General features: G+C 69.0%; 106 protein-coding genes and 5 pseudogenes (2 of these 111 only partly in view). 46 read left to right on the top strand and 65 right to left on the bottom strand.

The features are described 5' to 3' along the window. Positions 1 to 731, top strand: partial view of a CPBP family glutamic-type intramembrane protease gene (locus ACRSBM_RS20925; RefSeq protein ID WP_434445314.1) — the 3' portion only. The gene continues 40 nt to the left of window position 1, outside the view; 731 of the gene's 771 nt are visible here — the last part of the coding sequence; its start codon lies off the left edge, out of view; the stop codon is at positions 729 to 731. A 138-nt stretch (positions 732 to 869) separates the two neighbouring features. On the opposite strand, the gene ACRSBM_RS20930 is transcribed toward ACRSBM_RS20925, so the two are convergent. After that, on the bottom strand, positions 870 to 1,925 hold the full coding sequence (locus ACRSBM_RS20930) for a UDP-N-acetylglucosamine 2-epimerase (protein WP_434445315.1): 1,056 nt from the start codon (positions 1,923 to 1,925) through the stop codon (positions 870 to 872). A 243-nt stretch (positions 1,926 to 2,168) separates the two neighbouring features. Here ACRSBM_RS20930 and ACRSBM_RS20935 point away from each other — a divergent pair, with 243 nt between their 5' ends. The 3 genes from ACRSBM_RS20935 (at position 2,169) to ACRSBM_RS20945 (ending at position 4,407) form a co-directional block, all read left to right on the top strand. Continuing rightward, positions 2,169 to 3,386 (top strand): sensor histidine kinase, encoded by a 1,218-nt coding sequence (locus ACRSBM_RS20935; protein ID WP_434445316.1) that lies wholly within the window; start codon positions 2,169 to 2,171, stop codon positions 3,384 to 3,386. Continuing rightward, a complete protein-coding gene (locus tag ACRSBM_RS20940) occupies positions 3,383 to 4,051 on the top strand; it encodes a response regulator transcription factor (protein WP_434445317.1) in 669 nt (222 codons plus the stop codon). Before ACRSBM_RS20935 ends, ACRSBM_RS20940 begins: the two co-directional genes overlap by 4 nt. 218 nt (positions 4,052 to 4,269) lie before the next feature. After that, on the top strand, positions 4,270 to 4,407 hold the full coding sequence (locus ACRSBM_RS20945) for a hypothetical protein (protein ID WP_434445318.1): 138 nt from the start codon (positions 4,270 to 4,272) through the stop codon (positions 4,405 to 4,407). Between the two features lie 211 nt (positions 4,408 to 4,618). Here ACRSBM_RS20945 and ACRSBM_RS20950 read toward each other — a convergent pair whose 3' ends face one another. From ACRSBM_RS20950 to ACRSBM_RS20960, 3 genes and pseudogenes are all read right to left on the bottom strand, one after another. Further along, the gene (locus ACRSBM_RS20950) at positions 4,619 to 4,855 is read right to left on the bottom strand and encodes a hypothetical protein (RefSeq protein ID WP_434445319.1); all 237 of its coding nucleotides are present in this window, start codon (positions 4,853 to 4,855) and stop codon (positions 4,619 to 4,621) included. 188 nt (positions 4,856 to 5,043) lie between these two features. Continuing rightward, positions 5,044 to 5,475 (bottom strand): annotated as a pseudogene (locus ACRSBM_RS20955) (PHP domain-containing protein); the annotation flags it as partial. Positions 5,476 to 6,005: 530 nt separating this feature from the next. Further along, positions 6,006 to 6,347: a hypothetical protein gene (locus ACRSBM_RS20960; RefSeq protein WP_434445320.1), complete on the bottom strand. Its 342-nt coding sequence runs from the start codon at positions 6,345 to 6,347 to the stop codon at positions 6,006 to 6,008. Between the two features lie 409 nt (positions 6,348 to 6,756). Between ACRSBM_RS20960 and ACRSBM_RS20965 the strand changes: the two genes are divergently transcribed. Both ACRSBM_RS20965 and ACRSBM_RS20970 read left to right on the top strand, forming a co-directional pair. Further along, on the top strand, positions 6,757 to 7,701 hold the full coding sequence (locus ACRSBM_RS20965; RefSeq protein WP_434445321.1) for a hypothetical protein: 945 nt from the start codon (positions 6,757 to 6,759) through the stop codon (positions 7,699 to 7,701). Between the two features lie 1,042 nt (positions 7,702 to 8,743). Further along, complete coding sequence (locus ACRSBM_RS20970; RefSeq protein ID WP_434445322.1) at positions 8,744 to 9,421, top strand: hypothetical protein; 678 nt, start codon at positions 8,744 to 8,746, stop codon at positions 9,419 to 9,421. Here ACRSBM_RS20970 and ACRSBM_RS20975 read toward each other — a convergent pair. Both ACRSBM_RS20975 and ACRSBM_RS20980 read right to left on the bottom strand, forming a co-directional pair. Beyond that, positions 9,392 to 9,790, bottom strand: coding sequence for a hypothetical protein (locus ACRSBM_RS20975; RefSeq protein ID WP_434445323.1), 399 nt, complete (start codon positions 9,788 to 9,790; stop codon positions 9,392 to 9,394). The genes ACRSBM_RS20970 and ACRSBM_RS20975 overlap by 30 nt on opposite strands. 306 nt (positions 9,791 to 10,096) lie before the next feature. Continuing rightward, the gene (locus ACRSBM_RS20980; protein WP_434445324.1) at positions 10,097 to 10,243 is read right to left on the bottom strand and encodes a hypothetical protein; all 147 of its coding nucleotides are present in this window, start codon (positions 10,241 to 10,243) and stop codon (positions 10,097 to 10,099) included. Between the two features lie 280 nt (positions 10,244 to 10,523). On the opposite strand from ACRSBM_RS20980, the pseudogene ACRSBM_RS20985 reads away from it, so the two are divergent. Both ACRSBM_RS20985 and ACRSBM_RS20990 read left to right on the top strand, forming a co-directional pair. Further along, positions 10,524 to 10,841, top strand: a pseudogene (locus ACRSBM_RS20985) (lysine 2,3-aminomutase); the annotation flags it as partial. A gap of 123 nt (positions 10,842 to 10,964) precedes the next feature. Further along, positions 10,965 to 11,146, top strand: a pseudogene (locus ACRSBM_RS20990) (muconolactone Delta-isomerase family protein); the annotation flags it as partial. 420 nt (positions 11,147 to 11,566) lie between these two features. Here ACRSBM_RS20990 and ACRSBM_RS20995 read toward each other — a convergent pair. From ACRSBM_RS20995 to ACRSBM_RS21015, 5 genes are all read right to left on the bottom strand, one after another. Then, the gene (locus tag ACRSBM_RS20995; protein ID WP_434445325.1) at positions 11,567 to 12,703 is read right to left on the bottom strand and encodes a hypothetical protein; all 1,137 of its coding nucleotides are present in this window, start codon (positions 12,701 to 12,703) and stop codon (positions 11,567 to 11,569) included. Between the two features lie 270 nt (positions 12,704 to 12,973). Further along, positions 12,974 to 13,318 (bottom strand): hypothetical protein, encoded by a 345-nt coding sequence (locus ACRSBM_RS21000; protein ID WP_434445326.1) that lies wholly within the window; start codon positions 13,316 to 13,318, stop codon positions 12,974 to 12,976. A gap of 456 nt (positions 13,319 to 13,774) precedes the next feature. Continuing rightward, on the bottom strand, positions 13,775 to 13,948 hold the full coding sequence (locus ACRSBM_RS21005) for an alpha-N-acetylglucosaminidase TIM-barrel domain-containing protein (protein ID WP_434453156.1): 174 nt from the start codon (positions 13,946 to 13,948) through the stop codon (positions 13,775 to 13,777). Then, entirely contained in the window at positions 13,949 to 14,254 is a 306-nt protein-coding gene (locus tag ACRSBM_RS21010) for a hypothetical protein (RefSeq protein ID WP_434445327.1), read from the bottom strand. Positions 14,255 to 14,315: 61 nt separating this feature from the next. Next, on the bottom strand, positions 14,316 to 14,921 hold the full coding sequence (locus tag ACRSBM_RS21015; RefSeq protein WP_434445328.1) for a hypothetical protein: 606 nt from the start codon (positions 14,919 to 14,921) through the stop codon (positions 14,316 to 14,318). Here ACRSBM_RS21015 and ACRSBM_RS21020 point away from each other — a divergent pair. Beyond that, positions 14,920 to 15,345, top strand: coding sequence for a winged helix-turn-helix transcriptional regulator (locus tag ACRSBM_RS21020; protein WP_434445329.1), 426 nt, complete (start codon positions 14,920 to 14,922; stop codon positions 15,343 to 15,345). The genes ACRSBM_RS21015 and ACRSBM_RS21020 overlap by 2 nt on opposite strands. Here the strand turns inward: ACRSBM_RS21020 and ACRSBM_RS21025 are convergent. The 3 genes from ACRSBM_RS21025 to ACRSBM_RS21035 all read right to left on the bottom strand — a co-directional run bounded on the left by ACRSBM_RS21025 (position 15,280) and on the right by ACRSBM_RS21035 (position 16,698). Further along, positions 15,280 to 15,474, bottom strand: coding sequence for an MFS transporter (locus ACRSBM_RS21025; protein WP_434445330.1), 195 nt, complete (start codon positions 15,472 to 15,474; stop codon positions 15,280 to 15,282). The two genes, ACRSBM_RS21020 and ACRSBM_RS21025, sit on opposite strands and share 66 nt — an antisense overlap. A gap of 143 nt (positions 15,475 to 15,617) precedes the next feature. Next, the gene (locus tag ACRSBM_RS21030; RefSeq protein WP_434445331.1) at positions 15,618 to 16,166 is read right to left on the bottom strand and encodes a DUF6239 family natural product biosynthesis protein; all 549 of its coding nucleotides are present in this window, start codon (positions 16,164 to 16,166) and stop codon (positions 15,618 to 15,620) included. After that, positions 16,144 to 16,698, bottom strand: a complete 555-nt coding sequence (locus ACRSBM_RS21035) for a hypothetical protein (RefSeq protein ID WP_434445332.1) — start codon at positions 16,696 to 16,698, stop codon at positions 16,144 to 16,146. Before ACRSBM_RS21035 ends, ACRSBM_RS21030 begins: the two co-directional genes overlap by 23 nt. Before the next feature lie 181 nt (positions 16,699 to 16,879). Here ACRSBM_RS21035 and ACRSBM_RS21040 point away from each other — a divergent pair, with 181 nt between their 5' ends. Genes ACRSBM_RS21040 through ACRSBM_RS21050 form a run of 3 tightly spaced genes read left to right on the top strand, consistent with a single transcriptional unit; the run spans position 16,880 to position 20,633 of the window. Next, positions 16,880 to 18,052: an acyl-CoA dehydrogenase family protein gene (locus ACRSBM_RS21040; protein WP_434445333.1), complete on the top strand. Its 1,173-nt coding sequence runs from the start codon at positions 16,880 to 16,882 to the stop codon at positions 18,050 to 18,052. 20 nt (positions 18,053 to 18,072) lie between these two features. Then, positions 18,073 to 18,474, top strand: coding sequence for an SgcJ/EcaC family oxidoreductase (locus ACRSBM_RS21045; RefSeq protein WP_434445334.1), 402 nt, complete (start codon positions 18,073 to 18,075; stop codon positions 18,472 to 18,474). Further along, a complete protein-coding gene (locus ACRSBM_RS21050; RefSeq protein ID WP_434445335.1) occupies positions 18,432 to 20,633 on the top strand; it encodes a LuxR C-terminal-related transcriptional regulator in 2,202 nt (733 codons plus the stop codon). Before ACRSBM_RS21045 ends, ACRSBM_RS21050 begins: the two co-directional genes overlap by 43 nt. Here ACRSBM_RS21050 and ACRSBM_RS21055 read toward each other — a convergent pair. After that, entirely contained in the window at positions 20,623 to 22,014 is a 1,392-nt protein-coding gene (locus tag ACRSBM_RS21055) for an NDP-hexose 2,3-dehydratase family protein (protein ID WP_434445336.1), read from the bottom strand. The genes ACRSBM_RS21050 and ACRSBM_RS21055 overlap by 11 nt on opposite strands. Beyond that, the gene (locus tag ACRSBM_RS21060; protein WP_434445337.1) at positions 22,011 to 23,114 is read right to left on the bottom strand and encodes a DegT/DnrJ/EryC1/StrS family aminotransferase; all 1,104 of its coding nucleotides are present in this window, start codon (positions 23,112 to 23,114) and stop codon (positions 22,011 to 22,013) included. The genes ACRSBM_RS21055 and ACRSBM_RS21060 overlap by 4 nt, the downstream gene beginning before the upstream one ends. 152 nt (positions 23,115 to 23,266) lie before the next feature. Here ACRSBM_RS21060 and rfbA point away from each other — a divergent pair, with 152 nt between their 5' ends. Further along, positions 23,267 to 24,142, top strand: a complete 876-nt coding sequence (gene rfbA, locus ACRSBM_RS21065) for a glucose-1-phosphate thymidylyltransferase RfbA (protein ID WP_434445338.1) — start codon at positions 23,267 to 23,269, stop codon at positions 24,140 to 24,142. On the opposite strand, the gene ACRSBM_RS21070 is transcribed toward rfbA, so the two are convergent. The 3 genes from ACRSBM_RS21070 to ACRSBM_RS21080 are packed head-to-tail and all read right to left on the bottom strand — an operon-like array spanning position 24,092 to position 26,887. Next, positions 24,092 to 25,090, bottom strand: coding sequence for an NAD-dependent epimerase/dehydratase family protein (locus ACRSBM_RS21070; RefSeq protein WP_434445339.1), 999 nt, complete (start codon positions 25,088 to 25,090; stop codon positions 24,092 to 24,094). The genes rfbA and ACRSBM_RS21070 overlap by 51 nt on opposite strands. Further along, the gene (locus ACRSBM_RS21075) at positions 25,080 to 26,237 is read right to left on the bottom strand and encodes an epoxide hydrolase family protein (RefSeq protein WP_434445340.1); all 1,158 of its coding nucleotides are present in this window, start codon (positions 26,235 to 26,237) and stop codon (positions 25,080 to 25,082) included. Before ACRSBM_RS21075 ends, ACRSBM_RS21070 begins: the two co-directional genes overlap by 11 nt. 2 nt (positions 26,238 to 26,239) lie before the next feature. Continuing rightward, complete coding sequence (locus tag ACRSBM_RS21080; RefSeq protein WP_434445341.1) at positions 26,240 to 26,887, bottom strand: DUF2306 domain-containing protein; 648 nt, start codon at positions 26,885 to 26,887, stop codon at positions 26,240 to 26,242. Positions 26,888 to 27,264: 377 nt separating this feature from the next. On the opposite strand from ACRSBM_RS21080, the gene ACRSBM_RS21085 reads away from it, so the two are divergent. From ACRSBM_RS21085 to ACRSBM_RS21095, 3 genes are read left to right on the top strand one after another with little or no spacing between them, the layout of a single operon-like run. Further along, the gene (locus tag ACRSBM_RS21085) at positions 27,265 to 28,548 is read left to right on the top strand and encodes a nucleotide disphospho-sugar-binding domain-containing protein (RefSeq protein WP_434445342.1); all 1,284 of its coding nucleotides are present in this window, start codon (positions 27,265 to 27,267) and stop codon (positions 28,546 to 28,548) included. Further along, positions 28,548 to 29,780, top strand: a complete 1,233-nt coding sequence (locus tag ACRSBM_RS21090; RefSeq protein ID WP_434445343.1) for a methyltransferase domain-containing protein — start codon at positions 28,548 to 28,550, stop codon at positions 29,778 to 29,780. The genes ACRSBM_RS21085 and ACRSBM_RS21090 overlap by 1 nt, the downstream gene beginning before the upstream one ends. A gap of 23 nt (positions 29,781 to 29,803) precedes the next feature. After that, a complete protein-coding gene (locus ACRSBM_RS21095) occupies positions 29,804 to 30,604 on the top strand; it encodes a TIGR03084 family metal-binding protein (RefSeq protein ID WP_434445344.1) in 801 nt (266 codons plus the stop codon). Between the two features lie 185 nt (positions 30,605 to 30,789). On the opposite strand, the gene ACRSBM_RS21100 is transcribed toward ACRSBM_RS21095, so the two are convergent. Beyond that, positions 30,790 to 32,376 carry an MFS transporter gene (locus ACRSBM_RS21100; RefSeq protein WP_434445345.1) on the bottom strand — a complete coding sequence of 529 codons (1,587 nt, stop codon included), beginning with the start codon at positions 32,374 to 32,376 and terminating at the stop codon, positions 30,790 to 30,792. Positions 32,377 to 32,483: 107 nt separating this feature from the next. Here ACRSBM_RS21100 and ACRSBM_RS21105 point away from each other — a divergent pair, with 107 nt between their 5' ends. After that, the gene (locus tag ACRSBM_RS21105; RefSeq protein ID WP_434445346.1) at positions 32,484 to 35,576 is read left to right on the top strand and encodes a BTAD domain-containing putative transcriptional regulator; all 3,093 of its coding nucleotides are present in this window, start codon (positions 32,484 to 32,486) and stop codon (positions 35,574 to 35,576) included. Between the two features lie 92 nt (positions 35,577 to 35,668). Here ACRSBM_RS21105 and ACRSBM_RS21110 read toward each other — a convergent pair whose 3' ends face one another. Next, entirely contained in the window at positions 35,669 to 36,115 is a 447-nt protein-coding gene (locus ACRSBM_RS21110) for a winged helix-turn-helix transcriptional regulator (protein WP_434445347.1), read from the bottom strand. 88 nt (positions 36,116 to 36,203) lie between these two features. On the opposite strand from ACRSBM_RS21110, the gene ACRSBM_RS21115 reads away from it, so the two are divergent. From ACRSBM_RS21115 to ACRSBM_RS21125, 3 genes are all read left to right on the top strand, one after another. Beyond that, positions 36,204 to 37,154 (top strand): carboxymuconolactone decarboxylase family protein, encoded by a 951-nt coding sequence (locus ACRSBM_RS21115; RefSeq protein ID WP_434445348.1) that lies wholly within the window; start codon positions 36,204 to 36,206, stop codon positions 37,152 to 37,154. Between the two features lie 139 nt (positions 37,155 to 37,293). Continuing rightward, positions 37,294 to 38,280 (top strand): DUF1702 family protein, encoded by a 987-nt coding sequence (locus ACRSBM_RS21120; protein WP_434445349.1) that lies wholly within the window; start codon positions 37,294 to 37,296, stop codon positions 38,278 to 38,280. 7 nt (positions 38,281 to 38,287) lie between these two features. Then, complete coding sequence (locus tag ACRSBM_RS21125; protein ID WP_434445350.1) at positions 38,288 to 39,286, top strand: carboxymuconolactone decarboxylase family protein; 999 nt, start codon at positions 38,288 to 38,290, stop codon at positions 39,284 to 39,286. A 51-nt stretch (positions 39,287 to 39,337) separates the two neighbouring features. On the opposite strand, the gene ACRSBM_RS21130 is transcribed toward ACRSBM_RS21125, so the two are convergent. The 3 genes from ACRSBM_RS21130 to ACRSBM_RS21140 are packed head-to-tail and all read right to left on the bottom strand — an operon-like array spanning position 39,338 to position 42,851. Next, the gene (locus tag ACRSBM_RS21130; protein ID WP_434445351.1) at positions 39,338 to 40,666 is read right to left on the bottom strand and encodes a cytochrome P450; all 1,329 of its coding nucleotides are present in this window, start codon (positions 40,664 to 40,666) and stop codon (positions 39,338 to 39,340) included. Then, positions 40,663 to 42,324 carry an FAD-dependent oxidoreductase gene (locus ACRSBM_RS21135; RefSeq protein ID WP_434445352.1) on the bottom strand — a complete coding sequence of 554 codons (1,662 nt, stop codon included), beginning with the start codon at positions 42,322 to 42,324 and terminating at the stop codon, positions 40,663 to 40,665. The genes ACRSBM_RS21130 and ACRSBM_RS21135 overlap by 4 nt, the downstream gene beginning before the upstream one ends. After that, positions 42,321 to 42,851 carry a DUF5987 family protein gene (locus ACRSBM_RS21140; protein WP_434453158.1) on the bottom strand — a complete coding sequence of 177 codons (531 nt, stop codon included), beginning with the start codon at positions 42,849 to 42,851 and terminating at the stop codon, positions 42,321 to 42,323. Before ACRSBM_RS21140 ends, ACRSBM_RS21135 begins: the two co-directional genes overlap by 4 nt. A 596-nt stretch (positions 42,852 to 43,447) precedes the next feature. On the opposite strand from ACRSBM_RS21140, the gene ACRSBM_RS21145 reads away from it, so the two are divergent. After that, a complete protein-coding gene (locus tag ACRSBM_RS21145; protein WP_434445353.1) occupies positions 43,448 to 44,206 on the top strand; it encodes a helix-turn-helix domain-containing protein in 759 nt (252 codons plus the stop codon). Between the two features lie 65 nt (positions 44,207 to 44,271). Here the strand turns inward: ACRSBM_RS21145 and ACRSBM_RS21150 are convergent, their stop codons facing one another. The 9 genes from ACRSBM_RS21150 to ACRSBM_RS21190 form a co-directional block, all read right to left on the bottom strand. Further along, on the bottom strand, positions 44,272 to 44,781 hold the full coding sequence (locus ACRSBM_RS21150; protein WP_434445354.1) for a flavin reductase family protein: 510 nt from the start codon (positions 44,779 to 44,781) through the stop codon (positions 44,272 to 44,274). A gap of 20 nt (positions 44,782 to 44,801) precedes the next feature. Next, positions 44,802 to 45,239, bottom strand: coding sequence for an acyl-CoA thioesterase (locus ACRSBM_RS21155; protein ID WP_434445355.1), 438 nt, complete (start codon positions 45,237 to 45,239; stop codon positions 44,802 to 44,804). Between the two features lies 1 nt (position 45,240). After that, positions 45,241 to 50,973, bottom strand: coding sequence for a type I polyketide synthase (locus tag ACRSBM_RS21160; protein WP_434445356.1), 5,733 nt, complete (start codon positions 50,971 to 50,973; stop codon positions 45,241 to 45,243). Continuing rightward, positions 50,970 to 51,983, bottom strand: coding sequence for an enediyne biosynthesis protein (locus ACRSBM_RS21165; protein WP_434445357.1), 1,014 nt, complete (start codon positions 51,981 to 51,983; stop codon positions 50,970 to 50,972). Before ACRSBM_RS21165 ends, ACRSBM_RS21160 begins: the two co-directional genes overlap by 4 nt. Then, positions 51,980 to 53,839 (bottom strand): CRTAC1 family protein, encoded by a 1,860-nt coding sequence (locus ACRSBM_RS21170; protein WP_434453160.1) that lies wholly within the window; start codon positions 53,837 to 53,839, stop codon positions 51,980 to 51,982. The genes ACRSBM_RS21165 and ACRSBM_RS21170 overlap by 4 nt, the downstream gene beginning before the upstream one ends. Positions 53,840 to 53,886: 47 nt before the next feature. Then, positions 53,887 to 54,870, bottom strand: a complete 984-nt coding sequence (locus tag ACRSBM_RS21175) for a DUF1702 family protein (RefSeq protein ID WP_434445358.1) — start codon at positions 54,868 to 54,870, stop codon at positions 53,887 to 53,889. Between the two features lie 97 nt (positions 54,871 to 54,967). Then, positions 54,968 to 55,936 carry a DUF1702 family protein gene (locus ACRSBM_RS21180; RefSeq protein ID WP_434445359.1) on the bottom strand — a complete coding sequence of 323 codons (969 nt, stop codon included), beginning with the start codon at positions 55,934 to 55,936 and terminating at the stop codon, positions 54,968 to 54,970. Then, positions 55,936 to 56,631: a MerR family transcriptional regulator gene (locus ACRSBM_RS21185; RefSeq protein ID WP_434445360.1), complete on the bottom strand. Its 696-nt coding sequence runs from the start codon at positions 56,629 to 56,631 to the stop codon at positions 55,936 to 55,938. The genes ACRSBM_RS21180 and ACRSBM_RS21185 overlap by 1 nt, the downstream gene beginning before the upstream one ends. Further along, positions 56,604 to 57,572, bottom strand: coding sequence for a hypothetical protein (locus tag ACRSBM_RS21190; protein WP_434445361.1), 969 nt, complete (start codon positions 57,570 to 57,572; stop codon positions 56,604 to 56,606). The genes ACRSBM_RS21185 and ACRSBM_RS21190 overlap by 28 nt, the downstream gene beginning before the upstream one ends. A 210-nt stretch (positions 57,573 to 57,782) precedes the next feature. On the opposite strand from ACRSBM_RS21190, the gene ACRSBM_RS21195 reads away from it, so the two are divergent. The 3 genes from ACRSBM_RS21195 to ACRSBM_RS21205 all read left to right on the top strand — a co-directional run bounded on the left by ACRSBM_RS21195 (position 57,783) and on the right by ACRSBM_RS21205 (position 60,975). After that, positions 57,783 to 58,709 carry an NAD-dependent epimerase/dehydratase family protein gene (locus ACRSBM_RS21195; protein WP_434445362.1) on the top strand — a complete coding sequence of 309 codons (927 nt, stop codon included), beginning with the start codon at positions 57,783 to 57,785 and terminating at the stop codon, positions 58,707 to 58,709. A gap of 86 nt (positions 58,710 to 58,795) precedes the next feature. After that, positions 58,796 to 60,337, top strand: coding sequence for an acyl-CoA carboxylase subunit beta (locus ACRSBM_RS21200; RefSeq protein ID WP_434453161.1), 1,542 nt, complete (start codon positions 58,796 to 58,798; stop codon positions 60,335 to 60,337). After that, positions 60,334 to 60,975, top strand: coding sequence for a maleylpyruvate isomerase family mycothiol-dependent enzyme (locus ACRSBM_RS21205; protein WP_434445363.1), 642 nt, complete (start codon positions 60,334 to 60,336; stop codon positions 60,973 to 60,975). The genes ACRSBM_RS21200 and ACRSBM_RS21205 overlap by 4 nt, the downstream gene beginning before the upstream one ends. Here ACRSBM_RS21205 and ACRSBM_RS21210 read toward each other — a convergent pair. Further along, complete coding sequence (locus ACRSBM_RS21210; RefSeq protein ID WP_434445364.1) at positions 60,956 to 61,621, bottom strand: TetR/AcrR family transcriptional regulator; 666 nt, start codon at positions 61,619 to 61,621, stop codon at positions 60,956 to 60,958. The genes ACRSBM_RS21205 and ACRSBM_RS21210 overlap by 20 nt on opposite strands. A gap of 69 nt (positions 61,622 to 61,690) precedes the next feature. On the opposite strand from ACRSBM_RS21210, the gene ACRSBM_RS21215 reads away from it, so the two are divergent. Beyond that, positions 61,691 to 62,695 (top strand): carotenoid oxygenase family protein, encoded by a 1,005-nt coding sequence (locus tag ACRSBM_RS21215; protein ID WP_434445365.1) that lies wholly within the window; start codon positions 61,691 to 61,693, stop codon positions 62,693 to 62,695. Positions 62,696 to 62,953: 258 nt separating this feature from the next. On the opposite strand, the gene ACRSBM_RS21220 is transcribed toward ACRSBM_RS21215, so the two are convergent. The 3 genes from ACRSBM_RS21220 to ACRSBM_RS21230 all read right to left on the bottom strand — a co-directional run bounded on the left by ACRSBM_RS21220 (position 62,954) and on the right by ACRSBM_RS21230 (position 64,831). After that, a complete protein-coding gene (locus ACRSBM_RS21220) occupies positions 62,954 to 63,727 on the bottom strand; it encodes a class I SAM-dependent methyltransferase (RefSeq protein ID WP_434445366.1) in 774 nt (257 codons plus the stop codon). A gap of 397 nt (positions 63,728 to 64,124) precedes the next feature. Further along, entirely contained in the window at positions 64,125 to 64,595 is a 471-nt protein-coding gene (locus tag ACRSBM_RS21225; RefSeq protein ID WP_434445367.1) for a GNAT family N-acetyltransferase, read from the bottom strand. After that, positions 64,592 to 64,831 (bottom strand): hypothetical protein, encoded by a 240-nt coding sequence (locus ACRSBM_RS21230; protein ID WP_434445368.1) that lies wholly within the window; start codon positions 64,829 to 64,831, stop codon positions 64,592 to 64,594. The genes ACRSBM_RS21225 and ACRSBM_RS21230 overlap by 4 nt, the downstream gene beginning before the upstream one ends. Before the next feature lie 399 nt (positions 64,832 to 65,230). On the opposite strand from ACRSBM_RS21230, the gene ACRSBM_RS21235 reads away from it, so the two are divergent. From ACRSBM_RS21235 to ACRSBM_RS21245, 3 genes are all read left to right on the top strand, one after another. After that, positions 65,231 to 66,142 carry a zinc ribbon domain-containing protein gene (locus ACRSBM_RS21235; protein WP_434445369.1) on the top strand — a complete coding sequence of 304 codons (912 nt, stop codon included), beginning with the start codon at positions 65,231 to 65,233 and terminating at the stop codon, positions 66,140 to 66,142. Then, complete coding sequence (locus tag ACRSBM_RS21240) at positions 66,133 to 67,263, top strand: acyltransferase family protein (RefSeq protein ID WP_434445370.1); 1,131 nt, start codon at positions 66,133 to 66,135, stop codon at positions 67,261 to 67,263. Before ACRSBM_RS21235 ends, ACRSBM_RS21240 begins: the two co-directional genes overlap by 10 nt. A gap of 146 nt (positions 67,264 to 67,409) precedes the next feature. Continuing rightward, entirely contained in the window at positions 67,410 to 67,580 is a 171-nt protein-coding gene (locus ACRSBM_RS21245; protein ID WP_434445371.1) for a hypothetical protein, read from the top strand. Between the two features lie 152 nt (positions 67,581 to 67,732). Here ACRSBM_RS21245 and ACRSBM_RS21250 read toward each other — a convergent pair whose 3' ends face one another. Both ACRSBM_RS21250 and ACRSBM_RS21255 read right to left on the bottom strand, forming a co-directional pair. Continuing rightward, positions 67,733 to 67,900, bottom strand: coding sequence for a hypothetical protein (locus tag ACRSBM_RS21250; protein WP_434445372.1), 168 nt, complete (start codon positions 67,898 to 67,900; stop codon positions 67,733 to 67,735). Continuing rightward, on the bottom strand, positions 67,897 to 68,172 hold the full coding sequence (locus ACRSBM_RS21255) for a hypothetical protein (protein WP_434445373.1): 276 nt from the start codon (positions 68,170 to 68,172) through the stop codon (positions 67,897 to 67,899). Before ACRSBM_RS21255 ends, ACRSBM_RS21250 begins: the two co-directional genes overlap by 4 nt. A gap of 702 nt (positions 68,173 to 68,874) precedes the next feature. On the opposite strand from ACRSBM_RS21255, the gene ACRSBM_RS21260 reads away from it, so the two are divergent. After that, entirely contained in the window at positions 68,875 to 70,272 is a 1,398-nt protein-coding gene (locus ACRSBM_RS21260) for a glucuronyl esterase domain-containing protein (RefSeq protein WP_434445374.1), read from the top strand. Positions 70,273 to 70,576: 304 nt separating this feature from the next. Here the strand turns inward: ACRSBM_RS21260 and ACRSBM_RS21265 are convergent, their stop codons facing one another. After that, positions 70,577 to 71,836 carry an IS701 family transposase gene (locus ACRSBM_RS21265; RefSeq protein WP_434445375.1) on the bottom strand — a complete coding sequence of 420 codons (1,260 nt, stop codon included), beginning with the start codon at positions 71,834 to 71,836 and terminating at the stop codon, positions 70,577 to 70,579. Positions 71,837 to 71,910: 74 nt separating this feature from the next. On the opposite strand from ACRSBM_RS21265, the gene ACRSBM_RS21270 reads away from it, so the two are divergent. After that, positions 71,911 to 73,266: a serine/threonine-protein kinase gene (locus ACRSBM_RS21270; protein ID WP_434445376.1), complete on the top strand. Its 1,356-nt coding sequence runs from the start codon at positions 71,911 to 71,913 to the stop codon at positions 73,264 to 73,266. A 64-nt stretch (positions 73,267 to 73,330) separates the two neighbouring features. On the opposite strand, the gene ACRSBM_RS21275 is transcribed toward ACRSBM_RS21270, so the two are convergent. The 11 genes from ACRSBM_RS21275 to ACRSBM_RS21325 all read right to left on the bottom strand — a co-directional run bounded on the left by ACRSBM_RS21275 (position 73,331) and on the right by ACRSBM_RS21325 (position 84,243). Further along, positions 73,331 to 74,056 carry an inositol monophosphatase family protein gene (locus tag ACRSBM_RS21275; RefSeq protein WP_434445377.1) on the bottom strand — a complete coding sequence of 242 codons (726 nt, stop codon included), beginning with the start codon at positions 74,054 to 74,056 and terminating at the stop codon, positions 73,331 to 73,333. A 6-nt stretch (positions 74,057 to 74,062) separates the two neighbouring features. After that, on the bottom strand, positions 74,063 to 75,424 hold the full coding sequence (locus ACRSBM_RS21280; RefSeq protein WP_434445378.1) for an MFS transporter: 1,362 nt from the start codon (positions 75,422 to 75,424) through the stop codon (positions 74,063 to 74,065). Further along, positions 75,421 to 76,287 carry a sulfotransferase domain-containing protein gene (locus ACRSBM_RS21285; RefSeq protein ID WP_434445379.1) on the bottom strand — a complete coding sequence of 289 codons (867 nt, stop codon included), beginning with the start codon at positions 76,285 to 76,287 and terminating at the stop codon, positions 75,421 to 75,423. The genes ACRSBM_RS21280 and ACRSBM_RS21285 overlap by 4 nt, the downstream gene beginning before the upstream one ends. After that, entirely contained in the window at positions 76,284 to 77,045 is a 762-nt protein-coding gene (locus ACRSBM_RS21290; protein ID WP_434445380.1) for a class I SAM-dependent methyltransferase, read from the bottom strand. Before ACRSBM_RS21290 ends, ACRSBM_RS21285 begins: the two co-directional genes overlap by 4 nt. A gap of 3 nt (positions 77,046 to 77,048) precedes the next feature. Continuing rightward, positions 77,049 to 77,930, bottom strand: a complete 882-nt coding sequence (locus ACRSBM_RS21295) for an alpha/beta fold hydrolase (protein WP_434445381.1) — start codon at positions 77,928 to 77,930, stop codon at positions 77,049 to 77,051. Next, a complete protein-coding gene (locus tag ACRSBM_RS21300; RefSeq protein WP_434445382.1) occupies positions 77,911 to 79,110 on the bottom strand; it encodes an SGNH/GDSL hydrolase family protein in 1,200 nt (399 codons plus the stop codon). Before ACRSBM_RS21300 ends, ACRSBM_RS21295 begins: the two co-directional genes overlap by 20 nt. Further along, positions 79,107 to 79,622, bottom strand: a complete 516-nt coding sequence (locus ACRSBM_RS21305; RefSeq protein WP_434445383.1) for an adenylyl-sulfate kinase — start codon at positions 79,620 to 79,622, stop codon at positions 79,107 to 79,109. Before ACRSBM_RS21305 ends, ACRSBM_RS21300 begins: the two co-directional genes overlap by 4 nt. Beyond that, positions 79,607 to 80,350 carry an NTP transferase domain-containing protein gene (locus ACRSBM_RS21310; RefSeq protein WP_434445384.1) on the bottom strand — a complete coding sequence of 248 codons (744 nt, stop codon included), beginning with the start codon at positions 80,348 to 80,350 and terminating at the stop codon, positions 79,607 to 79,609. Before ACRSBM_RS21310 ends, ACRSBM_RS21305 begins: the two co-directional genes overlap by 16 nt. After that, entirely contained in the window at positions 80,347 to 80,955 is a 609-nt protein-coding gene (locus ACRSBM_RS21315) for a gamma-glutamyl-gamma-aminobutyrate hydrolase family protein (RefSeq protein WP_434445385.1), read from the bottom strand. The genes ACRSBM_RS21310 and ACRSBM_RS21315 overlap by 4 nt, the downstream gene beginning before the upstream one ends. Beyond that, positions 80,952 to 83,297: a PEP-utilizing enzyme gene (locus ACRSBM_RS21320; protein ID WP_434445386.1), complete on the bottom strand. Its 2,346-nt coding sequence runs from the start codon at positions 83,295 to 83,297 to the stop codon at positions 80,952 to 80,954. Before ACRSBM_RS21320 ends, ACRSBM_RS21315 begins: the two co-directional genes overlap by 4 nt. A gap of 781 nt (positions 83,298 to 84,078) precedes the next feature. Continuing rightward, the gene (locus ACRSBM_RS21325; protein WP_434445387.1) at positions 84,079 to 84,243 is read right to left on the bottom strand and encodes a hypothetical protein; all 165 of its coding nucleotides are present in this window, start codon (positions 84,241 to 84,243) and stop codon (positions 84,079 to 84,081) included. Between the two features lie 99 nt (positions 84,244 to 84,342). Here ACRSBM_RS21325 and ACRSBM_RS21330 point away from each other — a divergent pair, with 99 nt between their 5' ends. From ACRSBM_RS21330 to ACRSBM_RS21345, 4 genes and pseudogenes are all read left to right on the top strand, one after another. Further along, entirely contained in the window at positions 84,343 to 85,470 is a 1,128-nt protein-coding gene (locus tag ACRSBM_RS21330) for an amidohydrolase family protein (RefSeq protein ID WP_434445388.1), read from the top strand. Positions 85,471 to 85,725: 255 nt separating this feature from the next. Continuing rightward, complete coding sequence (locus ACRSBM_RS21335; RefSeq protein ID WP_434445389.1) at positions 85,726 to 85,998, top strand: hypothetical protein; 273 nt, start codon at positions 85,726 to 85,728, stop codon at positions 85,996 to 85,998. Between the two features lie 213 nt (positions 85,999 to 86,211). Further along, complete coding sequence (locus tag ACRSBM_RS21340) at positions 86,212 to 86,415, top strand: cold-shock protein (RefSeq protein WP_030475722.1); 204 nt, start codon at positions 86,212 to 86,214, stop codon at positions 86,413 to 86,415. 35 nt (positions 86,416 to 86,450) lie between these two features. After that, positions 86,451 to 86,636: pseudogene (locus ACRSBM_RS21345) on the top strand (DUF7662 domain-containing protein); the annotation flags it as partial. Between the two features lie 163 nt (positions 86,637 to 86,799). Here ACRSBM_RS21345 and ACRSBM_RS21350 read toward each other — a convergent pair. Then, entirely contained in the window at positions 86,800 to 87,414 is a 615-nt protein-coding gene (locus tag ACRSBM_RS21350) for an NAD-binding protein (RefSeq protein ID WP_434445390.1), read from the bottom strand. Between the two features lie 843 nt (positions 87,415 to 88,257). Here ACRSBM_RS21350 and ACRSBM_RS21355 point away from each other — a divergent pair. The 5 genes from ACRSBM_RS21355 (at position 88,258) to ACRSBM_RS21375 (ending at position 92,682) form a co-directional block, all read left to right on the top strand. Then, the gene (locus tag ACRSBM_RS21355; protein ID WP_434445391.1) at positions 88,258 to 88,941 is read left to right on the top strand and encodes a response regulator; all 684 of its coding nucleotides are present in this window, start codon (positions 88,258 to 88,260) and stop codon (positions 88,939 to 88,941) included. Then, positions 88,941 to 90,305: a sensor histidine kinase gene (locus ACRSBM_RS21360; RefSeq protein WP_434445392.1), complete on the top strand. Its 1,365-nt coding sequence runs from the start codon at positions 88,941 to 88,943 to the stop codon at positions 90,303 to 90,305. The genes ACRSBM_RS21355 and ACRSBM_RS21360 overlap by 1 nt, the downstream gene beginning before the upstream one ends. A 138-nt stretch (positions 90,306 to 90,443) precedes the next feature. Next, positions 90,444 to 90,569 (top strand): hypothetical protein, encoded by a 126-nt coding sequence (locus tag ACRSBM_RS21365; RefSeq protein WP_434445393.1) that lies wholly within the window; start codon positions 90,444 to 90,446, stop codon positions 90,567 to 90,569. A 109-nt stretch (positions 90,570 to 90,678) separates the two neighbouring features. After that, the gene (locus tag ACRSBM_RS21370) at positions 90,679 to 91,713 is read left to right on the top strand and encodes a TerC/Alx family metal homeostasis membrane protein (RefSeq protein ID WP_434445394.1); all 1,035 of its coding nucleotides are present in this window, start codon (positions 90,679 to 90,681) and stop codon (positions 91,711 to 91,713) included. A gap of 69 nt (positions 91,714 to 91,782) precedes the next feature. Beyond that, positions 91,783 to 92,682, top strand: a complete 900-nt coding sequence (locus ACRSBM_RS21375) for a universal stress protein (RefSeq protein WP_434445395.1) — start codon at positions 91,783 to 91,785, stop codon at positions 92,680 to 92,682. Between the two features lie 282 nt (positions 92,683 to 92,964). On the opposite strand, the gene ACRSBM_RS21380 is transcribed toward ACRSBM_RS21375, so the two are convergent. Beyond that, positions 92,965 to 93,732 carry an alpha/beta fold hydrolase gene (locus ACRSBM_RS21380; RefSeq protein ID WP_434445396.1) on the bottom strand — a complete coding sequence of 256 codons (768 nt, stop codon included), beginning with the start codon at positions 93,730 to 93,732 and terminating at the stop codon, positions 92,965 to 92,967. Positions 93,733 to 93,877: 145 nt separating this feature from the next. On the opposite strand from ACRSBM_RS21380, the gene ACRSBM_RS21385 reads away from it, so the two are divergent. After that, complete coding sequence (locus tag ACRSBM_RS21385; protein ID WP_434445397.1) at positions 93,878 to 94,090, top strand: hypothetical protein; 213 nt, start codon at positions 93,878 to 93,880, stop codon at positions 94,088 to 94,090. Positions 94,091 to 94,282: 192 nt separating this feature from the next. On the opposite strand, the pseudogene ACRSBM_RS21390 reads toward ACRSBM_RS21385, so the two are convergent. Beyond that, positions 94,283 to 95,188 (bottom strand): annotated as a pseudogene (locus ACRSBM_RS21390) (bile acid:sodium symporter family protein); the annotation flags it as partial. Positions 95,189 to 95,236: 48 nt separating this feature from the next. Further along, positions 95,237 to 96,979, bottom strand: coding sequence for an FAD-dependent oxidoreductase (locus tag ACRSBM_RS21395; protein ID WP_434445398.1), 1,743 nt, complete (start codon positions 96,977 to 96,979; stop codon positions 95,237 to 95,239). Positions 96,980 to 97,031: 52 nt separating this feature from the next. Between ACRSBM_RS21395 and ACRSBM_RS21400 the strand changes: the two genes are divergently transcribed. Together ACRSBM_RS21400 and ACRSBM_RS21405 are read left to right on the top strand one after the other, a co-directional pair. Further along, complete coding sequence (locus tag ACRSBM_RS21400) at positions 97,032 to 97,865, top strand: IclR family transcriptional regulator (RefSeq protein WP_434445399.1); 834 nt, start codon at positions 97,032 to 97,034, stop codon at positions 97,863 to 97,865. A 79-nt stretch (positions 97,866 to 97,944) separates the two neighbouring features. Then, positions 97,945 to 98,532, top strand: a complete 588-nt coding sequence (locus ACRSBM_RS21405) for a QsdR family transcriptional regulator (RefSeq protein ID WP_434445400.1) — start codon at positions 97,945 to 97,947, stop codon at positions 98,530 to 98,532. Between the two features lie 12 nt (positions 98,533 to 98,544). Here the strand turns inward: ACRSBM_RS21405 and ACRSBM_RS21410 are convergent, their stop codons facing one another. Then, complete coding sequence (locus tag ACRSBM_RS21410; protein ID WP_434445401.1) at positions 98,545 to 100,074, bottom strand: long-chain-fatty-acid--CoA ligase; 1,530 nt, start codon at positions 100,072 to 100,074, stop codon at positions 98,545 to 98,547. A 232-nt stretch (positions 100,075 to 100,306) separates the two neighbouring features. On the opposite strand from ACRSBM_RS21410, the gene ACRSBM_RS21415 reads away from it, so the two are divergent. Next, complete coding sequence (locus ACRSBM_RS21415) at positions 100,307 to 101,065, top strand: nitroreductase (protein WP_434445402.1); 759 nt, start codon at positions 100,307 to 100,309, stop codon at positions 101,063 to 101,065. A gap of 30 nt (positions 101,066 to 101,095) precedes the next feature. On the opposite strand, the gene ACRSBM_RS21420 is transcribed toward ACRSBM_RS21415, so the two are convergent. Genes ACRSBM_RS21420 through ACRSBM_RS21430 form a run of 3 tightly spaced genes read right to left on the bottom strand, consistent with a single transcriptional unit; the run spans position 101,096 to position 103,203 of the window. Further along, the gene (locus tag ACRSBM_RS21420; RefSeq protein WP_434445403.1) at positions 101,096 to 102,025 is read right to left on the bottom strand and encodes a VOC family protein; all 930 of its coding nucleotides are present in this window, start codon (positions 102,023 to 102,025) and stop codon (positions 101,096 to 101,098) included. A gap of 4 nt (positions 102,026 to 102,029) precedes the next feature. Further along, a complete protein-coding gene (locus ACRSBM_RS21425; protein ID WP_434445404.1) occupies positions 102,030 to 102,890 on the bottom strand; it encodes a fumarylacetoacetate hydrolase family protein in 861 nt (286 codons plus the stop codon). Positions 102,891 to 102,903: 13 nt separating this feature from the next. Next, complete coding sequence (locus tag ACRSBM_RS21430) at positions 102,904 to 103,203, bottom strand: hypothetical protein (RefSeq protein WP_434445405.1); 300 nt, start codon at positions 103,201 to 103,203, stop codon at positions 102,904 to 102,906. Between the two features lie 107 nt (positions 103,204 to 103,310). On the opposite strand from ACRSBM_RS21430, the gene ACRSBM_RS21435 reads away from it, so the two are divergent. Genes ACRSBM_RS21435 through ACRSBM_RS21445 form a run of 3 tightly spaced genes read left to right on the top strand, consistent with a single transcriptional unit; the run spans position 103,311 to position 105,280 of the window. After that, on the top strand, positions 103,311 to 103,988 hold the full coding sequence (locus tag ACRSBM_RS21435) for a GntR family transcriptional regulator (protein WP_434445406.1): 678 nt from the start codon (positions 103,311 to 103,313) through the stop codon (positions 103,986 to 103,988). Beyond that, positions 103,985 to 104,179, top strand: a complete 195-nt coding sequence (locus ACRSBM_RS21440) for a hypothetical protein (protein ID WP_434445407.1) — start codon at positions 103,985 to 103,987, stop codon at positions 104,177 to 104,179. Before ACRSBM_RS21435 ends, ACRSBM_RS21440 begins: the two co-directional genes overlap by 4 nt. A gap of 42 nt (positions 104,180 to 104,221) precedes the next feature. Next, positions 104,222 to 105,280, top strand: coding sequence for an amidohydrolase family protein (locus tag ACRSBM_RS21445; RefSeq protein ID WP_434445408.1), 1,059 nt, complete (start codon positions 104,222 to 104,224; stop codon positions 105,278 to 105,280). A 20-nt stretch (positions 105,281 to 105,300) separates the two neighbouring features. On the opposite strand, the gene ACRSBM_RS21450 is transcribed toward ACRSBM_RS21445, so the two are convergent. The 6 genes from ACRSBM_RS21450 to ACRSBM_RS21475 form a co-directional block, all read right to left on the bottom strand. Then, positions 105,301 to 107,418 carry an SDR family NAD(P)-dependent oxidoreductase gene (locus ACRSBM_RS21450; protein WP_434445409.1) on the bottom strand — a complete coding sequence of 706 codons (2,118 nt, stop codon included), beginning with the start codon at positions 107,416 to 107,418 and terminating at the stop codon, positions 105,301 to 105,303. 18 nt (positions 107,419 to 107,436) lie between these two features. Next, entirely contained in the window at positions 107,437 to 108,471 is a 1,035-nt protein-coding gene (locus tag ACRSBM_RS21455) for a zinc-binding dehydrogenase (RefSeq protein WP_434445410.1), read from the bottom strand. Between the two features lie 43 nt (positions 108,472 to 108,514). Next, positions 108,515 to 109,336 carry a hypothetical protein gene (locus ACRSBM_RS21460; RefSeq protein ID WP_434445411.1) on the bottom strand — a complete coding sequence of 274 codons (822 nt, stop codon included), beginning with the start codon at positions 109,334 to 109,336 and terminating at the stop codon, positions 108,515 to 108,517. Then, on the bottom strand, positions 109,333 to 110,835 hold the full coding sequence (locus ACRSBM_RS21465; RefSeq protein WP_434445412.1) for an HAL/PAL/TAL family ammonia-lyase: 1,503 nt from the start codon (positions 110,833 to 110,835) through the stop codon (positions 109,333 to 109,335). Before ACRSBM_RS21465 ends, ACRSBM_RS21460 begins: the two co-directional genes overlap by 4 nt. Before the next feature lie 218 nt (positions 110,836 to 111,053). Next, a complete protein-coding gene (locus ACRSBM_RS21470; RefSeq protein ID WP_434445413.1) occupies positions 111,054 to 112,355 on the bottom strand; it encodes a wax ester/triacylglycerol synthase domain-containing protein in 1,302 nt (433 codons plus the stop codon). Positions 112,356 to 112,359: 4 nt separating this feature from the next. Continuing rightward, on the bottom strand, positions 112,360 to 112,582 hold the 3' portion of the coding sequence (locus ACRSBM_RS21475; RefSeq protein ID WP_434445414.1) for an SDR family NAD(P)-dependent oxidoreductase. The gene runs 590 nt beyond the window's last position; only the last 223 of its 813 coding nucleotides appear in the window; the start codon falls outside the window, past its right edge — the gene reads right to left on this strand; its stop codon occupies positions 112,360 to 112,362.

The raw sequence follows: 112,582 nt of genomic DNA on the forward strand, positions 1-112,582 counted from the left end.
TCGGCTGGCCGATCTATCTGGCTGTCTCGCGGCTGGTGGAACCCACCGCGGGAGGCTCGGCGGACGCGTCCGACTTGTGGCGCGGCATCTTCTTCAACGGCTTGGCGATCGTCGTCGCCCTGGTCGTCCTTGCAACGTTTCGCAGGGCCGGTGCGCCGCTCACTGCGAGTCGGCTCACGTCCTCCGGTTTGCGCCCGGCCTTCTACGCCGCCGGTATCTGGGTAGTGTCCCAGATGCTGTCGATGCCGATCAGCGCGATTGTCGACGCTGTTTCCGAAAGCCACGACTTTCCGGCGCTCTCGATCCAAGCGGATCTCGGGCTCCAGCTGGCCCATGTGATCACCTGGTCGATCGCGGCCGGCGTCAGCGAAGAGATCATCGCCAACGCGGCCGTCATCCGGACGTGTGAACTCTGGAACGTACCGACATGGCTGATGTACGTCCTCGCCGTCATCGCGCGGCTGTCCTTCCACGCCTACTACGGAATCGCTGTGATCGAGAAGGTGCCCTGGGCACTGCTGAGCGCCTGGGCCTACCGGCAGGGACGGCTCCTGTGGCCCTTGATCGGCATTCACGTCCTGCACGATGCGTTGAACGCCATGCAGGGGCCAGCGGACGCCCCGCAGCTGTCCGTGGTGTTGACCGTGATCAACATCGCCCTGGTCGTGTACGTGATCGTCTCCCTCGTGGCACGACGACGCCGCACCGAGCGGGCCGGCGGCACCGGCTGAGGCATGTCCGCAAGAGCGCGGCCGTTCTCGGCCTGGCCCCGGCCGGGAACGGTCTCTCCTGCCACAGGGGAAGCCAATCAGCCTAGGTGGCCACGTACCGGGCCACCTTCCGCCCTTGGCAGCGGTGAGGGTCCGCCCTCATCCGACGAGGCGAACCGCAGGCCGGATCAGGGCGCGGGCCGCGTCCGCGATGCGTGCGCCAGCTCGCCCATCACCGAACGGCGAGGGCAGGTCGGCAAGACGAGCGCGGCGGCCGTCGTCGGCAAGCTCGTCCAGGGCGATCGCGGTGATGGCGTCGCGTCGGCCGGCCACTCGGCCGAAACCCTCCAGGAGTTCCGGGCGCTCCGTCGACCTCCGCACGACCAACACCGGCCGCTTCAAAACCGTGGCCTCCTCCTGCACCGCACCCGAGTCGGTGACTAGCACTCCGGCGTGCGCGGCCAACGCTAGGAACTCCGAGTGCCAGAGCCGATCCACCACTCGCACGCCCGTCCCGCACGACAGCGAGCCGCTGCGCTCGATCGCCGCCCTGGTCCTCGGATGCGCGGGAAGCACAACCGGGTGACCGGCGTCGACCAGGCCGGCCAGCTGGCTCATGATCCCGGACAGCGCCTCCTCGTCGTCGACGATCTCCGGGTGGCCGATGGTGACCAACACGTACCGGTCTGCCTCAAGGCCCCACCGACGCACGACGGCGAGCCTGTTCGCCTCCGCCATGAGCCGGTGGCGCACGGCCTCGACCGCGGTGCTGCCGGTCAACCGGACGTCCCTGCTGCCGAGCCCCTCGGCTCCCAGGTTGACGACGTTGGCTGCGGTGGGCGCGCACAGCACCTGGGCGGAGCGGTCGAGCAGTAGCCGGTTCTGCTCCTCGATGGAGTCGAACTCGTAGCTGCGCATCCCCGCACCCATGCGCACCAGCGGAATGCCGTTGGCATCGGCGGCCAACGCCCCGGCGAGCGCGGCGTCGGACGCGCCGTGCACGATGACCGCTTCCGGGCGGTCGGCGGCGAAGGTGCGGTCCAGCCGCTCCATCGTCGTCGCGATCGAGCAGCTGCGGCCGTGCGGCGCGGACGACGGCCGCCGGTCGGCGCGTACCACCCAGGCCGCCTCGCCCAATTCGGCGAGCACGGGGGCCAGCTGGAAGATCTCCGCCCGGTCGCCCATGACGACGGCGATGCCGCCGGGACGGGGCATGCGGGTAGGAGTCCTCTGGCGCGGGGGTGTGTTCCGGACGGCAGGACGCTCGGCGCGTTGCAGGACTGTGGTCATCGTTTCCTCCGAAGAATCGCTCTCCTGTACACAACCTCCTCGGAGGCACCGGCCGCGTCGTCTGGCGGTGACGGTCTGCGCCGCGTTGTGGACTCAGGTTGACGCGCCACCCGATCGTGGTCGGGCGAGTCGCCGGGCGACGGTCGTCCTGCTTGCATGGTGTGAGTGATGCGACGTTGGCAACACCTGTTCCGCTCACGTCGGCCGCGTGACGTGATGGCGGCGCTGGTGATCGGCGGTCCGGCTGCGATCGGACTGCTGACCGGTCTGCACCGCGTGACACCCACGCCGACGCCAGTTGCCTTCGCCTGCGTCTCGGGGCTGTGCGCGGTCGTGGTGGCGCTGTGGCGGCGGGAGTTCGACTGGGCCGCCACGGTGGTCGCGTGCGCCACGTTCGCCCTGACCGACCTGCCGTATCCGATTTACGTCATGACCTACTCGCTGGCCAGGCGACGCCGGTGGCCGCCCGCCTTCGCAGGCATGGCGCTACTGCTGATCTGGCCTGCCCACCAGGCGCTGTTCGAACCGGTCACCGGCGCCGTGAGCGTGTTCGAGTTCGAGCGCAGCTTGCCCGCGCACGGCCTCAACGGCCTGGTCTACTGGGCGCTCGCCGCGGCAGCTCCATTCATCATGGGACTGGCCAAGAACAGCCTGGAGGACGCCCTGGCTGAACGCGAGCACCACGCGGTGCAGTCCGCGCAGCGGCAACAGCGGCTGCGGGAGAGCACTCTGCGGGAACGCAGCCTGATCGAGCGGGCTCGGCTGGCATCCATGATGCACGACGGCGTCGGCCACCACGTCAGCGTGATGGTGACCACGGCGGGCGCGATCAGCGTCGACGCCGCCGCCACCGAGTCGATCAGGCAGCGCTGCGAGTTGATCGCCGACGTCGGCCGGCAGGCCATCGGACAGCTCGGCGAGGTGCTCGACGTGCTGTCCACACCGGACGCGGACGGCGGGGCGGCGCGGTTCGGCACCGCCGACATCGAGGACCTGATGCGCGACTACCGGTCGCTCGGTATGGACGTGTCCTGCCAGCTCGACGCGTCTGCCGATGGGTGCGACCCGATCACCGGGGACCTGTGCTATCGCATCATCCGGGAGTCACTGGCCAATGTGCTGCGCCATGCCGGTGAGCCACGCGCCGACGTCCAGCTCATCTGCGCGGACGAGGGCGCGCGGCTCACCGTGACCAGCCCACTCGCACCGCGGGACCGGCCCTCCCTGCCGGGCACGGGCCGCGGCCTGCGCCTGCTCGCCGAGGAGGTGGCACTGGCGGGCGGCAGCCTCACCGCCGAGCCGGTGGAAGATGAGGCCCGATTCGTGCTGCGGGCCGCCCTGCCGCCGAGCGGTGGCGACCACCCCGTGCGACGATCGATGTCATGATCAAGGTGCTCGTCGTCGACGACCAGGCCCTGATCCGCGCCGGGACGACGGCGATCCTGCGGTCCGCACCGGACATCGAGGTGGTCGGCGAAGCCGGCGACGGCGCCGAGGCGGTCGCGGTCTGCCGCGAGCGTCGGCCAGACGTGGTGCTGATGGACCTCCGGATGCCCAGGGTGGACGGCGTGGCCGCCACCGCCCAGCTGAAGAAGCACCAAAACCCGCCGCTCGTACTGGCGCTGACCACGTTCAACGACGACCAGCTGATGATCGACGCTCTCACCGCCGGCGCCGACGGGTTCTTGCTCAAGCAGCTCACACCAGCGGACCTGATCAACGCGATCCGCGCGGTGCACGGCGGCGCATCGGTGCTCAACGCCGAGATCGGCCGCCGGATCCTGCGACGCCTCTCGGATCACGCACCCGTGGCGTCGACCGCGTTTCCCGATGCAGCCGAACGGCTCGACCTGCTCAGCGAGCGGGAGCGCGAGGTGCTGGGCCACGTCGGCCTCGGCCTCAACAACGCCGAGATCGCCGAACGCCTGTACATGAGCGTGTCGACGGTCAAGACCTACGTCTCCCGCACCCTGACCAAGCTCCGGCTGGACAACCGGGTGCAGGCCGCACTGCTCGCCAGTCACGTGCGCCTGACGCCCGGCGAGTCGTAGGCGTACGCCGTAGTAGCACCGGCGATCGTCTTCGACTGCATCTTGCCGCAGTCCACGCCTCCCGTGATTGTGGAGCTGTTGTCGATCACGACAGCGCAGAAAGCCGATCCAGCCCTGCCCAGGCCATGAGGTTCCCGAAGTGGCCGCGCCGACCCAAAGGATTCAATGACCAGGTCAACGAGGCTGGCAGCCAATGAAACTTCCGGCTATCCGTGCGGATGACCTTCGCCGAGAGCGAGGCCGAGGCGACCGACAAGGACACCATCGACGCTCTGCGCGGACTGCCCACCGAGCTGGGCCTCCGTGCGGCTGGCGGACGACCGTCCAAGGAAATACCACGGCAGGCCGGACAGTGACGATCGCTCGGGTCCCGCCGGCACGTCTCTGTTGGCGGGACCCGAGCCGTTCAGCCAGGGAATTATGGTTCAAACCCAGATTGACCCAGGCGTCGCACTGCACGGCGACGTTCCCGGAACCTTCCCCCTACCCGGTAACACCCGTTTGGGTCACACGTTCGAGTGAATGGCCCAATGCACACTGCTGCGCCGATCTCGTAGCGGTGGGTGCTCATGACCACTCGCCACCTCCTGGCACCGTCGCCGACATGCAGGCCCGCTCCGAGGTATAGCTGACCGCCGAGCAACAGGCCCGCACGGCAGTGCTGGTCGACGACGCCTCGGCGATCATCCGCGCCAGCGTGCCGGATCTGTCGGACCCGCCGCCCGCGACCGCGCCCGGCGTGATCGCCGCGGCGGCGCTGCGCGCGTTGGCGGCCCGCCGGTCGGCAACACGACATCCCCTCACGGTACGAACAAACCAGACGATGCGACGTGCGGATGAGTCCGACCGCCTGCCAGCGGATTGACACGTCGCTGCGTGCTACCAAGCAAGTCCTCCGCGCGGGCCGCGGTCGAGAACTCGTACCGATCTGGAAGCCACTGACGTACACAGGTCGTCGATGGTCAGTGGTCAGTGGCAAACCGTCCTCATAAGGTGATCACCCGGCACAGCGCCCGGTAGCCGTCCAGACCGCGGGCCAGCGCGAGCAGGTGCGCGCCCTCCGGGTCCGGCTTCCCGGTCTGCGGTGCAGTGAGACCGAGGCTGAGCTCGGCGCCGTAGATCGTTCGCATCCCGATCTCGCGGGCGGCTTCGGCCATGCGCACCACGCCGTACATGCCGTCGTGGTCGGTCAGCGCGATCGCGTCCAGTTCCAGCCGTGCCGCCTGCTCGACCAGCTCTTCTGGCGACGACGCACCGTCGAGCCAGGAGTAGTGGGAATGGACGTGCAGCTCGGCGTAGGGCGCCGGCCGAGACGGAAGCGATCGAGCGACCGGGCGGTCTCGCAGGTCCTGGGGTGGCACGTAGGTTCCGCGCGTGCGGGACCAGGCGGCGGTGCCTTCGGGCAGTTCGGTGTGCCGGCGCATCGCGTCGTCGGATGAATCCGGAGTGGACCTCATACGCGCAGACCTCCTCACACCAGCACGAAGTGCTGAGGGGAAGTCAGCCGCGAACTCGACCATGCGGTCGAACGCGTGTGCGATTGTGCGTGACGTGGAATGCCGCGTCAAACGCGGCCCTGGCTCGAGTGACGAGGCGCCCTATCTGTCACATGAGCAAGCTAGTTGTCACCTCATGGTGCACCAGCAGTAGCTGCTGGTACTGTCTTGATACTCGAAACCTGTTGTGCATCAACGGTTTTGGCTCAGAGATGCAGGTCAAAGCAGGTGGATCGGCCTTTCGATCCTGGTGAGCTTGTTGCTGCTTCGGCTTGCTGGATGAGTCGGGCGTTTCCCGGCCGAGCCGCTGGATGTGGACAGAGAGGCGGCGGTTGGCACGGCGCAGGCGACAACGCGACCCCGAGGTGCGTCGGCTCGTGGCCCGTGCAGGATTCGCCCGCCGACACCGCATCCGGTGGCCAGTGTCGCTGCGGCCAGTCGAGTTAGTTTGATCCCGTCTATTGCGCCTCGGCCACCTCGGCCACCTCGGCTTCCTGGGCAGCCTCGGCGTCATCGGTAATGCCGCTAAGAATTCCGAGATTTTCCGGGTGGACGTCCTCCTGCGCCTCCCCGACAGCATCCCCGTGAGCTTCCATCACCTCTCCAATGACGACCTGCTGTTGTTCCATGAAGTCGTCATGGGCGTCCTGTACCTCGGCGAGCTCGCCAATGGTGTCGGTGGGGTCGCCACCATCGAGGAAGATTTCTCGGGCGGAGGCAGTGCCGGTGGTGGCCAGTGACAGCGTGGTTGCTGCGGCCAGCGTGGCCAGGAACGCGGTGATGCGAGTACGTGTGTTCATCGTGTGACTCCTCTGCTTGCCTCTCGTTGGTTGTCGGACGAAACGGTGCCCGTCGTCCATTGAGGGGTCGACGCTGGCTCTGGAGAGCCAACCTCGGACACCTGAGACCCGCCTATCGGGTGATGAAGAACGCGACTGTCGTTCGTGGACGGAGACGGTGTGTGCCCACTGCGCCACTGCCACGGCCGAGCCATGCCTGACAGACCGCGACCACACGGTCACAGTCCATGAAGGACCTACAGGTGGGTTTACCTGCACGAATATTGAGCTGATCACCTGTTCGGCCTAGCGTGCGTGGTGTGTCGGATCCGGCCCCGACAGCCCGTCCCGCTCCCCACCGAGGACGGAGGCCACGCATGCCCGCACAACCTCATCAGAGCCGCACCCTCGCGTAGCGGACGGCGCACCGATGGCCGTACTGCACGCCCCGGTAGAGCTGGTCGCGGCCCGCGCGCAGAAGACGCTGCCACGGGCGGATGCACGGCGCCCGGTGCGCTTCGAACCCAAGTACGACGGCTGGCGCGGCCTGCTGTTCACCAGCGACGGCGTACTTCAGTCCCGGCGCGGCACCAACCTCGCCACCCGGTTTCCCGAGCTGATCGCCGCAGCACGCACGTTCGGCGACGTCGTGCTCGACGGCGAGATCGTCGCCTTGCGTGACGGCCGGCTTGACTTCGGTGCTCTGACCAGCGCGCCCCGCGGCCGCGCCGCCGCGGGGATCACCATCTACTTCATCGCCTTCGACCTGCTCGCGGAAGGCCACCACGACCTCCGCGAGACGACCTGCCGGGACCGCCGGGCACGGCTCGAAGCGGTGATGGCCGGCGCTCGGCCGCCGCTGCAGCTCGCGCCGTGCACCACCGACCTGGACCAGGCCCTCACCTGGATGCAGCCCGAGGTCTCCGCCGTGGGCATTGAAGGCTGCGTGATCAAACAACTCGACCAGCCCTACCGGCCCGGACGCAATGGAGACTGGATCAAGGTCCGGCACACCGTCGTCGTCGACGCCGTCGTCATCGGCGCCACCGGCAATCTCAGCTCACCCGCCGAACTCCTGCTCGCCCGTCCCGACTCGACCGGCGAACTGCGCCGCATCGGGCTGTCCCAGCCGCTGTCGCCGGCCCTGCGAGCCGAGGCTGGACCGCACCTCGACATCACCGGTGAACCACCGGCCCGCGTGTCCACCGGCCAGTTCGGCAGCCGCGGCGAGACCGAATACAAGCCCGTCCACCCGACGCTAGTCGTGGAGGTCGAAGCCGAAGGGTCCGTGCACGCCTTCACCAACCGGCTCCGCCCAACCGTTTATCGGCTCCGTCCGGATGTCGATGTGGCGGACCTGCAACCCGATCACTGACCGTCGCTGGCGCGGCAGGGGCGTTGTGCGGCGGAATCGGGGCCATACGCCCGCGTGATCCACAAGTCGACCCCGCGTGTCAGAGTCAGCAGCCCGGCATCCGGTGGGGATGTCCGCTCGAAGCTAGGCACCCGTCACACACCGGATTTCGCCCTCGTACAGGCGATACAAGTCTTCAGCGCCAAGGTGGGTGATCATGTGGTTGGTGAGCAGCCCTTGACCATGCCTTGGCGTCCGCTGCGGCGCCCCCTTGACAGTCCAGGGCACTTGATCGCCAGGCCGCGTTGCGGCATCGCACGCCCGCCATTTCGATCCGGCGAACGGATCGTTCTCTTGCGAGAATGGGCGTGTGGAAAGCATCTGGGATGTGCTCGCGAAGACGATCGACGTCGAGAGCGTGCCCCGTCATCACCAACGGCTCATCGGTCACGCGATTGACGCTGGTGTAGGGTCGACTGGGGACATGCACCACCCCGGCGACTCATACTGCTACACCTATCACTCGTCGGATGGGCACACAGTCACGGTTCATATGCACGTCCCCCTGGACCCATCGACCTCGCCGCCGTCGACCCACACATCGGGACGAGGCGGCAATAGCGGAGTCACCGTCTGGGTGAGCAGCCCCGAATTTCCTGAAATGGGGCCGATCGCGGTCGGTCGGACGCAGAGCGGGCCGACGCCGACAGGGACGGAAGCCGAGACACCGCCGTCACCTGCCCGGACGCAGAGCGGACCAAGGACAGTCGGGACGGAAGCCGAGACACCTGCCCGGACGCAGAGCGCACCAACGACAGGCGAAGCACCCCCGGCAGCGGTGCCTGGGGCAGTGGCGTCAAGCGACAGCGCAATGCTAGCGGCGGCGCCCGCTCCGGCCGCAGGCGTGAGTCCGCCGCATCCACCGGTGCCGGGCAGCCCAGAAGCCGCCGAAGCGGCCGGCCGGCACGTGGGCAAAGCCTACGGGGACTTCTTGGCCTCGGCGGAGTCTTTCCTGCGTCTGCTGCGAGCTCCAATACTCGGTGGAGTAGCTCTGTGGAATCGCATGTCCCAAGCGGAGAAGATCGACGCTATCCGCCGGATCCAGGACGAGTACAACGCATTGCCGAGACTGCTGAGAGCGGTCAGTCCGCAGCACGAGTCGGCGCAACGGCGTGGATTCGAGGAAGGCGCCGCGCATGGATACGAGAGCACACGGTTCATTGCTAGGGCGCTATGGGCAATCGCCGAGTTAGCGAAGATGGCGGCGTTGGGTGCCGTCGCTGAGCCGACCATTGTCGGCTTTGGCAGCTCTGGGCAGATCCTCGCTCGGGACTGCGCCCCACGAACAGCGGCCCGGGTGATCCAAGAAATGACCGGCGTCGAGGTCCCCGCCGACTACCTGCTCCGGGCCTTTGGCATTCCCCCTGCGACGATCGACGGGTACAAGGCGGCGGTGGCCTACACCCGCAACTGGTTCGCGTCGGTCGGGATCCGGCTGTCGCCACGGCCCGGCGGCTTTCATCCTGTCGCCGAAGGTGGAGTACCCGGCCGTTACGTCATCTTCATGATGGAGCGGAGCGGCGGCGATGGACACGTGGTGTTCGGCGAAGTCACGGCAGCTGGCGTACGAATCGTGGATGACCAGCTCGGCCGGACTTGGACTAGCCTGACGTCCGCGCAGAATGCACTGGGCATGGAAGCGACGACCGTGTCACGCGTCGAAGAAGTCGTAATCCCCTGAGCGTGCCGCAGGCAGAACCAGAGTTACCCAGTCGCTCTCTGCCCGGCGTTCGTCGGTCTCGTCGTCAAACAACACGGCGCGCATCGCGAGCCGCGGGTCGTCTGTGCGCGGCGTGACGATGGTGACGCAGAACGTCTCCTCGCCAGCACCGAGCGGGCGGATGGCAGCCGCAACACCGGCAGTAAACGGGTTACCTAGAGGTTCCGTGTCGGCCTCGAACTGCACCTCGACCCGGGCCCGAACGCCAAACGGCCCGGTTGCGACAAACTCCATCGAGGTGTACTTCGACTCGAGCTGGATCCAAGGGACGGTCGCACGGATCCCCCACAGTTGGTCCGGCGGCACATCCCACCAGTCGCGAGCGCCCATGACGCTGACGATAGTGGAGGTCGCCTAAACACGCGTCGTTAGACAGTCGTCCGCAAACGCAAGACGGTTTAGACACCGCCAGTGCGCGTGCGTCAACGGCGTCACCACAGGCACCATCTTCCAGCGGACCACACCTGAAACCGCTGCTGCGCCTGCGCTGCCGGAGTTGTCCTGCTGTTCGACGTCGTCGATGGTCAGGCGCAGGATCTTGCTCAGTGGATTGCGCGTAGAGCGCGGTCAGCGGCTTGCCGCGACGAGTTCGCATCAGACGCAACACCCCTAGAACCGGTCAACAGCAAACACTGTCTACAAGATCCCCTCGAGGTGGTGCGCCGCCGCCACCTGCAGCAGCACCTCGGGCTCCTGGTCGTGCCAGCCAGGCGGGACCTGGATCGGGTGCTCGCCAGGCAATGCCAGGTCGATGAGCATCTCGCGGCGCTGCCGGTATGGCACGTCGAGCCATTTACCTCGGCCACGCGTCGGAGGCATTCACCCTGAAGAAATACGCCCACTTGATGCCCTCCAGCTTCTCGCGAGCCCGCGCTGCTGCGGATACACTGTTTGCACGACGCTCCAGCTGAGCGCCCTGGGACCGGCCACCAGGTCCGCGGTCGCGTATTTCGCGATCTCACGTATGCGACCGATGGCCCCAGAATGGCCCAGAGATCATCTTTTTCGGACGTGAGTACGAGTCTGCGCTGGCCAGGCCGTCACACCGGCGTGTCGGACAGACATGTGCGACATGATCCCCAACGCCGAGCACTGGCGGGTGTCGGTGTGGGAGGCGCAGGAGCTGCAGCACGCGATCATGGGGTACCTGCCCGGGTATGCGACGCCTCGGATCGTGTGCGACGTGCCGTACGTCGGGAAGCGGTGGGTGCACCAGCTTGCTGAGTACGATCGCGAGCTCGGGATTTCCTACTGGACCAAGAACTATCGGACCGGGATCGAACTCGAAGACCCGGAGGCACTCGACCGCCGGTACCCCTACTACGACCCGATCTCCACGCTCGGCGAGGCCGGCCAGAAGTGGTGGGCCGACCAGACCTGACAGGCCGCGATGGGGCCGTTTTCGGGGCATCTCCCGAAAACGGCCCCATCGCCACGTTTTGCCTGTTCAGACCCGTTGTGACTCGTTAAGCCTCGACGACAAGGGGCCCAGAAAGTCCTAGAGCTGCAACGAGAAGGCCATGGCCACACATCTGGCGCGTCGTAGGCGAGTACGCCAACTACTCGATCTTCGACGTCGAGCCGAACGACCAGCTGCACGAACTGCTCTCCGGCCTCCCGCTGTTCCCCTACATGGACATCACGGTCACGCCGCTGGAGAAACACCAGTCAGACATCCCTTACTGACAGCCGATTCGGACCGGTTCCAGTCGCCATTCGGCTACGCCCACACCACGCCCAGGTGGGCGCTCGCATCGTGCTGCGGATGCCCACCTGGGCCACATCGACACTGTGGCAGGTCACTCGATCCTGTGATTCGACGCGCCTCCACACAGCGAATCGCGGCGGGATTGTCGGTGACGAGAGCTGACCTCCGGACCAGCACGGCCGCGATCATGCCGGATGAAGACCGGCAACACGTCGACGCCTGCGGAACTGCACGGACGTACTTCTCGGCACGTACAACCTGCTTGGTGTCACCCGCCGAGCAGTGCGAAGCACGGAAAGTACCGGGATCGGCGAGTTCACTCGCCGATCCCGGTCAGCCCACGCATCCTCAGCAGGAACGACCTGGCGAGGTGCCCGAGGGTGGGCTCATTCGATCGCTCAGCTCGTGCGCACGCGGACGTTCAACGCCTCGTCGTAGAGGTCGGCGACGCTGAAAGCGTTGCGGGTGGTGCCGTTGACGCCGCATCCGCCCTTGTGCGAACCGTAGGCCGTGAAGTTGAACGACCAGCCACCGCCGCTGTCGCCGCCGATCGTCGTTCGCTTGGCGTTCATCGCCACCAGGCGGTCGTTGAACACGCCGCTGTTGGTGCAGGAGATCGACGTCCGGAGCACGGTGTCGCTGCAGTCACGCGAGTTGGACGAGCGCCCGTAGACGCAGACCGACTCGCCGACGGTGATCGAGGCACGCGGTTCCACCGCCGCGACGTCCCGCACCTCCGACGCGGTGGCGAAGAAGTCGTCGGGCTCGATGTGCGTGGAGGTCTTCCACTCGACGTCGCCCCACTGGCCGCGGTGCTCCGCCTGGTGCGTCAGCGTGTGGGTGCCCACGCCGGGCTCGACGATCTGGTTGATGCCGTCACAGTGCCCGGCCGTGGTCACGCCGGTCGTGCCGGAGCTGATGTTCTGCACGGCCCAGCCGCTGGTGCACTCGAAGGTGCCGTCGTCCCGCACCGACATTCCGCCGTAGGCGTGCTCGTCGGACGCGACGTCCTCATCGGTCAGTGCCAGCCGGACACCCCGCGCCTCTTCCGTGGACAGCCGGGAGAGGACCTGCTCGGCCTTCGCAGGCAGGTTTGGCCTTCTGGTCGCCACGGCCTCGACCGTCGAGGTCGTCTCGTCGAAGGACGTGACCACGTCCTGGAAACCGATGTCAACCAGGCGGTGGTTGAGCCGGATCGACCGCTCCTCCAGCTCAAGCCACGAATGCGGCCGGTTGTCGGCGATCTCGACCGCGATGCCCGCGCCGCGGACCCGCGCCAGCAGATCGTCGTCGGCTTTGCCCTTCACATAGAGCGTCGGCGCGCCTCCCGGCTTTTCGGACAGCTTCGCGCCGGCGTAGGCATCCGGGCGCTTGGCCGAGATCTCCTGCTGCACCTTGCCGAACGCCTCCGCCACCGCGTGCTGCGCGGCGGCCTCGTCGATCGTCCAGCCTCTGCCCTTGGCGACCAGCGCCAGGTCGGTGGCCAACGCCTCCGGCCCCGTCGAACCTTCGACGACCGTCGGGTCGTTGTTCATGATCGGTGAATCGGCGGTGGCCGGTGCGGCCAAAACACTGCCGACGAGCGCACACGAGGCGATCGTTAGTGGAATCCTCAAATACTTCACGGCGTCTCCCCTGACGTTGACTGAGGAAAGGGCATCCTCGACCAGGAACACTGACACACCGCATTTCCGCCAGGTACCGCCTTATGGTGCCGACAAAAGTCGTCGGGAATCACTCGAATGCGATGTATTCGAGCGTCTCCGCAGCATCGACAGAAAAGGATTCACTTGATGAGACGAGTATCAGCGCGGCTCGACCAGCCTCGCGTCGTGGACGATGAAGACATCGCGGGCGCAGCTCGCGTCCGGTTCCGCGACCCAGCGGACGTTGCGCTCGACCGGCTCGTCACCGGCGAGGTCCTCGCCGCTGACGGTCACCGAGTCACCCGCTTTGATCGTCAGTCGATTGCCGTTGGTCGTGGTGAACGCGATCGTGCCCGACGCCCACTCGACCTGGGCCGACCGCCAGGCGAGCAGTCTTCGTCCACCGGTCTCGGCCGGCTCCAGCTCCACACACCGATCGGTGACGTGCAACCGACCAGCACCGCCCAGGCTCGTCGACTCGCCCTGCCCCAGATCTTCGAGCACGGCGAGCGGACCGTGCGGGCCGGCCTGCCGCGCCGTGTCAGTTTTGCTCGCACACGAGCTGAGCACCAAGGCAGCGACAGCGGCGACACAGGAAAACAGGATCGAATTTCTTCGGGCACTCATGCCGATCCCTTCTTTCGCGAACCACCGTACGGTTCCACGACTCAAGGACGGAAATCAACCCAGATCCGGTTGCCTTCACCCTTGCGGAGTCCACTTAGATTGATCACAGCAGGAGCGTTCAGCGCACTCTGACTGGATCTCGCCTGCTCCAGCACCAATGACGGCGGAGGACCCAGCAGCAGCGGCCGGGCGACTCACCATCGACTTTTGTCATCGATGCCCCAGCGATTGGTTTCGCTCATACGTCAGCGCCTGACACCTCGCTCCAGAGCCAACTGGGTGAACGGCCACATCTTCTCCAGGGTGAGCGTTCCGACGGCACTCGTCGATCAGTTAGCGTCCACGCGGGCCGAGCCACCGCAGGAGTTCCTGCTCGCCGTATCCGCACCGTAGGAAGGTGTTGAGGTACACCAGTTCCTGGCCAAGCGTCAGATGTGCCGCGTTCACACCGCCGGCCGCCAGGTGATCGTCGTGTTCCCACTGCGCCCAGTCGTAAAACGGGGTCAGCTACCAGCGCGTGTACCGGGCTGGACTGGGCCTGACGGGGTGACCGGAATGACCACCCGGGACTTCGAAGGACGCGTCGCCACCGGCGACAGCACGGCACCGCCGGCGGCGGCGAATCGCGACGCTGAGACGCATCCCAGACGAACTGGTGCGGGCGGCCAACGCCCGTGGCAACCGGTGGTAGCAGTGGGTGATCTGGAGGTTCCGCATGATGGGGTCGGTCAGTGCCGCGATCCGTTCGACCTCGGTGACCGACGGCGGGATGTCACTGCTCGGCTCGTGCACGTCCGTACCGGTCAGACTCATGACGCGACTCCTCGTCTCCCAGGGACCACACCTCTTTGTCGCCCTGAGAGCGGTGAACGTGTCAGGAAACCCGGCGATCCACCGCGATCCAGTTCGTTTCCCACGTCGTTCCGCCATCGCCCGAGAACGCCTGCTCGAACCGCGCCCTGTCCGAGCCCTGGCGGTAGACGAGGAAGCGCACCTTGATCGGACGGCCGCCGAGCTGGTCGTCGCCGTAGAACTCGCCCACACCGTCGCGGAACCCGCCGTACACCGCCGGGGTGAGCAGACCGTCGCGCATGTTGACGAAGGTCAGGCTCCACCGCTGCGCCTGGGGCTCGTACAACCGCAGGTTGAGGCCGTCGATGCGGCCAGCCGGACCAGAGACCTCGAGCTCGACGACGTTCGCCCGCCGGTCCATAAGGGGACGCACGAGGCTCGTGCCCGTGAACTGAAGCCACTCGTCCGCGGATTCCGAGAGCGGATCGGCGAGCACACGCACCGAGGTGCGCCAGTTGCCGATCTCCCAGTCGAAGTCGTGTCGGCCGTCAGCGACCGCAGACTCCGGAGGCGCCGAAGCGCCACCAGAAGCGGCCGTCGCGATCAGCATGAGTGCGGAAAGACCCGCAACCAGGATTCGTTTGTATGGCACCGTCATGGCTTGACTATCCGAGCGGAGCCCGGCCATGAACAAGAAGGCACCTGCAGGTAACCCCTCACGCCCCAACCCACTGCCCGGCTGCCCGATGGCCGCGGCGTTCACCGCGATCGGCGGAAAGTGGAAGCTGACCCTGCTCTACTGGCTCGCCCACGGAGAGTCCCATTTCGCCGGCCTCCGCCGCAGGGGCGCACCGATCACCTCCAAGGTGCTGGCCGAGCAGCTACGCGAACTCGAGGCCGACGGGCTCGTCGAACGTGTGGTGACCGGACCGGTCCCGGCACTCGTCATCTACCGGCTCACTCCCTACGGAACCACCGTTCTGCCCGTCGTCGAGGGAGTCCGGGTGTGGGGTGAGGTGCACCTTCAACGTGCTCACGGTGGCGCTTCACCGAACGCGGCGATCCGCTGCGCGGACGTGACCACACAGGAATCGGTCCACAAAGGACTCTGATCGTGCGGCCCACACCATCACCCACCGTCGGTCCAGCCGGTCCACCACGACACCGGCGTGCAGCGAAAGCAGCACCCAGGGAATCTCGGCCGCCATGACGACGGCGCTCAACGCCAGCGGACTGGGCACTCCTTTTCCAGGTTTCCGGAACAGAAGACGCCAGCGCGGATTTCCGCGCCGAACCGAAACGCGCCAACACGTCGGCGACGATTCTGCCGATGCTCAGCACCGGCTCCACGCATCGTCGCTGTGCACCTACTGCCGGTCGCCCTCTACAGCCAGCGACCTGACGCCGCCACCGTTCCGATGAAAGCCACCACCGACAGGGCGAGAGTTCCGGCCGTCAGTCGCAACACGACCCGGCCCGCACGCGACCTCGGCACGCAGAACGTCAACCAGGACACGGCGGCCAGCGCCGCGAGGTAGCCACCCGACTGGTCGACCGTCGCCCGCAGCAACGCCGTCGTGGTCGCGGCAGCCACCAGCCACGGCGCCACCGCGACCACCCGCACGATCAGGTGCGGGGCGCGCCACCAGATCACGAACGGGACGATGCCCGCGGCGAGCAGGAGCACGATCGCCTGCGGCGGCAGCACCAGCGAAGGGACGAGCAACATCGCCACCAGGTACGCCGTGGTCGACGCGCCCGTCACGAGCAGCGCGTCGGCCCGGCCCGGCGGTGGCGTGAAGATCCGCAGGAACGCGAATCCCGCCACCACCGGAACCGCGAAATAGCCGATCAGGTAGAGCAGCACCGGCCCGAACAGCACCGGCACCGTCGAGCCGTGGTCGTGCACGTCAGGCTGCCGCGCCGATCGCACAGGAGCAGCGCATATCGGCGCGGTCCTCCGGCGACGGTCGCATGTGGAAGTACATCGCGACGACCATCGGAACGAACACGATGAAGTTGTAGAACAGGTGCAGTTCGACGCGCGGAAGCACCAACTGCAGAATACTGACCGGAACGGGACTGCCGAGGAGATTTCGCCCGGTCAACGCCTGGACCAGCAACAGGAAATGCTCGATATGGTGCCAGAACTGAATCCACAGCGCGATCTTCCACCATTTCTTCGACCGCCCCGTGAATCCCGGCAGCAGCACGAAGAACCCGACCAGCATGATGATCGCGTAACCGTAGTGCATCCATTCTGACGTCACGAGCCACGGAATCCACAGGCCAAGGACACCACCCGCCTCTGGCCGCGGCCAGCCCAGCACGAACACCTGGATCGCCTGCACGATGTGTTCGGCCCAGTGCGCGATCACCACGAACGCGAAGATGTTTAGCGCGGTTCGGTGCCACCGGTCGTTGAGTGAGCCGGGCGCCGACCACGCCCCGGCATGAATTGTCATGAGTCAGCTCCATCCGGCACGGCGACGAGCCAGCCGGACGTTACTTGACCTCAATCGGTCTTCCATCTCCCAGATTGCTCTGCTTCCACGATCAGCTCTGCAATTCAGAAGAAGCGCTTGGCGGTGTGCCACCGCCAGAATCATCGAGCGGGACATCCACCCACACTTTCCGGAGGCAAGGTTGAACTCCCAGTCGCGCACGGAATTCGTGCAGAACGCCTCGAAACTCGTTCCGCTGTTGCAGTCGCACGCGCTGTGGCACGAGGAGAACCGCCGCCTGCACGACGACGTCGTCGCCGCACTGACCGAGGCCGGCGCCTACCGGATGCGCGTGCCTGCCCGGTACGGCGGCCTGGAAACCGACGCCACCACGACGTTCGAGACGATCAGCCAGCTCGCTCAGGGCGACGGATCGGCCGCCTGGAACGTGGCGGTCAACGCGATCAGCAGCTGGTTCGTCGGTCTCTTCCCGGACGCCGTGCAGGACGAGGTCTTCGCCGACCCCGACTCGCGGGTGTGCTCGGTGCTCAGTCCGACGGCGATGGCGACCCCGGCCGACGGCGGCGTCACCATCAAGGGCGGCTGGCAGTTCGTCAGCAACGCCCTGCACAGCAAGTGGCAGGTCGTGCTGGCGATGGGGCCGACTCCGGACGGCAGCAGCCTCTGGCCGTTGATGGCCGTCGTGCCGATGAGCGATCTCGGGATCGTGGACGACTGGCACCCGTACGGCCTGCGCGGCACGGGCAGCGTCACGACCGTGGCGGACGACGTGTTCGTTCCCGCCGAACGCGTGCTGCCGCTGATCCTGGTACTGCAGGGCCAGTACGCCTCGCAGGCCAACGCCGGCGCGCCGATGTTCCGCGCTCCGCTGATGGTCACGGGCTCGGCGACGTTCACCGGCGCGGCGATCGGCCTCGCCAACGCGGCCAAGGAGAACTTCTTCGACCGCCTGCCCAACCGCAAGATCACCTACACGAAGTACGAGAGCCAGCGCGAGGCACCGATCACGCACCTCCAGGTCGCCGAGGCCGCTATGAAGATCGACGAGGCGACGTTCCAGGCCACCCGCCTCGCCGAGCACATCGACGCACGACAGGCCGACGAGCCGTGGTCCCTGCACGAGCGTGCCCGCGCGAGGGTCGCCCTCGGCCGCGTGTTCGACCTCTCGAAGCAGGCGGTGGAGGTGCTGGCCACCGCGAGTGGCGGTTCATCGCTCTACAACACCGTGCCCATCCAACGGATCCTGCGCGACGTCCAAGCCCTCAACATGCACGCGCTCATGCACCCCAACACCAACTACGAGTTGTACGGGCGGGTGCTCTGCGGCCTCGAACCGAACACGGACTACCTCTGATCCAGCTGAAAGGGACACACATGTCGGTCACCGAACTCGGTGCGTCGCAGATGCACGAACTGCCCACCAAGATGATCGAGACCTGGGCCACCAACGACGGCGCGGCGTTCAGCGACCTGTTCACCGAGGACGCCACGCTGATCCTGCCTAACGACATCTTCCTCCAGGGCCGTGACGGCATCCGCGGGTTCATGACGCAGGCGTTCGCCGGTCCATACCAGGGCACGCGCGTCTTCGGCGAGCCGCTCGACGCGCGCTACCTCGGCGAGGACGCGGGCGTGATCGTCACGCAGGGCGGGGTGCTCGCGCCCGGCGACACGGCGGTCGCACCGGAACGCGCGATCAGGGCGACCTGGGTGCTGGCCAGGCAGGACGGCCGATGGCTGATCGCCGCTTACCAGAACACGCCGATCAACGCCTGACCCGGTCCGTGCCCCGCCGGTCGAACAACGGTTCCCGGCGGAGCACGGATCCCCATTCCCTGCTCGAACGCGAGGCCGCGTTGCGGGCGGTGCTGTCCGGTCCACCGCAGGTCGTCGTCAGCGGCGGCCTGGGGTGCGGGCGCACCGCCCTGCTGCGCGCGGCCCTCGCCCAGTCCGGCACACGAGTGGCGTCCGCGACCGCGGTCCCGTCCGAGCGCACGGTTCCGTTCGGCGTCGCGAACCAGCTGGCGCCCCGCCTCTCGCCCAGCCGGCCGACCCTCGTCGCGGTGGACGACGTCCAGCACGCGGATCCCGAGTCGGTCGCGTTCCTGGTGTGGCTGCGCCGATTTCCGAACGTGCGCGTCGTCGTGACCCACTCGGCGACGGACTCTCCTCATCGCACCGAGCTGTCGACGTGGGAGCAGGTCTGGTTGCGCCCGCTGTCCCCGGACGCGGATCCGGAGCTGCACGCGCTCAGCGGCGGCAACCCGGCCTTGCTGGCCGCTCTGCACGACGATGGCGGCGAGGTCGGCCCGGCGACGCGACGCACGTTCCTGGATCTGTTGCGTGGTACGGACTCCGCGTTGTTCGAAGCCGCATGTGGACTCGCGGTGCTCGGACCGCACACAGCCCTGCTCGGCGCGTTGACCGAACGCCACCAGGCAGCGGCCACGGCGCTGACCTCCACGCTCGCCGACAGCGGCCTGCTGGACGGTGGGCAGTTGCGGCTGCCGGGAGCGGCGGAGATCCTGCTCGGCGCGCTGCCACGAGCCCACGCCGTCGCGTTGCACGAGCGTGCGGCGATGTTGTTGCACAACGCGGGTGCGCCGGACACCGCCGTCGCCGCCCAGTGCGTTGCCGCGCAGACGGTCGACGAGCAGGTGGGCGGAACCGCCATGCTACGCCGAGCGGCTCGCTCCGCCACTTCCGAACTGGCCGCCGAGAGCCTGCGCCTCGCCCTGCGGACGTGCGACCCGGCTGACGCACGGGCCGTGCGCCTGGAACTCGGCCAGGTGCAGTGGCGCACGGATCCGGCGGCGGCGGCCCGCACCCTGCTCCCCTGCTCCGGGCTCGAGCCGGTCGTGCTGCGAGCGCGGTGGTGGCAGGGCGACTTCTCGCTCGGTCTCCCGGTTCGCCGGCCGGCCGAGCTGTCGTTGTGCCACGAGTTCATCACCGGGCGGGCACTCTCGTCGGCCGACCCGGAAGGCGTCCTGCAACGGCAGCACGCCGACTCCGCTCCCGAAGCGTTGGTCCAGGCCCTGCGCCAGGCCGGGCCGGCCAGGTTCGAGCACTGGCTGAAGGCACTGACGAGACGGGCCGGCGAGCCGACCCTGCGGGCGTTGCTCGACTGCGTCCGGGCCGAGGACGCGTGGCGCCGCGGGGACGTCGTCGCCACGGCCGCGTCCGCCAAAGCCGCGTTGGCCGGGCTCAGCGCGGACGCCTGGGGCGTGGTGATCGGGTTCCCGCTGCGGTTCGCACTGCTCGCCGATGCCGCGCTCGGCCGGGAAACGGAGCCGTACCCCGTGCCGGATGCGGTGTTCCGCACGGTTTTCGGCCCTCCCTACCGGCACGCCCGCGGCCACCACCACCTGGCGCTGAACCGGCCACATGCGGCACTCGATGACTTCACCGCGTGCGGCGACCGGCTGGGCGCGGCAGAGGCGAGGCTCGCGCTCGGGCAGCCCGGAATGGCGAAAGCCCTGCTGGAGCAGGAGATCACGTCCACCGCGGACCCGCGCACGACCGGCATCGCGCTGAGGCTGCTCGCCAGGATCGCCGCCAGGGCGGATCGACCCCGGTTGCTGCGCGAGGCCGTGCGGAAACTGGAGCACGCGGGCGACCGCCTCGAACTGTCCCGCGCGCTCGCCGACCTCGGCCGCGACCAGCGCGACAGGGGCGTGCTGGCGGAGGCCCGCCTGCTTCGCCGCCGCGCCGGCCGGGAGTCGGGACTGTCCGGCGAACCCGGTGCGGCCGAGGGTGTTCTCAGCACCGCGGAACGCAAGGTCGCCGCACTCGCGGCGGCAGGACACAGCAACCGGGAGATCGGCCTCAGGCTGTGCGTGACCGTCAGCACCGTCGAACAGCATCTGACCCGCGTCTACCGCAAGCTGGAGGTCGCGGGACGGGACGACCTGCCGCGCGAGCTGCTCACGAGGTGAGGCTGTGCAGGCACGCCACCAACGTCCGCGCCTGCACGTTGACGTAGTGGCTGTGCCGCAACAGACCTACCAGCTGGTGCGGCACCACCCAGCGGAAGTCGGGGTGCTCCAGCTCCTCGTCCACCTCGATGATCACGTACCGGGTACGCGGGTGGAAGAACCGCCCGCCCTCCTCGGAGAGCACCGCGTCGAACCGGATCGACGACGCGGGGGCGGTGACCGCCAGGTCCAGGAACGGCGGACGCGCGGCCTCCGGCAGGACGTCGAAGTTCTCCGGGGTGCACTGCACCGTCGGCGCGAGCTCTGCCACGTCGAGGAAACCGGGCTCGGCGGTCGCGCGCACGAACGCGTGCAGCACGCCGTCGATCCGGCGGACCAGCAAGGCGGCGAGACCCGTCCCGTACGGTTCGATCATCGGCTGGGTCCACGTGCGCACCTCGCGTCCGCTCGCCTGCACCTCGACCGCCATCACGTCGAAGAACCTGCCGGTCTCGTGCGTGATCGCGTACTCGGTGCGATGCCACTGCCGCACCTCGTGCAGCGGGATCAGGCGGGTGCGCACCTCGGTGCGGGTGCGCACGTCGGTGATCCACCGGAGGATCTCGTCCTCGCTGTGCACACCGGCGACCGCGGGACCGCAGGACCGGGCGACCACGTCCCGGAACTCCTCCCCCGCACCGGAGAGCTCGCCGGCGCCGGTGAACGGCAGGCACGACAGCACGGTCCGCGCGTCCATGTTGATCAGGTCGTCGACGAGCAGCAACCGGTGCACCTGACCGAGCGTGAGCCAGCAGAAGCCGTCCAGCAGCTCGACGTCCTCGCTCACCGACACGATCATGTTGCGGTTGCGCTTCTGGTAGAACCACGCTCCCTGCTCGGACTGCCGCACGTCGGCGACCACGGTGTGCCTCGACGTGTCGCGGAAGTAGTCGAGGTACGGCACGTCCTGGCCGCCGTGGACCCGTGTGTAGTTGCTGCGGGTGGCCTGCACGGTCGGCGAGAGCTGAAGGCCGTTGGGGTTGCCCGGTTCCGGCTTCGCCTGCATCAGCAGGTGCAGGCGGCCGCCGATCTCCTTGACCAGGATGCCGAGGATGCCCACCTCGGGCTGGTTGATGATCGGCTGGGTCCAGTGCGGCACCGCGTTGCCCGGCAGTTCGACGTCGATGCCGTTGACGGTGAAGAACTTCCCGCTGGCGTGCACGATGTCGCCGCTGCCCGGCACGGTGTGCCAGCCGTCGAGCGCGTCCAGCGGGATCCGCCGGGCACGCGTGTAGCAGCGTTCGGCGAGTCCGGCGAACCAACGGTGGAAGTCGGGCAGGTCCAGGTGCCTGCCTTCGACGTCGTGTGCGGACAACGCGATCTGGGTGACGATGTTAGTCATCGGAGCACCTCGCGCAGCGCGTCGATGACCTTGTCCTGGACGGACGGGTCGAGCGAGGGGTACATCGGCAGCGAGAAGATGTGCTTGGCCAGCGCCTCCGTGACCGGCAGCGACCCCGTCGCGTAGCCGAGGTGGTCGAAGCCGGTCATCGTGTGCACGGGCCACGGGTAGCTGATGTTGAGGAAGATGTCGCGGGCCTTGAGCTCCTCGATGATCCGGTCGCGGTCGGGGTGGCGAACGACGTAGAGGTAGTACACGTGCTCGTTGCCGTCCGTGACGTACGGGAGCACGAGTTCGGTGTCCCCCAGGCCTTCCGCATACCGCTGGGCGACGGCGCGGCGGCCGGCGAGGTACGAGTCGAGACGGCGCAGTTTGCGGCGCAGGATCTCCGCGTGCACCTCGTCGAGCCGGCTGTTGTGGCCAGGGGTCTCCACGACGTAGTAGCGCTCGGCCATGCCGTAGTAGCGCAGCCGCCGCAGCCGTTCCTCGACCTTGTCGTCCGAGGTGATGACCGCGCCGCCGTCCCCGTACGCGCCGAGGACCTTGGTGGGGTAGAAGGAGAACGCCGCCGCACCACCCATGCTGCCGGCGATCCGGCCGTGGTGTGTGGCGCCGTGTGCCTGGGCGACGTCCTCCAGGATCGGGATGCCGTGCGCTTCCGCCAACGCCTCCAACGGCGCCATGTCCACGCACTGGCCGTAGAGATGCACTGGCACCAGGCATTTCGTTCGCGGGGTGATCGCGGCGGCCACCTGGCTCACGTCCATCAGGTAGTCCGACGGGCGCACGTCGACGAACACCGGGGTGGCGCCCACCGAGTCGATCGCGACCACGGTCGGCGCCGCCGTGTTCGACACGGTGATCACCTCGTCGCCCGGCCCGACCTGCAACGCTCTGAGTGCGAGCACGAGCGCGTTCGTGCCGTTGTCGACGCCGACGCAGTGCCGCACGCCGTGGTGGCCGGCGAAGTCGGACTCGAACCCGGCGACGCTGCCGCCGAGGATCAGCCTGCCGGAGCGGAACACGCTGTCCACCGCGTCGAGGATGTCGTCGCGTTCCTCTTCGTACTCAGCCAGGTAATCCCACACCGACGTTCCCACGGCGCTACCTCCGAGTGTGTTTTCGGCGAATCACCTCAATTAGATTCACGGACGCCCCTGCGTCCAACCCCTAACAACCCCTACAGCATCGCGCAGCGCATTATCGAACAAATACTGCCGGTTTCCGCGACGACTGCCGTTAACTGGGTTTCGTGAAGGGAATCATTCTCGCCGGCGGCACCGGTTCCCGGCTGGGCCCGATGACCGCCGCGATCTCGAAGCAACTGCTCCCGGTCGGCGACAAGCCGATGATCTTCTACCCGTTGTCCGTGCTCATGCTGAGCGGGGTCCGCGAGGTGCTGATCATCTCGCTGCCCCGGGACGTGCCGCTGTTCCGGCAGTTGCTGGGTGACGGCAGCCAGTACGGCATCCACCTCGACTACGCCGAACAACCTCATCCGAACGGGCTCGCCGAGGCATTTCTCATCGGCGAGGAGCACATCGGCAGCGATTCGGTCGCACTGGTGCTCGGCGACAACGTCTTTCACGGACCCGGATTCCAGCGCATCCTGGAGAAGCACAGCACCGCGGTCAAGGGATGCGTGTTGTTCGGCTACCGGGTGAGCGATCCGGAGCGGTACGGCGTCGGCGAGCTGGACGACACGGGCCGCCTGCTGTCGCTCGAGGAGAAGCCGGCGCGGCCGAGGTCGGACCTCGCCGTCACCGGCCTCTACTTCTACGACAACGACGTCGTCGACATCGCGCGACGGGTGCGGCCCTCGGCTCGCGGCGAACTGGAGATCACCGACGTCAACCGCGCCTACCTGGAACGCGGCCTCGCGAAGATGGTCGACCTCGGCCGCGGCTTCGCCTGGCTCGACACCGGAACGCCCGAGGCGTTGCTGGAGGCGAGCCAGTACGTCCGCACCTTGGAGCAACGCCAGGACGTCGGCATCGCGTGCCTGGAAGAAGTGGCGCTGCGCATGGGCTTCATCGACACCGAAGCGTGCCTCGCGGCGGGCCGGCGTTACGGCAACTCACGATACGGCCGGTACGTCATGGAGATCGCCCGCGAGCTGCGCGACTGACCTCCGGTACCACGCCACGGTGCGGCGCAGGCCTTCCAGCAGTGGCACCGGCGACCGGCCGTCGATCTCCCGCATGCGGGTCAGGTCCAGATCTCGGCTCGACCGGCCCGCCGGCCTGTCCGGATCTGTCCTGATCCGCACCGGCATGCCCAGCGCCTCACCGACGAGATGCGCGAGCGCCAGTATCGAAACCTGTTCTCCCGTACCGATGTTCGCGACGCGGTGCACCGGGTGCTCGATCATCGCCAGCACCGCGCGGACGACGTCGGTGACGTAGACGAAGGTGCGGGTCTGCTCGCCGCTCCCCCAGATCTCGACCTCCTTCCCGGCGTGCACCTGGGAGATCAGCCGTGGAACCAGCCGCAGCGACCGCGGGCCGAAGTCGTCTCCCGGACCGTAGATGCTCGCGGGTCTCGGCAGGTGCACGCGCATCCCGTGCTCCTGGGCGTACTGCTCGGCCAGCACCTCGGCGTACACCTTGGAGAGGTAGAACCCGTCCCGCGCGTACCGCATCTCCGTGTGGTGGTCCTCCGTCTCCTTGACCGGCCACGGCACGGAGCCCGCGTAGATGTCGCTGGAGCTCACCAGTACCGTGTCCGCGACCCCGCCCCGCCGCGCGCTGTCGAGGACGTTCGACACCATCCGCATGTTCTCGTCGATCATCGTGCCCGCGCGCAGCCGTTTGTCCTCCGGCGTGCCGTCCACGGCCGCGCTGTGGACGATCAGGCCGACCTCGTGGGCCGCCACGAGCCGCGCCAGGCCGGTCCGGTCGAGCAGGTCGAGCCGGACGGGCCGCAGACGGTCGTGCGGAGGCAGGGCGAGCACCCCCGACCGGCACGGGCAGAGCACTGTCGCACCGCGGGCGACGAGCTCCCCGGCGAGGTGCGCGCCGAGGAAACCCGTCGCCCCGGTGACCAGGACCGTGCGGCCGCGCAGATCAGACCGCACCGAAGAACTTCCTTACCTCGCCGACGAACGCCTCGGGCTCCTCCATGGCGGCGAAGTGCCCGCCACGCGGCACCTCCGACCACGAGGTGATCCCGGGGTAGTCGGCCTCGGCGAGCGATCGGACCGGTGCGACCACGTCCCCGCCGAACACGCTCACCCCCAGCGGCACGGGCACGGGTTCCGGCCGCACGCCCGGCGTGAAGATCGCTCCGAGCTGCGGGCCCGCCTCGAAGTACAGCTGCGCGGACGACGCGGCGGTCTCGGTCAGCCAGTACAGCGTCACGTTGGCGAGCAGCATGTCCCGGTTCACCGCGTCCTCCGGCAACTCCGCCGCCGGGTCCGTCCAGTCCTTGAACTTCTCCACGATCCACGCCAGCAGGCCGGCCGGGGAGTCGTTCAGTCCGAAGGAGACGGTCGACGGCCTGGTCGACATCAGCTTCAGGTAGCCGGACAGCTCCTGGTCGAACCGTTGCAGCCCGCCGAGGCGCCCGAAGTCCTGTTCGGACAGTGCGGCCAGTTCGGCCGGATCACCGGACGGGACCGTGACGAGCATGTTCACGTGCACGGCTCGCACGTGCTCCGGATCGCGCCTGGCCAGTTCCAGCGAGATGAACGAGCCCCAGTCGCCACCCTGCGCGAAGTACGCGTCGTACTCCAGCCTGGCCATCAGTTCCGCCCACGCCTTCGCGATCCTCGGGACGTCCCAGCCCGGCTGGTCGACAGGGCCGGAGAAACCGTGGCCGGGCAGGGAGGGCATGACGAGGTGGAACGCCTGCGACGGGTCGCCGCCGTGGGCGCGCGGGTCGGTCAGCGGGCCGATCACGTCCAGGAACTCGATTACCGAGCCCGGCCAGCCGTGCGTGAGCAGCAACGGGCGCGCGTCCGGTTCCGGAGAGCGGACGTGCAGGAAGTGCACCGTCGCGCCGTCGATCTCGGTGAGGAACTGGTCGTAGGAGTTCAGCCGCTGCTCCACCGCGCGCCAGTCGAAGTCGGTGGACCAGTGCTTGGCGAGCTCACGCAGGTACTCCGGCGGCACCCCGCGTTCCCAGCCGGTGCCGGGAATCGCGGCGGGCCAGCGGGTCGCGGCGATCCGGCGGCGCAGCTCGTCGATCCGGCTGTCGGGCACGTCGATCCGGAAGGGGCGCATGGTCAGCCTTTCACGTTGGCGGGCAGGACTTTCCGGTGCTTGGTCCGCTCGATCCACCACTGGGCCACGAGCAGGTTGAACACCCACACGCACCACCCGACCATCTCGAACAGCAGGTCCTGCTCGATCCGCGCGGTCCACGGCAGTTGCACGCCGAACACCGGCACGACACCGAGCAGGAACAGCACGAGCCGCGTGCCGACACCGTCCATGATCAGTGCGAAGCTGTAGATCATGTACCGGCGGTGGTCGGCGTAGCGGTGCCGGCGAGCCATCCGGTACGCGACGATCGTGCTCAGCAGCAACAGTAGGCCGAGCACGAACCTGCCGACCCTGCCCGGTCCCGCGGCGATCTCGCCGGAGAACATGAGCAGGACGGGCGTCGTCACCGCGACGGGGAGCGCGCCGCCGAAGATGTAGATGATCCCGCTTGTCCGGTGCAGGCGCGGATGTCTGCTCCGCACCCACGACGACATCTGCACGCATGCGGCGAGCAGAGCCAGCGTGCCCGCGACGATGTGCAGGATCAGCAAGGGGTAGTGGAGGGACGAGCTTTCGACGATCGGCGAGAGCGACTTCGCCGGGTCGAGGTCGAAGTAGGGCGGTAAGGCGTAGACCAAGAATGCCACCACGAGCGCCACTAACGCCATCCACCAAGGATTTCGCCACACGGGCCTCGGCGTCCTCCGAGGCTTCGTGGCAGGCGCGCGATCGGTGACCGGAGCGAGCTGATCAGTCATGAACTTCCTCCTCAGCCAGCGAATTCCACCCGATGCGCGCCCGCTGACCGTAGCTTTGGACAGCGGCACTTCCTTCTCACAGATTGCTCTGCCGACGCCTTGTATTACGGGCTCGGAAACCCAGGGGTGCCAGCGGTTTCACGCTCCGCAACCTCGGAGATGCGCACCCTGCTCCGCGCGACTCAGGATTGCCGTCGCCGTGCCTGCGTCATTCGCTTTCCCACGCTGAGGAGCAGCCGATGCGAGTCGTGTTCACCCCCTGGCCAACACCATCGCATCTGAATCCGATGGTTCCGCTCGCCTGGGCCCTGCAGAGCGCCGGGCACGAGGTCTGCGTCGCCGCGCATCCGGCACTCGCCGACGCCGTCGCCGCGGTCGGACTCACCGCCGTGCCGCTCGGATCCGCCGACAGCGCACCGGCTTTGATGGGGCCGGGACGTCCGACACCACCGTCCACACGGGCACAGCTCGACGAGACGGGGCTCGCGCTCGGCCCGGTCACCGCGGCGGAGCAGAACCTGTGGGACGTGTTCTGCCAGTTCATGCTGCCGCCCATCTGGGACTTCCACCCGGTGGGCGCCGCCTCGTCCGACGCGCATCCCGTGGTAGACGAGTTCGTCGACTTCTGCCAGGCCTGGAAGCCGGACCTCGTGGTGTGGGACGCGTGTTTCCCCGCCGGGGCCATCGGCGCGCGGGTGAGCGGCGCGGCGCACGCCCGGTTGCACTGGGGCCTCGACTACTTCGCGTGGACGCTCGACCGGATCGGCACGAACTGGAACCCGCTGGCGGAGACCGTGCGTCCGGCCGCCGAACGGCATGGCGCCGAGGTCGACCGTGACCTGCTGCTCGGCCAGTGGACCATCGACCCGCTGCCCGCGGGCATGCGGCTGCCCGTGGCCACCAGAACCGTGCCGATGCGCTGGATCCCCTACTCCGGCCAGACCGCCGTACCGGACTGGCTGTACGCGCCCCAGGACCGGCCACGCGTCGGGCTGTCGCTCGGCCAGTCGCGGAGGCTGGTCATGAAGGGCGGCTGGGACCACGTCCCCGGACTGCTGGAAATGGTGTCCGAAGTGGATGTGGATGTCGTGGCGACGTTGAACGAGACGCAGCTCGCCGGGGTGCGCACGGTGCCGGACAACGTGCGGATCGTCGACTACGTACCGCTCAACCAGCTTCTGCCGACGTGCGCGGCGTTGATCCACCACGGCGGCGTCGGCACGTTCTCGGCGGCGGCCGGTCTACGGGTGCCGCAGCTGATCCTGGACTCCGGTGGTGACGAGGGACTGCTCACCGAGAGCGAGACCGGTACCGAATGGGCGTTGGCGGCCAAGGACATCGAGTCGTCGGACACCGCGGCGTGGGTCGTCGAGCAGGGCGCCGGGCTCACGCTCGACTTCGCCAGGCACTCGATCGACGCCATGCGCAAGCGGGTCATGCGGGTGGTCACGGAGCCGTCGTTCACTGAAGGGGCGCACCGGCTGCGGCTCGACGCGGCGGCCGCACCGAGTCCGGGTGAGCTCGTGCCGGTGCTGACGCGGCTCGTCGAGCAGCAACGGGCGGGGGCGTGATGGACACCGGTCGAAAGAACTCCGTCTGCCACGTGTGCGCCGGTGTCGTGCGGGAGTTCGCCGACTTCGGCTCGCAGCCGCTGTCCGACGCCTTCGTGCCGCCGGGCGACCCGGCCGGAGACTTCCGCTTCCGGCTCGCGGTCGGGGTGTGCGGGTCGTGCACGATGGTGCAGCTGATGTCCGAGGTGCCCCGGGACAGGATGTTCCACCACGACTACCCGTACCTGTCGTCGGGCTCGCAGTTCATGCGCGAGCATTTCGCGACGCTGGCCGCCCGGTTGCGGCGAGGTCTCACCGGGCCGGCGCCGTTCGTCGTGGAGATCGGCTGCAACGACGGCGTGATGCTCGAATCCCTCGCCGCGGAGGGCATCCACCACCTCGGCGTCGAACCGTCCGGCGGGGTGGCCCAGCTCGCCGCCGCCAAGGGCGTGCAGGTGCGCAACACCTTCTTCGACGAGCCGACCGCAGCCGAGATCCTCGCGGAGCACGGTGCGGCCGACGTCGTGTTCGCCGCGAACACGTTGTGCCACATCCCCTACATCGGCTCGATCCTGCGCGGCGTCGCCACCCTGCTCTCCCCCGGCGGCATCTTCGTCTTCGAGGACCCCTACTTCGCGGACATCGTCGAGCGCAACTCGTTCGACCAGATCTACGACGAGCACTTCTTCTTCTTCACCGTGCGGTCGGTGCAGTACATGGCGTTGCTGCACGGCTTGGAGCTGGTCGACGCCGAACGGCTGACCGTGCACGGCGGCGAGCTGCGCTACACGCTGGCGCGCAAGGGCACCCGCCCCGTGTCACCCACCGTCGCCGCACTCGCCGCCGAGGAGGAGCTGTCCGGTCTCACCTCGGCGGAGACGCTCTCCCGGTTCGCCTCGAACGTCGCGCGGATCCGGACCGATCTGGTGGAGCTGCTGCGATCGTTGCGCACGGAGGGCAAGACGGTCGCCGGTTACGGCGCGACCGCGAAAAGTGCGACGGTGCTGAACTTCTGCGGCATCGGGCCGGACCTCGTGCCGTTCATCAGTGACACCAGCGTCACCAAGCAGGGCCGCCTCACCCCCGGCTCGCACATCCCTGTGCGCCCGCCTGGCGCCTTCGCTGACCCGTACCCGGACTACGCGGTGCTGTTCGCGTGGAACCACGCCGACGAGATCCTGGCCAAGGAGATCGGGTTCCGCGAGTCGGGCGGCCGGTGGATCCGTTACGTGCCCGACGTCCACATCGTGTAGCCATGCCCCAGGAGGACAGAAGCGTGACCGAAGACAACGTTTTCCTCGCACTGAAAGCCGAGGGCGAGGAGGTGGACCGCATGGTCGCCTCGCTCTCCGAGACCGGGTGGGCGCTGCCGACCCCCGCCCCCGGCTGGACGATCGCGCACCAGATCGCTCACCTCACCTCGACCACCCGCATGGCGGGCCTCGCCGCCTCCGACCCGGCCGCCTTCGGCACCCTCGTGGCGGGCATCGGCGCCGACTTCGACGCGGCCGTCGCGGGCGCTCTGGCGCCGTTCCTCTCACTCGGCCCCCGCAAGCTGCTCGAAACCTGGCGGGCCGAACGTCAGGCCGCGGGCGGCGCGCTGTCGTCCGTGCCCGACGGGCAACTCGTGCCGTGGCTCGTGAACCCGCTGCCCGCGCCGGTGCTCGCGGCCGGCGGCATGATGGAACTCTTCGCGCACGGCCAGGACATCGCCGACGCGCTGGGCATCCGCCGCGAGCCGACGGACCGGCTGAAGCACCTGTGCGGGTTCGGGTTCCACACCATGACGTTCGGCTACCTCGCGCGTGGCCTCACCCCGCCGGAGAAGCCGTTCCGGTTCGAGCTGACCGGGCCGGCCGGGCAGCTGTGGACGTTCGGACCGGAAGACGCCACACAACGGATCTCCGGGCCTGCGCTCGACTTCTGCCTGCTCGTGGCTCGGCGGCGGCACCACACGGATCTCGCGGTGGTGGCCGGCGGCGACGAGGCGCGCGGGTGGCTGGAGATCGCGCAGGCCTACCGCGGGCCGGCGGGGGCCGGGCGGGAGACGGGGCAGTTCGCGGGGCTGCCCGCCTGACTCGGCGATGACGGGAAGGGCCGGGGACTCCCCGGCCCTTCCCCTGTGCGGGTGGCGTGTTACCCCGCAAGCGCGAGTGAGCCCGGCATCGAGGGGAGTTGGGATGCCGGGCTCACTCGTGGGGGTGGTCGCGCCGGAACCGGACGATCGGGGAATCGGTCACCACCGGTTCCGGCGCGACCGGTTCACCGGACTTCCCGTTCCGCCGCCACGGGAACACCCGCGTCGGCCGGGGCCGGTGGCTTTTCGCCGGTCTTGCCGACGTGTCGCAGCAGCGCCACGGTGAGCCCGGACAGCACCACCAGGATCACCGCGGCGACACCGGCAGCGGTGTTGACGCCGCTCGTGAACGCGGTGCGCGCGGAATCCAGCAGGGCCGCGCCCGTGTCGGCGGCCAGTCCCTCAGCCGCCGCGACGGCGCCGCTGATCGTCTCCCGGGCAGCCGCGGCGGCCTCGGCCGGAACGCTCGGCGGCACCGCCACGACGTTCTGGTAGACCGCCGCGGCGATCGTGCCGTAGGTCGCGACGCCGATGGCCACGCCGAGTTCGGTGCTCGTCTCCGAGACCGAGGCCGCGGAACCGGCGCGCTCCTCGGGTGCCGAACCGACGACCATCTCCGTACCGAGCGACCCCATCGGGCCCACGCCCGCCTGGACCAGGACGAATCCGAGCAGCACCACCGCGAGACTCGTGGCGGGGCCGACCTGGGACACGATCGCGAGGCCCACTGCCGCGAGCAGCAGGCCTGCGGCCGCCACATAGGCCGGGCGCATGTGCTGCGCGAACTTCGGCGCCACCAGCGACGTGACGATCAGGGCGGTGGCGGCCGGGATCAGCCACAGGCCGGACTCGACGGCCGAGTACCCGCGCACGCTCTGCAGGTAGAGGCTGAACAGCATGATGCTGGACGAGATGGTCGCCGAGGTAAGCAGCATGATGAGCAGTGCGCCGCTCAACGTCCTGCTGCGGAACAGCTTCAGGTCGAGCAACGGGCTGTCGAGCGTCCGCTGACGCAGCACGAACAGCACACCGAACACGATGCCGACGAGGACCGAGCCACCCGCGAACGCGCTGAAGCCGTGCTGGGCGATCTCCTTCAGGCCGTACACGACCGGCAGGATCGCGAACAACGACAGCACCACGCTGAGCAGGTCGATGCGGCCGGCGTCCGGGTCGCGCATCTCCGGCAGCAGCAGGGGCGCGGTGATCAGCAGCAGCACCATCACCGGCACGGCCATCAGGAACACCGAACCCCACCAGAACCAGCCGAGCAGCACGCCGCCGATCACCGGGCCGATGGCCATGCCGCCCATGAACGAGCTCAGCCACACGCCGATCGCGAAGCCGCGTTGCTTGGCGTCGGTGAACATCGTCATGATCAGCGCGAGGGTCGACGGCATCAGGGTCGCGCCCGCGATGCCGAGCAGTGCGCGCGCGGCGATCAACATCTCCGGAGTCGTCGAGTAGGCGGCGAGCACGGACGCCACGGCGAACGCGGCGGAGCCGAACAGCATCAGCTTGCGGCGACCGATGCGGTCGCCGAGGGTGCCCATCGTGACGAGGAAGCCCGCGATCATGAACGCGTAAATGTCCATGATCCAGAGCTGCTCGGTGGCCGACGGGTTCAGGTCGGCGCTCAGCTGGGGTTGTGCGAGGAACAGCACGCTCAGGTCGAGCGACAGCAGCAGCGTCGGCAGGGCTAGAACCGCGAGGCCGATCCACTCCCGCCGTCCCGCCCGTGTGGTGTTCTCGGCCGGATCGGTCGATTCCATGGAACTTGTCCTTCCGTGTGGTGCCTCGATCGGCACCGGAACTCATCGATCCGGCTCACCCTGCGCGCCCACACTGTCGGAATCCTTTCGGCCGGTATCGTGTGCGCATGTTGTTCGCGGTGCTCGGGCCGCTCGCCGTCCGAACCGCCGACGGCCGCCCGGTCGAGATCCCCGAGTCGAAGGTGCGGGCGCTTCTCGCGAACCTGCTGGCCCACCGCAACCGCCCGGTGTCCGCGACCACGCTGATCGAGGACCTGTGGGGCGACGACCTGCCGGTGAACCCGACGGGCGCGTTGCAGACGAAGATCTCCAAGCTGCGCCAGGCGCTGGAGACCGGTGAACCGGGCGCGCGGGACCTCGTCGCCTCACAACGCCCTGGATACGTGCTCCGGACCGGCGCGGACGCCGTGGACGCCGACAGGTTCGCCGCCCTCACCGCCGCCGCGCGCACCAGCGCAGACCCGGATGCGCGGGCGCGGCTGCTGACCGACGCGCTGGAGCTGTGGCGCGGGGCGGCGTTCGCGGACTTCGCCGGGGAGACGTTCGCCCGCGCCGAGATCGCCCGGCTCGAGGAGGACCGGCTGGTGGCCGCCGAGGAACTCGGGCAGGCCCAGCTGGACCTGGGCGATCACGCCGCGGTGCTCGGCCGGATCGGCGATCTCGTCGCGGCCCATCCCCTGCGCGAACGGCTGCGGGCGCTGCACATGCTGGCCCTGTACCGGGCCGGGCGGCAGAGTGAGGCGCTGGCGTCGTTCCGCGAGGTGCGGGCACTGCTGCGCGACGAGCAGGGGCTCGACCCCGGCGAGCAGCTGGCCGAACTGCACAGGTCGATCCTGCGCCACGACCCGTCACTCGAACCTCCCGGCCGGCTCCGCACCTCCCTGCCCGTGCCGCTCACCGAGCTGATCGGCCGGGAGGAGGCGTCGGCGGGCGTCTGCGCGCTGCTCGAGTCGTCGCGACTCGTCACGCTCACCGGATCGGGTGGTGTCGGCAAGACCCGGCTCGCGGTGGAGGTGGCCACCCGCACGGCCGAGCGGTATCCGGACGGCGCCTGGCTCGTCGAACTCGCGACGATCTCCGAGGGCGGTCTGCTCGCGAGCGCGGTGATGGCGGCACTCGGCATCAGGGACGTGCCGAACGCCGACGTGCTCTCCGAAGCCCTGCGGGCACGGCGAATGTTGCTGGTGCTCGACAACTGCGAGCACGTCCTCACCGAGGTCGCGGCTCTCACCGAACGGCTGCTGGCCGCCGCGCCGGGCCTGCGGGTGCTCGCGACCAGTCAGAAACCCCTGCGCATCGCGGGCGAGTCGGTGTGGACGGTCGCGCCGCTCGACCTGCCGGACGCGGTGCGGCTGTTCGTCGCCCGCTCGGCGCCCTCGTTCACTCTGGACGCGGGCAACGGCGAGGCCGTCGCCGAACTGTGCGCCCGGCTCGACGGGGTGCCGCTCGCGCTGGAGCTCGCGGCGACCAGGGCGCGGTCGCTGGGTCTGCGCGAACTGCTGACCAGGCTGGACGACAGGTTCCGCCTGCTCGCCGACGGGTACCGCGACGCGCCGCCGCGCCAGCAGACGTTGCGGGCGATGATCGACTGGAGCTGGGAGCCGCTGACCGAGGTCGAACGGGCGGTGCTGCGCCGGCTCGCCGTGCACTCGGACGGATGCACGCTGACCGCGGCAGAGGCGGTGTGCACGGGCGGGATCGTGGTGGCGGCCGACGTGCTGGACACGGTCGCGGGACTGGTGGACCGGTCGCTGGTCACCGTCGTCGACACGCCCGACGGCACCCGGTATCGGCTGCTCGAGTCGGTCGCCGCCTACTGCCGCGAACGGCTGGCCGAGGCGGGCGAGACCGAAGCTGCGCAAGACGCTCACCGGCGCTACTACACGACGCTGGCCGAGACCGCCGAACCACACCTGCGCGGGCCCGCACAACGACTGTGGCTCGAACGCCTCGACGCCGAGTCCGCGAACCTGCGGACCGCACTCGACACCGCTTCCGGCCCCGACGCGGTGCGGCTGGTCAACGCGCTGGCCTGGTACTGGTACCTGCGGGGGCGGCTGTCCGAGGCACGCAGGGCCCTGTCCGCCGCCCTGGCCCTGGACACCACGCGCACGGCCGCGCGAGCCCGGGCCACGGCGTGGCACGCGGGCATCACGTTCCTCGGCAGTGACGTGGCGGACCGGGCGGCCGCACGAGCCGCCGCCCTCGCCGCGTACGACTCGCTGGACGACCCGCACGGCAAGGCGTTCGCCCAGTTCTTCCTAGGTCTGGTCGAGTCGGACTTCGGTGCCCAGTCCACCAGCGAGGACCTGGTGAACCGCGCGCAGGAGACGTTCGGCGCGCTCGGCGACCGCTGGGGCGTCGCCGCGACGCTGAGCCTGCAGGCGATCCGCGCGCACACGAGAGGCGATCTGGAGTCCCTGCGGCGCAACGGTTCTCAGAGCCTCGCGCTGTTCCGGGAGCTCGGCGACCAGTGGGGCCAGCTGCGCGCGACGGAGGCGCTGGGTGGCCTGGCCGAGATCGAGGGCGACTACGAGGAGTCGACCCGCCTGCACCGCGACGGCCTGCGCATGGCGGAGGAGCTGCGTCTGTGGCCGCAGGCCGCGGACCGCCTGAGCTGGCTCGGCCGCGCCTCCATGCTGCGCGGCGACCACACCCACGCCCGCGAACTGAACGAACGCGCCCTGCGGCTTTCCCGCGAGCAGAGCTACAAGCCGGGCCAGATTTTCGCCGAGATCAACCTGGGCATCATCGCCCGGCGCGCGGGAGACCTCGACGCCGCCGAGAACCACCTGCGCACAGTGCTGGAGTGGGACTGGGAGCCGGGCATCGGGTTGTGGCTCATCCTCACCGAACTCGGTTTCGTCGCCGAACAGCGCGGCGACGCCGAGACGGCCAGGGCCAGGCACCTGGAAGGACTCACCGTCGCCCGCGCGCTCGGCGACCAGCGCGCGGTGGCCGTGGCGATGGAGGGCCTGGCCGGGGCGTGCCTGGCCGACTCGCTCCCGGCCGAGGCGGCTCGGCTGCTCGGCGCGGCGGCGGCGGCCCGGCGATCGGTCGGGGCCACGCTGCCGCCGGCGGAGCGGGCAGACCGGGACAGGGTGGAGGCCGGGGTGCGCCAGCGGCTGGGCGATGAGTTCGCTGCCGAGTACTCGCGCGGATTCGAGTCGAGGGATGGCTCGGCGGTAGTCCCTCGGTAGCGGCCGGTCAGGAGCGGTTCAGCCTCATCGCCACCCCACCGGCACCGGCCGACTCGCCGGCAGTACCTCGGTAGCGGCTCCGTAGCGGCCGGTCAGGAGCGGTTCAGCCTCATCGCCACCTCATGGGCACGGGTCGGCTCGCCGCAGTCCGGGCACACCAGGCACGCGACCAGCTCACTCCCGCAGGTGGCGTGCAGCGCGGTGCGCGGCGGCCCCTCCGGCGACGGCACGTTCCGGTCGCCCCACTGCATCAACGCGACCACGATGACCGCGAGCTCGCGGCCGGCTGCGGTCGGGTGGTATTCGTATCGGGGCGGATGTTGTTGGTAGGCAACGCGTTCCAGCACACCGTGCTCGACCAGCCCGGTGAGGCGGTCGCTGAGCACGTTGCGCGCGATGCCCAGACTCGTCAGCAGGCCTTCGAAGCGCACGGTGCCCAGCAGCACGTCCCGCACGATCAGCAGCGTCCACCGCTCGCCCACCACTTCCAGGGCGCGGGCGGCCGAGCAGACCTGGTCGTCGTATGTTCGTCCGAGCATTCCCCATGGTAAACCGTCAGTTGCGTGATCGAACCGACGTACCGTAGCGTTCCAGTGAGTAGCATCATGCAACCTTTTGGGGGCTCGAATGGCCCGCTCGCTGCTCCGCACGGCCCTGCGTGGCCTCTCCCTCGCTCAGGTCCGGCACGTCACGCCGGTCTCGTTCCGCCAGGCCGGGCCGGAGGTCCTGGAGGTCTACCGCGAGGTGGAGCGGGAGTTCGGCGTGCTGGCTCCCCCTGTCGTGCTGCACGCGGCGGCGCCCGAGGTGCTGCGGGCGTCCTGGGTGATGTTGCGGGAGATCGTGCTCGCACCGAGCCTGCTCGACCGCGGCACCAAGGAGGCTGTCGCGGCAGCGGTGTCCGAGGCCAACAGGTGCCCCTACTGCGTCACCGTCCACACTGGAACGATGGCCGAGTTCGGCGGCACGACCGTGGATCTCGCGGACACCGGACGCTTCGGCGCGGACGAACTGCCGGAGGCGCTCGGCGTCGCGACGACGCTCCAGTACTTCAACCGGATGGTGAGCATCTTCCTCACTGAACGGCCGATGCCGCCGTACGCGCCGAAGTGGCTGCTCGGGCCGGTGACGGGAATGCTCACCGGCCTCATCGCGGCCGCCGGCGCCGCACCACCCGGCCGCAACCCGCTGCCGGAAGCACCGCTGCCCGCCGAACTGGCGTGGGCGGCGAGCAGCCCGGACGTCGCGAACGCCCTCGCTCGCGCGAAAGCCGTGTTCGACGCGGCGGCGATCTCCTCCGCCGTCAGGGACCTGCTTGCCACGCAGCTGTCCACATGGGATGGAAAGCCGAAGGGCCCGAGCCGGGGCTGGGCGTGGGACGCGGCCGACCGCGTCGGACCGGGCGACCGGGCGGCGGCCAGACTGGCGCTGCTGACCGCGTTCGCGCCGTACCAGGTGGACGATGAAGTGATCGGGAACGTCCGCGCGGACGACGCCGCGCTGATCGGGCTCACCGCCTGGGCGAGCATGGCCGCAGCCGTCCGCGCGACGGCTCTCGCGAAGTCGCCAGCCGGTTCGTAGAATTCCCCCGGATACCGCGCATCGCCGTTGTCCAATGATTTCCGATAATCGCGAGCAACGTGGGAGAAGCGCCCCGGCGGACGGTGTGCCAGCATTGAACGGTGGATAATCGCCTTTCCAAGAGGAGGTCCCACCGGAAATGACGACTTCGGGACTGATTCGCAAACGTTTCATCACGCCGGACGCTTCGGACGTTCTCTTCGACCAGCGCGGGTTCGCCGTCGATACCCCCGCACGTGCTCAGCTCGAATTGAGCGCTCTCCAGCTCGTTTTCGGATTTGAGTTCGGCATCGAGCACAAAGACCACGACTCGATAATCGTGCGCCTCGACGCGTTGTCCCGGGAGTACCGCGGGTTCGCCTACGAGGGTGCCACGATGGCGCTGGCGATCCGCGACGCCCTCACCCCGCTGCCCGGCCGCAGCAACGTCGAGCAGTTCCTCGCCGGGCCCGACTTCAGCTCGGCGCCGGCATCGAAGCACATCTTCATGGCCTACATCGGTGTCGGGTTCGCCCTGGCCAGGCTGCCGCGAATGCTCTGGTCACGGGCCATTCCCGACGCGCGCAAGCTCGCCGACCACCCGTCGCTCCGCTGGTTGATCATGGATGGCTACGGCTTCCACCTCGCCTACTTCGACCACGTGTCATGGGTCGAGAACCACCGGGTCGCCGGGCGCCTCCCGTGGCCGGGGCCTGCCGCGTACACGAACCGGGCGATCGACCACGGCATCGGACGCGCGATGTGGTTCGTCCACGGCGGCGACGTTGACCGGCTGCTGCACAGCATCGGACGATTTCCTCCGGACAGACGCGCGGACCTGCTCAGCGGCGCCGGACTGGCCGCATCCTATGCGGGCGGAGTCACCGAGCAGGAACTCGGGAAACTGGTCGAGGGAGCCGGCACCTACCTGCCTGAGGTCGCTCAGGGCGCGGTTTTCGCGATGCGCGCCCGGGTGGTCGCGGATCTGGTCACGCCGCACAGCGAAATGGCTGCCCAGGTGTTCTGCGGGCGTAGCGCGGAGGATTGTTCGGAAATCGCCGCGAAGGAGATCGAGAACCTTCCCGAGGACGGCGCCGTGCCCGCGTACGAAGTTTTCCGCCAGCGCGTCCAGAACTACTTCCGATGAGGCCGCCATGTCCGGAATCGTCAAACACGTCGACGTCGTCCCGGCGAAGCGGGCCACCGGCCTGGTTCGCGAGGTCTACACGCAGTCCACGAAGGAGGTCGGCCGGCTCGTCGAGGCGGTGACGATGTTCTCCGCCGCGCCGGAACTGCTCGCCGCGTCCTGGGCGGCGTTCCGCGAACCTCTGCTGGCAGGGACGGCGTCCCGCGTCGGCAAGGAGGCGGTAGCCGCGACCGTGTCCCGGCTCAACCAGTGCGTCTACTGCGTCGACGCCCACGCGATCATGCTCTACGGCGGCGGCGCGGGATCCTTCGCGACGCAACTGTTGTCCGGCGGCAGCGACGGCGAGCTCGACTCGAACCTGCGGCCGTTCGCCACCTGGGCCGAGACACCGGCACGACCACCGTTTCCGGCCGCTCACACACCCGAGTACGTGGGTGTCCTGGTGTACTTCCACTTCCTCAACCGGGTCATCAACGTCCTGCTCGACGGCACGTTCCTACCCGGTCCCCCGAGAGCCAAGGCCATCGCCCGGCGCGTCGCGGGCAGGATGATGGCGGGCAAGGTCAACGCGCGGAACGAGGCCGGTCGCGCCACCGGTCTGCGCTCCGGCTCCGCGCCGCCGGAGGGCTTCGGCTGGGCGGCCGGCTCACCCGCGATCGCCTCCGCTTTCGCCGCCCTGGCAACCGAAACGGCCGCGGCGGCCGCTCACGTCCCCGACGAGACGCACCACACGCTCGACAATGTGGTCACGAGCCGGCTCGGCGAGCCCCAGGGCGTCAGCGCGGCCTGGGTGGACGAACACCTGCGGCCTCTCGGCCGGAAGTCCGTTCCCTCCGCCCGGCTCGCCCTGCTCACCGCGCTGGCGCCGCACCAGGTCAGCGATCGCGACGTCGCCGGGTTCCGGGAACAGCAACCAGAAGACCGGGACCTGCTCGGCCTGCTGTCACTGGCGGCACTGACCGCAGCCCGCCACCTCGGCGAGCGAAAGACCGAAGCAGTCCACTGAGGACATACCAGAAGTGCCGATGGCCGGGAGCCATCGGCACTTCTGGTGTGTTCACCAGCTGGACACGGTCATCGGCAGGCCGTCCCGCATGCGCAACGTCAGCATCGGCTCCGGCACCGCCGCACGTCCCGGCACCCCCGTGAGCTTCACCGCCCTGATGACGGTCGCGAGCACGAACGTCGCCTCCATCATCCCGAGGTGGTTGCCGACGCAGTACCGCGGCCCGGCGCCGAACGGGATGTAGGCGTAGGTGGGCCGGCCCGCCGCGTCCCCCATGAAGCGACCGGGGTCGAATCTCTCGGGGTCCGCCCAGAACGCCGGGTGCCGGTGCAGCGTGTACGGGCAGATCAGCACGTCCGCGCCGGCCTCCACGCGGTAGCCGCCGATCACGTCGGGCTCCCGGGCCTGGCGCGGCAGGATCCACACCGGCGGGTACAGCCGCATGACCTCCTGCAGCACGGCCGAGGTGTAGGGCAGGACGTGCAGGTCCTCGAACACGGGCATGCGGTCGCCCAGCGCACCGACGACCTCGTCGTGCACGGCGGCGGCGACGTGCGGATGCCGGTCGAGCAGGTGGAACGCCCAGCTCAGCGTGCTCGCCGTGGTCTCATGTCCTGCCAGCAGCAACGTCACGAGCTCGTCACGCATCCGGCGCCGCCCGACGGCCGGGTCGGTCTCCGCGCGTGTCGACTCGACGAGCCGCGACACCACGTCGTCGCTGCCCGCCCGCGCCCCGTCGGCGACAAGCCTGTCCACCACGCGCTGCAGATCAGCCCGCGCCCGCCGGAATCTGAGCTGACGTCCCAGCGGCACCCAGGTCGGCACGGCGCTGAGCGACATCATCTCGAACATCGCCTGGTCCTGGACCGCCTCGAACGACGCCCCGAGCGTGTGGAACTCACTCAGGTCCGCGTCCAGCAGCACCCGGCCGAGCACCCGCAACGTCAGATCGGTCATCTCCGCGCGGACGTCGACGGTCTGCCCGCGCGCAGAACCCAGTCGTGCGGCCATGTCCTCCGCCTCCCGGGCGATCACCCCGGCGTACCGCGCCATCCGCTTGGCCTGGAAGACCGGCTGGATCACCTTGCGCTGCTCGCGCCACAGGTCACCGTCGCTGGTGAGCAGGCCGTCGCCGAGCGCGCGCCTGGCGTGCGTCAGGCCGATGCCCTTGACGTAGTTCGCGGCATGGTCGGCGAGCACGTGCTTCGCGTGGTCGGGATGGTTGAAGTAGTTCAACGTCTTGGGTCCCAGCGGCAACCGCACGATGTCGCCGTAGTACGCGGACATGGACGACATGACGCTCAGCCGGTTCCTGGCCATCTTCGCGAGCACCGCGAGGGTCGCCCGCCGCGGCGGGCCAGGGGCGAGTGCCGCCGTCATTCCGTCACCAGGTGCGAGACCAGTGGCAGGACACCGTTGCGCGCTGATGTCTCACCGTCCGGCGACGGCGCCCCGTAGGACACGTCGACGCCGCGCTGCCGGGCCGCCCGCACGATCGCCGGCACGGCGCGTTCGGCCAGTGCCGCGATCGTCATGGCCGGGTTCACCGTCAGCGCGCCGGGCACCGCGGACCCGTCCGTCACGAAGATGCCGGGATGTCCACGCAGCTCGTGGTTCTCGTCCAGCGCCGAGGTCGCCGGGTCGTCGCCGATGCGGCACGACGACAGCGGGTGCACGGTGTACGCGCCCACGACGTCGTTCGTCCACGGCATCACGCGGGACATGCCGTCGCGTTCCAGGATGTCGCGGACGGCCTCGTCGGACTCGGCCCAGCCGCGCAGGGTGTTCTCGGTCGGCCGGTAGCTGATCGTGCCGCGGCCGAGCATCTGCTGGGAGATGCGATGCGCGTTGCCGGTCGGCGGCGGCGGGCCGAAGACTCCCTCGTTGTCGTCCTCGGACATCGTGAAGACGGTGAGCCACGACTTCCAGCGGCGCAGGATCTCCTTCTTCTCCACGCCGAACCAGCTCGGGCCGGTGGCGTCGGGCGCCTGGGCGAGGATGGTGCCGAGGCCGGGCGGGAAGTACAGCTGTTCCAGGGAGAACCGCGAGTACTCCGGCAGCGAGCCGTCGAGCCGGTCCCAGCTCGCGACGCACGGGCCGCGGCCGATCTGGTTGGCCTGGTAGGTGACCGCCTCGTCGACGCTGATGCCCAGCACCTCGCGCACCCTGTCCTCGTTGAGGATCGCGGTGTTGAGGCGCTCGCCGTTGCCGGAGAAGTACCGTCCGGCGGCGTGGGGCATCGCGCCGAGCGTGGGCTCGGACCGTTGCAGGATCACGGGCGTGGCACCGGCGCCGGCCGCCAGGATCACGATCTTCGCGTCGATCGTGCCGCTGCCGGTGGACACGCGGTAGTCCTCGCCGTCGATCACGTTGTAGTGCACGCGATAGCCGCCGCCGTCTGTGACGGACAGTTGCTGGACCTCGTGCAACGGCCGGATCTCCGCGCCGTGGGCGAGGGCCGCGGGCAGGTAGTTCAGCAGCAGGGAGCGCTTCGCGTCGAACTTGCAGCCGGACATCATCCAGTTGCAGTTGGTGCACAGGGCGGTGTCGATGGCGGCAGGAACCGGATTCGCGGTGTGGCCGGCGTGGGCACAGGCCGCGCCGAAGAGTCCACCGCCGTAGGTCATCGTGTCCCAGTCGGTGGTGCTGATCGGCAACGCCTCGGCGACCCGGTCGTACCACGGTTCGAGGCTGTCCCTGGTGATCGCGGCGGGCCACATCCGCCTGCCGATCGAGCCCTGGCGGTCGAACACGAAGCGCGGCGCCCGCGGCATGGCGGCGAAGTAGACGACGCTGCCGCCGCCCACGCAGTTGCCGCTGAGGACACTCATGCCGTCACCGACGACGAACTCGAACACCCGGGTCGAGGACGAGCCGAGCCGGAAGTCGTGGTCGAACTCGTCCGCCTGCAGCCAGGGCCCGCGTTCGAGCACGACGACCCGCGCGCCTCCGGCCGCGAGGTGGTAGGCGGTGATCGCCCCGCCGAACCCGCTGCCGATCACCACGACGTCCGTCTGCTCCACTGTGGACGCACTCATGCCGGGCTCCCTGAAGAAGTCGTGTCCGGGTGGCGGCGCGCGAGCGGCTTGCCATAGGTGTAATCGGGAAAGCGCCATACGCCGTCGGGGTCCGGCGGAGCGAACCCGATCGTCAGCAGCCCGGGATGACCTGCCGCGATCGCGTCGGTGGTGTGCATGTGGGCGCCGGTGTCGAAGGCCATGTTGCTGAACAGCGCGATACCGACCCAGACCTCCTTCTCCGGGTGGCCGGGTGTCGTCAGCAGCTGCACCAGGGCGGTGCGGTCCGCGAACGGCAGCGCGACGAAAGCCGGCAGCACCGGGTCGAGTTCGGCGCCGTGCTCGGCCGCGTACGTGGCCGCGTGCGTGTTCAGCAGGCCCGCGAGCGGGTCCAGCAACGCGGCCATTCCGCCTTCGGGCATGCGCAGCAGCTCGATGGCGCCGGCCGCGACGGCACCGGGACCGGCGCTCGCCCCCGCGACCGCGACGTCGTCCGGCCACCTCTTCTCGCCGGGCACGATCGTGTCCGCGAATGCCTCGAACGTCATAGTCGTGACATCGATCTGCGGAGTCTTCGTTTCGGTGGCGGTCACGTGCGCGTCCTCCTGTCCTCTTCGGTCGGGCGAACGCCCGGCGATGGTGCGAGCAATGACTTTCACCGGCCGAACAACCCGTTCGGCGGAAGACACGGAAGGCGGTCAATGCTCGACCAAGGCTTTCTGCGGACTCCATTCTCGCGAGCGTCATCCGAACGGCGCATCTCCCGGATTGCGGTCTCATGAATTGGAGATCAACTCACAAGGTGGGATGATCCCCTTTGCGCACGGAGAGCAACAAAGAACACGACACCCCTGGGAGCGGACCCACAACTCCAAGCGGTCCATATCATTGGACCGTACGGAGCAATCCGCGTTGCTCTTTCGCGCCGCACACTCGTGCTTTTTATTCATAGACAAAACGTAGAGGTGACATAAGGGCTTTCAATCGCTTACCGAGAGTGAGGAAAAGAGCAGGGTGCCATGCCGGAATCGCACCTTGCCTGGCGTTTTGCCCACTGCTAGCTTCGGTCGGAGTGATTCCAACGCACTTTTCCTACAACTGGAGAATTCACCACAGTCACCGCAATGGCGGAATCGGGGGTCCAATGGACAAGCTCGGCGAACAAGCAGTGGCCAGAGTAGTGGATGCCATGCAGACGAACCTCGGCGAGCGGATAACCATCGACGACATGGCCAAAGTCGCGATGTTCAGCAAGTTTCACTTCACCCGAGTGTTTCAGCGGGTCACCGGAGTTTCGCCGGCGCGTTTTCTCTCGGCATTGCGGTTGCAAGAGGCCAAACGGTTTCTCGTGGCGACCGATCTGAGAGTCACGGAGATCAGCCATCGGGTCGGTTACAACAGTCCCGGCACGTTCAGTTCGCGGTTCAAAATCAGCGTCGGACTCTCCCCCACCGAGTACCGGCAGCTGCGTGGCCGCACGACGCGCATCCCCGTCGACAACCGCAAGAACATCGTGCTGCGCCGTACGAGTTCGGTCGGCGGGCGGATCCACTGCCCGGCCGGGTGCGAGCCCGGCCCCACGTTCGTCGGCTTGTTTCGCGACCCGATTCCGCAAGGCGCACCGGTCAGCTGCGCGGCGCTGCCGGGGCCGGGCCACTTCCTGCTGGAGAACGTGCCGGAGGGCGCCTGGTACCTGCTCATCCACACCGTCCCACCGGGAGGTGAGCACACGGCAGACCGCATGCCGTCCGTGGGCTCACACGGGCCGTTGGTCGTGTCGAGCAGCACGATGGCGCACGTCGTGGACGTCGTTCTACGCCCCATGTCGGCCATCGACCCGCCAGTGCTCATGGCGTTGCTCGACGTCCGCACCACCGCGCTGGAGGCTCCACGGGCGAGCTGAGCAAGACGGGAAGGAGGCGGGCCGCCAGTGGCGACCCGCCTCCTTCCCGTTGGCGTCCAGGTACTTCAGGCCGACAGACCGGAACGCTCCAGTGCGTGGAAGGCACCGTTGAGGAACAGCAACGCGTTGCGGCCGGCCGGCCCGTCGGTCGCGAGGAGGCGACCGAGGAAGATCGTGTGGTCGCCGCCGTCGTAAGTCCGCCACAGCGCGCACTCGAACCGGGCGAGCGCGCCGCCGATCAGCGGCGCGTCGATCCGGCTGCCCGGCACCCAGTCCACCGCGTCGAACTGAGCACGGCCCGCCGGCCGCCACCGGCTGGCGAAATGCCGCGCGACGTCCTCCTGGTCCGCGGCGAGCACGGACACCCCGAACGCCCCTGCGGCGGTGAGGTGCCCGTGCATCGACGCGTCCCGGCCGACGCACACGAGCACCAGCGGCGGGTCGAGTGACACGGACGTGAAGGAGTTCGCGGTCATGCCGTGCGGTGACGTGCCTCCCACGGTGACCACGGTGACGCCGGTCGCGAACGTGCCGAACACACGCCGCAGCGTCTTCGGGTCTCCGAACTCGTCCATGCAGGTCTCCCCCGTCATGATCAGGCCGCCACCGGCGCGTACCGCTCGAGCGCGAGACGCAGCGAGTCCGGCACCCGCGCCGGCCTGGTCGCGTTGTTCGGGCCGCGCATGCACGCCACCCGCTGGGCTCCCCGTGCCACGAGCTTCTCCACTCCGCCCTCGCCCACCAGGACGTAGTCGAAGCCGAACTCGACCTGCGTCTGTGCCAGCTCGACCAGCGTCATCCTGACCGCGAGCTCGTCGAACGCGGTGAGCTCGGCGTAGAACTCGCAGTCCACCTTCAGCGTGAAGAGCTTCAGGTCGTCCTGGAGCTCGGTCAGCACGTCGGGGGCGTGCCGCACCAGGAACATCTCCCGGCACCGTCCCTGCCAGCGCAGGTAGTTCACGTAGTACACGTTGCCGACGAGGTTGGTCTCCTCGAAGCCGACCGTGTGCCTGATCTCGAAGTACGACTCCATGTCAGCTCCCCTCCACCAGCAGCACGGACGCCACCACGGGATTCGCGACCCCACGCAGGGACGTCACCAGCGTCGCGATCCTAAGCCCCGGCGCCGTGAACACCCGCCAGCCCCGCGGCCCGCCCGGCTCCGGCGTGAGCGGGGTGTCGAGCGAGAGACCGGCCTTCTGCAGGCATTCCACGGCCGTCCACACGCGCGTGGCGGCCACCGCGAACGGCTCACCGGCCTCGGCGAGCAACGCCGCCGTGCGGTGGCGGCGGCCGAGCAGCCCTTGCCACACCTGATCTTCCTGCTCCAGCACGCCCTGCAGGTCACAGGCGGTGACGCGATCCGCCGCGACGCACAGCGTGACCCCGGCCGCGTGGGAGGCCGACACCGTCAGCACGCCGTCCACCTCCGGCCGTCCGTCGGCCCGGTAGCGAACCTCGGTCTCCCGTCCCACCAGCCGGCTCACCGCGAGCGCGGTGCTCCTGCGCCTGGTGGCCCGGTCGGTGCCGGGTTCGCGGTCCGGTTCCACGACCACCGCGACCCGGTGGCCCAGCAGGTCCTCGACCTCCCGCTCCAGGTGGGAGCCCAGCAGCGGGGCCACCCACGGGCCGGCGGATCCCTTGCGCCGCACGGCACGCAGGTGCAGGCCCTCCCATCGTTCCACGACCTCGTCGCCGTCGAACACGGCGATGTCGTAGACGTAGGTGTCGCCGTCGCGGTGCCGCTCGGTGGCACGCATCCGCACCTCACCAGCGCCGATGCCCGCACCCGCCGGGTACAGGCGGTCGATCCGTTCCGGCAGCAGCGTGCCGTCCGGGACGCAGACCTGGTTGCCGTGCATCAACGCGTCCCGCATGCCCGGATCCGCGAGCAGCAGGTCGGCGGGCAGGTACCCGGCGAACCCGTCCGGGTGCGCGCTCACCGCCACGTCGGCGTCGACGTCGCGGGCGCGGGCCTCGTGGAAGCGCCGCAGCCGCTGGAACCTCGAGCCCTGGAACATGGTGTCGCCGTACAGCTGGGTCGCCGGGTCGAGTGCGACCGGCGGCAGCCCCGCGTCCGGAACGGTTTCCCCTGAGGGCACAGTCATCCCATACGACAGCCTGGCCACGAAGTGGTCCGCCTCGAACGCCGTCTCCGCACTGCGGATCGCGACGTCCACTACGTCATCGGCGGTGACCACGGCGGCGATCCGGATCGTCGTCGTCCCGCGCGGCGGCACCACGATCGGGCGCAGGAACCGGATCCCGGACAGCACGGGCGTCGACTCGTGTCCGGTGACCGCCGCAGCGACCTGGGTCATCGCCTCCATCCCGTAGACGGCGGGGAACAACAGGTTTCCGTCGAGCAGGTGGTCGGCGAGGTAGAGGTCGGTGCCCGCGTTCAGCTCGACCTCGGTGACGAGCTCGACACCGTGGTAGCGGACCAGCGGCTTGCCCACGAACCGCAGCAACGGCAACGGCGGCAGGTCGTGACGCACGGTGTCGACGCCTTCGGTGCGGCCGCTGACCACGACGACGTTCGGCGTCCGGGGATCGACCAGCAGCCGCCGCAGGATCCGAACGCCCTCGTCCGGTGGGATGGGCGCGACGCCGTCCCGGGAGAGCGACTCGACCACGGCCAGCCGCTCCCCCATGCCGACACCGGACCACACCGACCATTCCAGGCACAGGGCCCGGCAGGACGGGTGGCCGTCGGCGAACTCGCGGGTGAGCGCCGCCAGCCAGTCGTTGGCGGTGCCGTAGTGCGCCTCGCCGCGCAGGCCCGAGCGGCCGATGATGCTGCCGAACGTCACCAGCAGCCGCAACGCCCCCGCGTCGACGGCGCCGAGCACCGCGCGCAGCCCGTCGATCTTCGGCGCCATCGTCGACCGCAGCCGATCCGCGTCCACTGTGGACAAAGCAGCTGGTTCGTTGCGGCCGGCGCCGTGCAGTACGGCGGTGACCGGGCCGAGCGCTGCCTCCAGCTCACCGACCGCGGCACGCGTCCGTTCCGTGTCGGTCACGTCGGCCACCGCGTAGGCGACCTCGATGCCCCTGGCCCTCATGCGATCGAGGTTCGCGGCCAGCTCGGCATCGGCGGAGGGCTCGGACCTGCCGAGCACGGCCAGCCGCACCCCCCACTCCTGCGCGAGCGAGATCGCGCACTCGGCGGTGATTCCCTTGCCGCCGCCGGTGATCAGCAGCACGTCGGTGTCGGTCAGCGGCGCGATCTCGGCGGACGGCGACACCGGCAGTGCCCGCATCGTCGGCACCGTGCGCGTCATCTGGCTGTCGTAGCGGACTTCGCTGAACGCCGTGGTCGCCAGCACCTCCGGCAGCACGACGTCCGAGCTCGCGCCCGCGGGCAGGTGCACGACGGTCACCCGCACGCCCGGCGCTTCCAGCCGCAGCGTCTTCGCAATGGCCGACGCACCCGCGTCGTGCTGCACCAGCACGAACCTGCCGTCACCGCGTGCGGCCGCGGACTTCGCGCCCCGCAACGCCAGCTCCAGGTGCCGTTCCTCGCACACCTCGGGCAGGCAGACGAGCACACCGTCGCCCGCCCCGCCGCGTTCGAGATCTCGCCGCAACCGTTCAGCGAACGGGTGGGCATCCTCGGCGTAGAGCTGCCATTGGCCGTCGTCCTCGTGAGCGGCGACGGGCCGCAACGGCACCGGGTCGTCGTCCACGACGAACGCCCGCGCCCACGGTCCGGCGCCCGTGACGACGGCCGCCGCGGTGTCGCTCGCCCTGGCGGTCGCACTCAGGTCGTCCAACGTGTCGGCCAGTTCCCGCACGGTCGCGGTGGCGAAGTTCGTCGGCGCGCTGGCCGGCGGCACCCCGAGCCGCTGGGCCGCCTCGTTGACGAGCTGGCCCACGGTGATCGAGCTGAGGTGCAGGTCGTCGAGCAGCCTGCTGTCCGGGGCGACCGCCTCGCTCGGCAGTTCGGCCCGTGCGGCGGCCATCTCCCGCAGCACGTCCACCGTGGACGTCGCGGTGCCGACGACGGTCATGCCCGCGACGGCCGTGACGACGAGGTTGCCGGAGCCGACCGACAGTTCCGGCGCCTGTTCGCACGGACTCGCGAAGAACGAGAACTCCTGGCCGACTCGTAGCGGCCGCACCAGCCGGTCCGCGAACAGGGCGGCCGGGTTCAGCGCGGCTCCGGTGACGTACGCGGCACCGACAACGCCGAGCAGCGACACCAATGACTCGTCGTCGGTGTCCAGCGCGACGACCGGCACCTGCCCGACGTCCGCGGCCAGCGTCGTCAGCACCCGGCCAGGACCGACCTCCACGAGCAGGTCCGCGTCCTTGGCCGCGACACCAATCGCCTGCGAGAACAGCACGGGATCGGTGATCTGGGCACGCAGCAGCCCGCGGATGTCGGTGTCGGCCGCCAACGCCTCGCCGGTCACGGTGGACACGACGTGCCCGCTGATCTCCGTGAACGTCTCGGCACCGAGCTTCGTGTGCAACGCGTCGGCCGCCGGCGCCACGAGCGGCGAATGGAACGCGTGCGAGACCCGCAACGCGGTCCCGTGCACGCCTTCCCGCGCCGCCGCCTCCACCACGGCAGCCACCGCCGCATCCGTTCCCGCGACGACCGTCTGCCTGGGACCGTTGAACGCGGCGATCACCACCGGCAGCTCGCGAACGAGTTCGCTCACCACCTCCGCGGACGCGCCGAGGCTCGCCATCGTGCCGGAGGCGCTGTGCTCGGCCATGGTCGCGCCACGCACGGAAGCCACGCGCAGCAGCGTCCGTTCGTCGATCGCCCCGGCCCAGTGCAGCGCGGTGATCTCGCCGAGACTGTGCCCCACCGCGACGTCCGCGGTGACACCAAGACCGGCCAGGACGCGCAGTCCCGCGACCGACCCGGTGACGATCCGCGGCTGAGCGACGGACGTGGCGACCATGTCACCGGACACCGGCAGCGCGGCCCGTTCGTAGACCTCCCGCGCGGCGGCGAACCGCCGCCGCATCGCGCCGCCGCTGGTGCCCTGACCGGACCCCTGGCCGGGAAAGAGGAACCCGACCGTCGCCGGTTCGGTGACGTGGCCGAGGAAACCGCGGCCGTCCGGCCCGAACCACGTGACGGCGCCGGAGTTGGCCGCCTCCAGCACGCGGCCGAGTCCGTGCACGGCGTCCTCCGGCGAGCGCGCCACCACGGCGGCGCGGTACGGCCGGTCCGCCAGCTCGGTGTGCAGCGTCGCCGCGAGGTCGCCGAGCTGCGCGTACGACACCCGTGCCGCGAACTCGGCCAGCTCGGCCAGCCTGGCCCGCAACGCTTCCGCGGACTCGGCGTCGACCAGCAGGACCTCGGCGTCCTGCGCGGCGGCGGAGATCTCCAGCGCACGGGCGTCGGGAGCCCGCAACGGCGCGGACGACTCCAGCACGACGTGGGTGTTGATCCCGCCGAAGCCCATCGCCGTCACGCCGGCTCGCAGCGGAGCGTCGGCGGGCCACGGCTCTGCGTTGCGCAGGACCCGCAGGGTCGCGTCCTCCTCCGCCAGCACGGGATGCGGATCGACGCAGCCGATCGTCGGCGGCAGCGTCTGGTGGTGCAACGCCAGCGCGGCCTTGATCAGCCCGGCCACCCCCGCCGCCGCCTTGGTGTGCCCGATCATGCCCTTGATGGTGCTGATCGCGGCCGGGGACGCCGCCGGGTTCGCGTCGGCCCGAGCCTGCGACAACGCCCGCAGTTCAGTCGCGTCACCGACCTCGGTGCCGGTGCCGTGGCCCTCGAACAGCGGCACGGTGTCGACGCCGAACCCGGCCCGCTCGTAGGCGCGTGCCAACGCGAGCCGGTAGCCGCTGACCTCCGGCCGGGTCATGCCGCCCCAGCCGTCCGACGAGACGCCCCAGCCGGCCACGGTCGCGTAGACCCGTTGGTGCGGCTGGACGTCCTGCTCGCGCATCAGCACGACCATGCCGCAGCCCTCACCCGGCCAGAAGCCGTTGGAGCCGCGGTCGTACACCCGCATCTCCGACCGCGCGAGCGCCCCGGTCTTGGCGAACCCGACGATCTCGAACGGGTCGATCGACAGGTCGACCCCGCCCGCGACGGCGACGTCGAGGTCGCCGTCCACGAGCCGGCCCGCCGCCGTCGCCACGGACAGCAGCGACGACGAGCAGGCGCCGTCGACGGTGTAACCACCGCCGTTGAGACCGAAGTAGTTGCAGACCCTGCCCGCGATCGTGTTCGCGAGACCGCCGGCGAGACTGTCCTCGTCGATGGCGGGGAACGGGTCCTTGTACGTGGCCTCCAGGTCGGCGAGGAAGCCTTCCAGCTCGCCGTCTCCCCAGCCCCGGGCCTTCAGCGAAGCGGCGACCGTGCGGCGTACGTACGGCCACCGCAGTCGCATCAGGTTGGCCCTGGCGAACTCCCCGGTGAGCGTGTTGCCGACCACGACACCGGTCCGTTCGCGAGGAAGACCCTCACCGTCGGCGAACCCCGCGTCGGTGAGCGCCCTGCCCGCCGTGTCGAGAGCGAGCCAGTGGGTCAGGTCGGTGGAGCGGTAGGTGCTACCCGCGATCCGGTGCGCCACCCGGTCGAACTCGTAGCCCTCGATGACGGCGGCGGTGCGGGCGTAGAAGCGGTCGGGCGCCGAGGGGTCCGGGTCCCAGTAGTCCTCCAGCCGCATCCGCTCGTCCGGGAGCCGCCGGAAAGCCCTGCGGCCCGCCAGCGCGTTCTCCCAGAGCTCCTCCGGTGACACCGCGTCCGGGTAGCGGCAGGCCACACCGACGATCGCGATCCTTGTCATGCCGGTACGACCTCCTTGCCCAGTGTCGAGGGAGGCGAGACGACCTTGCCGTTCTCCGTGGTGCCCTCGGCTTCCTTCGCCGCCAGCGCCTGTGCCGCCTCGTGCTGCTCACGTGCCTTGTTCACGAAGTGGATGCCCCACAGGAACATGCCGCGGATCAGGCACACCAGTGCCGTCGCGAAGAACAGGCCGTACGCGATGTGCACCCCGGTGAAGAAGCCGTACGCGAGGGCCACGCCACCGCCGAACGCGATCTGCGAGATCGGCTTCGACGGGCTCGTGCCGGGGTCGGTGATCATGTAGTTGGTGAACAGCACGAACGCGACACCGGTCATGGTGAGCAGGGCGCCGGGGATCGACGTGCCGAACAGGATTCCCCTGACCACCGACTGGACCACGAAGAAGAACAGCCACGACAGGATCAGCCACATCCGGCCGGTGAGCTTCGCGTTCAGCATCGTGCCGGCGGTGACGATGAGCGCCGGGATCAGCCAGTCGAACAGGCCGCTGACGTTCTCGGTGAAGTGGTAGGGCGGCACGATGCTCGCCCACGGGAAGATCAGCAGGATGATCGCGATGCCGAAGTTGGACGGGTTCATGTAGTGCCGGAGCCGGCCGCGGACCGGTGCCCGCAGCACCCACTTGGCGCCGACGGCCACGGTGACGCCGAAGATCATCACCCAGACCTGGTCGTTGACGTAGATGAGCATGTTCATCGCGAGACTGGTGATGTGCGCCGGGTAGAGGAACTCCACCATGCCGCGCACACCGTTGCCGAGGAACCTCGGTGGCCGTCCGTCCATCCTGGACCCGACGAACTCGAGTCCGATCTCGACGGTGTAACCGGTCAGCAGCGCGATGAACGGCCACAGCCACGGTTGCTCGAACCCGAGCACGGAGTAGCCGATGATGTTGAACACCGTCATCGACATCGCGAAGTTGCGCAGTGCCTTGACGACCTTCGGGTCGTGCCGGGGCACGGTCGCCGCCACGTCCGTCACGTCCGTCACCTCTCCTTAGCCTGGGAACCGAGTTCGATCAGATGCCTGCCGGGCGCGAGCGTCAGCGTGTGCTCGCGGGTCTGCCCCGAGCGGTCGCGCCAGTTGAGCCGCACCTCGACGGGTCCGTCCGTCTTGCCGAGTCCGATGTGGACCTCGTGACCGCGCTTGCCGGAGTGCCCGCCACCGCCGTCGACGTGGCCGATGAATGTGCGGCCCTCCCTGGTGGTCGCGGTGACCTGGGTGCCGACCGCGGGCGATCCGCCCTCGTGGCACAGCCGCAACGTGAGAGCGCTGCCCTGCGACGGGCCGGAGTTGCGGTAGAACACAGGTTCCGCCCACTGCCGTGCCACGGCGAAGTCGAGCTTGCCGTCGCCGTCCGCGTCCCCGGTCGCGATGCCGCGGGTGGGCACCGGGATGGCGAGGCCGAGCTGTTCGGCGATGTCGACGTACCGGTCGCCGTCCTTGACGTAGAACGCGAGCCGGTGGTTGCCGCCGACGTCGTCGCCGACCGTGACGCGCGGCCAGGAGACGGGGTGGCGCAGCGCGAGGTCGTTGGCGGTGGCCAGCTCCTGCAGCTGGGGCCACCTGTTGACCTGGCCGCGGACGAAGCCGGTCGCCTGGGCGATCGCGGGTTCGCCGGAGTTGGCGAAGTCGGCGATCTTGACGTCCCAGCCCCAGCCCGACCACGCCGTGCCGGCGGGCGCGCTGACGTCCTCCCACGGCGCCTCGTTGTTCGCGAGCTTGGCGCGCAGCACGTTCTTGTCCCCGGACTGGGACATGAACTGGAAGTTGCTCTCCTGGATGCCGTACGACGTGGTGATGTTGCTGACGAACATGTCGTAGACGCCGTCGTGGTTGAGGTCGCCGAAGTCGACGCCCATGCCCTTGAACGAGTCGTGGCCGACGACCTTCGACTTCGGGGTGAGCGCGGTGCGCACGCCCTCGACCAGCGCGAGTTCGATGCGTCCCGGCGTGGACCTGTTGTGGTACATGCGGTCCGGGCCGAAGTCGTTGGCCAGGTACAGCTCCGGCAGCAGGTCGCCGTCGAGGTCGGCCGCCGCGGCGCCGAGCTCCCAGCCCTTGGAGGCGTCGATGTCCTGCACACCGTCCTGGACCTCGTAGCGGGGCACGCCCGCCGACGTGGAGCTCCAGCGCAGGAAGTAGTTCTCGCCGCCGTTGTAGGCGGCCGACATCGAGTCGTTCATCTCGACCCCGCCGCTGACGGACGAGTCGAGCACCGGGCCGTGCGGGAAGTAGTTGCCGATGAAGATGTCGTCGTGGCCGTCACCGTCGAAGTCGGCGACCGCGGCGGCGTTGCTGTTCCACTGCGGACCGGTGTAGCGACCGGACGTGGCGTTCGCGCCGGGCACCAGTTCGGTGGCGGTGTAGGAGCCGGCGGTGAGCTTGTCCTGGCCGTCCTTCGCGATGTGCGCGATCGGGGTGCGGCCCCACATGTACACCAGCAGGTCCATGTGGCCGTCCTCGTTGAAGTCGCCGGGCACGCAGCCCATCGGCGCCATCACGTCGTTCATCGGCAGGGTGCCGGGCGAGAGCGCGAACGCCTCGTAGCGCCCTTCCTTCGCGCCCGGTGCCGGCGTCACGACGACCTGGTCGATCCTCGGGTCGACGACGCACAGGTCGTTGTCGAGGCCGTCGCCGTCGAGGTCGTTCATCGCGATCGCCGCGCCGACCGAGGAGATCCAGCCGTCGATGTGCTGGTAGTCCTTGTTGACCTTGCGGATCGTCTGCTGGTCGAACCCGCCGGGCAGCGAGATCGACATCGGGGTGAAGCCGTAACCGCTCGCCATGTCGCGCTTCTCCGCCTGCGACGCGGCGGGCAGCCGGGCCATCAGGAAGGTCACCATCACGAGAACGAGCGCCAGGATTCCCGGCAGCTGTTTGCGGGTCCAGCTCACTGCTCCACACCTCCTGAATGGACGTACTGGTCGGCGAAGCCGCGCCGCCACAGCTCGTAGGCGGGCACGTCGTCCCGTCCAGGCCCGGCCGGCTTGAGTGCGCGGACCCGGTGCACGGCCTCGTCCGCGCCGGTGCCGCACAAGATGTCGGTGGCGACGTGCGTGTGGTCGACGGTCAGGCCGGCGAGGGCGCGTGCTTCCGCGGCGAACGCGCTGCCCTGGGCGACCACCGCGCGGTGACGTCCCGAATGCCCGGCGAACCAGCGCAGTTCCCCAGGTCCCGCACCGCCCGCGTAAGTCGCGGCGAGGCCCGCACCCGCGTACAGGTCGGCCCGGCGTGTGTCGGGGAAGCCGTCGATCAGCTCGGCGACCCGGGCGGCGTCCGCTCCTCCGACGAACCACAGCGCACGCCCGATGCCCTGGTCGATCGCGCGGTTCGCGTACCAGGCCGGCCCGCTGAACGGCCACGGGAAGTCAGGTTCGCGGTAGTGCCGGTGCACGTACTTCTCCGTGTGGAAGTACGCCTGGTGGAAGCCGTAGCCGTCCATCAGAAGCCACTGCAACAGCTCGTCGCTCACCGCGAGCTTCGGCCAGCGGAACCTCGGCACGCGGGCCATCGCCCAGCCGACCCCGACGTAGACCATGTAGACGTGCTTCCCGCCGGCTCCCGCGAGGAACTCCGCCACCCGGCCGCCACCGCCGAACGGCAGCGCGTCGAGCGTGGCGAACCCCATGCCCGCGCCCTCGTAGGCGAAGCCGCGGAACTGCGGGGGCACGGTCTCGAGGAGCCGCTCCGCCTCCGCGGGTGCGCGCGCCTCGACAGCGGTCGCGAACCCGAAGAGAAAGTTCCGGCCGATGCTTTCCAGCAGTTCCTTCGAGGCTTCGTTCTTGTGGTGAAATCCACGTACTGCGAGCGTGGCCTCCGAACTCTTCGGCGTCAGCAACCGACGCCGCAAAGCGCGCAATCCCGCTTTGGTCACGATGCACTCTCCCCAACCGGACATATTCCCGACATCATTCTTTGCGTCACCGCGACGGGATGGCATCTTCCAGCATGCTCGAATACCCCTGCTTCTCTCACGCAGTGAAATGCGCACGAATGCGACTGCGCCAAAGTTCGTATTCCGGCTCTCTGCCCACCTCGCCGGTGGGCACGGACGCGGTCTCGACGAGGGCGACCGCGGCGGCAGGGCTCAGGTCGCTCAACGCGTGGACTGCCTGTCCGGTGCGGTCGTCGACGCAGTCGGCCGCCGCCTTGGCCATGATCGCGAGGGCCGCGCCGAGCGCCAGCTCCGGCCGCTGGTCGCCGGCCTCGGCGCGCAGCCACGCCAGGTCGTCCGGTTCGGCGCCCCCCGCGAACGTGGCGGCGAGCCCGACGCCGCTCCACAGGTCGGGCTGACGGTGGCCCGCGAACGCCCGCACCGCACCCGCGACGGCCTTCACGTCGGCGCCGTGGATGAACCACAGGGCACGGCCCAGCCCCTGGTCGAAGGCCCGCGGGAAGTACAGGGGCGTGTCCTGCCACGGGTAGGGCTTCGGCGGTTCCTGCTCGGCGACCCAGCGCTTCGGGTGGAAGTAGGCGCGGTCGAAGCCGTAGCCGTCGACGGCGAGCCAGGTGATCGCCGGGTGGTAGCGGACACCCTCCAGGTCGGGCACCACCTTGCGCCACAGCGGCCGGGGCAGCCGGGCCATGGCGAACCCGATGCCGATGTAGGCGAGGAAGAGGTGCGGCAGGCCGGGACCGCGCAGCAGGTCACGGGTGCGCTTGCGGCCGTCCATCGCGTCGAGGACGGTGCACGCCATGGTCGCGCCCTCGTAGGCGAACCCGCGCAGGTCGGGCGCGACGAGCGACAGCCTGCGCTCCAGCTCCCACAGGCTCCGGCAGTCGATTCCCCATTCGAATCCCGCGATCACGGTCTGCGGAATCTGCTCCAGCGCTCTGGTCGTCTCCGATTCCGGAACGGAGAACCCGCGTGCGGAGAACGTGACGTCCGCGAGTTTCGGAGCGAAAACGAGTCTTCTGATGGAACCGAGCACCGTCGACATCAGCGCTCCTTTTGTCGGCTCCCTTCATCATCGACCGAACCTCTGGCAATGTGCATCTTTCCAATTGCGGTGAGATCGTGGCCGAGTCTGCGGGCGGCCGTAAGCGCCACCGTCCCCAGCACGATCGACACGAGCAGCCGTTCCGCGCACTCGTCCGTGCCGCCCGCGCCGCCCGCCTGGTCCGCCTCGGCGGCCGCGACCGTCGCACCGGCCCGCAGGTAGGCCTCCAGCAGCGCGTCGTCGGGTGCGTGCCCCGCCAGCTCCAGGCCCGCGAGCACGCCGGCCAGCTCCGCCGCGGCGGCGTTGTCGCCCGCGACGCTCCGGCCGTCGCGGGCCAGCACCTCGTCGATGCGGTCACGCCACTTCGCCCGTGTCTCCTCCGTGGCGTCGGGCGGAGTGTCACGGGAGATGGTCGTCAGCACGGCCGGCACGCTTCGGTCGCCGTTGCGGCCCACGAGCTCCGCGACCGCGGCGACGGACAGGCCGCCGCGGTCGATCAGCGCGCGGACGACGCGGAGCCTGCGCACGTGGCTCTCGTCGTAGCGCATCTGGTTCGGCCCGGTCCGCTGCCCCGCGTGCAGCAGACCGGACCGCAGGTAGAACTTGATGGTCGGGATGCTGACCTGCGCGAGCCTGCTCAGCCCCGCGATCCGCAGGCCTTCGCCGCTCATGCCCACGGCGCCGTCGGGTACCACGGGATCAGCTCGCGCCGGGCGAGCAGCCGCACGTCCCAGTACAGGAAGGTGAAGACGCCCATCGTGATCAGGGCGACGCCGGTGATCACAGCCAGCCGCACCGGCTTCTCCGTCAGCCAGCGTCTCGGCCGGTCTCCGAGGAACGCCGCCGTCGCCACGAGTGCCAGGGCGAGCACCATGATGTTGCCCAGGGACTGCAGGCAGAACGCGGCGGCGCCGTAGAGCGGGTTGCCGCTCTCGGCCGCGTCGCGGAACAGCTGGCGGAACAGGCCGAACGGGCGGCCGATCAGGAACCCGCCGATGAGCACGCCCATGAACACCATGGGTGCGTTGGGAAAGCGCTTCGCGATGCCGGCGAACGGGTCGCGCACCACGCCCAGCGCGGCCAGGCCGAGGTAGGTCAGCACCAGGCCGATCACACCGAACACGACCAGCGACTGCACGCTGCGGCCGTTCAACGTGCCCATGGCGGTCTGCGCGGTCGAGAACTGAGGCATCGAGGTGCCCACGAGTCCGACGATCACACCGTAGACCGCGGACACCGAGAGCATGCCGACGGACAGCCACAGCAACGGCTTCAGTGCGCCGCGGATCCGTTCGGCCCGGCTGCTGGAACCTCCCAGCATCGGCGCCATCGCACCGAACGCGGCGATGTTGCACGCGGTGAACGTGCCCGCGAGGCCCGTGACGAACGCGAACGCGACGCCGGCGGCGATGCCGGCGATCGGCGTGGCTTTGGCGTCATGGCCCAGCAACGTGTTCGCAACGTTGTCCCCGATCGTCGAGTCCACGAAGTGTGCGGACCACACGACCGTCAGCCCGAAGCCGGCGAGCGCGCTCAGCAGCACGATCAGCCCGCGCCTGCGCGGGAAGTGGCCGTTGACGAACGCGGATGTGGCGATCGGCCGCGCCTTCGTCAGCGCGGGTTGGTCCGTCGACATGGGTGTGCTCCTCCGCCGCATGAAATAGTCCACAAAGGACAGACGCTGCTGCGCCTATCACAGAATGGGGTCGGGGTAGCGCCGATCGCTTATCCCAGAGTGCGGGGTTGCGCCGGGGCGGACATCGCACTCTGGGATAAGCACCGAGGCCGCGGCGAAGGCAGGCTGGCGATCGTCGTCGCGGCGAACGGGGTGCTGATGCTGGTGAGCGTGACCGGAGGGACGGGTTTCGTCGGATCACACTCGGTCGCGGCGTTCGTCGCGGCAGGGCACCGGGTCCGGCTGCTCGCGAGAAACCCGGGGGACGTGGCGGAGGTGCTGCGCTCGCTGGGGGTCGATCACGCCGCCGTCGAGGTGGTCGCCGGTGACGCGACGGACGCCGGCAGGGTCGCTGAGCTGGTACGCGGTGCGGACGCGGTGCTGCACGCCGCGGCCGTCTACTCGTTCGACCGGCGCAGGCGCCAGGAGATGCGGCGCATCAACGTGATCGCCACCGAGACCGTGCTGGGGGCGGCGCGGCGAGCGGGGGTCGGACGGATCGTCCACGTGTCGAGCTTCGTGGCACTCGGCGGCTCGATGCTCGACGAGAACTCTCCCGTGGCAACCTCTTCCGAGGCGTACGCGGCGTCCAAGGCCGCGGCGGAGGCCGTCGCGCGGAACTACGACGCCGTGATCAGCTACCCGCCCGCGTTGCTCGGGCCGCACGACCCGCGGCTGGGTGACCAGACCGCACGGCTGCGGGCGACGTTGCGCGGTCTCATGCCGATCTGGCCGACCGGCGGCTTCCCGCTGGGCGATGTCCGTGACACGGCGGCGACGCACGCTCGCCTGCTTACCGGCGGCGCGCTTCGGTGTTTCGGGCCGGGGCGGTTCGTCTCGACGCGCGAGTACCTGCGGACGTTGCGCGAGGTGACCGGGCGCCGGTTGCCCGCCGTGTTCCTGCCCGCCGCGGCCCTGGCGCCGGTGGGACTGGTCGCCGACGCACTGCAGCGGGTGTGGCCGTGGCCCATACCGGTGCAGGGCGGCGCGATCCGCACGTGCCGGAACGCTCAGCGCTTCGTCTCGTCCGACCAGGCCCGGCCGCTGGCGGAGACCATGGCCGACACAGTCCGCTGGCTGGCGGGGAGGACGGCATGACCGACCTGTCAGAGCGTGCGCTCCGGCCGATCGGCTTCGTGCCGGTCGCAGTGCCCCGCCCCGCACCGGCACCGGAACCGCGCTCGATGAAGTCCGTCCTGGACGAGTCCGACCGGCTGCGGGCACGCGTCGTCGCCGGTGACGAGAACGCCGTCGCCCGTCAGCACGCGCTCGGCAAGCACACCGCCCGCGAACGGCTCGACCTGCTGCTCGACCCCGGCTCGTTCACGGAGATCGACCTGTACCGGCGGCACCAGGCGCGAGGCATGAAGATCTCCGAGAACCGGCCGCACACAGACGGAGTGGTCGCGGGGTCCGGAACCATCTACGGACGCCGGGTCTTCGTGTACGCGCAGGACTTCTCGGTGTTCGGCGGGTCGCTCGGTGAGGCGCACGCGTCGAAGATCCACAAGGTGATGGATCTGGCGATCTCCGCCGGGTGCCCGTTGATCGGCCTGAACGACAGCGGCGGCGCCCGCATCCAGGAGGGCGTCATGGCCCTCAACGCCTACGGTGGAATCTTCCGCCGGCACGTGGCGGCCTCCGGGATCATCCCGCAGATCAGCGTGGTGATCGGCCCCTGCGCGGGCGGCGCCGCCTACTCCCCCGCACTGACCGACTTCACGTTCATGGTGCGCGGCACGGCGAAGATGTACCTGACCGGACCCGACGTCGTCGCAGCCGTGAACGGCGAAGTGGTGACACACGAGGAACTCGGCGGCGCGGACGTGCACGGGAGCCAGTCAGGCGTCGCGACGTTCGTGCACGACGACGAGGAGACCTGCCTCGCGGACGTGCGGTACCTGGTGTCCTTGTTGCCCGCCAACAATCTCGACAGTCCTCCCTGTGACGAACCGGCTGGTGCGACGACCGACGAACGGCCGCTCCTCGCGCAGCTCGTGCCGGTCGAACCGAACAAGCCGTACGACATGCGCTCGGTCATCGCCGAGGTCGTCGACGACGGCGAGTTCATCGAGGTGCACGAACACTGGGCGGGCAACGTGATCTGCGCGCTGGGCCGCGTCGACGGCCGGACGGCAGGCCTGGTGGGCAACCAGCCGCTGGTGCTCGCCGGCGTCCTCGACTCGGCGGCGGCGCAGAAGGCGGCGCGGTTCGTGCGGTTCTGCGACGCCTTCAACATCCCGCTGGTCACACTGGTCGACGTGCCCGGCTTCCTGCCCGGCACCGCACAGGAGCAGGGCGGCGCGATCCGGCACGGCGCGAAGCTGCTCTACGCCTACTGCGAAGCAACCGTGCCGCGCATCCAGGTCATCATCCGCAAGGCGTACGGCGGTGCGTACATCGTGATGGACTCCCGTTCGATCGGGTCGGACCTCTCCCTGGCCTGGCCCACCAACGAGATCGCGGTCATGGGGGCCGAAGGCGCGGTGAACGTGTTGTTCCGCAAGGAGCTCACCGCCGCGGCCGACCCGCTGACCTTGCGCGCCGAACTGATCGCCGAGTACACGGAGCAACTCATGCACCCGTACTACGCCGCCGAACGCGGCCTGGTGGACGACGTGATCGACCCGGCGCAGACGCGGGCCGCGATCGCCCGCGGCCTCGAGATGCTGAGCACTAAACGAGCCTCCGCACCGCCGCGCAAGCACGGGAACGTGCCGCTGTGACCGCGCCGGACCACCTGCTGTACCGGCGGATCCGGCTGGACATCGGCCTGCTGGCGACGCGGCAGGTGGCGGACGTACCGGTGCCCGCGTGTCCGGAGTGGACGGTCACGGACCTGGTGGCGCACCTGCTGGAGGTGGCGGGGAACGTGGCGGCACGGCTGGGATCGCCGGCCGGCGCGGCACAGCCCCGGCAACCCGACGCCGACCTCGGCCTGGAGGAGTGGGACCGCGTCTCCCACGTCCTCGAACCGCTCGTCGAACTGGAGGGCCCACGCTCGGCCGGCCGGATGGTGATGGACGCGTTCACCCACCTGCTGGACCTCCACGCCGCCCTGGGCGTCCCGGCCGACCCCGATCACCCCGCCTACCCCAGCACGCTGGACCTGCTCGCCGGCGGCTTCTCCGCTTCTGTGCGAGCACACGACCTGCCGGCGTTGCGGATCGAGAGCCCGACGACCTCCTGGACGACCGGTGACGGGCCGGTGGTCCGCACGCTGCGAGCCGGTACCCACGACCTGCACCGCAGCTTCGCGGGCAGACGCTCCCACGCCGAGATCGCCGCCCTCGGCTGGGACGGCCCGCCCGGACCGTGGCTGCACGCCTTCACCTGGGGACCGTTCACCCCGCCTGCTGACTGAGCTCTCGCTCGACCCGGCGCCGCGACGCCCGCACCGACCGGATCGCCGTCTCCGGCCGATCCCCCGCTCCCACCATCAACGCGACGAGCTGAGGATCGAACAACGCTTCACCGTCGAGCGGCGCCGCCAGGTACCCACCCAGTTCCAGAGTCACCAGCCCGTGGGTGGCGATCCACATCTGGTGGGCGACGTGCGCGACGTCGGCATCCGCGAAGCGGCCCGCCGCGACGCAGTTCGCCACGCACTCGACGACGCCCGTCAAGGTGTACCGGCCGTGCTGACGATCCTCGTCCGTCAGCGAGAACCCGCTGAGCGACGCGCCGCCGAACATCACGCTGTACAGATGGGGGTTCGCCAGCGCGTTCAACCGGTACGCGCGGCCGAGCAAGGCCATGTCCGACACCGGGTCGGACGTCGAGCGCACCGCGGTGAGATGCCGCTGCAGTCGCTGGAAACCCTCGTGCACCATCTCCCGAACCAGGCCGCTCATGCCGCCGAAGTAGGTGTAGACGGCCATCGTCGAGGTGCCGGCCTCCGCCGTGATGCGACGTGTCGAGAGAGCCTGAGGCCCCTCGGTGGCAAGCAACGCGGCAGCGATCTCGATCAGGGCGGTGTGCGTGCGCGGGTCCGTTCGACGTGGGCTCACCTTTGACATTGTTGCATAACAGCGATATGTTTAACACAACGCTGTTATGCATTGGTCGGAGGTGCGACCGTGGAAGCACTGCTCGTCGAAGGCTCGTTGCCCGCGAACCTGCGCGGCCGGTTCCTGCAGTCCGTCCCCCATCCGGCGCATGGCACCGACCCCGTCTCCATCACCGGTGTCCACCTCTCCGACGGCGCCGCGGCCTGGCACCGCGCCCGCACCGACCACTCACTGCTGGGCACGGTGCCCAGCCTCGCTCCGGCGGTGCGCGACGGCCTCCGCGTGGCCCGTCCGGTGCAGGATCAGCGCACCGGCGAGTGGCACACGATCGCGACCAGGCCAGGCTCCCCCCTCGCTGAGCACGTGACGATGAGCGCGTCGGGTTCGGTGCGCCGCGGCCGTTGTTTCGTGCTCAGCGGCCCCGCGCGCATCGACACCGTTGCCCTGACCCCTGACCACGTGGTCGTCTTCGACCTCTCCGTGGTGCACGACCGCGCCGCAGAGCTCATCGGCCTGCGCACACCCTTCACCTGGCGATCGTCCAAACAGGCCCGAATCGGCCTCCTGCCACGACGTTCCCGCGGCAACCCCCTCTGGTTCCCGGTCTCACCGTGCTTCGTGCCGGACGCGGTCAACGCCTTCGAGGACGGCCGGGAAGTGGTGGTCGACGCGCTGCTCCAGACCTCGCCCGCCGGACCGCGCGCGCTGACCCGCTGGACCCTCGACCTCGGCACGGGCACGGCTGACGAGGAGTTCTTGACGTACGCGGAATCCGCCATCGCGCGCGCCGGCGGGCACGGCCGGCGACATCACGAAATCTACGGAACCGTGGGCACCACGGTGTTCCGGTACGGCGACGCCGCCTACTCGTTCGGCGCCGATCATCGTCTCGGCCAGCCCGCACTCGCCGGCGAGTGGCTCGTGATCCCGGTGCGTCACGGTGCTTCGAGCGACCTGGCCGTCTTCGACGCCACCGATCTCGCCGCCGGCCCGAACTCCGTCGTCCGGTTGCCCGTCACCACGCCGGTAGCCACCCGCACCACGTGGCAGCCTCTCCTCTGCCCGGTCCGGTGAGACCGGGCAGAGGAGAGGCGTCGGCTGCCTCCCCGGTCAGGTCGGACCACTGACCCGCGTGCGGTTGGGCATCGTGGATGTGGAGCCCGGCGAGGAAGGGAACGGCGGGCCGCGTGTGGTGTGGTTGCGCTGCCTCGCATAGGCCTCACTAGCCGCGCTCGGCACAGGCGTCGCTTGCCCGCGATCAGCCCCAGAACGCGCGCTCACGCCGATGAGCGAATGATCGAGGCTGCCTTTCCGGGTAGTTGAGCCCGATTTCTATACTTTGCTCGCCACCACCATGTAGTTCTCGGCCTCAGGGTTGAACGTGCTCATTTCCGTCCGAAGTCCGACCCGGTGCAACTCGACTTCGAGTTCGTCGTATCGGTAGGGCCAGCTCGACAGCAGTTCCGAGCGGGCAAGAACCGACCCAGCCGCATCAACTTGCGCGACCGCAATCTCGATGTGGTGCTCGTCCTCCCAGTTCGGCGCAATGTCCCAGCGGTAGACCACGACGGCATCGCGACCGTTCCGGCGGACGAGTCGGTCACTGATGTCCAGTCGGGAACCTCTGGCCCTCACGAGTTCCCACGTGCGGGAGATGAGCACCAAGCGCCCGCCACGGCGCAGAAGCCGTGACATCGACTCCAGAGCAGCAACCCTGCCTCTCGCGCCCACGGCATGATGCAGCGAGTTGCCAACGCAGAACACCATGTCGAAGGTGGCGTCATCGAAATGGTCGGGCAACTCTTCCCAGTCCGCCCGCACTGTCCGGACAGAAGCATCGAACTCCTCAGCCAACTCCGCAGTCCGACGAACCATCGCTTCGCTGGCATCAGTTGCGACAACCTGGATGCCAAGACCGGCGAGGCCAACCGCCAACTGTCCGGTCCCGCACGAACAATCGAGGACGTGGGCGTTCGACGGCAGGAGACTGAGGACGTCATCGAACGACGCAGCGAACTCGGCCGGAGCCAGCTTCGCATCGGAGATGAGCCACTCGTACACCTCGGCAAGCGAGTCATAACCCGTCACAACTACTACCTCCGTCACGTGGCCCACTCACGGTGGCACATCAGTACATCAGCGGAGTAAGTCGGTTCACCAATGGTTTTCGCAGGGGCACCCGTCCGCTCATGCCGCTGAGCGCGCGGGCCGACCACAGGCAAGACAGCGCTGATGAGCCTTGGGAGCACTGAATGGGAGCAGCTTGGGAGCAACTCCGTGCGGTGAACTTGCCAGAACGGTCCTCAATGGACCTGAACGGAACCGCGGCGACCTGCAGGAGTCTTGTCTTCGCAGGTCAGCACGGTCGCGGCACTACAGTTCACACCGAAGCGGTCACTGGTTCGATCCCAGTATCGCCCACACCACCCGGAAGCCTCTGACCTGCGGGACAACTCCTGTGCAGCCGGGCGGCCGTGTGGCCGGCCGGTCAGTGGCGGCACGGTCAGCCGTCGAGGACGTGGGCGAGGAGCATGGTGGCCGGACCGAAGCCGGCCCGCTCGTAGAAGCGCACTGATCGTTCACTGGGTGACAGGACAATGCGGGCACAGCTGCGGGCACGTGCGTGCACGACGGCCGCGTCGAGTAGGGCGGCGCCGATGCCACGATTGCGGTGGGCGGCGAGCACGAACGCGTTGCCCAGGTAGGCCCATCGGCCGGCTGGCCGACCTGGCTTGGGCATCCGCTCGAACAAGGCGAGGTTCACCATGCCCACAGCCTCGCCGTCGATCTCGGCCACGAACGCCGCCCGGCGCGGGGCTTCTGCGGTATACCACTGGGCGAAGCACTCCTCGAAGTCATCGTCATCAAGCGGATGGCCCGCCTGCTCTTCCGACCATTCCCGCCGCAATGTCGCCAGCGCCGTGGTGTCGCGCTCACTGGCCTGTCGTATCAACACCGAGTGTGGAGACGTCATAACTCGATTCTCCTGGGATGTTCCTCGTTGTCCGCAACCGCGATGTGGATGCCGAGCCTCCGGGCGGGCATCGCGGCGGACAGTTCTGTGGCCGGCGCGTCGTCGCCGATGGGGTGGCCAGGGCGTTTGCCGAGGAACAGCCAGGGCTTGGCGTCGGGCGCGGTGATGGTGTTGCCGCTCTTGCGGGTGGTGACCAATGCGCTGGCGAAAGAACCCGCCACCACCGCCACGTTCACGCCGCCGCTTCAGCTTTGAGGAGCTTGCTCGGCAGCCGGAACCACCCAGAGCACCCGCACCACTACTGTCCACTCAGGACTATGAGTGGTAGAACGCGCGAACCGTCGCACTGTTGTGGTCGCAAGAAGTCACTACCCACGACCGCAGCCGTGATCACCGGGACCGACCAGGTCACCTGCACGGCGATACGCCTGGCCGTTCATCGCCACCATGCGACCGCGCTGTGCGCGACTCCACGCCGCACGCTTCGACCCGACCGCACAGAGGCGGGTATTTTCCACTGGACCACCCGTTCGGCGGCTAACGCACTCCTCCGCCCAGCCGACTTCCAGGTAGTCGTCGGAGGGAAGGAGTCCGAGGAAGTGGTTCAGACGCAGATTCTCGCGAACCCGTGACCGATGAGCCCGCAGAAGACATGTCCGCAATGCGCGGAGTCGGTACAGGACGCGGCGCGGCGCTGCCGTTATTGCCAGCACGGGTTCGACGACCATGCCGAGGGCCTGGCGCTGAACAGGTGGATCCGCACCCATCCCACCATCGTCGTCTCACTCGCGACGTTCCTGTACGTCGCGTTTCAGGTGCACAAGTCCGGCGACTTCGAAGCCGTGACAACCGTCGAGATCATCCACCGCAGCAGCCTGACGTCGATCCTGGTGGGCGTCCTGCTGGTGCAGCTGCCGATCGAACTGCTGATCCTCACCGGTGTCACCTGCTGGTGGCTCCTCGCGACCGGGGCGATGGTCAACCGCCGGCAGGCCTCGGAACGCCGTCGTCAACCGGTGCTGGGTGATCCTCGGACCTTGCCTCAGACCGTGCTCGTCGTCTTGCTGCTGCTGTTGTTCTTCACCAGTCCGTGGCTGAACTTCACGCTCGCGCTGGCACTCGCGGTGCCGGTCATGGTGATCGCACGACGTGAAAAGCCTTACACGGTCCGATTGATGACGTGGTGGCGCCGCGTTCTCATCTTCCTGGTGGTCGTACTGACGCTCGTCCTCCTCCAGCGCCCGACGACCTGGGTACCTCAGGAAAAGGTCACCATCGCGGGCAACAACACGCTCGTCGGTTACGTCATCGCAGCCGACGGTCAGTGGACGACGATCCTGACTCCCAGCTTCACCAACCGCCTGAAACCGAACCAGAACAGCCTTCGCCGCGTCCCCACCAAGGACGTCCTCGGCCGCGAGACGTGCAGCTTCTCGCTGGCCGAGGACAAGATCTTCGGCAGGGTCATCCGGCTGCGCGCTCCCCAGTTGATCTCGGCCGCGCTCGATGGCCGTCTGCCGAACCCCTTGACGCCACCATGTCCGTGAACAAGGCCCTCACAGCCGGCATCGAAGCCCGCGACACCTACCTGGACCTCGTCCGGGTGACGTGCGTGCTGACCATCGTCGGGATGCACTGGCTGACCGCGCGCGCCTGGGCCGGTCAGGACCGGATCGGCGCGGTCAACGTCCTGGACGAGATGCCCCAGCTGGCCGTGCTGGGCTGGCTCTTCATGGTGTGCCCGATGCTGATGTTCGTCGGCGGGGCGGCCAACTACCGGAGCTATCTCAGGAGCCGGGACGCGACGGAGTTCCTCGCCCGGCGCGCGAGACGGCTGCTGGTGCCGATCTCGCTGTTCGCCGCCTTCTGGATGGCCGTCGAGCTGGTCCTGCACGCCCTCGACCTCGGGGGCGACGGGATCTTTCGATGGGTCGGCTGGCGAGGCGTCCTGCCGTTCGGTCCACTGTGGTTCATCGGGGTGTACCTGGTCCTCGTCGCGCTCACCCCCGTCACGGCTACGCTGCACCAGCGCTGGGGTGCGGCGGTCACGGTGACGATCAGCGTCGGCACGATCTGCGTCGACCTCGCGCGCTTCCTCCTCGACATCCCGCTGATCGGCTGGCTGAACCTGGTCCTGGCCTGGCTGGTGCCCTATCAGCTGGGGCACGGCTACGCGACCGACCGCGAGCGGATGACGTCCGGCAGAACCGCGGTCCTGCTGTCGCTGACCGGGCTCACCGGACTGATCCTGCTGGCCGGCACCGGCTGGTACCCCGTTGGCATCGGCGGAACTCCCGGCGACAGGTTCTCGAACATGAGCCCTCCAACGGTCTGCATCACGGCGCTGTCGCTCTGGCAGGTCGGGCTGGTGCTGCTGGGCAGCCGCCACGGCACGGCCCTCATGGCACGGCCACGCGTCGCCGTAGCGGTGACGCGGCTGAACTCCGCCACGATGACGATCTACCTCTGGCACATGACCGCGATGCTGCTCGGTCTCGTCGTCCTCCTCCCGCTGGGCGTCGCCGACAACGCCGGCACGACCATCGGCTGGTTGGCTGAACGACCTGCCTGGTTCGCGCTCGACGCGGTGTGCCTCGTGCTGCTGGTCCGGCTCTTCGGACCCGCGGAGTGGCGCCGGCGTCCCACCGGTCCACAGTGGAGCCGATGAGCCTTGTGGCCGAGCAGGTCATCGTTCGCGGATGAAGGTGGAGGTAGCAGCCGAGGTGATCAACAAAATCGTCAGGACCCGCCCGGGGCGGTCAGATCCGGGTCAGGGCTGCCTGCCTGCTTCCTGACAAGCACGCTCTTGAGGCGTTGCTCTACATCGTCGGCGATCAGGATCACGACGACGTTCTCACCGAGGCGGGCGAGAAGGCGGTGGAGCTGAACAAGGAACGCGCGAAGCAGGCTCTGCAAGACCTGATCGCGAAACGCCGGCTCTCCCCGCGCGCCCGCGACAATGTCCGCAAGATCCTGGGTCGCTGAGCGTTCACCGCATCAGTCGCCCAGGACCTCGGGGCCGCTGTTGCCGTTACCGTCGTCGACGAGCGAGTTCATGCCGGCGGAAGGTGATCGAGCCTCGCGCTGGGCCGTTCTGTGCGCTTCGACGAGGCCGAGTGACTCGCTCGTGCCGCGGCCTACGCCTGCACCGGCTCGTCCGTCGTCGCGGGCTGCTCGTGGTTCTCGAGCTTGCTTTCGCACCTGGTCACCGTGAGAACCTCCGGCCGTTCGCCGGACCGGACGGTCCTCACGAGCGCCTCGATCTCGGCGACGTCGAACTCCGACGACGAAACTCCTGATCTCACTCGGCGCGCTCTGCCAACCAGCTCAGCGCGGTGTCCAGCCACTGGCCGACCGGCAGTCCCGCGGCGTGCAGGACGAAACCGAGAACGATCAGCGAGACGAGCGCAAGAAGCCCGTCTCCGACGGATCCGCCCGAGGGCGGATCCGGGAACGTCGACCGATGCCGCTCGGGCCGCCAGGTCGTCTGCGGGCCGTAGGTCCAGCCGTACCCCTGAGTGCCGTCGGGCAACGTACCGTTGCCGAACCGCCATCCGTGTCCCGACTCGTAGGGCATGTGTGCCTCCTGAGTTGTTCCTTGCCTGTCATGAGAAGGAAGACGCCGACACACCCCCGGATGTTCGGAACCACGTCGTCGATTCACTCGACCGAGTGACAGAACTCCGGGATGGTCCGGCGAGAACCGATCAGGTTCAGGCCGCGGTCTGCGCCGCGCGGCAGTTCGGCGGCGCGCCCGTGCCGCCGAACGGGTGCGGTGTGGGAGGTGCAGGAGCTGCAGCACTGCTGGGCGAGACGGTGGACGGATCAGCTGGCAGGGTGACGTGGCCGTTCTCCGGACATCGCTCGAAGACTGTCCCATCGGCATGTTCACCTCGCCGGTTCGGAGGCGCAGCGCCGATCTGTTGCACATCCCGTTTTCGAAACATTCCCAGATAGCGCATGGGCACCCCTCTTCGCGGGGTCGGCACCGCAACGAAACACGCGCTGTCGAACAGGACGTCCACCTGCGCATTCGATGAATTTCGAAGATCGCATTCACAGGTTACCGGCGTTCGCCGATGTGAGCTCTTGGCGCGGGAGCGAGACAGAAGCGAGCATTGATAGGTCGACAGCTTGGGTCGATACTGCTCTGACAATCGAGTCGCAGGAAATTCAGACGCACGGGTCACGGCCGAGAACGAGTTGAAGATGGACGCGATCGAGCCGAACCGGCCTGGGACGTCCCGCTCGGCAGTGGGGTGACCGCTCCAACGGCCAGGTGCTCGGGCACGGACCACTGGATCGTCACGACGTCAGCACTGGCCGTGGCGACCGCACTGCCGGCTGCAACCTGATCTCCAGTGCACACGCCTCGAATTGGTTTTCGAAGAGTTTCGACAATTCCGCCGCCGCGCACAACCAGATCGGAAGGAGTTCTGTGACCATCAATCCGGACCGCTCCAGAATCCGTTCGAAGGCCGGCGTGCTGGCGGTGGCGGCACTCATGATCATAGGAGTGACAACCACACCGTCCGCGGCAGCGGCAGGCCCGGTCGAAGACGACGGAACTGACTGCACGGTGACGCTGCCCGGTTCACTCACCACGAATCCGAGGCTGCCTGATCCCTTCACGAAGCTCAACGGCGCACGCATCACGGCCAAGACCGACTGGCGGTGCCGTCGAGCGGAAATCAAGAAACTGGCGGAGAGGTACGTCTACGGCGAGAAACCGGCAAAGCCGTCCACCGTCACCGGAACGGTTTCCAGCAGCAGCATCACGGTCAATGTCACGCAAAACGGCAGAAGCGCGAGCTTCTCCGCGCGAGTCGAGCTGCCGAGCGGTTCCGGGCCTTTCCCGGTTGTGGTCGTCCTGGGCGGTTTCGGGGCGGACACGGCCACGATCAAGGCCTCCGGTGCCGCGGTCATCAGCTACGACCCGCTCGCGGTGGGGCGAGAGGGCACTCCACGGAACAACAAACAGGGTGCCTTCTACAGCATCTACGGCTCCACGAGCAGCACCGGTCTGCTGCTCGCGTGGGCATGGGGTGTCAGCCGGATGATCGACGTCATCGAACAGTCCGGCGGCAACGTCCTCAAGGCGGACGCCGTCGGCGTCACGGGGTGCTCGCGCTACGGCAAAGGCACGTTCGTCGTCGGCGCGTTCGACCAGCGCATCGCGCTGACCATGCCCATCGAGTCGGGAAGCGGCGGCGCTCCCGCCTTCCGCTCGATCGCCAGGGAGAGCGGCGCACAACCGTTGAGCAGCGCCTATGGTGAGCAACCCTGGCTGGGCGACGCGTTCAGCTCCTTCACCGGCAACCCGGCCACGCTGCCGGTGGACACCCACCAGGTCGCCGCGATGATCGCGCCGCGCGGCCTGTTCGTCATGGACAACCCCCACATCGACTGGCTGGCCACGAGGTCGGGAAGCGTGGCGGCCCTGGGCGCGGCGGAGGTTTACCGGGCGCTCGGCGCCGCGAGCAACATCACCTACTGGTCCGACGTCCAGAACGGCAGCCACTGCGCCACCAGGCCGGAGTGGCGCACTCCCCTGCAGCAGCACATCCAGAAGTTCCTGCTGAAGACCGGCAACACGGCCGGCGTCTTCCGGATTTCGAGCAAGAAGGCGGGCAACCTCTCCGAGTGGCGGGACTGGCAGACCCCGACCCTCTCCTGACCGCGTCGACTGGCCCGGTGTGCCGGCACACCGGGCCTCACGTGCGACATGATCGCCGGGTCGAAGCTCTGCGGGAGGTAGACGTAAGCGCGGTACGCAGCTGCCTTCCTGGGACAAGACCTGGGGAGCTCGACGCGAGCAATCCTCGGAACTCGCCTACAGGCCCTAGTAGTGCTTTGTTAGGTGTTGCTGACCTGGGGTGTTGTTGTGAGTGTTGGGGTCTGGACGGGTTGTCGGCAGGTGTGGCAGACGCCTGTCCAGACCGCGAGTAAGGCCTGGAGTTCGCGCAGGACCGCGTAGAGCGTCAGGCCTGCGCAGGGGCTTTTGGGGTGCGGCGGAGCTGGGTGCAGATGGCTTGGGCGACGGCGGCGAGGGTGACGTGGCGGTGCCAGCCCAGCCAGGAACGGCCTTCGAAGTGGTCCAGGCCGAGGCCGTCTTTGAGTTCGCGGTAGTCGTGCTCGATGCGCCAGCGGATCTTGGCCAGCCGCACCAGATCCCGCAGCCGGATGTCGGCGGGCAGGGTGGAAAGCCAGTAGTCGGTGGGCTCGGGTGCGCCGGGCGGCCACTCGGCCAGCAGCCAGCACTCGGGCAGGCTCCCGTCGGGATTGCGGGGAATGTTGCGGTTGGCCGGCCGGACCCGCAGCGCGAGGAACCGCGACCGCATGCTCGCGGTCGGATTGCCCGGTGACTTCTTGGTTCCGTGGCGCCAGACCACGAACCTGCCGGCCGATCGGCCCGCGTTCATGACCAGAGTCTTCAGGTCGACAGGTTTGTCCTGGTAGCGCGGCCCCGGCGGGCGGCCGTTGCCGGCCCAGGCCGCGGTCGTCGGCATCGCCTCGGCGGGGTGGGCGGTCGCGGCCGGGCTGACGGCCAGCACGTAGGTCAGGCCGCGTTCGGTCAGGCCGAGCCGGAACTCGGTGGCATCGCCGTAACCGGCGTCGGCCACCACCGGCCGCTGCGGCAGGCCCCAGTCGCCGGTGACCTCGTCGAGCATGTCCAGCGCGAGGCGCCACTTCTCCCGATGCCGCACCTCGTCCGGGATCACACTGCGGGCCCGGCGCGTCCGGATCTCGGCGGCCGTTGTGTCATCGGCGGTTTTCTCGTCGTCCCACGATTCCGGCAGGAACAACCGCCAGTCGATCGCGGCCGAGGCCCAGTCGGTGACCGCGTGCACGCTCACCCCGATCTGACAGTTCCCGGTCTTGCCCAGCGCGCCGCAATACATGCGTGCCACACCGGGGGAATCCTTGCCGTCCTTGGGAAAACCGGTGTCGTCGATGACCAGCGCGTCCGGGTCGACGAACTTGCCGGCCCAGGCCGCCAGGCGTCGCCGCACCTCGACGTGATCCCACGTCGAGGTGCTCACGAACTGCTGCAACTGCTGATGATCGACCCCGAGCCGCTCCGCCATCGGCTGCATCGACTTGCGCTTGCCGTCCAGCATCAACCCACGCAGATACAGCTCGCCCTTCGCCCGCTGGTCACGCCGCGCGAACCCGCCGAACATCGCCGCGGCGAAGTCCTCGATCACCGGCCGAACCCGAGCCATCTCCTCCGGAGTCACCCGGCAAGAAGATCACACACGACAGCCACCCGAACATCCCACCTAACAAAGCACTACTAGTAGCCTGTGCGGCCGTGCAGACTCTTGCCGACCGGTACGCCCTGCTCGAACGCCTCGGCAGCGGCGCGATGGGAGTCGTGTGGCGAGCACGCGACGAGTTGCTCCACCGCGAGGTCGCGATCAAGCAGCTGTTGCTGCCTGACCTGCAACCGAGACACGTCGAGGAGGCGTGTCAGCGGGCGATGCGGGAGGGCAGGATCGCCGCGCGGTTGCACCACCCGAACGCGATCGGGGTCTTCGACGTCGTGATCGAGGACAGCAAACCGTGCCTGGTGATCGAGTACCTGCCGTCCCGCAGTCTGTCGGCGGTGCTCGCGGAGCGGGGCACCCTGTCGCCCGCGGAGACCGCGCGGATCGGCGCACAGGTCGTGGCCGCGCTCGCCGCGGCGCACGAGGTGGGGATCGTCCACCGGGACGTCAAGCCGGGCAACGTCCTGATCGGACACAACGGCCGCGTCAAGATCACGGATTTCGGCATCTCCCGTGCGGTCGGCGACGTGGCGGTCACCAGGACCGGGATGCTCGCGGGCACGCTCGCCTACCTCGCGCCGGAGCTGGCCCGTGGCGCGGACCCCAACCCGGCGGCGGACATGTTCTCGTTCGGGGCGACGCTCTACGCGATGACGGAGGGGCAGCCACCGTTCGGGCACAGCGAGAACGAGTTCGGCCTGCTCTACAAGATCTCGACCGGACAGGTCACGCCGCCCGCCCGGTCCGGACCGCTGACGCCGCTGCTGAACCGGCTGCTGGCGATCGAGCCGGCGGCCAGGCCGACGGCCGCGCAGGTCGTCGAGGAGCTGACGATCCTCACCGGCCCGACGTCCGCCACGGTGTCCGCCACCGCGATCCAGCCGGCCCGCCCAGGGCGCCGGGCACGGGTTGTGGTCGCCGCGGCCGTGCTGGTGGTGCTCGTCACCACGGTGGTGACCGCGACTTTTCTGCTCAACGGCGACCGGGCCACCGGATCGGGCAACGGTTCGACGGGTCAGAACACGAGCAAGCCGGCGGAGCCCCCTCCCTCGTCGGCCGCCGCGTTCACCACCCAGGACGTCGACGCCTTCATCAAGCAGCACTTCGCCAAACTTCCGAAGGACACCGCGGGCGCGCGGCAGGACTGGGTTCCCGAGTTCCGGCCTGCCGAGGGGAACGACGACCAGTACTGGAACCAGTACGACCTGGTGGCGATCTACGGCGAACCCGTGATCAGCAGCACCGCACAGGACGACCAGAGGTATGCCGTCGAGGTCGACTTGACGCTGCGCAAGCAGGGTGCCCCTGAGGACGAGTTGTCGATCGAGCGTTTCCGGCTGGACCTCGTGATCCGGGACGGCAAGCTGCTCATCGCCCACTCGCGCGAAGCGGGCTACTGAGCCGCGAGTCGTTGCACCGCCGCCTGGACCGGCTGCCGATGGCGCCGAACCGGTGGTCAGGACCTCACGACAAGCGTGCCAACGAGAGTGCTTCCAGCAGCACCGACGCCAGCTCCGGCCGGCACACCAGCAGATCCGGGATGCGCGCGGTGGGTCCGCCGTAGACCAGCGGCGCTCCGTCGATCCGTGACGCATGGGCGCCGGCGGCCCTGGCCACGGCGACAGGTGCGGCGCTGTCCCACTCGTGCTGGCCCCCGTCGTGGACGTACGCGTCGGCGGCACCCGTGCAGACTTCGATGGTTTTGACACCGGCCGAGCCGAGTGGGACCAGATCGACGTCCAGCACCGCGGCCAGTGCGTCGGCCAGGGGCGGGCGGTGGCTGCGACTCACGACGACACGGGGCCGAGTACGTTGCGGTGGAACGGGTAGCGGTGCCGGTGCGAGGGTGCTGTGCGTGCGGCCCGATGCCAGCGCGACGGCTCCCGCGGCGAGATTGCCGTTCTCGGCGAGGGCGACGTGCACGGCCCAGTCGTCCCGGCCGGCGCGGTACTCGAGAGTGCCGTCGAGGGGATCCACGATCCACAGCCGCGGACCGCGCTCCAGCGCGCCTTCTTCGGACAGCACCGCATCACCGGGCCGGTGTTCGCGCAAGGCGCCGGTGAGCAGGACGTGTGCCTGCCGGTCGCCCTCGCGCCCCAGCTCCCCGCCGTCGAGATCGGTCAGCCGCAACCGCACCAGCAGGTCGCGGGCCTGCGCGGCGAGGTGGTGGGCCAGCGCGTGGTCGTCCACCGCGGATCACCCCTTCTGCCAGCGCGGCAGCACGGTCAGCGCGACGACCGCACCCGCGGCCACCACGGCCACGCCGACCAGCTCGGTGGAGCGGTAGCTGACGCCGGCCCCGAGCAACGTCATGAACACCGCGATCGCGATCGCGCCACCGACGTGACTCATCGACTCGAACAGCGCCGACGCCGCGCCACGGTCTTCCTCCGCGGCGTCGGTGATGCATTCACGGGTGAGCGCGACGTACACCGGCCCCGAGGCCAGGCCCCACAGCACGAGCCACGGCAACAACGCGGTGGTGGTCGGCGTGATCGCGATCATCGCCAACGCCAGCGCGCAGAACACGAGCGAGATCGTGACCACGACCCGCGCACTGAACCGGCGCAGCACCATGGGAGCGAGCAACGCGCTGGCGATTCCGCCGAGCAGCAATGGGGTCAGCGCGAGTCCCGCACCCGCCGCCGACAGCCCGTGGACCTCCTGCAAACTCAGGCTGAGCACCACGATGACCGCGGTGTACCCCACGCAGTAGGCGCCGAAGGTGAGGCAGCTGCCGATCATCCGCCGTGACCGCACCAGACGCGGCTTGACGAGCGGATGCCGCACCTTGCGCTCCACGTGCACGAACGTGGCCAGTACGGCGAGCGCCGCGCACACCACCAGCACGGCCCGGCCGGTGTGGGTACCCCTGCCCAGTTCCTCCAGCCCGACGATCAGCACCACGAGCCCGGTGCTGGCGAGCAGCGCTCCCCAGAGGTCGAGCCGTTCCCGTTCCCCATCCGGCGTCGCGTCCGCCGGCAGCAACAACAGCGCGGCCAGGAACGCCACCACGCCGACCGGCACGGTCACCAGGAACACCCAGCGCCATCCGAAGTGGACGGTGATCAGACCGCCCAGCATCGCTCCCGCCAGGCCTGCGATCCACGCCGCGAAAGCGATCACCGAGAACACCCTGCTGCGCCATGGTTCCTCGCGGAACGTCGAGGCGCCGGTGGCCAGCGCCGCCGGGATCGCGAACGCCGCGGCCAATCCTTGCAACGCGCGTCCCACGAGCAACACCGGCAGGTTCGGCGCGAGACCCGCGATCAGGCCGGCGACGGTGCACAGCGCCAGGCTCGCCACCATGATGCGTTTGCGGCCCCACAGATCACAGGTCCGGCCGCCCAGGATCAGGAACGCGCCGATGCTCACCGAGTACAGGCTGACGACCCACTGCAGAACGCCCGGCCGCAACGAGAACTCGGCGCCGATGGTCGGCAGCGCGGTCGCGACCGCGAGGCTGTCGAACAACACGAGCAGGGACGCACTCGCGAGCAGCAGGGCGACCGGCCACGCCTTGACGTCGCCGGTCGCCCGTCGCTGGCCTGTCGTCACGGGGTCTCCGGCAGGTCGTAGCCGTACTCACGGGCGGTGGTGCGCAGTTCCACGCTCATGAAGTACCCGGCGAGATCCGGAGTCATCCACCCCTTCCAGCCGTCGGTCCTGCCCTCGCGCACCATCCGGCCGCCACCAGGGCGGGAGCCGGCCGTCCGCTCCTCATGTTCACGCATTCTCGTGAACGAGCTCGCGTCGACCGCGCGGATGACGTCGGTCTCGCTGACCTCGACGCCGAGACTCCGCACGATGTTCGTGACAACCTCGACGGGCCGTTGCTTGAGGTCCTCGAACCGCAGCACGCCGGCCTCGGGGAAGGCACTGGCCCAGGCCGCGTAGAACGCCGCCCAGTCGTCGGCGGGACTCCGGCTGAAGTCACCGGGGCCGGAGAGCCACGCCTCGAACGTGTCAGGCACCTGGTCCCAGGGTTCCTCGCCGAACCGCGACCGCCATTGGTAGCTCGCGTAGATCGCGTCCCGCGGATCACGCACGAGCAGCCACACACCCCCGAACGTCGCTTCGGAGAAAACAACCGGCACGTGATGGGTCTTGACCAGCCGCGGCCACAGCTGTGCCGGGCGCGCCTCCCCGCCGGTGTCCTTGCTGTGCAACGACGCGAAGTGCGTGCGGTACGCGGAGTGCGCGTCCGCCGCGGCCGCGCGGCCGTCGGCGTGCAGGACCTCGGTGTAGGCGTCGACGTAGTTCAGCCCGACCTCGTAGAGGATGTTGCCGATGAGCGACTGACCGGAGCCGCCGTGACTCGCGATGACGACGTCCTGCGGGCCGAGCATCGTCAGATTGCGCCGGTAGAGGTCGCTGACCCGGCCGAGAGCGAGTCCGGGATCGGGCAGCAGAACGCTCATGAGCCACGCACCGCCGCGAGCCATCCCACCGTCACGTACGGCACGTCGATCTCGTCGACGCCGAGCGCGTGCACGTGCCGGTCGATGTCGGTGAGGATGCTGTCGAACTCCGCGCCGGCCTGTCGTTCCAGGATGCCGTGCGAGCGCCAGGCGGCGAGCCACTCCGCGACGTTCACGCGGTGCAGGATCGGTTCGCGAATGACGACCGGAGGCTCGAAAAGACCACTCTCCTCGATCACCGGGGCCTGGTCCTCGCGCCGCAGACCGTAGCCGTAGTCCGGGATCCTCCTGCGGATCAACGCCTCGATGTCGCGCTGCAGCGGGTCGTCGAGGTCGCGGTGGTTCCAGAGGCAGGCGAACCAGCCGGGCCTGCGCAGGATCCTGGCGGTCTCCCGGAGCGCGACAGGCCGGTCGGTCACGGCGAACGACGAACCGAACGTCACGAGGTCGTAGGCGCCGGCGGACAGACCGGTGTCCTCGCCGACACCGACGTGCCACGTCACCTCGCCGCCTTCCGTTCGCTCAATGCCGATCGAACGCATGGCGTCGTTGGGTTCCACCGCGTCGACGACACAGCCGCGGGCGAGCAGTTCGACGGTGAGGTGGGCGTTGCCCGCGCCGATGTCCGCGACTTTCGGCCGTGACTGTCCACACGCTTCGATGATGCGGTCAACCGCGCGTGCCGCGTACGGAGGGCGTTGTGTGTACGTGGCCGCGAGTTTCGTGTAGTCCCAGTCGACCTTTGGACTGGACGTCATGCTTCACACACCTTTCGTTGCGTTGACGGGCTGTGGTGGGTAGGTCAGCCATCCGCGCACGACGTCGATGAACGCGTCGTACTCGTCGGCGTGCACGTTGTGGCCGCTGTTCTCGAACATCCGCAGTTCCGCGCCGGGAATGCCCTCGGCGATCTCGACTGAGAACTCCGGCGCGGTGATCCAGTCGTGGCGTGCGCCGATCACCAGCGTCGGTGCGGTGATCCGGTGCAGCTCCCCCGTGACGTCGTAGCCGTGCAGGTCCTTGCCGTACGCGGCGTTGATGGCCTCAGGCGAGAAGATGAACCGCCGCGACCGCTCCTGGGCGAGGTCGAACGTGCGGGAGTACATCGGCCCGAGCGTTTCGAAGTACTCCCGCATCTGTGCGTCGGTCTCGAACGCCCCTGCCCACAACCGCTCAGCGGCCTCCTGCTGGCGCGGTGTGCCGCGCTCGGCGAGGATTTCCTGTGCTCGCTTCATGAACCGGTGGTCTGGCGCGGTGACGACGAGGATCAGATGTGACAGGCAGGCGTCGTAGCGGGTCGCGTACTTCATCGCGACCATTCCGCCGTAGGAGACGCCGAGGAGCCCTATCCTGTCGAGGCCGAGGTGCTGACGCAACGTCTCGATGTCCTCGACGTGGTTGTCCATCGTGTACGTCTCATGTGGACCGTGCGCCGATCGGCCACTACCCCGGTGATCCAGGTACACCAGCTGAGCCTTGTCGCTCAACGGGGAGAAGGCGGGCTTGAACCCGGCGTGATCACCACCCGGACCACCGGGAACCAGGAAGAGCACGGGTTTCTCACGCATTCCCGCGCCGTCCGGCACGAGGCCCGCGCCCTCGACGTCGAAGTACAGTTCGGTGTCACGCACCTTGGCGCGCATGCGTTCCTCCTTCTCGGACCTCGAGTAGCGGCTCGACGACAGGGCGCAGCTCGGAGGCGATGACGGCGTTGCCCCGCGGACCGCAATGCGGTCCCAGCTTGCCGTGCACGAACAGGTCGGGCTCCCGCCGGAACCGGTCGGTGACGTCCACGACCGGCAGCCTCGTGGCCAGGCGCGTGGTCATGTGCCGGTGAGCCGTGCCTCCGTCGCGGTCCAGGTCCGCCGGTTGCGGAACGATCAGCAGGACCGGGTGCTTCCCGGCGGCGCGGCACACCGCGGCGAACCGCTCGACGAGCGCTCCGAGCAGCTCGCACGCGCCGTGATCGGCGTAGAGCCGGGCCGTCCAGCGCGCGTTGTCCCGCAGCACCTCGTCGAACGCGTCCCGCGGCCGTCCCCTGACCAGGTGCGCAAGCACGGGGAAGTGGCGCCGGGCGCGCAGCAGCAGCCTCGGCAGGTACGGGAACGCGAGCAGGTCGCGGCGGAATTTCGCGTGGTAGAACGGATCCAGCGCGATGATGTGAGGAAGCTGCTCGCGGTAGGTCTGGTAGTCGTCCGGTGAAGTGACGGCCGGCGGGTGTGCGACGAGCGTGCCGCTCTCCAGGGTGAACCGCGGCTTGAACGCCAGCACGTTGCCGTACTCGAAGTAGTGCTTCCAGTACGAGTGCACGCGCGCGATGGTCTCCGGCACCACTCCCATGACGACCACGTCGGCTTCGAGACCGGGCAGTTCCCGTTCGAGCCGCAGCAGGGCCTGGTCGAGGCCGTAGTTGCCGACGCCGTAGTTCGCGGCGTTCGTGCCGAGCAGCCGGGACAGCTGATGCGGCCACGTCTCGTCGTCGTTCACCAGGCGGCAGAAGACGTAGGAGTCCCCGAAGCACGCCACTGCGGCTGGTAGCCCGGCGAATCCGGGGTTGTGCCGCCTGCCCAGTCCGTCCACTTCGTACCGCGTCTCCCCGCGGTCGGTGAGCTCGGTTCCCCGCTCGCCGGGACGACGGCACCAGCCGAGGTCCGCGTCGAACGACCGGTGGCGCTCGACCAGCGCGGCGGGGATCTCCGGCGCGACGTCCGCGGGCGAGAGAAGCCACGGGAAGCCGTGCCGCAGCCTGCGGATCAGCACCGCGAGCCCCAGTTCCACGGCCACCACGGCCATCACGGCCGAGATCGCTCCGATGACCCTCATGACATCACCAGTCCCGGCGCCGACAGGATGCGCTCGACCAACTCGTCGGGCGTGCCGTCCCGGCCGGAGCTGTCCAGCACCAGATCCGGGTTCGCCGGCCGCGGGAACGGGATGTCGACACCGACGACGTTCTCCGCCTCACCGCGCAAAGCGGCCTGGTAGAGGCCTTTCGTGTCGCGATCGACGACCACGTCCATGGGCACGTCGAGGAACACCTCGAAGTACCGCGACAGGTTCCGCCGGTTCCACTCCCGCCAGTGCGGGAAGATCGACAGCACGGCGGCGACCACGTGCACGCCCTGCCGGTCGAGCATGCGGCACAGTCTGCTGAGCCTCTCGGCGTTCACCTCACGTCCGGCCACGTCGTGCGACAGCGTGCCACCCCACACCTCGCGGAGCAGATCACCGTCGAGGTAGACGACGCCGGGATGTTCGGCGCGCAGCCGTTCCACGAGCCTGGTACCGATCGTCGTCTTTCCCGCCCCGGACAGGCCGATCAACCAGATGACCACGCGAACACCTCCTCGTTGCGGCGGACGATCTCCTCACCCACCCGCAGATCGCCGGGGCCGTCGACCTCGCACCACGGTCCGTCGCACGGCACTGCCTCGACCCGCTGCCCGTCCTCGACGAGCTGTTGCAGCAAGCCCGTCATGTCCAGGACTCCCTCCCGTCCATTGAGGACTCTCAGCGCCGCCGCCCACGAACGCGGGGTGAATCGGAGCAAACCCATGTACTGACCCTCGACCTGGCTCAGGTCCCGCAGCGGTGCGCCGATCTCCGCCAGGCAGCCGTCCGCGGTCAGGCGGAAGCTCTCGGCGTCCTCGCGCGGATCGGCGAATCTCTTGTGCCACAGGACCGCCCACTGCGGGTCGTAGCTGATGGCGAGCTCTCCCGGTGCGGTGACGAGCGCACGCACCGTGCTCGCTGTGTAGACGATGTCGCTGTACGACACGACGCACGGACCGGCTTCGAGCCACGGCGAGGCGGCGAGCAGCGAGCCCACCATGGTGGTCTCCGCCCAGCGGCGCGCCGGGAACGTCATCAGCCCGCGCTCCGCGATCAGCTCACCCCGGTATCCCGTGACGACGGCCAGCTCTCCCACCCCCGCCGTCGTCAACGCCGAACGTTGCCAGTCCAGCAAGGTCCTGCCCGCCAACGGGACAAGGCACTTCGGGCGCTCGTCGGTCAGGGAACCGAGCCTGCTGCCACGGCCGGCGGCGAGGATCACGCCCCTCATGACTCGCCCCCGAAGTGACTTGTGAACAGACGGCGATCAGGTTCGGCAAGCGCTACGGGCAGTCGTTCCGGATGCCACATCATGCCCAGCAACGGTTTCGAGGCATGCCGCACGCCCTTCACGACTTCGCCTGGCCCGGTCGCCCACACCCGCAACGGCGCGACCACGTCCGTCGCCGCCCAGTTGTGGTAGCTGTTGACCACGCGCTCGCGTCCGTCGACGAGGATTGTCTGTTGCGCCTCAACATGTCCGCGCACCCGCGACAGCGCCACCCCAAAGCGGCACAGCACAAGTTGCATCCCGCGGCACACCCCGACGACCGGGAGCTTCCTGCGCAGCGCCTCGTCCAGCAACGCCGACTCGGTGCGGTCCCGTTCCGGCGCGTCACCGCCGAACGCGGCGAGATCGTTGCCGCCGGTCAGCAGGATGCCGCCGACCGGCACCTCGCGCACCAGCCGCAGCGCTGTCGTGACGTCGTTGGGCACCGGGAGCGCGAGTAACCCGCACGCGTCCAGGAAGTCCCACCAGCGCTGGTCGATCGCGTCACTGCGCGTGTGGTGCACCGGATCGACCACGACCCGCGCCGTCACCGCCACGCACGTCATCGCAGCACCTCCACCCGGCGGTTGAGGCCGTCGATGGTGAGACTTCCGGCGGACGCCCACCGGTCGTACAGCACGTCGCCTGCCCCGATGACGGCCGGAACACCGAACTGGTGCGCGCGAATCGCCATGTGGGAGTTGGCCCCGCCGTAGCGCGTGATGAACCCCGCCACGCCCTCGGAGAAGATCCAGTCGTACCCGGGATCCCCGCTGGGCAGCATGAGGATCTTGCCCGCGAGCTCGGCCGGGTGCGAGGAGACCAGCTCGACGCGTCCAGTGGCGCTGTTGTGCGTCACGAAGTTCGGTTCGGTGCTGGGCAGGTGAAACGCCGTCACGTCGGCCGGGTCGGTGATGATCGGCGGCAGCACCAGGCGTCGCGTCAGCTTGTACTGCTCCCGCCCGTTCTCGGCACACCGGCGCAACACCGACTCCGGGCTCGATGCGCCGCGATAGAGCTCGTCGATGCATTCGATGCTCACGAACGACATGTCGTCGACGCCCATGCCGGCGCTCTCCCCCAGCAGCTTGAGCAGCGAGAGCGCTTCGCTGAGGTGCCGGGAGAACTCGAACTTGGAGTTCTCCCGCTGTTCGATGCTGCGCACCACGAACGCCAGCAGCCCGTAGGCGTCCTGGTCGAGCCGGTGCTGCCGCAACAGGTCGTCGATGCCGCGCATGGTCGAGTCGGGGAGCCGGAACGGCGTGGATGGTGCCGTGCGCACGTGCCCGTTCGGCCAGTCGAAGTAGCCGTCGGGGTTCTCGTCGTACCGCGGAGACCGGATGTCGTACGTGCCGGGCCTCAGAAACCCGTACCGGTGCAGGAACTCCTCGCGGGACAACGCGGTGCGGTCACGCAGCATCCGGTTGGTGACGGTGTCCAGCGACGCCATCAACCGTGCGACATCCTCGTCGGTGATCACCCCGACCGCGACGAGGGACCGCAGGATCTCGGTGGCGATGAAGCCAAGCCGGGCGAACCCGGCGAACGCCAGGGTGCCGAACCGCCGGCAGTCCTCCAGCAACCAGTAGATCTGCGCCGGCAGGTCCAGATCGGACTGCCGCACGGCGGTGAGCTTGGCCTCCAGCGAGAAGATGGCCGCGACGTCCTCCTGCCGCGCCACGTGCTCGGGGTCCATGAGCGCATTGGTGAGCGACCGCAACGCCGTGACGATGTCATCACGTTCACCCGCGCTGAACAGGTTTCCGGTCTGATCGGCCAGGCGCTGGCCGATCATGAAGGAGTAACAGGAGAACACGACGTCGAACTCGACCTTGTCGTGCAGCTCCGGGTTGTCGGCGAGCCGGTCGATGTAGTGGTCCACCAGCCGCTCGGCGAGATCGTCGGAGACCGCGGCGGGAACGAGCGAGTTGCAGCTCTCCCGGACGTCGACGTACGGCAACCCGAAGAAGTCCAGCATCAGCGGAAACCCGCGCACGTCACGGTAGCCGTAGCGAGCCCGCTGGTCCGCCCACTGCGCGTCGGTGATCAGCCGCCGGTACAGCGACAACGCGAGGGGCCGCGGCCGCGTGCCGACGATCTCCGCGGGATTCCAGTCCGGCATGACCCCGAAAACGGTCCGCCGGCCGCGCAGGTGCGGATGACGCCTGCTCGCACTGCGCACCTTCGAAACGATGGCGCGCAACCCGTCCTCGTGCGCGGCGTTGTCACTCGACGCGGCGGTCACCATCGGCCGTACCTGCAACAGAAACAGCTCGTCACGACTGTCGAACGCGAACTCGACGTCCAGATTGCCCAGCTCCAGCAACTCCTCCAGCTCCCGCGCCAGCACGCTCAGCCGTGCCAGCCGGCCGTTGCCGGACGTGACTTCGGCGTTCTTCCACGCGTAGTACGTGCGCAGCTGTGCCCGCCGGCCACTGGTGACCGCCTCCGGATCGCCGTCCTCCTCGTAGTTCACGACCAGGTAGGGCGCGCCCGTGTTGGGGTCGCAGGTGAACAGGACGCCACTCATCACCGCGTCGTCGACATAGGGCTGTACCAGGACGATCTGGTTCTCAACCTCGTTGTCCGGCAACCGGTCCCGATAGGAACCGATCACTGCTTCGGTGGCGGCGCGCACCGCTTCGCGTCCCGCGACCCCCGGCACCGACAGGTAGCTCCCCGGCATCAGGGTGCGGGGGTCGTCTTCCTGTCTCGTGCTGCTGCGCACGATCAGCGGCTGTCGCCCCCATTCACGGTTCTCGATGTCGTCGAGGACCCCTTCGGGGTCGGCGAGCCACTTCTCGACCAGGAAGTACGACAACGGCAGCACCCGTGCGGTGCGGACCAGTGGTGCCAGCAGTTCGAGCGTCTCCGCCTTGGACGCCAACCGCACGACTTTCGCCGCCATGATCCTCCTTCGCTTCCGAAACGCGACCAGCGCATGAGGTGACCGGTGAATGGGAAGTGAATGCGCGAACAAGTCCCCCTGTACGTCCGGTGAACAACCCCAGTGGTTCCCGGCTATCCAGGCCCGCGAGCAGCTAAACCCCCAGGTGAGTCCACACGTTCGTATTCCAATTGGCCTGTATGAGTTTGCGACTGTTCGGCGAAAATGTGAGTTGACAAGATGAAGATGGCTGCGTTCGGCGAATGCGTGAGACCGCGTACTGCGACACAGATGAAGTGTGAAACCGTCCATTTCGGATCCTGTTGATGCGAGGTCGGCACGCTCGCGGACGGCATCAGGCAGGCCCGGCGGTCCCCTGCGACCTGGTTGGACGCCAACCGGTTGCGTGGACGTTGGCTGCCGTTCAGCGCCGTTGCGTCACGTTCCGCTCTGTCGAGCCCGTCAGCCACGAGCACCGCCAGGCCGACCGCGACGCGGCCTGGTTCGCGCTTTGACCGGCGCTGCCGGTTCAGGCGCCAGAGATCGTGTCAGGAGCCTTTTTAACGGTCGTCTCAGATTCGCTTGGTACGAAGTCGGCGTCAGACGAGCGAGGCAACTCGTGTGTAGGAGGTGTTGATGGTTGTGAATGCAACGCCGTCAGGGAAAGCGCCGCCCAGGCGGTTGAGATCCTGGGTGTGCGCCATGGCGCTGGTGACGGCGTTCCCTGTCGCCGGGTCGCACGGCGACAACAGCGTGGGACCTGGGCGCGGCCGGCCCGCACAGCGCGCACGCGGGCAGGTCGTCAGCTCCACCACAGCCGCCGCGCGCCGGCGAGCGGTTCCTCGTGGTGCCGCCGGTCGGCGCTGCCGTGGTGCGCAAGCAGGACGCGAAGACCCGTGGTCTCGGCCGGCAGTGTTCCGGCGGAACCGGCGCCGAGGTCGAAGGGGGGCGCGGCGTGGGTGGACACCTGGGCGCGCCTCGTAACGACGAAGGGTCGAACTGAAGCATCTCGCAGACGGATGCCGTGCGGATACCACACCACACAAACACCTGAAGAGAGACTGACATGAAGTCCATGGGACGCCGCGGCTTTCTAGCCGCTGCCACTGCTCTTGGCGCTGGTGCCGGCTTGTCCGCGTATGCCGTCGTTTCGGCAGCGGACGGGAACAAGAAGACTCCGGACATTGCGTTGCGAGACCGGGACCTGCCCTTCATCGGCACGGAGGAGACCTTTTCGACTCCCACGTTGTTGGAGCTGAACTCCATCAGTCAGGAACACATAGCGTTCCTCGAGGAAATTGGTCTTTCGGATCTAGGCCAACGCCGCATCGGCGATATGAATGCAGGGGGACTCAACGTTCAGATCCTCTCTGCTCATACACCCTCCGTACAAAATGTCCCCGGGCAAGAGGGCATCGACCTTGCCTATCGTCTTAACCGGCAACTTGTAGACGGGCCAATCACCAACTATCCGGGCCGATTCAAGGCTTTCGCCACCTTGCCCCTGCAGAGCCCGGAGGCGGCGGCGGACGAACTGGAACGCTCGGTTCGGGAAGATGGCTTCCTAGGCGCACTGACCAACGGGCACATCGCTAAAAAGTATCTCGATCATCCCGATTTCGAACCCGTGCTGGCACGTGCCGTTGCTCTCGATGTGCCGATCTACCTGCATCCCGGCTATCCAGCCGACGAGGTCTTCAAGATCTACTACAGCACCACACGGTCTAAATACACGGAACAGCACCAGGACTACATTTTCAGTGGGTCTGGATACGGCTGGCACCAGGAGGTGCTGACCCAATGCGTTCGGATGATCGCGTACGGGGTCTTCGACAGATTCCCCAAACTGAAGATCATCATCGGCCACATGGGCGAAGGGCTTCCCTTCTACTACGAGCGGATCGTCAATGACATGGGCGAGCCGACCGAAGACTCGCTCGAGAAGCCCTTCGGGCAATACTTCCAGGACAACTTCTGGGTCACCACCAGCGCATTCCCCCAGACCGAACTGCTCGATCTCCTGCTGAAGTACATAAGCGTGGATCGAGTGATGTTCGCGACCGACTACCCGTTCGCGGACATAAAGGAGCAGACCGACTGGTTCCGCGGAGTCGATTTGCCACGCGAAGACAAGGAAAAGATTGCGTTCCGAAACGCAGAGAACCTGTTCAGAATTAAAGTGCCCGTGAAGTGATAAAGGGCTCGCAGCCCATCGGTGATTATCTGAGTAGCTGAATCGGATGTCACAAGTGAACCTTTCAACGTGGCGAGGCCGGCGGCGTCCGGGGGCTGATCGACGGCCCGGCACCGCCGGGCTCGATGCCAGGCTGAAAAGGTTCAATAAGGCGGTGGCGAGCGCGGATGGCGCGGACTGTGTCTCGCAGGCCGAGGTGTTCGGTGACCGGCATGAGGTGTGGGGGCCGGTGCCAGCACGCCGACCACTTGGCGGATGCTCGACCGGATCGATGATGAGCGTCTACCGGGAGTGTTTGCCGCGCGGGTGGCGGCGCGGGAGCGGGCGTGGGCCGCGGCTGACCCCCACCTCTCCGACTGGTCCTGCGCGGTGTACCGCCAGCGCGACACACCAGCAGACGGATGGACGCTCCAGAACCTCGGCACCGACCTGCAGGCGACGACCCGCTATGTCAGTTCCGACATCGACGAAGTACACCGGCGCCTGCACCGCGCCGGACGCGCTGACCAGGCCTCGAAGGGCTGCTGAGCGCCAACGGCGCCGCGTAACCCCGGGGTTGGGGCGTGTCGGTGCCGGTCGCGTAGGTCGGTTGGTGTAGCGTAATGACGTCTGTCATGGTTCCGAAGTACTGGTCGCCCGTGATCACAGGTCACGGGCGTTTTGCTGTTCAGCGCCTCTGGCCATGGCGGATCACCCCGGCCCCGCACAGTGCGGGTGCCACATTCATGCTTGGAGTGCACCATGGCCACCGGAACCGTCAAGTGGTTCAACGCTGAAAAGGGCTTCGGCTTCATCGAGCAGGACGGTGGCGGCGCAGACGTCTTCGCCCACTACTCGAACATCGCCGCTCAGGGCTTCCGTGAGCTCCAGGAAGGCCAGAAGGTCTCCTTCGACATCACGCAGGGCCAGAAGGGCCCGCAGGCGGAGAACATCGTCCCCGCCTAGTCCAGTGGCCAGCCGCTGATCCGTCAGCGGCGCACGTGGACCACAACAGAGCCCGGCCGGATGATCCATCCGGCCGGGCTCTGTTGATCGCCGACCTCCTCGGCGATCGGCCGGCATCGGCATACGAGCACCCGGCGTGGTGGGTCGGCGGGCTGCTGCCCCGGCGGGCGGCGTGGCACCACGCCGCTTGGCGGGGCGACTTCGTCTCCTTAGAGCGCCGCCGCGTGCGGTTTGTTCGACATGACGCTCCGCTGGATGCCCCCGGTGAGAGAGCCGGACGTACAGCGATTCAGCTATCCGTCGACGACGGCACTTCCGCTCTGGACGTGCGCGTGCGTTGTGCTTGGCGTGTCGCCGGCGAGGTTGGACTGTCCGACTACCCGGTCAGGTGTCCTCGGGCGCGCTGCTCAGCACGACCAGCACGTCGTCACCGCGCAACTCCCCGACCGCCGGATCCTCGACCCAGATCCGCCGGCCGTCCCGCACGACGGCCAGCACCTCGTTGCCGCACTCCAGCGGCGAACTGCCGACCTCGTCCTGCATCACCGGGCGTTCCAGCACGGCCCATTCCAGCTCCGTCAGCTGTTCGTACGGCAGGCTTTCCATCTTGAGTGCCCACTCGCCGACCCGGTCCGCGACCAGGACGTGGTCAGCTCCGAGGAACTCGATGAGCTCGTGCAGTTGCGTGCTGCGCACCAGAGTGGTGATCGTGGCGGTCTCGTTCAGGCTGCGCACGACCGAGGTGATGCGCAGGGCCAGGGCGTCGTCGGTCACCGCGATGACGATGTGGTCCGAGGTGTGCACACCGGCCAGCCACAGAACGTCCAGGCGCCAGCCTTCACCTGCCACCCCGCGCACGCCGTCCACCCCGGCCTGTGCGACACGTTCGGGGTCGGCGTCGACCACGGTGAAGTCCGTCGCGTGGCCGCCGGCGAACAGTGCACTCAGGACGACACGGCCACGGGCGCTGTAGCCGATGAGCACGGCGTGTGAGCGCATCCAGTGTTCCTCATCGTGCGCGGGCGGGTACCGGCCGCCGATCCTGCCGGCCGGTACCCGGATCTCCCCGTGGCGGTTTGGCGCGGACGCTCGCCCCGACCGGTTCGCGTCCGCCACCGACATTCTGGCGGAAACCCGCACGGTGGAACCTTGCGAGGCCCTTTCGATGAGAGCTCTTTGTGGTGACGGGCGGGAGCAGCCTGCAGCACGGCGGGAATCGGCGAGGAACTGTGCCGATCCAGATGCCGGGCCAGCTTCCCTGGCAAGCGGGCTTCTGCGGACCAAGCCGCCCGGAGTTCGGTGAGCCACGCCTTCACCGGCCCGAACGCGCGCGCTGAGACAAGGGGAAACGTACGATTCGAGCACCTGGATTTATTGCGCTGCAAGCGTTATTTACTCGTGCCGACGCAAACGGTGCAATAGTGCGGGCCCAGCGGGCGGTCCGAGCCGGTCCAGCCCGCCTGGTCGGCTTGCAGCCAGAGAAGGTCCCACGCGAAGAGTCCGGTGGCGCTGGTGCGGCGAGACCGTCCGCAGCCGTCACACACCAGGATCGTTCCCGTCATGCCGTCGTCGGTGGTGGGCATACCCGTCACGACTGGTGCTGGCCTTTCGTCGTCTTGAGACAGGCGTCGGCTGCATCTGGACAGCCGACGCCTGACCTTCCCCGGACGCGCGCGGGCGCGCACCCACAACGGGTGTGTTCACCCGCGGTGACAAGCATGCCTGACACCCGCATTGTGCAACCTTACGAACTCCTTTCGAAGGCACGCATTTCCATCGAGATGCGGTCACGATGGCGGCGTGATAAAAGCAGCACCAGAAACCAGCGAGGAAAAGCAGGACATGGATTTCTCCGTGCTGCTCGTGGACGACGACGAGCGCATCCGCCAGGCCCTCGGCCTCGCTCTCGCCGACGAGGGCTTCGACGTCGATGAGGCCGGTTCCGGCGAGGACGCGTTGAGCCGGCTCGCCACCGACTCGTTCGACGTCGTACTGCTCGATCTCATGCTGCCCGGTGTCGACGGACTGCAGGTTTGCCGGATGCTGCGGGCACAGGGAGATCTGCCGATCATCATCGTGACGGCGCGCACCGACACGCCCGATGTCATCGCAGGGCTGGAGGCGGGCGCGGACGACTACGTGACCAAACCCCTGGTCGCGGGTGAGCTGGCCGCGCGCATCCGGGCGTTGCTGCGGCGGCGTGTCGGTCCCCGGCAGAACGTCTCGCACCGCGTCGAGGACCTGGAGATCTGGCCGGACGAAGGCGTCGTGCACCGCGGTGGTGAGGAGATCCGGCTCACCCGCACCGAGTTCCGCCTGCTCGCCGAACTGGCCGCGGCCGGTGGGCGGATCGTGACCAGGGAACAACTGCTGCGTCGGGTTTGGGGATACGACTACTACGGCGACACCCGGCTGCTCGACGTGCACATTCGCCGGCTCCGCACCAAGGTCGAGCACAACCCCGACGAGCCGGTGTCCGTGCTGACCGTGCGCGGCTCCGGTTACAAGATCGGCCCTCCCCGGTGATGGTCCGCCGTCCCTCGCTGCGCTGGCGGGTCGCCGCCGCGCTCGGTCTCTGTTCGGTGCTCGTCACCAGCCTGCTGGCGGTCGCCACGTGGAGTCTCGCGTCGGACTACATGCTGCGGCAGCGCGTGCAGGCCACGACCCGGCAGGCGGAGGTGAACCTCAGGCTGGTCGAGGAGGCCGTCCGCACCAACTCGGACGGGCTCACCGAACTGCTGACCGGTCTGACCACCAACCCGGACTCGACGATCATGCTCTTCCGCCCGAACGAGGTGCTGACGAGCGGACGGCAGGTCGACCCCGCCGTCGTGCCCGGCGACCTGATCGAGATGGCCCGCGACGGCACTCCGGCGCGGCAACGTCTGCGCGCCGACGGCATCCCGGTGATCGCGGTGGCCCAGTCGCTGGCGGACGGGCAGGGGGTCTACGTCGAGCTCTTCCAGCTCGTGCAGCTCGACCGCACGTTCCGGTTCCTCAGCGGCCTGCTGATCGCCGGAACGGTCCTCAGCGGCCTGATCGGCGTGGGGCTCGGCTCGTGGGCCGGCAGGCGTGCGCTGAGACCCCTGACCGAGCTGACCGCCGCGGCGTCCCGCATTGCGGGCGGAGATCTGAAAGCACGACTGCCGGACCAGGCCGATCCCGACCTCGGGCCCCTCGCCAGCACGTTCAACTCCACGGCCGAGGCACTGGAGCAACGCGTGCTGCGCGATGCCAGATTCGCCGGTGACGTCAGCCACGAACTGAGGTCGCCGCTCACGACGATGGTCAACGCGGCCGCGGTGCTCCGGCGCCGGCAGGCGGAACTGCCCGGCACCGCCGGTAAGGCGCTGGACCTGCTCACGTCCGAGGTGGACAGGTTCGCGCGCATGGTGGTCGACCTCATGGAGATCAGCCGCGCCGACCAGGACGGCGACCGGGACGACTTCGAGCCGCTCGACGTCGGCGCTCTCGTCCGGGGTGCCGCGAGCCTGCGGCTGAGTACGGACGTCGAGATCGTGGTCGAACCACCGCCACCGCTGGTGCTCGGAGACAGGCGAAGGCTCGACCGGGTGATCGGCAACCTGATCGAGAACGCCGAGCAGCACGCCGGAGGCGCCGTCCGGCTCGCGGTGCTCCATCACGGCCGGAACGTCCGGCTGGAGGTCGACGACGCGGGCCCAGGTGTGCCCGTTGACATGCGGGCACAGGTGTTCGAGCGGTTCACCCGCGGCGCCAGGGCCGGCAGCCGCCGCGCTGACAGCGGCAGCGGCCTCGGCCTGGCACTCGTCGCCGAGCACGTCCGCCGCCATCACGGCAGTGTGTGGGTCGAGGACCGGCCCGGTGGCGGAGCGCGGTTCGTCGTGGAACTACCGGAGGCCCCCGCCTGAGAACTGCCATCGCGCTGCTGCTGCTCGGCCATCGGATGCCGAGTCCACATAGGACGAGCCAGAGCCACTTGGCGCACCGACGAGTCCAGTGAGGCACCCGGTGAGCGATCGTCAGCCACTCGTCAGGTTCGTTGCGGCATGGCTCCGGACAGAGCGTCGGCGAGCTCGGTGGACGGCTGGGTCGAGGCGGCACTGGACGCGCTGGAGAGGGTCGTCGCCTCCGAGTGCCGTACGAAACGGGCAGTGCACCAACCTGCCCTGTGAGCACAGCGCGGCCGGCGCGTTGTTCGCCGTCTCGCGTCTTCGATGTACCGAACGCCGCCTGACCGGGTACCCGTCACCGCCGAGCGAAGGTTTCGATCCTGGAGGTGGCATGAGTGAACAGCTCGATATCAGCCTGCTCACGTGGGCATTGACGGTCGGTCTCGTCGTCCTGCTGCTCACTGTGGACCTGGTCGTCGCGGCCAAGCGTCCCCATCACGTCGGGTTCGGCGAGGCCACGGCCTGGTCGGTGTTCTACGTGGCCGTCGCGCTCGGGTTCGGTGTCTGGTTCACGTTGCACTACGGCAGCGGACCGGGCACGGAATACTTCGTGGGATACCTGGTCGAGAAGAGCCTCTCGGTCGACAACCTCTTCGTGTTCGTGATCATCATGGCGACCTTCGCGGTGCCGGACGAACACCAGCACAAGGTGCTCACGTTCGGCATCGTGCTCGCGTTGATCATGCGGACGATCTTCATCGCACTCGGGGCGACGCTGTTGTCGTTGTTCTCGTTCATGTTCCTGCTGTTCGGCCTGTTGTTGATCTACACGGCCGTCCAGTTGTACCGGCACCGCGACGAGGACCCCGACATCGAGGACAACGTCGTGGTCAAGACCTCGCGCCGGGTTCTGCCCGTGACAGAGGACTATGTGGACGGTGATCTGTTCACCCGCGACGGTGGCAGGCGCATGGTCACGCCGCTGTTCCTGGTGCTGGTGGCGATCGGGACCATCGACCTGCTCTTCGCACTCGACTCCATCCCCGCGGTCTTCGGCATCACCGCTCAGCCCTACGTCGTCTTCGCCGCCAACGCCTTCGCGCTGCTCGGCTTGCGCGCCTTGTTCTTCCTCGTGCAGGGCCTGCTCGACCGGCTGGTGTACCTGTCCACCGGGCTCGCGCTGATCCTCGCCTTCATCGGGGTCAAGCTGATCCTGCAGTGGGCGCACGAGGACATCGACCCTCGGGTTCCCGAGATTCCCACGCTGGTCAGCCTCCTGGTGATCGCCGTGGTACTCGTGGTCGTCACGGTGATGAGCCTGGTCAAGACCAGGCGCGACCCGTCCGCCAAGGCCCATTCCGGCTCGCTGCGCGCGCGGCGCACGGCCGCCGGGAACGCCCGCGACGAGCGAGACCGCGCGCGGTGACAACGTTTCGGCGATCGCGATGCGGGGAAAGCCGAACCCAGTCCGGCAGAACGGCGGAGGTGATCGGGAATGACTGGCGCTGAAATCGGGAAACACGCGGTCGTGGCGGGCTTCGACGGGTCCGCGCCCGCTCGTTCGGCCGTCCTGTGGGCAGCGCCGGAAGCGGCGAGTCGCGGCTGCCGGCTGCTGATCGCCCACGTGGTGCGAGGGCCGGTTCCGGAACTCGCCATGACCCCGCTGACCACGCCATTGCCCGCAGCCGTGAACGAGGACGCGATCCGTTCACACGCTGAGAACGAACTGACAGCGCTCACCGCCGAGTGCGTGCGCCAGTCCCCCGGCCTCGACGTCGCGACCCTCATCGAGCACGGACATCCCGCCGATGTGCTGGGCCGGCTCGGCGCGGAGGCGGAAACCCTGGTCGTCGGCTCGTCAGGCCGTTCCGGCCTGACCCGCGCGCTGCTGGGCTCGACCGCCGCGGAACTGGCCGGCCACCACGAACGGCCGGTGGTCGTCGTGCGGGAAGGCAAGGCGAGTGGTGGTCGTGTCGTGGTCGGGGTCGACGGATCCGACACCAGCGCGGCCGCGATCGAGTTCGCCTTCGGCTTCGCCCAGCGCCGGGGCGTCGGGCTGCTGGCCGTCCACGCCTGGTCCGACATGCCGATCGAGGCGCTCGCCCCCAACCAGGACTGGTCCTACAACTGGGACCAGGTCCGCTCCGAGTCCGACGCGATGATCGCCCGCTGCGTGGCCGGGCACCTGGAGGACCACCCGGACGTCGAAGTGGAACGCACCGTGTCCTTCCACGGCCCGGCACAGGCGCTGATCGACGTGGCGGACGACGCCGGACTGCTGGTCGTCGGCAGCCACGGTCGTGGCGCCATCAGGCGGGCGTTGCTGGGTTCGGTCAGCCACGCCGTGCTGTACCACGCCCCGTGTCCGGTGGCCGTGGTGCGCAGGAACAGCTGATCGGCTACGTCGAAATGGTCGCCCTCGCCGTCGGGCAGCCTTGACCGCGCGCAGTCCGTTCCCTGGCCGCGACCTGATGCTGACCTAATCCGGCAACAGCGGGTAAGCGGTGGCCACCGAACCAGTCTCCCCCGCCCGGCAACCACGGGTGCTGGGCGTGTCATCGCGGCGCTGATCAGGACCGGCCCACGGGCGCCGCCGAGCTCACCGACGCACCTTCCGGGACAGCTCCGACAGTCAGTCCAAAATGGACATAGTTTCATCCATAGTGGACCCTGCTGGTCAGACGGCCACAACCGCGTGGGCGTCGAGGAACTGGCGCATCTCCCGAGCCACGACCTCGGGGGCCTCGTAGCAGGCGAGGTGGCCCTCGTCGGCGAGCAGCACCAGCCGGCCGCCGGGGACCTGCCGCACGTCGGAGATCTGCTTCTCCAGGTTGACCACGATGTCCTTGCCACCGACCAGGTACAGGAGCGGGATCCGCAGTCCGGGCAACTCGCCGGCCATGCTCGTGTACACGCCGCCACCGAGCCAGCCGCGCCACATCTTCTCGGTGACCGTCGGCATGCTGCGCACCAGGTCGGTCGTCTTCGCCGGATCGTGAGAGATGCCCGCGACGCCCGCGGTGATCGTCTCCACGTCGCCATAGGCCGCGTGGAACGCTGCGATCACCGGGTCGCCGGGGGAAGTACCGCCCGCGTTCCACGGCATGACGCCGACGACGGCCTGCACCTCGTCCGGGTGGTCCAGTCCGATTCGCAGGCCGATGGCGCCGCCCAGCGACAGCCCGCCCACGACGAACCCGCCGAGCCCGATTTCCCGGCACGCTTCGAACACGGTTTTCGCGAGGGCCCGGAGATCCCCGTCGGCGCGCGCACCGGCTGACCCCACGTGCCCTGGGAGATCCATCAGAACAGCGCGATAGCCGTCGAGCAGCGGTGCCACCCCGGCCCAGCATTCGATCGAACAGCCGAAGCCCGGCAGGAGGACGATCGTCCGCGGCCCGTCGCCGCGCACCTCGTAGTGGATTCCATTGGTGGTGACGGGCATCGTTGCCCCTCTCTCCCGGTGTTACGTGCGGCCACATGTAACAACGTCCGCAGAGTAACCGCGGGTGCGACACGTTCACAAGGCCTTGAACCGCCCGCGTGTTACGTTTTTCAATGGGTAACATCGCGACCCGGAAAGAGGACTGATGAGCACGAGCAGCCGCGAGGTTCATCTGGTGGCACGTCCGGCCGGGATGCCGTCCCCGGCGGACTTCTCGATCGTGGACGTGGAGATGCCCGGCCCGGAGCCCGGCGAGGTGGTGGACGGCCTGGAAAACGCCGTAGCAGCGCTGCTGGGGATGCTGTCCGGGGCCAACGTGGGCAAGATGCCGGTGCGGCTCGACGCGGCCGCCACCTGACGACACCACACGAGTCCGGCAGGGGACTCCGCTGTGCCGGCGCAAGGCCCGTGCCTCGGCTAACGATCGAGCGTCAGCCGCACGTCACCCAAGCGGCGGGCGACGACGAGCCGCCCGGCCGGCCAGCGGCTCCCATCCGGACGCCGTCCAGCGGCACAGAACGCGCGGCGCCGTACGGAGGCGGGGCAGCGGTCAGGCGGCCTTCGGCACGTCCCCGCTGGCTCCGGCGGGTCCGCCGACGACGCTTCGCCGCCGGTCGAGGGCGCGGAACACGAAGCCACCAGCGATCCCGCCGATGATCGAGACCGGGCCGTAGACCGCGGCCGGAAGGGCCAGCAGCGGTTCACCGAGCACCGCTGTCCCGATCACGACCGCGACCGTCGCGTTGTGCAGGCCGATCTCGAACGAACTGGCCACCGCGGAACGGTGATCGATCCCGGCGGCCCTGGGCACGAGGAACCCGATCACCAGGCTGAGAACCAGGACGAGCACGGTGATCCCGGCCAGGGAGCCGAGGTTGTCCATCAGAGTCGGGCCGCCGGCCATCAGGGTCGCGCCGATGACGATCGTCAGCACGCCGATGGACGCGAGCCGGACAGGGCGTTCCATGCGCTCGGCGAACGCGGGAGCCAGCCTGCGGATCAGCATGCCGGCCGCCGCCGGGCCGAGGATGAGCACGAACACCCGCACCGTCTCCGCGACCTGGAGTCCGATCTGACCGCCGTCGGATACGAAGTAGGCCAGGGAGAGATTGACGATCACCGGGATCGTGAACACCGCGGTGATCGAGTTGAGCCCGGTCAGGGTGAGGTTCAGGGCGACGTCGCCGCCGAAGAGGTGACTGAGCAGGTTCGCGATCGTGCCGCCCGGCGCGGCCACGATCAGCATCACCCCGACCGACAGCAGCGGGGGCAGCCCGAACAGCAGGACCAGTCCGAAGGTGACCATCGGCAGCAGGATCATCTGGCACGCCAGAGCGATGACGACCGCGCGCGGCTGCTTGGCCACTCGGACGAAGTCGGTTCTGGTCAGTCCCAGGCCCAGGCCGAACATGACGACGGCCAGCGCAGCGGGCAGGACAACGGTTGCGATCACGTGGAGCTCCTTTGCTCGATGCGACGGCCGCGCTCCGGATCGAGAGGCGGGTCAGTCCTCAGGTCTGTGCTCGGGCACCGGACTGCTGGTCGGCTCCTCCGGCGCGGCACCACGGCGAGCTCCTTTGTGGACGGACCCGCGCACGTGGTCGAGGAGTGCGGCAGGGTCGTGCGGGAGTTCGTCGTCGCGCCACGCCACGAGGCCGTCCGGGCGCACGAGCAGGTAGCGAGCCCCGAACAGGCTGTGGGTGTCGGGGCGGTACAACTGCTGGATGCGCAGCGGCAGCCCCCGTTCCGCGGCCGCGTCCTGCCAGGACCGCGGTGCCGGGGACGAGGCGATGTCGAGGAGGGTGAAGCCGGGACCAAGCCGGTCGTAGAGCGACTCGCCCGGCGCCAGCCACACGTGCGGCAACCGCATGCCCGGCGCGGCGGAGGGTCGGTAGACCGAGGTCTCGGACTGCGGAGCGGGCCGGTGATCGGGCGCGACCCGAGGGGAGTCCGGGCAGCCCCCGCCCAGCACGAACCCGAGGGTGTAGGTCTCCGAAGTCTTCGTGCGGCGAACGGCTTCGGCAGCCTCGGTCCGGGCGGCGAGGCCTGCCTGTCCGGCTGCGTCCAGGTCGGGGCCGCTGAGCTCGTGAGTCAATATCGCCATGTTGCGTTCCGCCTCGGCGATCGCCGCGAGGGCGGCCGGCCTGCGCTCGGCTTCGTAGGAGTCGAGCAGTTCGTCGCCGGCCCAGCCGGCGAGGTCGGCCGCGAGCTTCCAGCCGAGATCGACGGCGTCGCCGATGCCGAGGTTGGCCCCGAAGCCGCCCCACGGCGGGTTCAGGTGCGCCGCGTCGCCGAGGAGGAAGCACCGCCCCTGCCGGTAACGGTCCGCGACCAGCATCCGCGCGGTCCAGGGGTTCTGCGCACGCACGCGCAGGTCGAGGTCCGCGCCGAGCTCCGCACCGATCATGGTGCGCAGTGCCTGCTCGGTCCATGCGGGCGTGGCGTCGAGCGGCGCGTCCAGGATGATCGCCCACCAGCCGCCGGCGGTGTCGAGAGGGCCCAGAAGGCCGCCGGCCTCCTGGTTGAGCACCCAGTACTGGACGGCCCGGCCGTGCGGCTGCCGCTCGCCAAGCCCTGGCGCGTCGAAGATCACCTGAAGGTTCTCGATCACGTCCGTGCGGCCGAGGAACTCGATCCCCAGGGCACGGCGCACCGCGCTGCGGCCACCGTCGGCGCCCGCGAGGTAGCGGCCGCGGGTCCGGGAGACACGCCCCTCCACGTCGCGGACGGTGGCCACAACGGAGTCGTCGTCCTGGTCGAGGTGCACCAGGCGGCTCCCCCACCGCGTGGTCACGCTCTCCCTGGCGGGCAGCGCGGCCCGCAGCGCGGACTCGAGGCTGTACTGCGCCGTCCACTGGGCCGGCTCCGGGAACTCGGATCGCGGAACGTCGGACAGCGCGAACACACCATCGAACCGCTCGATCCGGTGACCGCCCAGGCTGGCGCAGAAGACCACGGAGTCCGACCACCCGAACGGCAGGAGCGACGCGGCACGCACCTCGTCGGCCAGACCGAGGCGACGCAGGTGCTCCATCGACCGCGGGTTGATCTGCTTGCACCGAGGCGACGAGGTGTCCGGCTCCGTCAGAGGTTCGACCAGGACGACATCGACGCCACGGCTCCCGAGCTCGTGGGCCACCGTCAACCCCACCGGCCCACCGCCGATGACGATGACGTCGGTCTCGGTGATCCCGCCGGTCGTGGCGACCACGGGGCCAGGGGACTCGGCGGGAGACGTGGGGGTCATACCCGAGAGGTTCGCGTGACGTGACCTGCCGAAGACACCGTGGTTTCATTCAATGAACACAACGGAGGACAAGATGAACGCCACCTCCGCGGGCCGGCCTCGGGGGCGCAAACCTCGGCACGGCGAGCCCGTCATCGACCGCGCCCTGCGTGTGCTGTCGGCCTTCGAGAACGGCGGCGGGCCGCTGTCCATCGCTCAGCTGAGTGTGCGCTGCGCCCTTCCCAGGGCCACCGCTCTGCGCCTCGTCCGGCGCCTGGCCGACTGGGGTGCGCTGGAGAAGACCGGCGACGGCGGCTACGTCATCGGCCTGCGGCTGCTCGAGATCGCCTCGCTGTCGCCGCGCGGGCACGGGTTGCGCGCCGCCGCGCTGCCGTTCATGGAGGACCTGCACCACGCCACCGGCCAGCACGTGCTCCTGGCTGTGCGGGACGAGCAGGAAGCCGTCCTGGTCGAGCGGCTGTCGGCGCACAGCGCCGGCAAGGTGCTCTTCCGCGTCGGCGGGCGGGTTCCGTTGCATGCCACCGGGGTCGGCCTGGTCCTGCTGGCCCATGGCCCGCGGGAACTGCAGGAGACGATTCTGGCCGGCGACCTGACGCTGCCGCAGGAGCGGACGGACCTGTCTCCCGGCGAACTCCGGCAGGCCATCGCCCGCGTGCGGCGGGAAGGAGTCGCGGTGGCCTCACTGCGCCTTCCCGAGCCGATGTCGTCGGTGGCGGCACCGATCCACGGGCCCGGCCAGACGGTGATCGCCGCACTCTCGGTGGTCGCGCCGACCGCTTCGCTCCAGCCGGCGACGCTGGCGCCGGCGGTGATCGCGGTCGCACGAGCGGTCTCCCGTGCCGTGCGCCAGAGCACGTCGGTGTCGTCCTCATCGACCGGGCTTTAGGTGTAGCGCGTTAGTGCCGCGCCTGAGATTCGTGGGTCAGCCACCGCGTGCCGTCCGCGCCGGACGATAGGCTTTGCCGGTGCCCAAACCACCTTCCGCACAGCCCGATGCCGCCGTCCAGGGCGCGGCGCGGCGCGGCTCGGAACGAGCGATCCAGCTCGCGCGCCGGCAGTTCATCGCCGGTCAGCGAATCGAGATGGGAGCGCTGGCCCAGGAGCTCGGGGTCAGCCGGATGACGCTGAACCGCTGGGTCGGGAGCCGGGACCGCCTCCTCGGCGATGTCAACTGGACGTTCGCCCACCACGCGTTGAACAACAGCAGGAAAAAGGCCCGGGGTACGGGAGTCGACGTCGTCGCGGACACGCTCGAAGGGTTCATCGCGACGGTCCTGGAGTCGGAGTTCATGCGGGCGTTCCTGCGTCAGGAAGGCGAGATCGCACTCCGGATCCTCACCACGCACAGCACCGACTTGCAACGCAACTTCATCGCCTACGTCGCGGCGCTGCTCGACGAGGAGCTGCCCGGATACTCCGGTGCGATGTCCACGGACGATCTTGCCTACCTGATCGTGCGGATCGCGGAGTCGTTCTGCTACGTCGACATGATCACCGGCGGCGAGCCCGACGCCACCAAGGTCGGTGCCGCCGTCCGCGCCCTGCTCTCCTGACGCGGTCGCCGGTCAGGAGATCTCCCGCTTGAGGATCTTGCCGGTCGACGTCATCGGCAGACTGCTCCGCAGCTCCACGATCCTCGGGTACTTGTAGGCCGCGAGCTGCCGCCGTCCCCAGGCCACCAGATCGTCGGGCAGGACAGCCTCGTGACCTTCGGAGGGCACGATCACCGCCTTGATCTCCTGGCCGTGCGACTCGTGCGCGACACCGATCACCGCGACGAGCGAAACCGCCGGGTGCTCCATGAAGATCTCCTCGATCTCCCGCGGGTAGACGTTGTAGCCACCCCGGATGATGAGGTCCTTCGACCGTCCGACGATGGAGAAGGAGCCGTCCGTGTCCTTGCGGCCCAGATCCCCGGTGCGGAACCAGCCGTCGCGGATGGCCTCCGCGGTCGCCTCCGGCCGCTGGTAGTACCCCTTCATGACGTTGTGCCCGCGGATCGCGATCTCCCCGACGACCTCCGGGCCGTCCGGGAGCGTCGACCAGTCGTCCGAGATCAGTCTCATCTCGACACCGTCGACGGGACGGCCGATGGACCCTGGCCGCACCGGCTCGCCGATTCTCGTGTGACTGGCGACCGGTGAGGTCTCGGACAACCCGTATCCCTCCAAAATGGACGATCCGAGCCGTGCCTCGAACTCCTTGTGGAGCTCGACCGGCAGGGCGGCCCCGCCCGACGCGGCGACGCGCAGCTGCCCTCGCAGGCGCTCTCCGTCCGGTATGTCGTCGAGCACCTGCAGCAAGGCCCAGAACATCGTCGGCACCCCGGCGAAGATCGTGACGTGCTCGTCGATCATCAGCCGGAGCGCCTGCAGCGCGTCGAACTTGGGCATCATGACGATGGTGCAGCCGAAGGCCGTCGAAGCGTTCTGGACGCAGGTCTGCCCGAGCGAGTGGAACAACGGCGCGACCAGCAGGTGGGTGTCCGGCCGGGCGGCGTCGAGCTCGCACACCGACGCGGCGGCCCGCGCGTTCAGCAGCAGATTGCGATGGGTGAGCTCGGCACCCTTGGGCCGGCCCGTCGTGCCGGAGGTGTAGAGGATCACCGCGGTGTCTCCAGCTTCGCGCGCCACGGTGTCGAACGACGCGTGCCCGGTCAGCGGCTCACCGCACCAGGTCGTCTCCCCCGCTTCGTCAGTGCCGACGGTCCAGAGACGGCCACACCCGCCGAACTGCCCGAAGCCCTCCGGCGCGGCTTCGGCGAGGCGGGGATCCTCGTGGACGATGTAGCCGACGGCGTCCGAGTCGCCGAGGTGGTAGGCGATCTCGCGGGCCCGCAGCAGGACGTTCAACGGAACCACCACCGCACCCGCCCGCAGCACGGCCCAGTACGCGATGGTGAACTCCGGGACGTTCGAGCACGACAGCGCCACCTTGTCACCGGGCACGACCCCGGCTTCCACCAACCGCACCGCCATCGCCGCTGATCGCCGCGACACCTCGGCGAAGGTCAGCCGCCGTTCACCGGCGACGAGAAAAACCCGCTCGGCGAAGCGCCGGGCCGCGATGTCCAGCACGGTGGCCAGGTTCGACATGTGCGGTCCTCCTGCTTGGTTCTGCCTCGCGCCCACGGTCAGGGCGGCGCCGAGTGCCGCCTGTTACTAATTCGCGAACGTAACGCCGACCGGTTTTCGAAGTCAACCACTCGCCGCCAGGATCGCCGCCTGATCGCCGGAGCCTGGACGAGGCCGATGTTACATATTACGATTTGCAACATTGCCGAACGGTCGCCGCCCGTGTCGGAGGCGGCCAGCGAGGAGAGCGACGATGAGCCAAGCCGCCGAGGCCCGCGACAGGACACCGGACCTCGACTGGTTGCGCACCCTGATGACCTCACGCCGGAGCATCCGGGGCTACCGTCCCGATCCGGTGCCCCGCGGCGTCATCGCCGAGATCCTCGACGTCGCCTGCGCGTCGCCGTCGTCGATGAACACGCAACCGTGGCACTTCTACGTCATCACCGGCGAGCCACTCGACGAGATCCGGCGCGGCAACAGCGAACGGATGCTCGCCGGCGAACCCGTCGTCCGCGACATCGACGTCGAGGAGGAGTACACCGGCGTCCACCGCGAACGACAGGTCGAGGTCGCCGTACAGCTGTTCACCTCGATGGGAATCGAACGGCACGACCGGGAACGGCGCCTCGACTGGACGATGCGCGGCTTCCGCCAGTTCGACGCGCCGGTGTCGATCGCCATCACCTACGACCGCGCACTCGACCGGATCGCGCCGATCGCCCACTTCGACCTCGGCGCGGTGACGTACGGGCTGGTGCTCGCGGCATGGGCGAAGGGACTCGGGACGGTGATCAACGGACAGGGCGCGATGCAGGCGCACGTAGTCCGCAAGCACGCGGGCATCGCGGACGAGCACCGGCTGATCACCTGCGTCGCACTCGGCTACCCGGACGACGAGTTCCCCGCCAACGCGGTCAAGTCCCACCGCGTCCCGCGGTCGGTCAACACGACCTTCGTCGGTTTCCCGCCCCAGGAGACATCCGTTCCGGAACGCCATCTGTCCACATAGGACACGAGAAGGACGGCGCGGCGTCGGCCTTTATCGTGACTTCACCGAATGGCTGCCGGTCATCAGCGCGGCGAGGTCGTCGGGTTCGAGGAACGACGGCGGGGGCGGCGGGCCCCACGAGTAGAGGCCCTGCAGGCCGTGGAGCACCTCCGGGGTCCACAGTTCGTCCTCGGGGATGCAGTCCATGTCGGAGTAGTACTCCGAGAAGTTGCCCGCCGGGTCGCGCAGGTACCAGAAGAAGTTGGCGCCCGCGTAGTGCCGGCCCAGGCCCCACACGTGCCGTTCGGGATTGCCCTCCAGCATGGCGTGCGCACCCCTGCCGACGTCGTCGACGTCGTCGACCTGCCAGCTGGTGTGGTGCAGGAAGTCCACCGGCGCGGACATGACGAGCACGTTGTGGTGGTCGACCGAGCAGCGCAGGAAGGCGGCCTTGTCCTCCATGTGGTCGCTGACCTTGAACCCGAGGCCGTCGGTGAAGAATGCCATCGTGGTGGCCAGGTCGGTGCTGCCGAGGACGGCGTGGCCGAGCTTGCGCGGGCGCACCGGTCCGGTGCGGGTGGTGAACGGTGCGCGGCCCCACCGGTCGATGCGCCCCGGCCCGTTGTACGGGGTGGCGGCCACGGGTGGGTCGAACACCACGCGCGGGCGCACCTCGACCCCAACCGCCGCACCGGTGATCGGCTCAGTGGTGTGCAGCGAGGTGGCTTCGACGGTGAACGGCACGCCGAGGCGTCGCAGCCGGGACGCGATGGCGGCGATGTCGTCCGGGTCGTCGGCGGCGACGGTCAGTTGTACCAGCCGGCGCAGGGGTGCGTGGACGATCTCCAGCTGCTCGCCGCCGTCGCGGGTGGCGAACCGGCCGTCGCCGAGGTGCTCCAGGCCGAAGTCCCGGTAGTAGGCGATGCTGCCCTCGACGTCGGGAACGCCGATGGTGACCTTGCCCAGTCCGTGCAGCGCCATGTCGTCACTTCCCGTCCGGTGCGGCGACGAACCGCTGACGCAGCTCGCCGATGCCTTCGATCCAGCTGACCAGGTTCTCACCGGCGCGCAGGAACCGCTGGGGATCGCGGCCGAGTCCGACACCCGCCGGAGTGCCGGTGAAGATCACGTCGCCGGGGTGGAGGGTGAGGGTGCGGGACAGCTCTGCGACGAGCCTCGGGACGGGGAAGATCAGGTCGCTGGTGCGACCCTTCTGCATCTGCACGCCGTCGATGGCGCAGCCCAGCTCCAGGTCGCCGGGGTCGGCGAACTCGTCGGGGGTGACGAGCCACGGTCCCTGCGGGGAGAAGCCGGGGTACGACTTGCCCAAGCCGAACTGCGGGGCGGGTCCGCGCAGCTGGGAGATCCGCTCGGACAGGTCCTGACCGGCGGTCAGACCGGCCACGTGCGCCCACGCGTCGGCTTCGGCGACGTCCTGCGCCTCGCGGCCGACCACGACGACGAGTTCGACCTCCCAGTCGACGTTGCCGCCGGCCGGGAGCACGACCTCGGTGTCGGGGCCGGTGAAGCTGGAGACGTACTTGGTGAACACCGGTGGCAGATGAGTCGGTGCCTCGAAGCCGGACTCGGCGGCGTGGGCGTGGTAGTTCAGGCCGACGGCGAACACCTGGCGCGGCGCCGGTGAGGGCGGACCCAGCCGGTTCCGGTCGATGGCGACGGTGTCGTGGGCCGGGGCGTCGGCGGCCCAGGCCGTGAACTCGTCCCACCTCCGGTACACGTCGGCCGGGTCGGGACCGAAGCGTCCGTTCGAGGCGGTGGCGATGTCGACGGCGCGGTCGCCGGCCAGGACGAGGACTGCGCGATGGTCGAGGTTGGCGATACGCAAGGGTTTCTCCCGGTCAGCGGAGTCGGTCGGCGAAATCGCCGGTCAGACGGGTGATCTCGGTGGGGTCGGCGACCATGCCGAAGACGTAGTGGTCCGGTCTGATCAGCGCGGCGGCGATGCCGTGGGTGTCGAACCACGTGGTCCAGGCACCGGTCGGGTCGGCCAGTCCGGTCGGTCCGATGGCCAGGGTCCGGCCACCCAGTTCCTTGAACCGGGCGTCGGAGTCGTGGCCTTGCAGGCCCAGCATGCGGCCCAGCGCCAAGCCGACGGGCCCGGCACCGACGATCACGACGTCGTGAAGTGTGTCCGGCATGTGAACTCTTTCGCTCGCTCCGGCCTCCTGTCTACCGCCCCCACATTCGAGCTGTCAACAAACTTTCGAAAGTTCGTCTGAGACTCGCATCCTGCTAGGGTGTTCGTATGACGAAGACCCGAGCGGACGGCGTTTACCAGCGCCTGCGTGCCGACATCCTCGGCGGCCGGCTCGCGCCTGGGCAGCGACTGAAGTTCCCTGAGCTGTCCCAGCGCTACGAGACCAGCGTCGGCGCGGCGCGCGAGGCGCTGACCCGGCTCGTGGGCGACGGGTTCGTGCGGGCGCAGTCGCACCAGGGTTTCACCGTCACGCCGCTGTCGTACGAGGACCTGGCCGAGCTGACCAAGGCGCGGGTCGAGGTGGAGTCGCTGGTGCTGCGGCTGTCGGTACTGGAAGGCGACATGACGTGGGAGTCGCAGGCGGTGGCCGCTCACCACGTGCTGGAGCGCACCCCGTTCCTCGCGCACGACGACGACACGCATCCCACGGACGAGTGGTCTTCCGCGCACGCCGCGTTCCACGTCGCCCTGCTCGCCGGGTGCCGCAACCGGCGGCTGCTGGCCGTGGCGCGCGGACTGCGCGAGGAGGCCGAGCTGTACCTGCAGTGGTCGGTGTCCTTCGGGCCGCACCGCGACCTCACCGGAGAACACCGGGCACTGCTGGACGCGGCCGTCGGCCGGGATGCCGACCGGGCCGCCGAACTGCTGCGCGACCACATCGCCCACACAGCCCAACTGCTGATCCGCGGCGCCACCGACGAGCCGAACGAGATCCAGGCGCCGTGACGGCCCGCCACCCGCGAACTGCCGTCCCGGCTCTGGTACGACCTGGCGGGCACGCCGTTCCCGAACCAGGTTCCGCGCTGACCGCCGTGGTCGGCACCGACCACCTCGTCCACGGCAGCGACTTCTGCTTCACGCCACCGGAGGCGGTCGAGCGCCAGGTCGCCTCGATCACTCCGACTGGCGTGCTCTGACCACCCGCAACGCCACACGGCTACTCGCCAAGGGAGCGCCCCATGCCTGACATCGCCCTGACCAACGTGCGGGTCTTCGACGGCCACCGCCTGCTCGAACCCGGCACCGTCGTCATCTCCGGCGGTCACATCGGCACCGAGACCGCGGGGGCCGACGTCGTCGACTGCGAGGGCGGCGTGCTGCTGCCCGGCCTCATCGACGCCCACGTGCACCTGCACGGCCCCGAATCGCTCGACCAACTGGCGAGCCACGGCGTGACCACGGCGCTGGACATGGCTTGCTGGCCTCCGGCACTGGTCGACTCCCTGCGGAACGCACGCGGCACGACCGACATCCGCAGCGCCGGAACCCCGGCCGTCGCGCCGGGCAGCAAGCACTCGAAGCTCCCCGGTTTCCCCGCCACCGCGGTCGTGGCCGAACCCGACGGCGCGAAGACGTTCGTCGCCGACCGCGTCGCCGAGGGCTCGGACTACATCAAGGTCGTCGCCGAACCACCGGGTCCGGACGCGTTCGACCCGGCGACCCTGGAGGCCCTGATCTCCGCCGCACGCGACCACGGGAAGCTGTCCATCGCCCACGCCGCGGCGTTCGGCGCGGTGGTGTCGACCGCGAAAGCCGGCGCGGACGTGCTGACCCACGTGCCCCTGGACCGGCCGATCGACGACGTGGCGGCCGCACTGCTCAAGGGCAGGACCGTGGTCCCGACGCTGACCATGATGGCCGGGGTCGCGGCCAACGTCCCGCAGCTCGCCTACCGGCCGGCCGAGCTCAGCGTGACCGCGTTGCACCGGGCGGGCGTGCTGATCCTGGCGGGTACCGACGCCAACGCCACACCGGGAGCGCCCGCGAACGTGCCGCACGGCAGCAGCATGCACGAGGAACTCGAGCGACTCGTCGACGCCGGTCTGTCCACAGTGGAGGCTCTGCGGGCGGCGACGTCGGCACCGGCTCAGGTGTTCGGACTGGCCGACCGCGGCGCCATCGCACCCGGTCTCCGCGCGGACCTCGTGCTGCTCGACGGAGATCCGATCGCCGACATCCGCGCGACCCGCCGGATCAGGCGGATCTGGTGTGAGGGCATCGAGCACGCCCCTGCCTGACCTCGCGGGCGTGGCGGAGTTCAGCTGCCCGGCTCGTAACGGGACCAGTGGCCGGACCGGTCGTCGTGATCTCCCGCGACGAGGCCGAGGATCTGTGTGACGGCCGCGTCGACGGAGACCGGCCAGCGCTCCCCTCGGTCCGCATGGGTGGCTCCGGTGTACCGGCCGGCGACGGCGTTCACGAACGGACCGGGGTCGTAGCCCAGTGCCACCGCTCCGGCGGGCAGCAGCCCCTCCAGCGCCTTGACCTGATCGACAGCCGACTCCGGCGCCGTGCCGACGATGGTGATCACCCGGCCACGACCGGCGATCACGCTCGACAGCGCGGCGCGAGTCGGCGCGGTGCTCACGAGCGCGTCCACACGACCGAACTCGCGCAGTGCCCGAGCCACGGCGTCCTCGTCACGCGGGCCGGCCACCGCCCAGTCGACCTGACCGCCGCAGGCCCGCACCGCTTCCGCCGCTTCCGCCAGCACGGCCTCGTCGTCGTCCAGCAGCAGGACCTTGGCCTGCGCACCACCGAGCCGCTCGGCGAGCAACCTGCCGAGTCCGCGGCCGCCGTTGGTGATCACCACGGCCAGGCCCCGCACTCGCTGGGACGGGTCGAGCAACAGGTCCCGCGCGACCTTGCCGGTGGCCGAACGGGGAATCCCGGCGACGGCCTCTATCAACCGGATCCGCTTGTGAGGCGTGACGCGGGCCGCCACGTGTGCCACGAGCTCGGCCGGTGACACCGGCGAGGACCGCACGACATAAGCCTTGGGCAGTTCACCGCAGACCGGGTCCGGTGCTCCGAGGACGGCGGCGTCGACTACCGCGGGATGCGTCATCAGCACGTCTTCGAGCTCCGGCGCGGCGACCTGGTGGCCCTTGTACTTGATGAGTCCCTTGAGCCGCCCCACGATGCTCACGTAGCCCCGGTCGTCGCGGACGGCGAGGTCGCCGGTGCGCAGCCAGCCGCCGGCGTCGATCAGCTCGGCGGTGGCGGCGGGGTCGCCGAAGTAGCCGGGGGTGAGCTGGGGCCCGCGGATCCACAGTTCTCCCGGCGCGCCGCCCGCCGTGTCCGCACCTGTGTGCGGATCGACGAACCGGACGTCCGTGCCGGGCACCACGACGCCGACGGACGTGGCGGGGCCGGGTGCGCCGTCCGGGGTGAAGCAGACGCAACCCGCCTCGGTCATGCCGTAGCCCTGCACGACGGGCACGCCGAGCCGCTGGGAGCACTCCGCGGCCGCCGCGGCGGCGAGCGGTGCTCCGCCGGACACGACCTGTCGCAGCGAAACAGGGCGCTCCCCCAGGCCAAGGTCGGCGGCGGCGATGTCGGCGACGACGCTCGGCACCAGATACGCGACGCCGATCCGGTGCCGCGCCATCACCTCGACGATGCCGGCGGCGGTAACCGGCCGGCCGGCGATCACGATCGGCGCGCGTGCGAGCAGTGCGTGGTTCATCGCCATCTGCATGCCGTAGATGTGCCGCAGCGGCGTCACCGCCAGAACGGCCTCGCCTTCGGTGAGTTCGTGCACCGCGCCGATCTGCGCGAGGTTCGCGACCAGGTTGTGGTGTGTGATCACCACCTGCTTGCTGCGCCCCTGCGTACCGCTGGACGCGGCGAGCACCGCTGTGCGCTCACCGCCGTACACCGCGGGCAACGCGGTTCCCGGCGAACCGATCAGTGCCGCATCCCATTCCGCGCCGTGTTCGGGTACCGCGCCGCGCACGATCGCGTGCTTGATGGTGTGTGCGACGGCGTCAAGGCGCTGCCACGCTGCCGCGTCCGCGATGACGGCGGTGACGCTGTGCGCGGTGAAGCCGGGGAGCCACTCGTCCGGCGCGGGCGTTCTCGGGTCGAGCGCGAGCACGACACCACCGGCGGCCAGCACGGCGTGGTAGGCGATGACGAACTCGGCGCTGTTCTCCATGATCACACCGACGACGTCGTCGTCGCCGACGCCCGCGTCGCGCAGGTGCGCGCCCAGTGCGGTCACCGCGAGCGCGAGCTCACGCCGTGTCCACCGCCGCTCGTCGCCCGCGGTGAGATCGATGACGGCGACGTCGCCTCCCGCCGCCGTCCCGTCGCGGCCCCAGATCGCCTCGGTCAGGCTGACGTCACCGGGGTCGGCGAAGGTACCGATCACTTGTCCCTCTCCGTTCCGTCAGTCCTGGTGAACGCGGACCAGCACCTTGGTCGCGGTGCGGGCGTCCATGGCGGCGTAGCCGTCGGCGATCTGCTCGAGCGGGAGCGTCCGGTCGAACACGGGCGAGGGATCGATCCGGCCGGCGAGCACGTCCTCGACGAGCTCCGGCAGGTAGGTCCGAGCCGGGGTGAGTCCCCCCGTGAGCCGGACGTTGCGCAGGAACGTCGCCGACAGGTCCGCGACCGGCGGGCCACCGGTGACGCTCACCGCACCACCGTCCCGGCAGATCGAGAGCGCCAGCTCCTGCGACGGGGGTGCGGCGGTGCACTCCACCACCACGTCGGCACCGACACCACCGGTGTGCTCGCGGACGAACTCGGCGGCCGCCCCGAGGTCGCGGCCGGTGAGCACGTCGGTCGCGCCGAACAGTTTGCCGATGTGCGTGCGGGACTCGTGCCTGCCGAGCAACATCACCCGCTCGACGCCTGCCGCACGCGCGGCCAGCACCGTGCAGAGTCCGACCGAACCATCGCCGACGACAGCGACGACATCGGAGGGCCGGACACCCGCGGATCGCACCGCGTGCGTGCCGGTCGCCATGACATCGGTGAGCGTGAGCAACGCCGGGAGCCGTTCGTCGTCCGCCTCGACCGGCACGGCCACGAGGGTGCTGTCAGCGAACGGAACCCGAACGGCTTCCGCCTGCCCGCCGTCGCCCGCGACACCGAACATGCCGCCCACCGCGCAGGAACTGCTGAAGCCGCGAGTGCAGGAGTCGCAGACACCGTCGGAAAAACTGAACGGGGCGACGACGACCGTACCGGGCCGGGCGGTGCGGACGTCCTTGCCGACCTCGGTGACCACACCGATGAACTCGTGTCCGCAGCGCGGGCCGGTGACCGGTCCCGGCAGGCCGCGGTAGCCGTGCAGGTCCGTGCCGCAGATACCGGCGACAAGGACCCGCACCACGGCGTCCGCCGGATCGACCACCACCGGGTCGGCCACGTCCTCGACGGTCACGTGCCCAGCGCCGTGCAGAATCGCCGCCCTCATCGCGCCACCTCCGAGATGCGAGCCCGCGCGGTGTTCAGATTTGTCATGCGGCGTCTCCTCTTTCAGCGGGAACGAAGGCGGACACGATGTCCCGCACCAGGGTCGTGACCTCACCGGGCACCAGGTCGAGCACCGGCGCCAGCTCGGGCAGGTCGATCGGATGCTGTTCGAGATCGCGCGCCGCGGCGTCCGCACGGTGCACGGCGTGGGCCATGAACACGTCCTCGCCGACTGGACCACGATCGACCTGGAAGTAGCTGTCGAACATGTCTTCCTCGGCCGGCAGCGCGCCGTCGCCCGCCCGCCGGCCCGATTCCTTGAGCAGGGACTCGCCTTCGGGCACGAGAGCCTTGCCGATCTTCATATGCACCAGGCGATTGCTCTTGACGGCGCGTTTGAGCGAGCTGTCCGGTGGAACGTCCAGCCCGTGCAGCAACTGCTGCAGGTAGGTGTAGTCGCGCGCCCAGACACCGCTGAACGCGGGATTCGCGGCGGCCATGCTGGTGCGGATCACGGTGCGGTAGAGCACTTCGCCGCAACTGCCGGCGTAGACGAACATGGCCGAGTACCGGTCGAACCACACGGCGGCCTCGTCCAGCAGCGCGTCGTGCACACCTTCCCGGTACATCCGGGTGAGCACCTCGGCGAGCCGCCTCCACACGCACAGCGCGACGTGGTGGCCCAGCAACCAGCGGTGGTACGCACGTTCCGCCTCGTCCTCCGGTGCGAGCAACGGCCGCACGCCGAAGTCCTTGTGCGGCAGGCCACTTCGCGGCGCGAACGGCTCGTCGGGCAGGGGCAGCGGCAGGAAACCCAGGTTGCGCCGCACCGCAGCGGCAGACGGCGCGAGCACGCCTGCGTTCACGTTCGTGCCTCCCATTCCGCCAGGAACGCCTCCACGACGTCGGCGGCGAGCCGGACATCGGCGTCCAGGGGGCGGTCCTTGTCGACCGGCGGAATCTCGGCGGCGAGCCGGTTGCCCAGCTCCACGCAGAACGGCGCGGTCGGCCGTCCCCCGCGCAGGTGGATCGCCTGCCGCAGACCGAGCGCGAGCGAGCCGTGCAGCAACCTCAGCAGCCGGGCGAGTTCCCAGGCGTTGAGCGCGGCCTGCGTACCGAACGGCACGATGTCCTGGTTGTGCAGGTTCGTGGGCAGGCTCTGCACGCTCGCGGGCGTCGCGGCCCTGCGCATCGCCGCCACGATCGCGGTGGTGACGAGCTGCACGCCCTGCAGTGCGTGCTGAACACCGGGATCGGGCGACAACATGGGAGGAAGACCTGTGTTGCGGTGAGGATCGACGAGCAGGTCGAGCTGCCGCTCAGCGAGATTGCCCACCTGGACGGCGACGAGGGTGAGCAGATCCGCCGCGAACGAACAGGGCTGTCCGAAGAAGTTCCCGCCGTGCGCGACGATCTCGTCTTCGGGGAAGAACAACGGGTTGTCACTCACCCCGTTGAGGTCGTTGTGCACCACGGTTTCGGCGTAGTTCACCGCTGATGCGGCCGCGCCGAGCAGTTGTGGTGTGCACCGGATGCTGTACGGCTCCTGCAGCGGCCGCTCTCCGGTGGGCACCGACCCGTCGAGCATCTTCGACATGCGCACGCCCAACGCGGCCGCCTCGGGGTGCCCGAACGCGGTCAGCAGCCGTTCGTCGAGGAACGCGCTGGTGCTGCCGAGCACGTCGGCGAGCAACGCGGTGAGTGCCGTCGCCGAGGAGAGCGACCGCCGCACGGACAGCCAGGCGAGTCCGGTGGTCGCCGCCGTCAGCGAGGTGCCGTTGACGAGTGCGAGCGCGTCGCGACCGCCGAGCTCGAGCGGGGTGAGCCCGGCCTCGCGCAGCGCGCCGGCGGCAGGAAGCCTGCGGCCGTCGACGTAGGCGTAGCCCGTACCGCGCAACGCCTGCGCCACGTAGGCCAGCGGCACCAGATCTCCGCTGGCGCCCACGGATCCCAGCGTCGGCACGGCCGGGGTGAACGTGGTGCGCAGCATGGCGGTCAGCGCCTCGACCACGCCGGGCGACACACCGGAACGCGCCTTGGTCAGCGACCACAGCCGGACCAGCACGGCGGCGCGCACGATCTCCTCGGGCAGATCCGCTCCCTGCCCCGCGGTCAGGTGCTGCAAGGTGTTGTCGCACTGGTCGGCGGCGGTGTCCCGGCCGGCGAACGTGACCAGCGGCCCGAAGCCGGTGGTCGCGCCGTAGACCTCGTTGCCGTCGGCCACGAACGACTCGACGAACGCCTGGGACTGCTTCAGTCCGGACAGGACTTCCTCGGACAGGGTGATGTCGATCAGTCCGCGCGCTTGTTCGAGCAGGCCGGCCCGGAGGCGGCCCGGCAGGGTCACGTGATGTGTCGACGGCATGGGACACTCCCGATTCGTTCCGTTCGGGTTGAGCCGATCGTTGGTGGAGACCAGAAACGCTCACCAGCGGGCAAAGCGATGTTATGCACCGATCTCGGTGCTTGACCCACCCTGTCCCAGTCGACGGAACGACTTTTTCGCTGTCCCACAACGGTCTCGGAACGAGTCGGCGCGACTTGGGCGTCGACGACGAGTCCATTGAGGATGGACAGTCCGGCTCACGAACGGTGTGGCTCACCGGGCACCAAAGCTCGCTCGAGCTCGAACGCCGCCTCTTTCCACAGCACGGCCAGGCGCTGCGGTTCGAACGGCCCACCGTGCCCGAGCACGGACATGGTCGTGGTACCGCGATAGCTCGCCGACAACGTGAAGCAACTTCCGCCCAGCGGGAACCACGGCAGTGGAAGGATCTCGTGGAACGGTTCACCGCGCCACACCACCTGCCCGTTGATGTTCAGGCCGGAGACCGTGAACGCCGACCTGAGGGGGTCGACGATCCGGGGAAGAGCCCGTGCGGCCAGCCATTCCGCCCGGCCGTGGCTCACCTCGTGCCAGAACCTCCGCCACTGGGCAAGCCGCCGGGTGTGCGTGGACCGGATGACCGAATCCAGCGCGGTGGCCGGAGAGGGGGAACCGGAGGGCAGCGGCACCCGGATCAGGCCGAGGTGGTTGCCGATCGGTCCGTCCGGTTCACCGTCCACACGGGTGTCCACCGGGACGGCGACGTAGGTGGGACGGCCCGATCGCGGTACGGGAGAACCCGTCCGTTCGCGATCGAGGTTGTCCAGCGCGATCGCCATCGCGCCGAGGTGCACCTGGTTCACCGTTGCGCGGCGCGTCCTCGCGATGGCCTTCAGGACACCGGTTGGCACTTGCGCGTACGCCAGTGATCGCGGCGAACCGGCCGGAGCCGGCGGCGACGGCCGGACCAGGCCGGGCCGGTAGGTCGAGAGAAGATCAGGTGCCACCGCGAGCGCCCGGAGGACGCTCGCGGTGGCACCGGAGCGTGATGCGGCGGCAATCGCCCGTGGTTCCTCGTCACCCAGCAGGATCTGCAGTGTGCGGATGGCACCGGCAGCGTCCTGAACGGCGTGGTGCGTCAGGTAGTGGAGCTCCCAGCGGTTCTCGTCCGCGACCGGCACGAGCCACATGCCCCACAGCGGCAAGGAGGCGCCGCGGGCCAGCAGGGTCTGTGCCGGGCTCCGGCCGGGTTCGGGCAATACGCCCGCTTGCACGTGGTCGCGGATGTCGAAGTTTTCGTTGCGCACCCACGTGATGCCGCTGCCATCGGCTTCGAGGCGATAGGTCAGCACAGGTACGTGCACCATCCGCTGTGCTACGTGACGACGAAGATCCTCCAGCGCGGGGGCCTCGCCCGCAGCGCGCAACACGAAGCCGAAGTAGAGATCCGACGGCTCGGTCACGACCTGACCCATGCCGTAGAACGCTCTCGTCCACAGGTTGGCACGTGGCGTTTCGATCAACGCCGTGGCGCTCCCGGCGATCGCTCTGTCGGTCATCACTTCACTCCGCTGCCGCTACCCGGCTTGGCTCGAGCACGTCCTCGACGGTGATGTACTCACCGGAGCGGTGATCCGCCGCGCCCTCGGCGAGACGGCGCAGCACCGCCGCGGCGCGCGCGATCGGCGTCGTCCGGCCGGCGGTCCGCTCCACCTCGTACCAGGCCGCGATGCGTTTCTCCCACGGGTTCCCGCCCGCTTCGGCCCGCGCCAGGCTCGACAGGGTG

It is taken from the genome of Lentzea xerophila (assembly GCF_051094245.1).
Taxonomy (GTDB): Bacteria; Actinomycetota; Actinomycetes; order Mycobacteriales; family Pseudonocardiaceae; genus Lentzea; species Lentzea xerophila.

Coding starts and splice junctions, on each gene's coding strand:
- ACRSBM_RS21380 (WP_434445396.1), bottom strand. CDS start 93,732: ATGCCCGTCACCACCAATGGAATCCACTACGAGGTGCGCGGCGACGGG.
- ACRSBM_RS21145 (WP_434445353.1), top strand. CDS start 43,448: ATGGACAAGCTCGGCGAACAAGCAGTGGCCAGAGTAGTGGATGCCATG.
- ACRSBM_RS20975 (WP_434445323.1), bottom strand. CDS start 9,790: ATGGGCGCTCGCGACTGGTGGGATGTGCCGCCGGACCAACTGTGGGGG.
- ACRSBM_RS21285 (WP_434445379.1), bottom strand. CDS start 76,287: ATGAGCGTTCTGCTGCCCGATCCCGGACTCGCTCTCGGCCGGGTCAGC.
- ACRSBM_RS21310 (WP_434445384.1), bottom strand. CDS start 80,350: ATGAGGGGCGTGATCCTCGCCGCCGGCCGTGGCAGCAGGCTCGGTTCC.
- ACRSBM_RS21395 (WP_434445398.1), bottom strand. CDS start 96,979: ATGACCCCCACGTCTCCCGCCGAGTCCCCTGGCCCCGTGGTCGCCACG.
- ACRSBM_RS21385 (WP_434445397.1), top strand. CDS start 93,878: ATGAGCACGAGCAGCCGCGAGGTTCATCTGGTGGCACGTCCGGCCGGG.
- ACRSBM_RS21200 (WP_434453161.1), top strand. CDS start 58,796: ATGAAGTCCGTCCTGGACGAGTCCGACCGGCTGCGGGCACGCGTCGTC.
- ACRSBM_RS21010 (WP_434445327.1), bottom strand. CDS start 14,254: ATGAGTCTGACCGGTACGGACGTGCACGAGCCGAGCAGTGACATCCCG.
- ACRSBM_RS21055 (WP_434445336.1), bottom strand. CDS start 22,014: ATGACTAACATCGTCACCCAGATCGCGTTGTCCGCACACGACGTCGAA.
- ACRSBM_RS20965 (WP_434445321.1), top strand. CDS start 6,757: ATGGCCGTACTGCACGCCCCGGTAGAGCTGGTCGCGGCCCGCGCGCAG.
- ACRSBM_RS21090 (WP_434445343.1), top strand. CDS start 28,548: ATGGACACCGGTCGAAAGAACTCCGTCTGCCACGTGTGCGCCGGTGTC.
- ACRSBM_RS21370 (WP_434445394.1), top strand. CDS start 90,679: ATGAGTGAACAGCTCGATATCAGCCTGCTCACGTGGGCATTGACGGTC.
- ACRSBM_RS21115 (WP_434445348.1), top strand. CDS start 36,204: ATGGCCCGCTCGCTGCTCCGCACGGCCCTGCGTGGCCTCTCCCTCGCT.
- ACRSBM_RS20970 (WP_434445322.1), top strand. CDS start 8,744: ATGTCCCAAGCGGAGAAGATCGACGCTATCCGCCGGATCCAGGACGAG.
- ACRSBM_RS21470 (WP_434445413.1), bottom strand. CDS start 112,355: ATGACCGACAGAGCGATCGCCGGGAGCGCCACGGCGTTGATCGAAACG.
- ACRSBM_RS21140 (WP_434453158.1), bottom strand. CDS start 42,851: ATGACGTTCGAGGCATTCGCGGACACGATCGTGCCCGGCGAGAAGAGG.
- ACRSBM_RS21330 (WP_434445388.1), top strand. CDS start 84,343: ATGAAGTCCATGGGACGCCGCGGCTTTCTAGCCGCTGCCACTGCTCTT.
- ACRSBM_RS21240 (WP_434445370.1), top strand. CDS start 66,133: ATGTCCGTGAACAAGGCCCTCACAGCCGGCATCGAAGCCCGCGACACC.
- ACRSBM_RS21400 (WP_434445399.1), top strand. CDS start 97,032: ATGAACACAACGGAGGACAAGATGAACGCCACCTCCGCGGGCCGGCCT.
- ACRSBM_RS21350 (WP_434445390.1), bottom strand. CDS start 87,414: ATGCGCTCACACGCCGTGCTCATCGGCTACAGCGCCCGTGGCCGTGTC.
- ACRSBM_RS21190 (WP_434445361.1), bottom strand. CDS start 57,572: ATGTCGACGGACCAACCCGCGCTGACGAAGGCGCGGCCGATCGCCACA.
- ACRSBM_RS21110 (WP_434445347.1), bottom strand. CDS start 36,115: ATGCTCGGACGAACATACGACGACCAGGTCTGCTCGGCCGCCCGCGCC.
- ACRSBM_RS21080 (WP_434445341.1), bottom strand. CDS start 26,887: ATGGCGTTAGTGGCGCTCGTGGTGGCATTCTTGGTCTACGCCTTACCG.
- ACRSBM_RS21295 (WP_434445381.1), bottom strand. CDS start 77,930: ATGCGCGCCAAGGTGCGTGACACCGAACTGTACTTCGACGTCGAGGGC.
- ACRSBM_RS21015 (WP_434445328.1), bottom strand. CDS start 14,921: ATGGCCGGGCTCCGCTCGGATAGTCAAGCCATGACGGTGCCATACAAA.
- ACRSBM_RS21340 (WP_030475722.1), top strand. CDS start 86,212: ATGGCCACCGGAACCGTCAAGTGGTTCAACGCTGAAAAGGGCTTCGGC.
- ACRSBM_RS21445 (WP_434445408.1), top strand. CDS start 104,222: ATGCCTGACATCGCCCTGACCAACGTGCGGGTCTTCGACGGCCACCGC.
- ACRSBM_RS21100 (WP_434445345.1), bottom strand. CDS start 32,376: ATGGAATCGACCGATCCGGCCGAGAACACCACACGGGCGGGACGGCGG.
- ACRSBM_RS20930 (WP_434445315.1), bottom strand. CDS start 1,925: ATGCCCCGTCCCGGCGGCATCGCCGTCGTCATGGGCGACCGGGCGGAG.
- ACRSBM_RS20960 (WP_434445320.1), bottom strand. CDS start 6,347: ATGAACACACGTACTCGCATCACCGCGTTCCTGGCCACGCTGGCCGCA.
- ACRSBM_RS21020 (WP_434445329.1), top strand. CDS start 14,920: ATGAACAAGAAGGCACCTGCAGGTAACCCCTCACGCCCCAACCCACTG.
- ACRSBM_RS21360 (WP_434445392.1), top strand. CDS start 88,941: ATGGTCCGCCGTCCCTCGCTGCGCTGGCGGGTCGCCGCCGCGCTCGGT.
- ACRSBM_RS21415 (WP_434445402.1), top strand. CDS start 100,307: ATGAGCCAAGCCGCCGAGGCCCGCGACAGGACACCGGACCTCGACTGG.
- ACRSBM_RS21255 (WP_434445373.1), bottom strand. CDS start 68,172: ATGCCCTACGAGTCGGGACACGGATGGCGGTTCGGCAACGGTACGTTG.
- ACRSBM_RS21300 (WP_434445382.1), bottom strand. CDS start 79,110: ATGAGGGTCATCGGAGCGATCTCGGCCGTGATGGCCGTGGTGGCCGTG.
- ACRSBM_RS21150 (WP_434445354.1), bottom strand. CDS start 44,781: ATGGACGAGTTCGGAGACCCGAAGACGCTGCGGCGTGTGTTCGGCACG.
- ACRSBM_RS21410 (WP_434445401.1), bottom strand. CDS start 100,074: ATGTCGAACCTGGCCACCGTGCTGGACATCGCGGCCCGGCGCTTCGCC.
- ACRSBM_RS21075 (WP_434445340.1), bottom strand. CDS start 26,237: ATGCGCCCCTTCCGGATCGACGTGCCCGACAGCCGGATCGACGAGCTG.
- ACRSBM_RS20945 (WP_434445318.1), top strand. CDS start 4,270: ATGACCTTCGCCGAGAGCGAGGCCGAGGCGACCGACAAGGACACCATC.
- ACRSBM_RS21225 (WP_434445367.1), bottom strand. CDS start 64,595: ATGACGTCTCCACACTCGGTGTTGATACGACAGGCCAGTGAGCGCGAC.
- ACRSBM_RS21315 (WP_434445385.1), bottom strand. CDS start 80,955: ATGACGTGCGTGGCGGTGACGGCGCGGGTCGTGGTCGATCCGGTGCAC.
- ACRSBM_RS21130 (WP_434445351.1), bottom strand. CDS start 40,666: ATGACGGCGGCACTCGCCCCTGGCCCGCCGCGGCGGGCGACCCTCGCG.
- ACRSBM_RS21465 (WP_434445412.1), bottom strand. CDS start 110,835: ATGCCGTCGACACATCACGTGACCCTGCCGGGCCGCCTCCGGGCCGGC.
- ACRSBM_RS21155 (WP_434445355.1), bottom strand. CDS start 45,239: ATGGAGTCGTACTTCGAGATCAGGCACACGGTCGGCTTCGAGGAGACC.
- ACRSBM_RS20995 (WP_434445325.1), bottom strand. CDS start 12,703: ATGAACAACGACCCGACGGTCGTCGAAGGTTCGACGGGGCCGGAGGCG.
- ACRSBM_RS21045 (WP_434445334.1), top strand. CDS start 18,073: ATGTCGGTCACCGAACTCGGTGCGTCGCAGATGCACGAACTGCCCACC.
- ACRSBM_RS21335 (WP_434445389.1), top strand. CDS start 85,726: ATGCTCGACCGGATCGATGATGAGCGTCTACCGGGAGTGTTTGCCGCG.
- ACRSBM_RS21125 (WP_434445350.1), top strand. CDS start 38,288: ATGTCCGGAATCGTCAAACACGTCGACGTCGTCCCGGCGAAGCGGGCC.
- ACRSBM_RS21455 (WP_434445410.1), bottom strand. CDS start 108,471: ATGAGGGCGGCGATTCTGCACGGCGCTGGGCACGTGACCGTCGAGGAC.
- ACRSBM_RS20935 (WP_434445316.1), top strand. CDS start 2,169: ATGCGACGTTGGCAACACCTGTTCCGCTCACGTCGGCCGCGTGACGTG.
- ACRSBM_RS21290 (WP_434445380.1), bottom strand. CDS start 77,045: ATGACGTCCAGTCCAAAGGTCGACTGGGACTACACGAAACTCGCGGCC.
- ACRSBM_RS20940 (WP_434445317.1), top strand. CDS start 3,383: ATGATCAAGGTGCTCGTCGTCGACGACCAGGCCCTGATCCGCGCCGGG.
- ACRSBM_RS21365 (WP_434445393.1), top strand. CDS start 90,444: ATGGCTCCGGACAGAGCGTCGGCGAGCTCGGTGGACGGCTGGGTCGAG.
- ACRSBM_RS21035 (WP_434445332.1), bottom strand. CDS start 16,698: ATGACAATTCATGCCGGGGCGTGGTCGGCGCCCGGCTCACTCAACGAC.
- ACRSBM_RS21105 (WP_434445346.1), top strand. CDS start 32,484: ATGTTGTTCGCGGTGCTCGGGCCGCTCGCCGTCCGAACCGCCGACGGC.
- ACRSBM_RS21050 (WP_434445335.1), top strand. CDS start 18,432: ATGGCTGATCGCCGCTTACCAGAACACGCCGATCAACGCCTGACCCGG.
- ACRSBM_RS21435 (WP_434445406.1), top strand. CDS start 103,311: ATGACGAAGACCCGAGCGGACGGCGTTTACCAGCGCCTGCGTGCCGAC.
- ACRSBM_RS21160 (WP_434445356.1), bottom strand. CDS start 50,973: ATGACAAGGATCGCGATCGTCGGTGTGGCCTGCCGCTACCCGGACGCG.
- ACRSBM_RS21135 (WP_434445352.1), bottom strand. CDS start 42,324: ATGAGTGCGTCCACAGTGGAGCAGACGGACGTCGTGGTGATCGGCAGC.
- ACRSBM_RS21170 (WP_434453160.1), bottom strand. CDS start 53,839: ATGGTGACCTTCCTGATGGCCCGGCTGCCCGCCGCGTCGCAGGCGGAG.
- ACRSBM_RS21235 (WP_434445369.1), top strand. CDS start 65,231: ATGAGCCCGCAGAAGACATGTCCGCAATGCGCGGAGTCGGTACAGGAC.
- ACRSBM_RS21120 (WP_434445349.1), top strand. CDS start 37,294: ATGACGACTTCGGGACTGATTCGCAAACGTTTCATCACGCCGGACGCT.
- ACRSBM_RS21375 (WP_434445395.1), top strand. CDS start 91,783: ATGACTGGCGCTGAAATCGGGAAACACGCGGTCGTGGCGGGCTTCGAC.
- ACRSBM_RS21420 (WP_434445403.1), bottom strand. CDS start 102,025: ATGGCGCTGCACGGACTGGGCAAGGTCACCATCGGCGTTCCCGACGTC.
- ACRSBM_RS21320 (WP_434445386.1), bottom strand. CDS start 83,297: ATGGCGGCGAAAGTCGTGCGGTTGGCGTCCAAGGCGGAGACGCTCGAA.
- ACRSBM_RS21180 (WP_434445359.1), bottom strand. CDS start 55,936: ATGTCGACGGTGCTCGGTTCCATCAGAAGACTCGTTTTCGCTCCGAAA.
- ACRSBM_RS21085 (WP_434445342.1), top strand. CDS start 27,265: ATGGTTCCGCTCGCCTGGGCCCTGCAGAGCGCCGGGCACGAGGTCTGC.
- ACRSBM_RS21430 (WP_434445405.1), bottom strand. CDS start 103,203: ATGCCGGACACACTTCACGACGTCGTGATCGTCGGTGCCGGGCCCGTC.
- ACRSBM_RS21355 (WP_434445391.1), top strand. CDS start 88,258: ATGGATTTCTCCGTGCTGCTCGTGGACGACGACGAGCGCATCCGCCAG.